Below are 115,343 nucleotides of genomic sequence, written 5' to 3'. Positions count from 1 at the left end.
TAAATGACCCACAGGACGCTGATCAGACCGGTAATGGCGAAGCACTGCATCATCACGGAAAGAAGGTTTTTCGACCGAACCATGCCACCGTAGAACAGTGCCAGGCCGGGAATGGTCATGAACAGTACAAGAATCGTGGCCGTGAGCATCCAAGCGGTGTCGCCGGAGTTCAGGACTGGGGCTGCCGCTTCTTCTGCCATGGCCAGGCCTGGCATTGCGAAGGACAACAGGGCTCCTAGCCCTGCGAGTTTACGCAGAGTCATATTGTTTTCTCCTGGGGCGTTGGGTTTGGCGGCTTAGATGGCGTCGGTATCGGTTTCGCCGGTACGGATGCGGATAGCCTGTTCCAGATTGACCACAAAGATCTTCCCGTCACCGATCTTGCCGGTGTTGGCGGCCTTGGTGATTGCCTCGATCACCCGGTCAAGATCCTTGTCGTCAATGGCGACATCGATCTTCACCTTGGGCAGGAAATCGACCACGTATTCCGCGCCGCGATACAGCTCGGTGTGACCTTTCTGCCGACCGAAGCCTTTGACCTCAGTAACGGTAATGCCCTGCACGCCGATCTCGGACAACGACTCGCGCACGTCGTCCAACTTGAACGGCTTGATGATGGCAGTGACTAGCTTCATGAAACTTTCTCCCGAATTGGTGGACTTGCCCCAGGAAAACAAACCCGACTCAAGTCTAAGCGCAGTGCCTGGCTTTGTAACGCATCGTCGGCCCAAGTTGCCCGACAGGTGCCAGTTAACCGATCCTGACGAAACTCCCCGTTCCGCCTGCTGCACTGCATTCGTCACAGCGACTGCATCAGTGCATGGGTCATCAGCCTCTAAGCAGAAACCTTGCCATCTGTACCCAAACCCCCTGATTTCAGTCTCTTACCCACCGTGCCCGCTTGCTCCGCACCACGAACCGCAGCGATACGCACAACAACAGTGCGACGATGCCCGGCCTCGTGCGCGAAAAGCGTGCATCCTTGCTTGCAAATTGACTATAGACACTGCGTGGTACACTGCCCGCCATTGTTTCCAGGACACCTGCACATGCTTGCCCCCAAAGACCTCCTCGACGCCCTGAGCGGCCATGCCTCCCGTATCTTGAGTGGTGATACGCCGCTGCCCAAGAGCGAAATCGAAAGCCAGTTCAAGGCCCTGCTGCAAAGCGGATTCAGCAAACTGGACCTGGTAAGCCGAGAAGAATTCGACAGCCAGATGGTCGTGCTGGCCCGGACCCGGGCGCGGCTCGAAAGCCTGGAGGCCAAGGTCGCGGAGTTGGAAGCGCGACTGGCCCAGCCCCAGGAATAAGCCTCGACTTGGCAGCCTGAGCCCCACTCTTGGAGCTCGCGCTACAAAGCCAAGGCGAGCCGCTCAAGCATCTGCCGCCCGCTGAGATTGGCCCGGGGCCACTGCCAGCGGCAGTTCCAGGATAAAGAGCGCGCCCTTGCCCGGCCCCGCGCTCTGCGCGGTCAGATCGCCGCCCATCTCGTGCGCCGCCAGAATGCAACTGTGCAGGCCAAAGCCGTGCCCGTCGACGCGCGTGGTAAAGCCATGCTCGAACACCCGTGCAAGATTGTCCTGGGAAATCCCCTCGCCATTGTCCTCGACCTCAACCCGCACGCACCTGTCGTCAACGATCTTCAGACGCAGGATGATCTGCGGCGGCCGGTTCGTACCCGCGTCCAGCGCCTGCTTGGCGTTGTTGATCAGATTGACCAGGATCTGCAGCACTCGGTGTTTGTCCAGCGGCATCTGCGGGGCATCGCTGAACTCCTTGACCAGCTTTATGTGGTGACGGGACAGGGACACATCGCAAATGCGCACGACATCCTCGACCAACTCTCGCAGCGAGCCCGGTTCCAATACGCTGGAGTTGCCGGCGTAGGACTGCTGGGTGGCGACGATTTCCTTGATATGGTCGATTCTGCGGGTCAACTGCGCCAACTCGGCGATCATCGCCTGCTGCTCGATTGCCAGCGCGTCGGCCAGCTTGTCGAGATAGTCAGGTAGCGCGCGACCTTTAGGGTCGCTGCTGATGAAATCGCCGAGGTCATCGGGATGCTCCTTCATCAACTGGACGACCTTGGCCACTCCAGGTCCCTTGGATGTATGCACCTTCTCGTACAGGACCTGGGCTGACACGTTGACGCTATTGAGCACATTGCCGACGTTGTGCAGCACATTGGTGGCGATCTCCGCCATGCCGGCCCGGCGCGCGGTGGTGACCAGTTCGGCCTGCGCCTCGCGCAACTCGTCGTTGACCTTGGCCAATTGCTGCGGGCTGGGGATCTTCAGCGCCGCAGGCACCAATCGGATCAGCAGGATGGCGGTAATCACCGAGGCAATCGCGGTGATTACCTTGACCAGCGCCGACAGCCAGTAATAGGGCTGCCAGATGGTCAGGATCTCCATGACATGGCTGGTGCCGCAGGCCAGGATAAACACGCCAAAGGCCGCCAGCATCCAATCGAACGGCACATCCTTGCGCTTATGGATAAAGTACAGGAGGGTGAAGGGGATGGTGACGTAGGACAGGGTGATCAAGCCGTCGGCGATCACATTGGTCCACAGCAGGTCCGGGCGCCACATGTAGCAATGCCCGTGGGGCATGAAACGCTTGTCGGTTAACAGAGCCAGCAGATCGTTCATGGCCACTTCCTCGCTGTGCCGTTGATACCGCCAAGTGCCGACTGGGCAAATCGCAGTCTAGCAGAGGGCTGGCGCCTGGTATTTCAGGTGGGCATGCGCTGAACGGCATCGTGCCTGCCGCCCTCGGCCGTCACTCGCCGTCGAAACATCCTGCCAAATTTTCCGCCTTAAATTGCCGCGCCCAAGCGCATCCCCACGACTAGTCTTCAAGAGCCGCAGGACGCGGCGCCCTATTTACTCAAGGAACGATTCATGTCGCTTGCCATTGTCCATAGCCGCGCCCAGGTGGGGGTGGAGGCTCCTGCCGTTACCGTTGAAGTTCACCTGGCCAATGGCTTGCCGTCGCTGACGATGGTGGGTCTGCCAGAGGCGGCGGTAAAGGAAAGCAAGGATCGGGTGCGCAGCGCGATCATCAATTCGGGGCTGAATTTCCCGGCGCGGCGCATCACCCTGAACCTGGCGCCGGCAGATCTACCAAAAGACGGCGGGCGCTTCGACCTGGCCATTGCCTTGGGGATCCTGTCGGCCAGCGTGCAGGTGCCAACCCTGACTCTGGATGATGTGGAATGCCTCGGTGAACTGGCCTTGTCCGGCGCGGTACGTCCAGTGCGCGGGGTATTGCCCGCGGCACTGGCGGCGCGCAAGGCCGGGCGTATGCTGGTGGTGCCACGGGCCAACGCCGAGGAGGCCTGCCTGGCCTCGGGGCTGAAGGTGATCGCCGTGGATCATCTGCTCGAAGCGGTGGCGCATTTCAACGGTCACACGCCGGTCGAGCCTTTCGTTTCCAATGGACTGCTCTCGGCCAGCAAACCCTATCCCGACCTGAATGAGGTGCAAGGTCAGGCCGGGGCCAAGCGGGCACTGCTGATCGCCGCCGCAGGAGCTCATAACCTGTTGTTCAGCGGTCCACCGGGCACCGGCAAGACACTGCTGGCGAGCCGTCTGCCGGGGCTGTTGCCACCCTTGGCCGAAAGCGAGGCCCTGGAAGTCGCGGCCATCCAGTCAGTGGCCAGTTGCGTACCGTTGAGCCATTGGCCACAACGCCCGTTTCGCCAGCCCCACCATTCGGCTTCCGGCCCGGCGCTAGTGGGTGGCGGATCGAAACCGCAACCAGGGGAAATCACCCTCGCCCACCATGGCGTGCTGTTTTTGGATGAGCTGCCGGAGTTCGACCGCAAGGTGCTGGAAGTCCTGAGAGAACCGTTGGAGTCGGGCCACATCGTGGTTTCTCGTGCCCGTGACCGTGTGCGCTTTCCGGCACGCTTCCAACTTGTGGCGGCGATGAATCCCTGCCCCTGTGGATATCTAGGCGAGCCCAGCGGCCGTTGCTCCTGTACGCCAGACATGGTGCAGCGCTACCGCAATAAGCTCTCCGGCCCCCTGCTGGACCGCATCGACCTGCACCTGACGGTTGCCCGCGAGGCCACGGCGTTGAACCCCAAAAGCGAACCCGGTGCCGATACGGCCACTGTCGCCGAGTACGTGGCCGAAGCCCGGGAACGCCAGCAAAAACGCCAGGGCTGTGCCAACGCGTTCCTGGATCTGCCGGGTTTGCGTCGGCATTGCAAACTATCCGCGCTCGATGAAACGTGGCTGGAAACCGCTTGCGAACGGCTGACCCTGTCGCTGCGCGCCGCCCACCGCCTGCTCAAGGTCGCCCGTACGTTGGCAGACCTTGAGCAGGTGGAACGGATCAGTCGCGAGCACTTGGCCGAGGCGTTGCAGTATCGGCCCGCTACGCCCTGAAGTACTTCATGGCTTGCTCAGGTCCACCAGCGGCGTATCCCGCACCTCGGTCTTGCGGCCACCCTGGATTTCATCGATGCGTTTGAGGGCTTTATCCACGGCGCCCTTATCCGCCAGCAGGCTGTAGTGGATCTGGAACTGCTTGTGCTCTTTCGGCGCGATCGTGGGAACCAGGCCCAGTGGTCGCTGATACCGACGGTTGTAGGAAAAACTGGTGCCTGGTTCCAGCCCGGTCACGTAGCCCTGGCCTTGGGTATCGGTGTTCTTCCACAGGGAGAACACGGGAAGCGTGCTGGTATTGAAGCCCACCGACACGCCGAGGCTGCCGGCCTTGTTGTGCAAGACGGTAAGCGTGTCGCCCTTGGCGTCGGCGTACGGCACGACGTTATAGACGGTTTCGTCGTAATCCTTGGTGGGCGCGCGGTAGGTCTGCCAATCAGGCAGATCGCCCTTGGCCTTGTCGTTGAACGGCGAGACCTGCTGGACCGGTGCCGCGAAACGAGCGCCCTGCTCCAGGAACGGCGTGCTGAAGTTGCTGTGATAGAGCGCCTGGTATTCCTTTGGATAGTCGCCGTTGTTGGTCAGCGTGTCGTTGAGCGCGAACGTCACGCTGCCAGGCTCGGTGACCAGTTCGGTCTGCACCGAGAAATCGACCTTCTTGAAGGCCTGCTCCTTCAACTCGCCTCGCAAGGTGATGGCGTAAGGCGGTTTTTCATCGATGTGCAAAGTGACCTTGTTGGCCGGGATATTGGCGGCGCGACCATGCAGGGTCAGCAACTCACCATTGTCCATGCCGGGATGGCCGACCCATTCGTAGCCACAGCGAGTCACCAGTTCGTTGAAACCTTCGAGCCAGCCCAGCCCGCCTCGACCGTTCAGCTCAATGAACGCCGGATTGACCACTTCCTTGACGGGCGAATCCCAACCCATGCGCACATTCCCGACCGAAGCCTGCAACACGTTCATGCCGCGGGTCGGGACGACTGAAAGCTTCAGCGTACCGTTGTCGATGTCGACGATGCTGACGCCTTCCTGGCGGCCACCGTGCAGGGTGCGCATCGTCACGGAAAAGGGCTTGCCGGTCTTCACGCCGAGTTGCTGGCTGGTGATTTGCCAGGGTTGAGCGGCTTTATCCGTGTCCAACAGGACGTAATCCCAAGCCATCGCATGGGAGGTAGCACCCAGCACGCCAAGGGTAATGAGGAGTTTGAGCGGAGTCATGATCGTGACCTTTTATTGGAGTTGTGCGGTTTTTATAGACTTGAAGAAACGTTTCAGCAAGCCTAAAAACAGCAAATTCCGTAAAAGAAGGAAGATCCTGGGCAGGGACTTTGCGAGAGCGTGCTCGCGAAAGCGGTGGGTCAGTGGGTAAAGAAGTGGCTATGCCGGCGCCTTCGCGAGCAAGCTCGCACACAGGGATTTGGAGTGCCCGCCAAAAGCGCGAACATCCGTGAGCAAAAACTGTGGGAACGGGCTTGCTCGCGAAAGCGCCGGACCAGTTTCGATGACGTTGGCGGTGAGATCGCCTTCGCGGGCAAGCCCGCTCCCACAGGGTTATCCGGTAGTTGCGAGCTTGATGTTCGCCGCCAAACTGTGTGCAGTGCCTCAGCGGAACCGATCAACCTCTTGGCGCAGGTCCTGGGCCAGTTTTTCCAGTTCCTTGGCGGTGAGTGCCAGGTTCGAGACCACTTGGCGCTGTTCGCTGTTGGCCATGGCGATGCTTTGCAGGTTACTGCTGAGCAGGGTCGCGGTGCTGCTTTGTTCCTGAGTGGCGGTGGTGATCGCCGCAAATTGCTGGCCGGCCGAGCGGCTTTGCTCGTCGATGCGCGCCAGGGCCATGGCCACATTGGCGTTGCGCGACAGGCCTTCCTGCATCAACAGGTTACCCTGCTCCATCGTGCTGATGGCATTGCCGGTTTCCTGCTGGATGCTGTTGATCATGCTGGAAATTTCGTCAGTGGCCTGGCGGGTGCGGGATGCCAGGCTGCGGACTTCATCAGCCACCACGGCAAAACCACGGCCCTGCTCGCCTGCGCGGGCGGCTTCGATGGCGGCGTTCAAGGCCAGCAGGTTGGTCTGCTCGGCGATCGAGGTGATAACGCCAACGATGCCGCCGATTTCCTGGGAACGCTGGCCCAAGGTATTGATGACCGTGGCCGTGCTGTTCAGCGCGCCGGCAATTTGCTCCAGGGACGACGATGCTTCGTCCATCGAGGTCCGGCCAATACGGGTTTGCTGGGCGTTTTCCTGGGCCAGGCGCTCGGTGTTGCCCATGTTGTCGGCAATGTTCAATGAGGTCGCACTGAACTCTTCCACCGCGCCAGCCATGCTGGTGATTTCGCCGGACTGCTGCTCCATGCCTTCGTACGCCCCGCTGGACAACCCGGACAGCGCCTGGGCGCGGCTGTTGACCTCCTGGGAGGCCTTGCGGATGTGCTCGACCATGGTCGACAGGGCCTGGCTCATCTGGTTGAAGGCGCGGGCCAACTGACCGATCTCATCATGGCTCGACACGTTCAGGCGCACACTCAGGTCGCCGGCGCCCAAGGCTTCGGCCTGGCGAACCAGGTCGCCGAGCGGCGCCAGTTTGCTACGCAACAGCCACATCGCCGAGCCCACCGCCAACAACATCGCCAGCAGGCTGCCAATGGCCAGTTGCGTACCGACGCTCCAGGTCACGGCGCGAATCTCGGCTTTCGGCATGCTCGCCACCACCGCCCACGGCCCGCCCTCGAACGGGACGGCAACGCTGTAGAAATCTTCGGCGGTATCGGTCCAGAACGTGCCCTTGCCCGGTTTCTTGACCAGCCCAGCGATGGTCGCGCTCGCCTGGTCCAGCGCCTGCACGCCGGCCGGCGGCACCAGCCATTTGTTTTGTTCATCCAGCAAGGCCAGCGAACCGGTCTGGCCGATGCGGAAGCGCTTGAGGTTCTCGAACTGCGCATTCTGCGCGTCGGTGTAATCGAAACCTACATACAACACGGCAATGATCTTGCCGCTGCTATCGCGTACGGGCGTGTACTGCGACATGTAGAAACGTCCGAAAAGCAGGGCTCGACCAATGTAGCTCTGCCCGCTGATCACCGGACCATAGGCAGGGCCGGCACGGTCGAGCACGGTACCAATGGCCCGCGTACCGTCCTGTTTGCTGACTGAGGTACTGACGCGGATGAAGTCGTCGCCACTGCGCACGAACACCGTGGCAACCCCGGCGGTCATCGCTTTGAAGTCATCCACTTCCTTGAAGTTGTTGTTCAACACTTCGCCGCCCAGGCTCAAGCCGGGGGTTTGTACGCCCGCCACCGTCACCGGCTGGTCCGGATGCACACTCAGGCCCGCGCTGAAGCGTTTTTCGAACAGACCGGCCAAGCGCTGAGTGCTCTCGCGCAAGGTGCTGTGGAAGGTATTGAGCTGGTCGGCCATCAGGCGCGCTTCGCTGGCCAGGTGCTCTTCACGGGTGGCAAGGTTGGCAGCGTCCAGCGAACGCAGGGCGAAGACGGTACTGCCGGAAATCACGATCGCCAGTATCACGGCGAGGGCAAGGCCTAACTGTGAGGCGATCCGGGCGCGGGGTTGAGACATGACGGCTCCTGGCCGAGAGACCGGATCATTCTGATCACGTCGCACGCTCGGCATTTTATTCGGGTGAGGTGTAAGTAGGCCCTTTCTGAACGAGGGTCCCATCTTCACGGATTCGGCGGCAAAGCCAAATACTTGAGCGGTTTGGAAGGATTAATGCCAAGTAGCTATCACGCCAACTGCAACGTTTCAGCCCAGACGCTCGACGTCGGGTAATTGCATGGCCTTCACCTCGCCCTGGAGGAAGTCGCTAAGTCGGCGCAAACGTTCACCACCCGGGCGGGTTTTTGGCCAGACCAGGTAATAGTGTTCACCACTGGCGACTGCTGTCGGCCATGGCAAGCTCAGGCGCCCCTGGGCGACATCCTCGGCCACCATCAACAGGTCGCCCATGGAGACGCCATAGCCGCGTGCCGCCGCGATCATGCCCAGCTCCAGGGTATCGAACACCTGCCCTCCCTTGAGCGAAACCTTGTCGGACAGGCCCATGCGCTGCAGCCAGTTGCGCCAGTCCCGGCGATCCGGCGTGGGGTGCAGCAGTTCAGCGCTGGCCAACCGCGCCACATCCCAGGGCTGGTCGTTCAACAGGTTCGGCGCGCCCACCGGGATCAACTCCTCGGGAAACAGCAAACTGGCCTCCCAGTCTGCGGGAAAGTGCCCATTGCCCAGCAATACGGCGCAATCGAAGGGCTCGACGTTGAAGTCCACCGAGTCGATGTCCATCCAGGCGCTGGTCAGTTGCACCTCGTTGCCGGGCTGCAAATGCCGGAAGCGACTCAGACGCGCCAACAACCAGCGCATGGTCAGGGTGGAAGGCGCTTTCATGCGCAGGATGCCGTCCTCGCCATGCAAGGTATGGCAGGCGCGTTCCAGCGCCATGAAGCCCTCCCGCACACCCGGCAATAGCAACCGCGCCGCCTCGGTCAATTGCAGGTTGCGCCCGCTACGCAGGAACAGCCGGCAGGCAAAGTGATCTTCCAGCGTGCGAATGTGCCGGCTGACCGCGCTTTGGGTGATCGACAGCTCTTCGGCGGCCCGGGTGAACGAGCTGTAGCGCGCCGCGGCTTCGAATGCCCGCAGCGCATAAAGAGGCGGAAGACGACGAGGCATCGCAAAAGCTCCATGGCGTTGTTTGCCAACCCTACCAGAAACCCACCCAGCATGAGTTTTAATCATGCCAGCGATGTTTTTTATCCTTTTGTGCAATCCGCCGAGAGCGCCGAGAATCGTCGCTTTACTGCCTTGTTTGAACATGGAGCGTGATGATCATGCGGCATCCTGTGCGTACCGAACTCTGGGCCATCCTGCGGCTGGCGGGGCCGTTGATTGCCTCACAGTTGGCGCACATGCTGATGGTGCTCACCGACACCGTGATGATGGCGCGCCTGAGCCCCGAAGCCCTGGCCGGCGGCGGGCTCGGAGCGGCCACCTATTCGTTCGTGTCGATCTTCTGCATCGGCGTGATCGCCGCGGTGGGCACCCTGGTCGCGATCCGCCAGGGCGCAGGCGATGTCGAAGGCGCCACCCGGCTGACCCAGGCCGGGCTGTGGCTGGCCTGGTTGATGGCGCTGATGGCCGGGCTGCTGCTGTGGAACCTCAAGCCCGTGCTGCTGATGTTCGGCCAGACTGAAACCAACGTGCTGTCCGCTGGACAGTTCCTGCTGGCGCTGCCGTTCGCCCTGCCCGGTTATCTGAGCTTCATGGCCCTGCGCGGCTTCACCAGCGCCATTGGCCGGGCCACACCGGTCATGGTGATCAGCCTCGGCGGCACGGTGGCGAACTTCCTGCTCAACTACGCGCTCATCACCGGCATGTTCGGCCTGCCGAAACTCGGCCTGATGGGGATCGGCCTGGTCACGGCCATCGTCGCCAATTGCATGGCCCTGGCGCTGGCCTGGCACATCCATCGGCACCCGGCCTACCGTGCCTACCCACTGCTCGACGGCCTGTCGCGGCCCAACCGCCAATACCTCAAGGAACTGTGGCGCCTGGGCCTGCCGATTGGCGGCACGTACGCAGTGGAAGTCGGGCTGTTTGCGTTCGCCGCGCTGTGCATGGGCACCATGGGCAGCACACCGTTGGCCGCCCACCAGATCGCACTGCAAATCGTCTCGGTGGCGTTCATGGTGCCGGCGGGGATGTCCTACGCCATCACCATGCGCATCGGCCAACACTACGGCGCCGGACAGTTGCCGATGGCGCGCCTGGCCGGTCGGGTCGGGATTGGCTTTGGCGCGGCGGCCATGCTGGCGTTCGCCATGGTGTTCTGGTTGCTGCCCCATCAATTGGTCGGCCTGTTCCTGGACCACGACGACCCGGCGTTCCGCGACGTGATCAACCTGGCCGTAAGCCTGCTGGCGGTGGCGGCGTGGTTCGAGCTGTTCGACGGCACGCAAACCATTGCCATGGGCTGCATTCGTGGACTGAAGGACGCCAAGACCACCTTCCTGGTTGGCCTGGGATGCTATTGGCTGATTGGCGCGCCGGCGGCGTGGTGGATGGCATTTCACCTGAACTGGGGGCCGACCGGCGTCTGGTGGGGCCTGGCCCTGGGGCTGGCTTGCGCGGCCGTGAGCCTGACGCTGGCGTTTGAATGGAAGATGAAGCGGATGATTCGCAGTGAGCCTGGGCAGCAACGTTTCGAGGTCGTTCAGCCTGAATGAGCATCCCTTGTGGGAGCGAGCCTGCTCGCGATGGCGATGTGTCAGTCAATATAGCTGCCGACTGGTCTACCGCTATCGCGAGCAGGCTCGCTCCCACAGGAATTTGTATTAGCTCATTTCCAGTGTGGACTGCTGATTGCCATCGAATGTCAGGTATTCAACCAACTCCGGCAGCGGCAACGGCTTGCTGATCAAGAAGCCCTGCACCTGGTCACAACCAAAGCCGCGCAGCAGGTCCAGTTGCTCCCGGGTTTCCACACCTTCGGCCACCACCTCCAGGTTGAGGTTGTGGGCCAGGTTGATCATGGCGTGCACCAGCTTGCGGTTCTCTTCACGCTGCTCCATGCCGCCAACGAAGCTCTTGTCGATCTTGAGCAAGGTGATAGGCAGGCTGTTGAGGTGCACGAACGAGGAGAACCCGGTGCCGAAGTCGTCCAGGGAGAAACGCACCCCCAGGCGACCCAGGGCATCCATGGTCTGCTTGACCAGCTCGCTGCGGCGCATGACGGCGGTTTCAGTGAGTTCGAATTCCAGCCATTGTGCCTCGACACCCCGCTCGGCAATCAGCCGGCTCAAGGTCGGCAACAACTGGCTGTCCTGGAACTGCCGGAACGACAGGTTGACCGCCATGTGCAACGGCGCCAACCCCCGCTCGCGCAGGGCCTGCATGTCCCGCAGCGCCCGGGAAATCACCCAGTACCCCAGCGGCACGATCAGGCCACTCTGTTCGGCCAGCGGCACGAACTCACTCGGTGGCAACAGTCCGCGTTCGCCATGACGCCAGCGCACCAACGCTTCGAGGCCGACAATGTGGCCGCCATCGAGGTTCAGCCGTGGCTGGTAATGCAGCTCCAACTCGTCACGGCGCAGGGCCCGGCGCAGTTCGCTTTCCAGGTCGGCGAGGCTGCGGGCGTTGCGGTTGATGCGCTCGTTGAAGATATGAAAGGTACAACCCTGGGTGCTCTTGGCCTGCTGCATGGCGATGTGGGCGTGCCACATCAGCGGATCGGCGCCGGCCTGGGCGCGAGCGTGGGCAACGCCCAGGCTGCAGCCGATCAGCAGGCTTTCACCGTCCACCCAATAGGGCTCGGCCAAGGCTTCGGTAATCCGCTCGGCCATCCACTCGGCCCGTTGTGGCGCGCGGCGGGTATCGATCAGCAGGGCGAATTCATCACTGCCCAAGCGCGCCAATTGATCGCCGGCTTCCAGGGAGCCCTTGAGTCGCGACACCACTTGCAGGATCAAGCGGTCACCGGCCTGGTGGCCGAGGGCATCGTTGGCGTGACGAAAGTTGTCCAGGTCCAGGTGACCGAGGGCCAGGCCACGGCCGTCGTTTTCCGCCAGGCGTGCCGCCAGCAGCGTCTGGAAACCCTGGCGATTGGCAATGCCTGTCAATGGGTCCTGTTCAGCAAGGCGCTGCAAGGTGTTTTCCAGCACGCCACGTTCGCGCACATGGCGCAGGCAACGACGCAGGGTCGCGGTGTCGAGGACATCACGCACCAACCAGTCGCTGACGCCGTCGGGGGCCAGCGCCGGCTCGTGCTCAAGCAACAGGATAGTGGGCAGGCTGCAACGGCCCGGCGCCGGTTGCAACGCCGCAACGGTCAGCAACACCGCGTTGCGATTATCTTCGAACAGGCTGCTGACTGACTCCCAGCTCGGGGCGCTGATCAACACGACCGAGGGCCCCAAGGGCGCCAGGCACTCGCGCAATATTGCTGACCACGCAGGCTCTTGGGCCAATAACAGCAAACGCAAGGGTTCGACAGGCGTTGACAAGCTGACTCCCTAGACTCTGCAAGGTGGTAGGCGCCGGCATTATGACGTGCCGATGGGCAATGACCAATGCCAATGGTTCTCAAACACGCGCTTTCGGCGGTTTTTTTCCACGCGAAATTCCTGCGCTGAACGCAATTGGCTCCACATCCTGCGTGAAAGTAGCAGAAGCGGCAAATGACAATGCGGTGTGCGTCACAAGTCGGACAGAGCAGCACAATTCTCTGAGCCTGTTAAAATGCCGGCCCATTTCGCAAACGACTCCCTGACTCTGTCATGTCCCGACTCAATCCCCGGCAGCAAGAAGCCGTGAACTATGTCGGCGGCCCTCTTTTGGTGCTCGCCGGCGCAGGCTCCGGCAAGACCAGCGTAATCACCCGCAAGATCGCGCACCTGATCCAGAATTGCGGCATCCGCGCCCAGTACATCGTCGCCATGACCTTCACCAACAAGGCCGCCCGGGAAATGAAAGAGCGGGTCGGCGGCCTGCTGCGCGCCGGTGAAGGTCGCGGCCTGACGGTTTGTACCTTCCACAACCTGGGCCTGAACATCATCCGCAAGGAACATGCGCGGCTGGGCTACAAGCCGGGCTTCTCGATTTTCGACGAGACCGACGTCAAAGCCCTGATGACCGACATCATGCAGAAGGAATACTCGGGCGACGACGGCGTGGACGAGATCAAGAACATGATCGGCGCCTGGAAAAACGACCTGATCCTGCCGCCCGAAGCCCTGGAAAACGCCCGCAACCCCAAGGAGCAGACCGCCGCCATCGTCTATACCCACTACCAGCGCACCCTCAAGGCGTTCAACGCGGTGGACTTCGACGACCTGATCCTGCTGCCGGTCAAGCTGTTCCAGGACCACGCCGACATCCTCGAAAAATGGCAGAACAAAGTCCGCTACCTGCTGGTGGACGAATACCAGGACACCAACGCCAGCCAGTACCTGCTGGTGAAGCTGCTGATCGGCAAACGCAACCAGTTCACCGTAGTGGGCGACGACGACCAGTCCATCTACGCCTGGCGCGGTGCGCGGCCGGAAAACCTGATGCTGCTCAAGGAAGACTATCCGTCGCTCAAAGTGGTGATGCTGGAGCAGAACTATCGCTCCACCAGCCGTATCCTGCGCTGCGCCAACGTGTTGATTTCCAACAACCCCCACGAGTTCGAAAAGCAACTGTGGAGTGAGATGGGCCACGGCGACGAGATCCGCGTGATCCGTTGCCGCAACGAAGACGCCGAAGCCGAGCGCGTGGCCATGGAAATCCTCAGCCTGCACCTGCGCACCGACCGGCCGTACAGCGATTTTGCGATCCTGTATCGCGGCAACTACCAGGCCAAGCTGATCGAGCTGAAGTTGCAGCATCACCAGATCCCTTATCGCCTGTCGGGGGGCAACAGCTTTTTCGGACGCCAGGAAGTGAAGGACCTGATGGCCTACTTCCGCCTGATCGTGAACCCGGACGACGACAACGCCTTCCTGCGGGTGATCAACGTGCCGCGTCGGGAAATCGGTTCGACCACCCTGGAAAAGCTCGGTAACTACGCGACCGAGCGCAAGATCTCGATGTACGCCGCCACCGACGAAATCGGCCTGGGCGAGCACCTGGACAGCCGCTTCACCGACCGCCTGGCGCGCTTCAAGCGCTTCATGGACAAGGTCCGCGAACAGTGCGCCGGGGAAGATCCGATCTCGGCGCTGCGCAGCATGGTGATGGACATCGACTACGAGAACTGGCTGCGTACCAACAGCTCCAGCGACAAGGCCGCCGATTACCGCATGGGCAACGTCTGGTTCCTGATCGAGGCGTTGAAGAACACCCTGGAAAAAGACGAAGACGGCGACATGACGGTCGAGGATGCCATCGGCAAACTCGTGCTGCGGGACATGCTCGAGCGCCAGCAGGAAGAGGAAGACGGCGCCGAAGGCGTGCAGATGATGACGCTGCACGCCTCCAAGGGCCTGGAGTTCCCCTACGTGTTCATCATGGGCATGGAAGAGGAAATCCTGCCGCACCGCTCCAGCATCGAAGCCGACACCATCGAAGAAGAACGGCGCCTGGCCTACGTTGGCATTACCCGGGCACGCCAGACGCTGGCCTTCACCTTCGCCGCCAAGCGCAAGCAATACGGAGAAGTGATCGACTGCGCCCCGAGCCGCTTTCTCGATGAGCTGCCGCCGGACGACCTGGCCTGGGAAGGCAACGACGACACGCCGACGGAAGTCAAAGTCGTTCGCGGCAACAGTGCCCTGGCGGATATACGCGCGATGTTAAAGCGCTAGAATCGACTACTTTTTCCACCACGCTTTTTACCCAATCCAGACGCTGAAGACGTCATCAGAGGAGGCTTCATGGAAGCCCTGCACCAGAAAATTCGCGAGCAAGGCATCGTGCTTTCCGACCAGGTTCTGAAAGTCGACGCGTTCCTCAACCACCAGATCGACCCGCAGTTGATGAAGCTGATCGGCGATGAATTCGCGGCGCTGTTCAAGGACTCGGGCATCACCAAGATCGTCACCATCGAAGCCTCAGGGATTGCCCCGGCGATCATGACCGGGCTGAACCTCGGCGTGCCGGTGATTTTCGCTCGCAAGCAACAGTCCCTGACCCTGACGGAAAACCTGCTGTCGGCAACCGTGTATTCGTTCACCAAGAAGACCGAAAGCACCGTGGCCATCAGCCCGCGCCACCTGACCAGCAGCGACCGGGTGCTGATCATCGATGACTTTCTCGCCAACGGCAAAGCCTCCCAGGCGCTGATCTCCATCATCAAGCAGGCCGGCGCCACCGTCGCAGGGCTGGGGATCGTGATCGAGAAGTCGTTCCAGGGCGGTCGCGCGGAACTGGATGCCCAGGGCTATCGTGTTGAATCGCTGGCTCGGGTGAAGTCGCTGGCGGACGGCGTCGTCACCTTCATCGAATAACCTTGTGGGAGCGAGCCTGCTCGCGATAGCGATTTGTCTGTCACATCAATGTGCCTGACAGACCGCTATCGCGAGCAGGCTCGCTCCCACAGTGGAATGTGCGCTCCGTTAAGGCGCAGTGGTCTTGAGCCCGGCAAGCAACAACCGCTGGAACAATTCTTCCTTCAGTCCCTCGGGACTCGTCAGCTGCATCCGCTCCAGATGCCCGGCAAACTCCCATGGCTCCGGTGCATCCAGCGCCGCCTTGCCCAATTCCAGGATCTCGGTGAGCTTGAACTTGCTCTTGAGCCAGTTCAGCGCTCGCAACAGATCCCGCTCTATGGCGTCGAAATCACACCCCAGCGGGTACTCCGGGAATAGATTCGGGTGCCGCGCCTGGATGGCCTGTAAACGTTCCGAGGTGTTGTCCGCGAACCGTGGGTCGAGACGGAAATCCTTCGGCAACTTGCCGGCTTTTTGCGCCTGCTCGATCAGCCCGGGCTGGAAACGTGAGTCGCTGATGTTCAGGAGTGCCTCGATCACTGCGGCATCGGTCTTGCCCCGCAGGTCGGCGATGCCGTACTCGGTCACCACAATGTCCCGCAGGTGTCGGGGAATCGTGCAATGGCCGTACTCCCAGACGATGTTCGAGCTGATCTCGCCCCCGGCCTCACGCCAACTGCGCAGGAGCAGGATCGAACGCCCGCCCTCCAGCGCATGGCCCTGGGCGACGAAGTTGTACTGCCCGCCCACGCCGCTGAGCACCCGCCCGTCTTCCAACTGATCGGCCACCCCGGCCCCCAGCAGGGTCATGGTGAAGACCGTGTTGATAAAACGGGCATCGAGACGCTGCAGGCGCTTGAGTTGCTCCTGGCCATACAGCTCGTTGATGTAACTGATGCGGGTCATGTTGAATTCGAGACGACGGCTTTGCGGCAATTCACGCAGGCGTTGGTAAAAACTGCTCGGCCCGAGGAAGAATCCGCCGTGTATGCAGATGCCGTCAGGTTGCGCCGCCTCGTCCAGGGTTCCGGCGTTGGCCCGCTCCTGGGTCGGTTCGTCGGGGTAGACCTTGCGCCGGACGATCCCGGCCTCGGCCAGCACCAGCAAACCGTTGACGAACATTTCACTGCAACCGTACAGCCCTTTGGCAAACGGCTCGACCCCGCCCTCGCGCTCGATCAGTTGCGCCCACTGGCTAAGGTTCAGGTCCGCCAGCAACGCCTGGTAACCGGTGTTATCGGCCTGGCGCGCCAGCAACGCCGCCGTCAATGCATCGCCCATGGAGCCGATGCCGATCTGCAGCGTGCCGCCGTCGCGCACCAGGGTACTGGCGTGCAGGCCGATCAGATGATCCTGGAAGCCCACCGGCATGTTCGGCGTGGAGAACAATGTGTGATTGTCCTTCTCGTCGATCAACAGGTCGAAAGCATCGATGCCGACTTCCGCGTCGCCCGGCATGTAGGGCAAATCGTTATGCACCTGGCCGACCAGGAGGATGGTCTCCCCGGCTGCCCGGCGCTTGGCGATCATCGGCAGCAGGTCGAGGGTGATGTCCGGGTTGCAGCTCAGGCTCAGGCGATCCGGATGTTCAGGATCACTCGCCACCAGTTGCGCCACCAGGTTCAGGCCGGCAGCGTTGATGTCTCGGGCGGCGTGGCTGTAGTTGCTGCTGACATAGTTCTGCTGGGCCGATGCACTGTGCAGCAGGCTGCCGGGCTGCATGAAGAACTGCTCGACCCGTATGTTGGCTGGCAGGCTGTCCCGGTGCAGGTCGGCGAGATAATCCAGTTCGGGGTAGTCGCCGAAGACTCGCTCGATAAAGGGTTCGAGGAAGCGTTTCTGCAACCCATCGCCCAGGTTCGGTCGACCCAGGCTCAGGGCAGTGTAGATGGTCAACTGTCGCTCGGGCAGTTGTGCGATGCGCCGGTACAGCGCATTGGCGAACAGGTTGGGTTTGCCCAGCCCCAGGGGCATGCCGAGGTGAATATGCGCGGGCAGGCGCTCGAGCACGTCATCCACCGCCTGTTCGATTGAACACAACTGCACCATCGGACCCTCCAGGACATTCCATGAATGTGGGTTGGACCGAGCTTGCCGCGTCTTGGTTGCGATGAACAGCCCTGGCAAAACAGCGGCCGCAAAAAAGCCGCTCGTAAGCGGCTTTCTTGTGGAAGATGCTGGCTTATTTCAGACCGGACATCTTTTGGATGGCGCCTTTGAGATCAGCCTCCGTGCAATCGGCACAGGTACCTTTGGGTGGCATGGCGTTGATGCCGGTAACGGCTTTAGCCAGGATGCCGTCAAGGCCGCCCTGATGGTCGGCGCGCTCTTTCCAGGCGGCCGCGTCACCGATTTTCGGAGCACCCAACAGGCCGCTGCCGTGGCAAGCGTTGCAATGCTTGGCAATCACCTCATCCGGCGTCTTGGCGCCGCCTGCGCCGCCAGCGGCAGTGGCAACTTCCATCCCCTTGCATTCTTTCCCCTGAACGCAGACCTGGCCGACCGGTTCAAGGCGCTTGGCGATATCGTCGGTGGGCGCCGCTTGGGCACTGACTGCCCATAGGGCCAATACGGTTGCTGGTGCAGCCAGCATTTTCATAATTAGGTTCACGCGTACACCCTCAATGGTGGCTAGTCACGCCTGCGGCCACGGTTTGCAGGCGGGCGCAAGTATAGCGGTAAGCCCGTCACACTGAAACAACCCCAAAGTCGCAAGGGTCTTGTTTGAAGTGACAGCTCCTCCCTCGGGCGCCTTTGCCGTACAGGCCCGGCGCCTCTTTCCCTAGAAATTGGCCGGGGTGGCTGCGCTGATCAGTCGCGCCGGCACATCGAACGGATTACGGAAACGGTGGGGCTTGGTGCTCTCGAAATAGTAGCTGTCGCCAGCTTCGAGCACGAAGGTTTCGACACCGACCACCAGCTCCAACCGCCCTTCCACCAGGATTCCGGTTTCCTCGCCCTCATGGGTGAGCATCTCTTCACCCGTGTCGGCGCCCGGCGGATAGATTTCGTTGAGAAAGGCGATCGCCCGGCTCGGGTGTGCCCGGCCCACCAGCTTCATGGTCACGGCGCCGTCGGAGATGTCGATCAGTTCGTTGGCTTTGTAGACGATCTGGGTCGGTTTCTCCTGAAGGATTTCTTCGGAGAAAAACTCGACCATGGACATGGGAATCCCGCCAAGGACCTTGCGCAGCGAGCTGATCGAGGGGCTGACGCTGTTCTTCTCGATCATCGAAATAGTGCTGTTGGTGACGCCCGCGCGCTTGGCGAGTTCACGCTGGGAAAGGCCTTTGAGTTTACGAATGGATTGCAGTCGTTCACCGACGTCCAATGCTGGAGCCTCCAGGGAATCAGGTTGTGAGGAAAGTGAGCGTTATCATGGCGACAGCGTTCAGTATTTACAACACTTTGACCCGAATCCTGTGCGGTGAAGCGACTTTCGGTAGCTCGCGCCGTGCGTCAATGCCCGGAATAGAGCCGTGGCACCCGTCGCAGGTTGCAGAAAATCTGATAGGGGATCGTGTCGGCGGCCTTGGCGACATCGCTGGCGAGGATGTTCTTGCCCCATAACTCCACGGTAGAACCGAGCCCGGCCTGGGGGATATGCGTCAGGTCGACACACAGCATGTCCATCGACACCCGTCCGACCAGTTGGCTGCGTTGCCCCTCCACCAGCACCGGTGTGCCGGTGGGGGCTTGGCGTGGGTAGCCGTCGGCATAGCCCATGGCGACCACGCCCACCCGGGTCGGTTGCGTGGTCACAAAACGGGCACCGTAGCCCACCGGTTCGCCAGCGGGCAATTCGCGCACGCTGATGATCTTCGACTCCAGGGTCATCACCGGTTGCAGGCGCGAGGCAACGGCGTTGGGTTCGTCAAAGGGCGTGGCCCCGTAGAGCATGATGCCCGGGCGCACCCAATCACTGGGGATCTGCGGCCAGCCCAGCACCGCTGGTGAGTTGCGCAGGCTGATCTGCGCCACCAGGCCCTGGCGGGCTTTGTCGAATGTCGCCAGTTGCTCGGTGCTGCTGGGATCGTGCAGCTCGTCGGCACGGGCGAAGTGGCTCATCAAGACAATCTTCGCCACCTTGCCACTGGCGAGCAGACGACGGTAGGCGGCCTGGTAGTCCGCCGGATGCAGGCCGACCCGGTGCATGCCCGAATCGAGCTTGAGCCAGACGGTGATCGGCTGGCTCAGCGCGGCCTTTTCAATCGCTTCGAGCTGCCACAACGAATGCACCACACACCAGAAATCGTGCTCGACGATCAGTGGCAGTTCATCGGCCTCGAAAAAACCTTCCAGCAGCAGGATCGGTCCACGGATCCCGGCGGCCCGCAGTTCCAGGGCTTCTTCGATGCAGGCCACGGCGAACCCGTCTGCCGTGTCCTGCAGTGCCTCGGCGCAACGCACCGCGCCGTGCCCGTAGGCGTCGGCCTTGATCACCGCCAAGGCCTTGGCCCCGGTGACCTCGCGGGCCAATTGGTAATTGTGGCGCAGGGCTTGAAGGTCGATCAGGGCACGGGCAGGACGCATGGCGGCAGACTTCTAGGCGGTCATTGAATAAAAAACCGGCGCCGGCTGACAGCATGAACCACCAACAGCACCGGGAGAGGGATCGTTTGGCCGGTATTACGGCAGTGCAGCCACGACGGACAGCTCCACCAGAATCTCCGGTTCGCACAGCTTGGCTTGCACCGTGGCACGAGCCGGGGCAACGCCTTTGGGCAACCATTTGTCCCAGACGGCGTTCATGCCTTCGAAGTGCGCCTCGATGTCTTTCAGGTAGATCGTCACCGACAGCAGACGGTTCTTGTCGGTCCCGGCCAAGTCCAGCAAGCGCTCGATGTTGGCCAGGGTCTCACGGGTCTGCTGCTCGATACCGGCGCTCATGTCGTCGCCGACCTGCCCCGCCAGGTAAACGGTGCCGTTGTGCACGACAACCTGGCTCATGCGGTCATTGGTGAGCTGGCGCTGGATTGACATGTTTTGCAGACTCCTGGTGTTTGCTGCCATAACGGGAAATATCGAGGCCTTCGGCGCTGATCTGTGGCTTTTTCTTCGCCATCAGGTCGGCCAACAGGCGACCGGAACCACAGGCCATGGTCCATCCGAGGGTACCGTGGCCGGTGTTCAGGAACAGATTCTTGAAAGGTGTGGCCCCCACGATTGGCGTGCCGTCCGGGGTGGTCGGGCGCAGGCCGGTCCAGAAACTCGCCTCGGCCAGGTTGCCGCCCTGAGGATAAAGGTCGTTGACGATCATCTCCAGGGTTTCGCGCCGACGCGGGTTGAGGGACAGGTCAAAACCGGCGATTTCCGCCATGCCGCCCACCCGAATGCGGTTGTCGAACCGGGTGATCGCGACCTTGTAGGTTTCATCGAGAATGGTCGAGGTCGGCGCCATCGCCGGGTTGGTGATCGGCACGGTCAAGGAATAACCTTTGAGCGGATACACCGGTGCGCGGATACCCAGCGGCTTGAGCAATTGCGGCGAGTAGCTGCCCAAGGCCAGGACGTAGCGGTCGGCGGTTTCCAGCTTGCCGTCGATCCAGACACCGTTGATGCGATCGCCGGCGAAGTCCAGGCGCTGGATATCCTGGCCGAAGCGAAATTGCACACCCAGCTTCGTCGCCATTTCCGCCAGGCGCGTGGTAAACATCTGGCAATCGCCGGTCTGGTCGTTGGGCAGGCGCAAGGCGCCCGCCAGGATGTCGGTGACATTGGCCAGGGCCGGCTCGACACGGGCGATGCCCGCACGGTCAAGCACTTCGAACGGCACACCGGACTCTTTCAACACCGCGATGTCTTTCGCCGCGCCATCGAGCTGGGCCTGGGTGCGGAACAACTGTGTGGTCCCCAGGCTGCGGCCTTCGTAGGCAATGCCGGTTTCGGCGCGCAGCTCGTCCAGGCAATCACGGCTGTACTCGGACAGGCGCACCATGCGCTCCTTGTTGATGGCATAGCGGCTGGCGGTGCAATTGCGCAGCATCTGTGCCATCCACAGGTATTGGTCAATGTCGGCAGTGGCCTTGATCGCCAGCGGCGCATGGCGCTGCAGCAGCCATTTGATGGCCTTGAGCGGTACGCCCGGCGCGGCCCACGGCGAGGCATAACCCGGCGATACCTGGCCGGCATTGGCGAAACTGGTTTCCATGGCGGGCGCTGGCTGACGGTCGACCACCACCACTTCGAATCCGGCCCGGGCCAGATAGTAAGCACTGACGGTACCGATGACGCCGCTACCCAATACCAGAACGCGCATGTTGATGCCCTCATCGCGGATAACCGCTGACGTTTGTTGTACATAGCTCAGATGGGCGCAGTGTAAAAAAGATTAGCCAGTGCTTTTCACTATATAAATGCCTATATTTGGCGAGAATTCTCGGCAACAACCCTTTTTACGGAGGCGCATCCCCTGTGCGTACCAACACCCAGACCAAACGCGAGCTGGACAAGATCGACCGTAACATCCTGCGTATCCTCCAGGCGGACGGACGAATCTCCTTCACCGAGCTGGGAGAAAAGGTCGGCCTTTCCACCACGCCTTGCACCGAGCGGGTACGGCGCCTGGAGCGCGAGGGCATCATCATGGGCTACAACGCCCGGCTCAACCCGCAACACTTGAAGGGTAGCCTGCTGGTGTTTGTCGAGATCAGCCTCGACTACAAATCCGGCGACACCTTCGAAGAATTCCGACGCGCCGTGCTGAAATTGCCCCACGTACTGGAATGTCACTTGGTGTCAGGGGATTTCGACTATCTGGTGAAGGCGCGGATTTCCGAGATGGCTTCGTACCGCAAGCTGCTGGGGGACATCCTGCTCAAGCTGCCCCATGTGCGCGAATCCAAGAGCTATATCGTGATGGAAGAGGTGAAGGAGAGCTTGAACCTGCCGATTCCGGATTGAGCCTGGCTCAAGGCAATGGTTATCAGGACGGCCGCTTTCGCGAGCAGGCTCGCTCCCGCACAGAGATCCATTGTGGAAGCGGGCTTGCTCGCGAAGGCCGCGACTCGGTATCGCTGCCTGCTAGACCAACACCTGCCGGTTGCTGGCCATGTATTCGTGAATCTGCTGCTCGACCCGCGGATGGATCAACTCCACCGGTCGCCGCCCATTGGGGCATGGCAGGGTCGCCGTGGTGCCGAACAGCCGACAGATCAACGGTCGCTCTTCATACACGGTGCAACCGTTGGGGCCCAAGTGCACGCAGTCGAGCGCGTCCATGGCCGCGTCCTGCTCGGCGCGAGTCTTGCGGGGCAAGCGGGCCATTTCCTCGGGCGAGGTGGTCACCGGACCACAGCAGTCATGGCAGCCCGGTACACACTCAAACGTGGGAATCTGCTGGCGAAGCGTGCGGATTTTTTGACTGTTGCAGCTCATCGAGGCGGCTACCGGGGGAGATGGTCCGGGATTTTGCCTTAAAAGCCACGGGCCAGACAGCGCCAACCGACCGGTGTTGCCCGGGGAGGAATCCCCGGCTTATGCTCCGTAAAATTTCTCAAACACAATAATCAGGATTACGCACATGAACGCCCGTGTTCAGCAACCTGTCCCGAGCCACGCGCACGCCGCCTCTTATTACGCCGCCAGCAGCCTGCCGCAACCGGACCATCCGGTATTGCAGGGTGAGTTGGTGACGGATGTCTGCGTCGTGGGTGGTGGGTTTTCCGGGTTGAACACGGCGATCGAACTGGCCGAGCGCGGCCTGAGCGTAGTGCTGCTGGAAGCGCACAGGATCGGCTGGGGCGCCAGTGGGCGTAACGGCGGCCAATTGATTCGCGGCGTCGGCCATGGTCTCGATCAGTTCGAACCGATCATCGGCGCCGACGGCGTACGCCAGATGAAGCTCATGGGCCTTGAGGCCGTGGAAATCGTCCGGCAACGCGTCGAGCGTTTTCAGATTCCTTGCGACCTCACCTGGGGCTACTGCGACCTGGCCAACAAGCCCAGCGACCTGGAAGGCTTCGCCGAAGACGCCGAAGAGCTGCGCAGCCTGGGCTATCGCCACCAGACCCGACTGCTGCAAGCCGACGAAATGCACAGCGTCGTGGGCTCGGATCGCTACGTCGGCGGGTTGATCGACATGGGCTCAGGCCATCTGCATCCGCTGAACCTGGCCCTGGGTGAAGCCGCCGCCGCGCAGCAACTGGGGGTCAGGCTGTTCGAGCAATCAGCGGTCACGCGTATCGACTACGGCCCTGAAGTGAAGGTGCACACCCAGCAGGGTTCGGTTCGCGCCAAGACGCTGGTACTGGGCTGCAACGCCTACCTCAACGGGCTCAATCCGCAACTGGGCGGCAAAGTGCTGCCGGCCGGCAGCTATATCATCGCCACCGAACCCTTGAGCCAAGCCCAGGCCCAGGCGTTATTGCCACAGAACATGGCGGTCTGCGATCAACGCGTGGCGTTGGACTACTACCGGCTTTCAGCGGATCGACGCCTGTTGTTCGGCGGGGCCTGTCATTACTCCGGCCGCGACCCGCAGGACATTGGCGCCTACATGCGTCCGAAGATGCTCAAGGTATTCCCGCAGTTGGCGCAGGTGAAAATCGATTATCAATGGGGCGGGATGATCGGCATCGGTGCCAACCGTTTGCCGCAGATCGGCCGGCTCAAGGACCAGCCCAATGTGTATTACGCCCAAGCCTATTCCGGCCATGGAGTGAACGCCACGCACCTGGCCGGCAAATTGTTGGCCGAAGCGATCAGCGGACAGCAGAGCAGCGGTTTTGACTTGTTCGCCCAGGTTCCGCACATGACCTTCCCGGGTGGCAAGCATTTACGCTCACCGCTGTTGGCGCTGGGGATGTTGTGGCATCGATTGAAAGAGTTGGTTTAACCCCTGAATACCCAGCAGTGGAACCAGACACTTATCAGTGTGGCGAGGGGATTTATCCCCGCTGGGGCGCGAAGCGGCCCTAAAACCTGACACCGGGGAGTGTCAGGTAGATTGCCTTGGGTCTGCTTCGCAGCCCAGCGGGGATAAATCCCCTCGCCACAAGGTCCTGCGCGTTTCATAGCCGCCAGAACGGTTTGAGCCCCTCCTCCCGCGCCTGCTCCCGGCTCAGCCCGATATCACGCAACTGTTCGGGTGTAAGTTCCAACAAGGCTTTGCGTGTATGCAGACGATGCCAGAACAGGGCCCAGCGGCTCAGGTCGGACGGCGCATTGCGCAACATTGCGTCGCGCAGTCCATTCTCCTGCCCTGCCGCCAGTTCCTGACTGTGTAACGTCAGCCGCACATCGCTCAAGCCGTTCATTTTGATCGCTCCTGTTTACTTGGGTAGCCAGAGGTTTCATGATGCGCGGACGGTCAAAAGCAATACAGATTCAACCTATTTCTTTTATAAGCATACAGATTCGCTATCTGCGCCACTGAATCATCATTTTCCAACCCAACTGTATTGGTTGCAGTTGTCTATCTCATCGGGAGTGCACCATGACCCTCTACGTGAACCTCGCCGAACTGCTCGGCACCCGCATCGAACAGGGCTTCTACCGGCCCGGTGACCGGCTGCCTTCAGTGCGGGCTTTGAGCACGGAACACGGGGTCAGCTTGAGTACGGTGCAGCAGGCCTATCGCGTGCTGGAGGACAGTGGGCTGGCGATGCCGAGGCCCAAGTCCGGCTATTTCGTGCCCGTGGGCCGTGAATTGCCGGACCTGCCGGTGGTAGGCCGTCCGGCCCAGCGCCCCGTGGATATTTCCCAGTGGGACCAGGTGCTGGAACTGATCCGCGCCGTACCCCGCCCGGACGTGGTGCAACTGGGACGCGGCATGCCGGATATCAATTCGCCGACCATGAAACCGCTGCTGCGCAGCCTGGCGCAGATCAGCCGCCGACAAGACATGCCTGGCCTGTATTACGACAACATCTACGGCAACCTCGCGTTGCGCGAACAGATCGCCCGCCTGTCGCTGGATTCCGGCTGCCAACTGGGCCCCAACGATTTGATCGTCACCACCGGCTGTCATGAGGCGCTGTCGGTCAGCATCCGCGCCACCTGCGAACAAGGCGATATCGTCGCGGTGGACTCACCCAGCTTTCACGGGGCCATGCAAACCCTCAAGGGCCTGGGCATGAAGGCCTTGGAAATCCCCACCGACCCACTCACCGGCATCAGCCTGGACGCGCTGGAACTGGCGTTGGAGCAATGGCCGATCAAGGCCATACAGTTGACCCCCAGCTGTAACAACCCGCTGGGCTACATCATGCCCGACGCCAATAAACGCGCGCTGCTGAACCTGGCACAGCGCTTCGACGTGGCGATCATCGAAGATGATGTGTATGGCGAATTGGCCTACACCTACCCTCGCCCACGCACCATCAAGTCCTTCGATGAAGACGGCCGCGTCCTGCTCTGCAGTTCGTTTTCCAAGACCCTGGCGCCTGGCTTGCGCATTGGCTGGGTCGCGCCAGGCCGGTATCTGGAGCGGGTGCTGCACATGAAATACATCAGCACCGGCTCCACCGCGCCACAGCCGCAGATCGCCATTGCCGAATTTCTCAAGGGCGGGCATTTCGAACCCCATTTGCGCCGTATGCGTACGCAATACCAGCGCAATCGCGACGTGATGATCGATTGGGTCAGCCGCTACTTTCCGTCGGGCACCCGCGCCAGTCGCCCTCGGGGCAGCTTCATGCTGTGGATCGAGTTGCCGGAAGGCTTCGACACATTGAAGCTCAATCGGGTGTTGCTGGACCAAGGGGTGCAGGTCGCGGTCGGCAGCATCTTTTCGGCATCGGGCAAATACCGCAATTGTCTGCGGATAAACTACGCTGCCAAGCCAACGGCTCAGATCGAAGAGGCTGTACGCAAGGTGGGGGCCGCTGCTATCGCGCTGTTGAACGAAACCCAGCGCGACGTCGTCTGAACTTTATCCAGGGAAGCAGTACCCAACAGCCGATCAACGCAAACAAGCGGAACGCTCCTACGTGAGATCCAGATCGATCCTGCCTTCGCTTTTGTTAGTCGCCTCGCTGCTGGGCGGCTGCGCCAGTTTTGATATCACCCGCGAGCCCTCCCAAGCGTTGCCGGCCGCCGAATCCTCGTTCGGCCGCTCGGTCCAGGCCCAGGCCGCGCCCCATGAAGGCCGTTCCGGCTTTCGGTTGCTCTCCGACAGCACCGAAGCCTTCACCGCCCGGGCCGAGCTGATTCGCCATGCCCAAAGCAGCCTGGACCTGCAGTATTACATCGTCCACGACGGCATCAGTACACGGATGCTGGTGGATGAACTGCTCAAGGCCGCCGACCGGGGCGTGCGCGTGCGCATCCTGCTGGACGACACCACCAGCGACGGCCAGGATCAGATTATCGCGACCCTCGCCGCGCACCCGCGGATCCAGATTCGCCTGTTCAACCCCCTGCACCTGGGCCGCGCCACCGGCGTGACTCGTAGCCTCGGACGCCTGTTCAACCTGTCGTTGCAGCATCGACGGATGCACAACAAGCTGTGGCTGGCGGACAACAGCATGGCCATCGTCGGCGGCCGCAACCTGGGCGATGAGTATTTCGACGCCGAACCCAACCTGAACTTTACCGACATCGACCTGCTCGGCGTCGGGCCGGTGGCCGAACAACTGGGGCACAGTTTCGACCAGTACTGGAACAGCGCCCTGAGCAAGCCCATCGAACAGTTTCTGTCTCCTCGCCCCACGCCCAAGGACCTGGCCAACAGCCGCCTGCGCCTGCAAGAGTCCCTGGAGCAGACCCAGAAGGAAAACCACGCGCTCTACCAGCAACTGACCGCCTACAAGACCCAGCCACGCCTGGATACTTGGCGTGACCAGTTGATCTGGGCCTGGAACCAGGCGCTGTGGGACGCACCCAGCAAAGTGCTGGCCAAGGACGAACCAGATCCGCAACTGTTGCTGACCACGCAACTAGGGCCCGAACTGACGGGGGTCAGCAAGGAACTGATCATGATTTCCGCCTACTTCGTCCCCGGCCAGCCAGGTTTGGTGTACCTGACCAGCCGCGCCGATGCCGGGGTGTCGGTGAGTCTCTTGACCAACTCCCTGGAAGCGACCGATGTGCCAGCGGTGCATGGCGGCTATGCGCCGTATCGCAGGGCACTGCTGGAACATGGCGTGCGCCTGTTCGAGTTGCGACGGCAACCGGGCGACAAAGGCAGCAGCCCTCACCTGTTCTACAGCAAGTCCTATGGCGAATCGGATTCCAGCCTGCACAGCAAGGCGATCATCTTCGACCAGCAAAAGTCCTTCATTGGCTCGTTCAATTTCGACCCACGCTCGGTGCTGTGGAACACCGAGGTTGGCGTATTGGTGGACAGTCCGGAGCTTGCCGGCCAAGTCCGCGAGCTGGCCTTGCAGGGCATGGCGCCAGCGCTGAGTTACCAGGCACGGCTGGAGAATGACAAGCTCGTATGGACCACCGAAGACAACGGCCAGACCCACGACCTGGGCCGTGAACCGGGCAGTTGGTGGCGCCGCTTCAATGCCTGGTTCGCCACGACCATCGGGTTGGAACGGATGCTTTAGGTCCGGGCCGCGTTTGTGGCAAGGGATGTTCAGGCCGTTTGTGTCGCCCCGAATGCCCCTTGGCGCAACAGCAGGATCACCAAGCCGAACGCCCCCGCCGCCATGAACAAAGGCAGCGCATGCCCGCTGATCCATTGGCTGCCCGCTCCCGCCGCCAGCGGGCCGATCAGGCAACCGAGGCCCCACAGTTGCGCGACATGAGCGTTGGCCCGTACCAGCGCATCGTCGCGGTAACGCTCGCCGATCAGGATCAGCGACAAGGTGAACAAGCCTCCGGCACTGGCACCAAACAGCACCCACAGCGGCCAGATCAACAGGGTATCGATCAAAAGCGGAACCGCCAGGCTCGATAACGTCAGCGCCACCGCGCACCCCGTCAGCAGCGCCCGGCGAGACACGCGATCGGCCAGGGCGCCAATGGGCAATTGCAACAAGGCATCGCCGACCACCACGGTGCTGACCATCGCCAGCGCAATATCGGCGCTGAAGCCCTGGCGCAAACAGTAGACCGGCAGCAACGTGAGGATCATCGCCTCGAACGCCGCGAACAACGACACCGCCCAGGCAATCGCCGGCAAGCCTCGGCAAAATGTCCACAAATCGCCGAACGTGACGCTGCCGGCCTCGCTGCTTGGCGCCCCGCTGCGACCCAGCAACAGCAAGGGTGCGATCAACAGCAGGCCGACACCCACCCAGAAGCCGTAATCATGATCGGTTCCCAGCGCGCCCAGCAGCAACGGGCCGGCCAACTGGCTCAGGGCGTAACTGCTGCCATAAAGCGCCACCAATCGTCCGCGCCATTGTTCAATGACCAGTTGGTTGATCCAGCTCTCGCCGAGAATGAACACCAGGGTCAGGACCACGCCAATCACCAGGCGCAGCACCAACCAGACCGGGTAGCTGGGCAATAGCGCCAGCAGTCCGATAGACAGCGCCCCACCCCACAGGCACAGGCGCATCAACCTCGCCGTGCCGAACTGCGTCGCCAGCCGACTCGACACCTTGGCCCCGAGCAACACCCCGACAGCCGGCATCGCAGCCATCACACCGATGGCGAACGAGCCATAGCCCCAGCCTTCGAGACGCAGCGACACCAGCGGCATGCTCACGCCCAGGGCCAGGCCGACACTCAGGACAGACGCCAACACGGCGAAATAAGTCGCCCAACGCATTTCCACGCTCCTGTGGAGAGTTATCGATTTTTCAGGCATCACTACAAAACAATGTGGGAGCGAGCCTGCTCGCGATGCGGAGCAACATTCAACTGAATCGTCGACTGTCATACCGCTATCGCGAGCAGGCTCGCTCCCACAGGGAGATCAACGCTGCATGAAGCCCCCCGGTCACCCTGGGGGCCATCACCGTTACAGCTTGATCCAGGTCGCCTTCAGCTCGGTGTACTTGTCGAACGCATGCAGCGACTTATCGCGACCGTTGCCCGACTGCTTGAAGCCACCGAACGGCGCGGTCATGTCGCCACCGTCGTACTGGTTGACCCAGACGCTGCCGGCACGCAGGGCCTTGGCGGTCAGGTGGGCCTTGGAAATGTCCTTGGTCCATACCGCCGCAGCCAGGCCGTACGGCGTGTCGTTGGCGATCTGCACGGCTTGCTCGGCGGTGTCGAAGGCGATGACCGACAGCACCGGGCCGAAAATCTCTTCCTGGGCGATTTTCATCGCGTTGCTCACGCCATCGAAAATCGTCGGCTCGACGTACGTACCGCCGGTTTCCTCAAGGATTCGCTTGCCACCGGCCACCAGCTTGGCGCCGTCGCTGTGACCGGCCTCGATGTAGGACAGCACGGTGTTCATCTGCTGGGTGTCCACCAGGGCGCCGACATTGGTAGCTGGGTCCAGGGGGTTGCCAGGCTTCCAGCCCTTGAGGGCTTCGATCACCAGCGGCAGGAAGGTGTCCTTGATGGAACGCTCCACCAACAGGCGCGAGCCGGCAGTGCAGACTTCGCCCTGGTTGAACGCGATGGCACTGGCGGCGGATTCAGCAGCGGCTTGCAGATCCGGGGCATCGGCAAACACGATGTTCGGGCTCTTGCCGCCGGCTTCCAGCCAGACACGCTTCATGTTGGATTCGCCGGAGTAGATCATCAGTTGCTTGGCGATCTTGGTGGAGCCGGTGAACACCAGGGTATCGACGTCCATGTGCAGGGCCAGGGCCTTGCCAACGGTATGGCCGTAGCCAGGCAGCACGTTCAGCACGCCTTTCGGAATGCCGGCTTCAATCGCCAGGGCCGCGATACGGATGGCGGTCAGCGGGGATTTTTCCGACGGTTTGAGCACCACCGAGTTGCCGGTGGACAGCGCCGGACCAAGCTTCCAGCAGGCCATCATCAGCGGGAAGTTCCACGGCACGATAGCGCCCACGACGCCCACCGGCTCACGGGTTACCAGGCCCAACTGATCGTGCGGGGTGGCCGCCACTTCGTCGTAGAGCTTGTCGATGGCTTCGCCGCTCCAGCTCAACGCTTGAGCTGCTCCTGGGACGTCGATGTTCAGCGAGTCGCTGATCGGCTTGCCCATGTCCAGGGTTTCGAGCAGGGCCAGCTCTTCGGCGTTCTGCCTGAGCAGGCCGGCGAAACGAATCATGGTGGCTTTGCGCTTGCTTGGCGCCAGGCGCGACCAGACGCCGGAATTGAAAGTGGCGCGGGCGTTTTCGACGGCACGCTGGGCGTCGGCAACGTCACAGCTGGCGATCTTGCCGAGCAGGCGGCCATCGACCGGGCTGAGGCAATCGAAGGTTTCGCCGGACACCGCATCGGTGTACTCGCCGTTGATAAAGGCGCGGCCTTCGATCTTCAGGTCGCGGGCGCGTTGTTCCCAATCGGCACGAGTCAGGGTGGTCATGCGTGTGTCCTCCTCTTATTGAGTAAGAACGCCGCGCAATGCGCAGCGCTCAACGAATTCTGCCCGGCCAGCCTGTTTTCCGCGCTGTTTTCGGCGCTATCTTTGGCACAGGGCACCCGCCACCCTAAACCAGCGGCTGGTCATGTTTCAATATATTTGACATAACGCCGGTAAACGACCTTGCGATGTTCGTTTTAATAAACATAGACTCGAAACCTTCCAAGCCATCACCGGGATCTACCGCATGAGCATTCAGGACATCGTCGATTTCAGCCAGGCCAATACTCCTGCCGAACGCTATCGCCCGGACGCGGCCAAGGTGTTCAAGGGCGATCCCGAACAAACCGTGTTCAACCACTACAGCAGCCCCTGCGGGCAAATGAATGCGGGCGTATGGGAAGGCGCCATCGGTCAGTGGATGGTCAACTACACCGAGCATGAATATTGCGAGATCGTCCAGGGCGTTTCCGTGCTGCGCGACGACGATGGCAATGCCAAGACCTTGCGGGCTGGCGACCGTTTTGTCATTCCAGCGGGTTTCAAGGGCACCTGGGAAGTGTTGGAGCCGTGCCGCAAGATTTATGTGGTCTTCGAGCAGAAGGCTTGAGCCCCGCTGAAAAAGCCGCTGACACTCTAACGCTGGTCAATGACCGGCCAAGCAGATGAGACTGCTCGCGGGCGCCACATTTTATTGTCGCAACGGCTACGCACAGGAGGTGCGGCCACCCCGACAGGTGAGCGACCCGACCTATCAATATTTGCAAGGAGGCAAACATGCCCGTCTTACCCGATCAAGGCGACACCGTCGTCATTCCCATGCCGACCGATCAATGCGATCTCGCCATCGCCCAATACACCATCGGTCAGAAATGCACCCCCGAACTGCTTGAAGAGGTTCGCGCCCTGGCCAATGGAGCTCCCGTGCGCGCCACGGGCCCGAAGTATCCTACGAGCTGGGATCTGCGTCCGCGACGCATCAACCTGCATACCAATGCCGACAGAATCATTGTCAGCATCAACTGCGGCTGATCGATAACGTCGCTGATACACAAACCAACGCACAACAAAAAAGGCCCGTATCTCGCGATACGGGCCTTTTTCGTAAGAAGGGAAAAATCAATTACTTGATTTTGCCTTCCTTGTAGATCACGTGCTTGCGAACAACCGGATCATATTTCTTGATCTCGATTTTGTCCGGGGTAGTACGCTTGTTCTTGTCGGTAGTGTAGAAGTGACCAGTACCGGCGCTCGAGATCAAACGAATCAATTCACGCATGATTAGCTCCCTTAAACCTTGCCATCGCGACGAAGTTCGGCCAGCACGACACTGATGCCACGCTTGTCGATGATGCGCATGCCCTTGGCAGATACGCGCAGACGCACAAAACGTTTCTCTTCTTCAACCCAGAAGCGGTGATGCTGCAGGTTCGGCAGGAAACGACGACGGGTTTTGTTGTTTGCGTGGGAAATGTTATTCCCAGTCACCGGACCCTTACCGGTAACTTGACAGACTCTCGACATGCCTCAGCCCTCTAAAACCACATGCCCAACCCGGCATGGGTTGGCCGCTTAATCTCTCAGTCATTTGGCGCCAGGCGCCGCGTTTCTTTAAGGGTCTTACCGGCTACACCTACAGTGAAGGAACCGGGCCCCTAGAAAAGAGCGCTGCTTTATACCAGAAAGACCACAGCGCAACAACAGTCGATGTGATTTGTCTTCACCGGGAATCCTCGACCAACCGCCCTGGACGGCTGGGGTAAAGGCCGGCGCGGCCCGTTACCACTCGTCGCTGCGCGCAGGTTTTTTTCACCCGCGACGGTTTTGAGCCATCAACGCGCCGGCGCAGAGTGCCGGAAAATGCAAAAAGGGGATAGTCATTTAGCGACGAGCCCACTAGGGTAGGCCTTTTCCAGACTGCACTCGCAGATGGGCCTTCGACTTGCACAGGAAACCGACCATGCGCCTCGCTGCCCTACCATTGTTGCTCGCCCCTCTGCTGATTACCCCGCAGGCCTTGGCCGCCGCCCTGAGCGTCTGCACCGAAGCCAGCCCGGAAGGGTTCGATGTCGTCCAGTACAACTCCCTGACGACTACCAACGCCTCTGCCGACGTGCTGATGAACCGCCTGGTGGATTTCGACACCGCCAGCGGCAAGGTGGTCCCCAGCCTGGCCGAACACTGGGAAGTCTCGACCGACGGCCTGACCTACCTGTTCAAGCTACGCCCACAGGTCAAGTTCCATCGTACCGAGTACTTCACGCCGCGCCGCGACCTGACCGCCGAAGACGTGAAATTCAGCTTCGAGCGCATGCTCGACCCGGCGAATCCTTGGCACAAGGTTGCGCAGAGTGGTTTCCCCCACGCCCAGTCCATGCAGCTACCCGCCCTGATCAAGAAAATCGACGCACTGGACCCGCTGACCGTTCGCTTCACCCTCGATCACGCGGATTCGACCTTCCTGGCGACGTTGAGCATGGGCTTTGCCTCCATCTATTCGGCCGAATACGCCGATCAGTTGCTCAAGGCCGGCACACCGGAAAAACTCAACAGCCAACCGATCGGTACCGGCCCGTTCATTTTCAACCGATTCCAGAAAGACGCTTCGATTCGCTACAAGGCCAATGCTGATTATTTCGGCGGCAAGCCCCAAGTGGATCCCTTGATCTTCGCCATCACGCCAGACGCCAACGTGCGCCTGCAGAAACTGCGTCGCAACGAATGCCAGATCGCCCTGTCACCCAAGCCGCTGGACGTACAGGCCGCCCGCCAGGAGCCCACGCTGGGCGTGGCCCAGACGGACGCCTTCATGACCGCGTTCGTGGCGATCAACAGCCAGCATCCGCCACTGGACAAACCTGAGGTGCGCCAAGCCATCAACCTGGCGTTCGACAAGGCCAGCTACCTCAAGACTGTCTTCGAAGGCACCGCCGAAGCCGCCAATGGCCCCTACCCGCCCAACACCTGGAGCTATGCCAAGAGCCTGCCGGGCTACGCCCATGACCCCGCCAAGGCTCGTGAATTGCTGGCCAAGGCCGGTTTGAAGGAAGGTTTCCAGACCACCATCTGGACTCGGCCATCCGGCAGCCTGCTGAACCCCAACCCCAGCGTCGGCGCGCAACTGCTGCAGTCCGACCTGGCGGAAATCGGCATCCAGGCCGAAATCCGCGTGATCGAATGGGGAGAACTGATCCGCCGCGCCAAGGCCGGCGAACATGACCTGCTGTTCATGGGCTGGGCGGGCGACAACGGCGACCCGGACAACTTCCTCACGCCGCAGTTTTCCTGCGCGGCGGTCAAGTCCGGGACCAACTTCGCCCGCTACTGCAACCCCGACCTGGACAAACTGATCAGCGCCGGCAAGACCACCAGCGAACAGGGTGTGCGCGCCAAGCTCTACGAACAGGCACAGGCGCAGATCCAGCAACAGGCCCTGTGGCTGCCGCTGGCCCACCCAACCGCCTTCGCCCTGACCCGCAAGGATGTCCAGGGTTATGCGGTCAGCCCATTTGGGCGGCAGGATTACTCGAAGGTCAGTATCAAGTAACCGGCTGCATGCTTTAAAACCTGTGGGAGCGGGCTTGCTCGCGAAAGCGGTGGGTCAGTCAGCATTGATGTCGCCTGACACGACCTCTTCGCGAGCAAGCCCGCTCCCACAGGAATTGCAATTGCCTGATATCGCCTACATCCACCCATACTCCGCCATGGACAGCGGCTCCCCCTCGCCAACGATGAAGTGATCGAGCACCCGCACATCGATCAGCTCCAACGCCTCCTGAAGCCGTTCCGTGAGCACCCGGTCGGCCTGGCTGGGCTCGGTATTGCCGGAGGGATGGTTGTGACACAGGATCAATGCGGCGGCGTTATGGGCCAGGGCACGCTTGACCACCTGCCGGGGATAGACGCTGGCGCTGTCGATGGAGCCGCGAAACAACGCCTCATATGCCAGCACCCGATGTCGGGAATCCAGGAACAGACATCCAAATACCTCATGGGGCTCGTGGCGCAGCATGGCCTTGAGGTAGTCCCGCACTGCCAGCGGACTTTCCAGTACAGAATCTCGTCGCAGATTTTCGGCCAGATGCCGACGGCCCATTTCCAGCACGGCCTGCAACTGCGCGAACTTCGCCGGCCCCAGGCCCAGGTGTGCGCTGAAGGTGCGCAGATCGGCCTCCAGGAGAATCCGCAGGCCGCCGAATTGATGCAGCAGATGTCGCGCCAGGTCCACCGCACTTTTCCCGGACACCCCCGTGCGCAGGAAAATCGCCAACAGCTCGGCATCCGAAAGACTCGCCGCCCCCCACTCCAATAACCTCTCCCGCGGCCGCTCGGCCGTCGGCCAATCCCGAATACTCATGACATCTCCCTGATTGTGGCACCGCTGTTCCATAGCGGTCGCTGTGATATCGTAGCCCATCTTTTTTGCAGGCGATTTGCCCCTGGCAGCGGCCAAGGGGGTCGCCTCGCACTGACCACTGAAATCGAAAGGCAGGCCTATGCAGCGGCTGTATCGGAAACGCATCGTTCTGGGCGTCGGCGGCGGCATTGCCGCCTACAAGAGCGCCGAGCTGGTTCGCAGGCTTATCGACCAGGGCGCGGAAGTACGGGTCGTCATGACCCGCGGCGGCGCTGAATTCATCACCCCACTGACCATGCAGGCCCTGTCCGGGCACCCGGTCCACCTGGATTTGCTCGACCCGGCGGCAGAGGCCGCCATGGGCCATATCGAACTGGCCAAGTGGGCCGACCTGGTGCTGATCGCCCCGGCTACCGCCGATCTGATCGCCCGTTTGGCCCAGGGCATCGCCGATGACCTGTTGACCACCCTGGTGCTCGCCACTGACGCCGTGGTCGCCGTCGCGCCCGCCATGAACCAGGCCATGTGGCGCGACCCGGCGACCCAGGCCAACCTGCAATTGCTGGAAAGCCGCGCCCTGAAGGTCTTCGGCCCGGCCTCCGGGAGCCAGGCCTGCGGCGATGTCGGCATGGGCCGCATGCTTGAAGCCACTGACCTGGCCCAGTGCGCCGCCGACTGCTTCCAGCGCCAGGCGCTGACCGGCAAACACGTACTGATTACCGCCGGACCGACCCAGGAAAACATCGACCCGGTGCGCTACATCACCAACCACAGCTCCGGAAAAATGGGCTTCGCCCTGGCCGAAGCCGCCGTGGAAGCCGGCGCCCGGGTAACGCTGATCACCGGCCCCGTGCATTTGCCGACCCCGGACCGGGTCACCCGCATCGACGTGGTCAGCGCCCGGGACATGCTCGCCGCCTGCGAAGCAGCCATCCCGTGCGACCTGTTCATCGCCTCGGCTGCGGTAGCGGACTACCGCCCGGAAGTAGTCGCCCCGCAAAAATTGAAGAAAGACCCTACAAGCGGCGACGGCCTGCTACTACAAATGGTGCGCAACCCGGACATCCTGGCCAGCATCGCCACCCGCCCCGACCGCCCGTTCAGTGTCGGCTTCGCCGCCGAGACCGAACACCTGCTCGATTACGCCGCGCGCAAGCTCAAGGACAAGAACCTGGACTTGATCGTCGCCAACGACGTCGCCAACCCGAACATCGGCTTCAACAGCGAAGAAAACGCCTGCAGCGTGATCGACCGCCAGTTGCACGCCACGCTTTTCGCCCAGACCAGCAAGAGCAAGATCGCTCGCCAACTGATCACTTTTATCGCCGAACGGCTGAACCAGGTTTAATTTTCATGCACGCTCTACAAGCCAAGATCCTCGACCCACGCATCGGCAACGAATTCCCACTGCCGCAATACGCGACACCGGGCTCCGCCGGCCTCGACCTGCGGGCCATGCTCAAGCAGGACACGATCCTGGAGCCGGGCCAGACCCTGCTGATCCCTACCGGCCTGTCGGTGTACATCGGCGACCCGGGCCTGGCCGCGCTGATCCTGCCACGCTCGGGCCTGGGCCATAAGCACGGCATCGTGCTGGGCAACCTGGTGGGCCTGATCGACTCCGATTACCAGGGCGAACTGATGGTCTCGTGCTGGAACCGCGGCCAGACAGCGTTCAACATCGCCGTAGGCGAACGCATCGCACAGTTGGTGCTGGTTCCAGTGGTTCAGGCTCACTTCGAACTGGTCGAAGAATTCGACGAAAGCCAGCGCGGTGCCGGTGGTTTCGGGCATTCCGGCAGCCATTGAGCGGTGGTTTCAGGCCGGGCGTCCTGCCCGGCCCGTTTATTAAGCTTCTATTTCAGGACAAAAAATGCGCAATGGCTTTCTGCTAGGTTTCCCAACCGGAATCAATGTATTAGGCGAGCGAGACCGGGGTAACGCTGTCTCATGGCATTTTCCCACCACGAACTCTCTGTCAAAAACGCCGTCATACCCTTCAGCTTGAGCCTGCCGACGCCCATCGTCGGCCTGTCCAGTCACCTTCCTGATAGAGCGCCCCGCCCATGAACACCCCAGCCGCAATCGCCCCGATCTTCCCTGAAAGCATCTTCCGCGCCTACGACATCCGTGGCGTGGTACCGGAAACCCTCACCGCCGAAACCGCCTACTGGATCGGCCGCGCCATTGGCTCCCAGAGCCTGGCCCAGGGCGAACCGAACGTGTGTGTCGGCCGTGACGGCCGTCTGTCGGGCCCCGAGCTGGTCGAACAACTGATCAAAGGCGTTGCCGACAGCGGCTGCCACGTCAGCGACGTGGGCCTGGTGCCGACCCCGGCGCTGTACTACGCCGCCAACGTGCTGGCCGGTAAATCCGGCGTGATGCTCACCGGCAGCCACAACCCGTCGAACTACAACGGTTTCAAGATCGTCATCGCCGGCGACACCCTCGCCAACGAGCAGATCCAGGCCCTGCACACCCGCCTCAAGACCAACGACCTGAGCAGCGGCCAGGGCAGCATCACCAAAGTCGATATCCTCGAGCGCTACAACGACGAAATCGTCAAGGACGTGAAACTCGCCCGCCGCCTGAAAGTGGTGGTCGACTGCGGCAACGGCGCGGCCGGTGTGATCGCCCCGCAACTGATCGAAGCCCTGAACTGCGAAGTCATCCCATTGTTCTGCGACGTGGACGGCAACTTCCCTAACCACCACCCGGACCCGGGCAAACTGGAAAACCTCGAAGACCTGATCGCCAAGGTCAAGGAAACCAACGCCGACCTGGGCCTGGCCTTCGACGGTGACGGCGACCGCGTGGGCGTGGTGACCAATACCGGCAGCGTGGTGTTCCCCGACCGCCTGCTGATGCTGTTCGCTCGCGACGTGGTGGCGCGCAATCCGAACGCTGAAATCATCTTCGACGTTAAGTGCACCCGTCGCCTGGTGCCGTTGATCAAGGAATATGGCGGTCGTCCATTGATGTGGAAAACCGGTCATTCGTTGATCAAGAAAAAAATGAAACAAAGCGGCGCCCTGCTGGCCGGTGAGATGAGCGGCCACATCTTCTTCAAGGAGCGCTGGTTCGGTTTCGACGACGGTATCTACAGCGCCGCGCGCCTGTTGGAAATCCTCAGCAAGGAAAAATCCAGCGCCGAAGAGCTGTTTGCCACCTTCCCGAACGATATTTCTACGCCAGAAATCAATATCCATGTGACCGAAGAGAGCAAATTCAGCATCATTGATGCACTGCACGACGCTCAATGGGGCGAAGGCGCCGAACTGACCACCATCGACGGTGTGCGGGTCGACTATCCCCACGGCTGGGGCCTGGTTCGCGCATCCAACACCACGCCGGTGCTGGTGCTGCGTTTCGAGGCCGACAACGAAACCGAACTGCAGCGCATCAAGGACGTGTTCCACACCCAACTCAAACGTGTTGCACCTGATCTCCAACTACCGTTTTGATTTTTTGAAGCACTACCGGAGCCCTGAATGACCCTCGAACGCGAAGCCGCCGCCAACACCGCCAAGGTCCTGTCCGAAGCGTTGCCTTATATCCGACGCTACGTCGGCAAGACCCTGGTGATCAAATACGGCGGCAACGCGATGGAAAGCGAGGAGCTGAAAACCGGCTTCGCCCGCGACATCGTGCTGATGAAGGCCGTGGGCATCAACCCGGTGGTCGTACACGGCGGCGGCCCGCAGATCGGCGACCTGCTCAAGCGTCTGTCGATCGAGAGCCACTTCATCGATGGCATGCGCGTCACCGACGCGCAGACCATGGATGTGGTGGAAATGGTCCTGGGCGGCCAGGTCAACAAGGACATCGTCAACCTGATCAACCGTCATGGCGGCAGCGCCATCGGCCTGACAGGCAAGGACGCCGAGCTGATCCGGGCGAAAAAACTCACCGTCACCCGCCAGACGCCGGAGATGACCCAACCGGAAATCATCGACATCGGGCATGTGGGCGAAGTGGTCGGCATCAACACCGACCTGCTGAACCTGCTGGTCAAGGGCGATTTCATCCCGGTCATCGCGCCGATCGGCGTGGGCGCCAACGGTGAGTCGTACAACATCAACGCTGACCTGGTGGCCGGCAAGGTTGCCGAAGCGCTGAAAGCTGAAAAGCTGATGCTGCTGACCAACATCGCCGGCCTGATGGACAAGTCGGGCAAGGTCCTGACCGGGCTGTCGACCCAGCAGGTCGATGACCTGATCGCCGACGGCACCATCTACGGCGGCATGCTGCCCAAGATTCGTTGCGCGCTGGAAGCGGTACAGGGCGGCGTCGGCAGCTCGCTGATCATCGACGGCCGGGTTCCGAATGCGATTCTGCTGGAGATCTTCACCGATACCGGCGTGGGTACGTTGATCAGTAATCGCAAGCGTCCCTGATACCTGAAACGCAAAAGATCGCGACCTTGACAGCTCCATAGTGGAATTCGAAACACGAATGCCATTTTGCGCTGGTAAGGCTCGCGATCTTTTTTGCGGGTAAGAAAAGATCTGGGTCACCTCTAAGTTTCAAAAAAAAGCCTGTTTCAACGAATGCTGAAAACCAGCTTTTAGTGAAATCGCTAGACGTTTTTCACCATAAAAGCTATTTTCAGCATTCGTTGAAAAGGTGACTATCAATGAAAACACTCGAATCAAGCTCAAAAGAGGCTCTTCAAGACCTCCTGAGCAAAGTACCGATCATCGAGATAAAAAGCTTCAAGACCACGCCGACAGCCAAAAACTGGGCCCCCGACTTCATTGTTGAAATCGACGCCTCGGGAAAATCCCACTCCCTGGCCTGCGAGATTAAAGCCAATGGGCAGCCCAGATTTGTAACCACAGCCATACTCCAGCTTCGCGACTACGTGAGTGAGTGGGACACAGAGGTCACGCCTATCGTGATAGCCCCCTATCTTTCGCTTGCTGCCAGACAGGCATGCCGGGAAAAGGGGGTCGGTTATCTGGATCTGGAGGGTAACGCCTGGTTTTCGTTCGATGGCGTATTCATCGATCACCAAGTCGCAGAAAAGCCGCCCTCGGAACATAGGGGGCTTAAGTCCCTCTTCAAGCCAAAATCAGCGCAGATTCTTCGTACGATGTTGCGCGACCCCGATCATGCATGGCGGGTTGTAGAGCTCTCCGAGGCGGCCAACGTGAGCTTGGGCCAAGTCAGTAATGTGCGCACGGCTCTACTTGATCGAGAATGGGGACGAGCAACACGCGATGGATTTTTCCTGTCCGATCCTCAATCACTTCTGGATGCATGGGTCAAAGTCTATGAGACTCCATCCGGGGAGCGTAAAAAGTTCTATACCCCCCTACACGGCAGCGCCCTGGAAAATGCGGCACGGAGCGTGATTGGCGAACAGGGCAATGGGCGCACGGTTTTTTCTTCATTTTCCGCCGCACAATGGCTCGCCCCCTATGCCCGAGTGAGCACGAATTACTTTTATGCGGACAGTGAGGGACTGGAAAAATTAATCTCAGCTCTGCAGCTGACACCCGTCACCAAAGGTGAAAATGTGGTGATCACACTACCCAAGGACGAAGGGCTTCTTTTGGATATCGTCGAAGCGGCGCCCAATGCAATATGCACCAGCCCTGTTCAAACCTATTTGGATCTAGCCGTTGCCGGAGAACGCGCAAAGGAAGCAGCCGAATATCTACGCCAGGAAAAACTGACATGGGCCCGTTAGTGCCGCGGGAGCCTCAATCAGCCTCGGATTATGAAGACAGGACGACGACTGCTGTAAAAGCGGTACTCGTCGAAATGGGCCAGATTCTGGGTAGTTTCAAAGGAAAGTTTGCAGTGATCGGCGGCGCGGTGCCATGGCTGCTCCTTGCAAATGACGATATGCAGCATGTCGGTACGCTCGATGTCGACTTGAGTCTTGACGCAGAAGCACTTGGCGATGGCGAGTACGCGACTCTGGTCGAAGCCTTGATGGGTAATGGGTACGAGCAAAGAGGAGAACTAAGACGCTTCCAACTCGTTCGCCAGGTTCCCGTGGATGATGGCGGAGCCCCGATAGATGTGATCGTAGACTTCTTGATGCCACGCGACGCCGCGATCATTCAAAATAAGCCGCCCATTCTGAGCGACTTTGCGGTTCAACGTGCCGATGGCGCCGACCTGGCAATGCGGTTTTATCAGATGGTCGCAATTGAAGGCCCCATGCCTACCGGGGGTACAAATCGAGTCGAGGTTGCCGTGTGCTCCATCCCGGCATTGCTCGCGATGAAAGGCTATGCCCTTAATGGTCGACACAAACAGAAAGACGCCTACGACATTTATTATTGTGTTCGCAATTATCCGGGCGGCATAACAGCGCTCGCGCAAGAGTGCCGACCCGTACTCGAAACCGGAAGTGGCGAGCAGGGCTTCCTTTACATCTGCCAAAAATTTGATATTGCCAACGGTTATGGCCCGACGTCAGTTAGGCGTTTCGTCGAAGATAGCCAGATCCTTGAGGATCGGACTCCGGATCAATGGCAGCAGGATGCTTTCGGGCAAGTGGATGCCTTACTGCGTGCCCTTCACTTAAGGGAGTGAAGAGCCACTGTAAGCAAAAAGACCCCGCCCAACCTGGTTGAGCGGGGTCTTTTTTATGTGCCGATTACTCAGTGAAAGCGAGCTCCCACAGGGTTTAGCACAAGCCGATCAAACGCCGAACTGGGCGCGATAAGCCTCAACCGCTGGCAAATGCTGCTTGAGCTGCGGGTCGTCGGCCAAAAACTCCAGTACCTGGGTCAGCGACACAATGCTGATCACCGGGATGCCGAAGTCGCGCTCCACTTCCTGGATCGCCGACAGTTCACCGTTGCCGCGCTCCTGACGGTTCAGGGCGATCAGCACGCCGGCGGCCTTGGCGCCCTCCTGGGAACCGATGATCTGCATCACTTCACGGATCGCGGTGCCGGCGGTGATCACGTCGTCGATGATCAGCACGTCGCCGGTCAACGGCGCGCCTACCAGGCTGCCGCCTTCGCCGTGGGCCTTGGCCTCCTTGCGGTTGAAGCACCAGGGCAGGTCGCGGTCATGGTGTTCGGCCAGGGCGACAGCGGTGGTGGCGGCCAGCGGGATACCTTTGTAGGCCGGGCCGAACAGCACGTCGAAGGGGATGCCGCTCTCGACGATGGCCGCCGCATAAAAACGACCCAACTGCGCCAGGGCGGTTCCGGTGTTGAACAGGCCGGCATTGAAGAAGTACGGGCTGGTACGCCCGGACTTGAGGGTGAACTCACCGAAGCGCAAAACGCCGCGATCGATGGCAAAACGAATGAAATCGCGCTGATACGCCTGCATGAAAAAAAGCCTCAAATACCGCGGATTTAGCTAAATAGGTACACGCCGTGTATCATACACGCACGTGATTTTTGGGGCCATTTATGCGGATCATCAGTGTGAACGTCAATGGTATTCAGGCTGCAGTCGAGCGTGGTTTGCTCAGTTGGCTGCAAGCACAGAATGCCGACGTCATCTGCCTGCAGGACACCCGCGCCTCCGCCTTTGAACTTGACGATGCAGCCTTCCAACTGGATGGTTACTTCCTTTATGCCTGCGATGCCGAAGTCCCCGCCCAGGGTGGCGTGGCTTTGTACTCGCGGCTGCAACCGAAGGCTGTCATCAACGGTCTTGGTTTCGAGACGGCGGACCGCTACGGGCGCTACCTGCAAGCCGATTTCGACAAGGTCAGCATCGCGACCTTACTGCTCCCTTCGGGGCAGAACGGCGATGAAGATTTGAATCAGAAATTCAAGTTGATGGACGATTTCGCCCGTTACCTGGATAAACAGCGGCGCAAACGTCGCGAGTACATTTATTGTGGCTCGCTGTACGTGGCGCAACAGAAGCTGGATATCAAGAACTGGCGCGACAGCCAACAATCTCCTGGCTTCCTGGCGCCGGAACGGGCCTGGATGGACGAGATCATTGGCAACATGGGCTATGTCGATGCCCTGCGTGAAGTCAGCCGTGAAGGTGATCAGTACAGCTGGTGGCCGGACAACGAGCAGGCCGAGATGCTCAACCTCGGTTGGCGTTTCGACTACCAGTTGCTGACGCCTGGGCTGCGCCGTTTCGTACGCAGCGCCCGCCTGCCGCGCCAGCCACGGTTCTCGCAGCATGCGCCGCTGATCGTGGATTACGACTGGACGCTGACCATCTAAGCCTATCGGCGACCTCCCGCAGGTCGACCGGCCAAAGAAAATGCCCGTTTCGCAAGAAACGGGCATTTTTTATGGAACACGCTACCGCGTCGATCATCAAGCCGCGGCAAAAAACGGCAAGGCAAGGTACAACTTGATGACGATGACGTTAATGATATCGATGAAGAACGCCCCCACCATGGGCACCACCAGGAATGCTATCTGCGAAGGTCCGTAGCGCTGCGTCACCGCTTGCATGTTGGCAATGGCCGTCGGCGTGGCACCCAATCCAAAACCGCAATGCCCTGCCGCCAATACCGCGGCGTCGTAATGACCGCCCATGAGCCTGAACGTCACGAAAATCGCAAACAGCGCCATGACCAACGTCTGGGCCGCCAGGATAATGAAGATCGGCAAGGCCAGTGAGGCCAGGTCCCACAACTTGAGTGACATCAAGGCGATCGCCAGGAACAGTGACAAGCTGACATTGCCAAGCACGGACACTTCTCGCTCGAATACTTGATACAGGCCCAGTGCCGAAAGCCCGTTACGCAGAACCACTCCCACGAACAAGACGCAAACGAACGTCGGCAATTCGAAGGCCGTATCGTGGAGCTGACCATTCAAGAGCGTACCGGCCAACAGGCTGACCGCGATCAGGGCGAGCGTCTCGATGAACGAAAATGGTGTGATCGAGCGCTCTTTGTTCGGCTGCTCGAAGCCTTTGGGTACCCGGGGCTTTTCTGTCTCGAGGCAGCCGGGTGACTGGACACGCTTGATGAGAAGGCGAGCGACCGGTCCACCGATCAAGCCACCCAACACCAAGCCAAATGTCGCAGAAGCCATCGCCAACTCGGAGGCGGAAGCCAGGCCGAACTTCTCACTGAACACCGTCCCCCACGCCGCGCCGGTCCCGTGACCGCCCGCCAAGGTGATCGAACCTGTCAGCAACCCCATCAGCGGATCGAGCCCCAGCGCTTTTGCCAGCCCGATGCCCATGGCGTTCTGAACCAGCAGCAGGCCAGTGACTGCCATTAGGAAAACGCCCACGACACGCCCGCCTTTCTTCAGGCTGGCGAAGTCCGCACTCAGGCCAATGGTGGCAAAAAACGCCAACATCAACGGTGTTTGCAGCGAAGTATCAAATCGAACTTCAACTTCAAGCCCCCGCAAAGCCAACAGGACCAAGGCAACTACCAGGCCACCCGCCACAGGCTCAGGGATATTGTAGGCGCGTAGAAAACCAACACGCGTAACGAGCCCACGCCCCAGTAACAGCACTAAAGAGGCGGCGACAAGTGTTCCATAGAAATCGAGTTGAAACATGAGTGTTTATCTTTTTATATACATTCAGTGGCGAACTTTTTACCTGGGCACGCCGCTTGAACAGGTTGATTGCCTCAGCATTGATTGGCTTTGAATTCAAGGACCTTCAATGGTCTGAATATATCGAAATATTTCTGAACGAATATAACTTGGACGCAACTCTATCAATCGAAGCGTCTTATTGCCAAGCATAGAGGACGCACTGAACCTGTGCAGTTGTGACTAAAAATTTAAAGGCGATCAATATGCCCAATAACTCTCTGTACAAAGGGATACAACACATAAAGAGAAACAATTATGACTTCAAAAAGAAAATGCCCCGATAAACGGGGCATTTTTCTTGAAACGAAGTTTTGATCGTTATTTGACCAAGCGCCAGGTAAACGGATACCGATACGGCTGCCCTTCATTGGCCTTCACGCCGCCGATGATGGTCAACACCAACGCACCGATGGCCACCAGGCCGAACAGGAAGAAGCCGATCACCACGACCATCAGCAACAGGCAGATCGCCGAAGCGATGGCCACAGTGATCTGGAAGTTCAGCGCTTCCTTGCCCTGGGCGTCGATGAACGGGTCAGACTCGCGCTTGAGCTGCCAGAGCACCAGCGGCCCGATCAGCGTACCGAACGGAATCCAGATCCCCAACAAGGCGGACAGGTGACAAAACATTGCCCATTGACGCGCCTCTTTGCTCGGCTGGGGCAGCAGGACTTGCTCATCACTCATGACACTCTCCTTGTCTGAAGCGTGGATCGATCAGTCAGCCAACGCGGCTTTTTGCAGTTCGAAGATCTCGTTCATGCCTTTCTTCGCCAACTCCAGCATAGCGTTCAATTCTTCCGGCTGGAACGGTGCACCCTCGGCGGTGCCCTGAACCTCGATGAAACCGCCGGCACTGGTCATGACCACGTTCAGGTCGGTCTCGGCGGCGGAATCTTCCAGATAATCCAGGTCCAGCACCGGCTCGCCCTGGTACATGCCCACGGACACGGCGGCGATCATCTGCTTGAGCGGGTCGCCACCCTTGAGGCCGCCGCGCTTCTTGATCACTTTCAAGGCATCGACCAGGGCGACCATGGCCCCGGTGATGGACGCAGTACGCGTACCGCCGTCGGCCTGGATCACATCGCAATCGACATACAGCGTCACGTCGCCCAACTTGGACATGTCCAGTGCGGCGCGCAGCGAACGGCCGATCAGGCGCTGGATCTCCAGGGTACGACCGCCCTGCTTGCCACGGCTGGCCTCGCGCTGGTTCCGCTCACCGGTGGCGCGCGGCAGCATGCCGTATTCGGCGGTCAGCCAGCCTTGGCCCTGGCCCTTGAGGAACCGTGGCACGCCGTTTTCGACGCTGACGGTGCAGATGACCTTGGTATCACCGAATTCGACCAGTACAGATCCCTCGGCGTGTTTGGTGTAGTTGCGGGTAATGCGGATCGAGCGAAGCTGATCGGCAGCGCGACCACTTGGACGTTTCATAGGGAACACCTGTACAGAGGACTGAAAACTGCCGGGCATTATAGAGCCGTGAGCCGTCATAGGGCAGTTAAACGTAGCGCAGTTCTGAGCGAAGCCGCTCAAAGGCCCGCCCGACGGGTTGCAGCGCTTTGTCACATGCCCGGTTTGGGGCCAAGGGCTCACTGCGCTACAATCCTGCGCCTTTGCTGCCCTTGGGCTTTTATTTACAGATCCCAGGCCCATGACCACCGTCGTGCCGGCCTGCATTGCGAGGAACCTCCATGGTGCACAGCATGACCGCCTTCGCCCGCGTCGAAAAGGCCGGGGCCCAAGGCACGCTGAGCTGGGAACTGCGCTCGGTCAACAGCCGTTACCTGGAGCCGCACCTGCGCCTGCCCGAATCCTTCCGCGACCTGGAAGGCGGCGTGCGCGAAGCCCTGCGCCAGGGCCTGTCCCGGGGCAAGCTGGAATGCACTCTGCGTTTCACCGAAGAAAGCACTGGCAAAACCCTGCAAGTGGACCGCGAGCGCGCCGCGCAACTGGTCGCAGCAGCCGAAACCGTTGCCAGCCTGATCAAGAACCCTGCTGCCCTGAATCCGCTGGAAGTCCTCGCCTGGCCCGGCGTGCTGGTGGGTGATGCGAGCGACCCGCAAGCGCTGAACGCCGAGGCGATGGCGTTGTTCAATGAAGGGCTCAGGGAACTCAAGGCCGGCCGCGAGCGTGAAGGCGCGGAGCTGGCCCGGCTGATCAACGAGCGCCTGACGTCCATAGAAGAAGATGTCAGCACCCTGCGCGAGCTGGTCCCGCAGATGCTTGCCACCCAGCGCCAGAAAGTCCTCGATCGCTTCGCCGACATGAAGGCCGAGCTGGACCCGCAACGCCTGGAACAGGAAATGGTCATGCTCGCGCAAAAGAGCGACGTGGCCGAAGAACTGGATCGCCTGAGCACCCACATCATCGAAGTTCGCCGGGTGCTCAAGTCCGGCGGTGCGGCCGGTCGCCGCCTGGACTTCCTGATGCAGGAACTCAACCGCGAAGCCAACACATTGGGCTCCAAGGCCTTCGACCCGCGCAGCACCCAGGCTGCGGTCAACCTCAAGGTGTTGATCGAGCAAATGCGCGAACAAGTGCAGAACATTGAGTAAGGCTCACGACATGACCCACAGCACCGGCACTCTCTACATCATTTCCGCGCCCTCGGGCGCCGGCAAGACCAGCCTGGTCAAGGCGCTGGTCGATGCCGAGCCGCAGATCCGCGTCTCGGTCTCGCACACCACCCGCGCCATGCGCCCGGGGGAAGTGAACGGGGTGAATTATCACTTCGTCGACCGCGAAGAATTCGTGAGGATGGCCGAGCACGGCGACTTCCTGGAGCGCGCCGAAGTCTTCGGCAACCTCTATGGCACTTCGCAAAGCTATCTGCAGCAGACCCTCGATGAAGGCCACGACCTGATCCTGGAAATCGACTGGCAAGGCGCCGAGCAGGTGCGCAAGCTGATGCCCCAGGCCCGTTCGATCTTCATCCTCCCACCGAGCCAGCAGGCCTTGCGCCAGCGCCTGACCAACCGTGGCCAGGACAGCGATGACATCATCGAAGGCCGGATGCGTGAAGCGGTCAGCGAAATGAGCCATTACGTCGACTATGATTACCTGATCATCAACGACGATTTCGCCCATGCACTGGACGACCTGAAGGCGATTTTCCGCGCCAGCCAGTTGCAGCAGAAACGCCAACAGCAACGTTTCGGCAAACTATTGGCCGAACTGCTGGGCTGAACAGCCCTTCCCAAAACCGCTGCGACGGCTTTACATTGGTACTCGCAGCGCGCCGAGGGGTTTGGTTAAAAAATCAGCGCTTCCCTAAACGCTGGTGTTTTTTTAAACTGTCGAGTCCGCTCGCCCAACCGGGCAGCGCGCATATTGCATTCGCTCCGAGGAATACCATGGCCCGCGTAACCGTTGAAGACTGCCTAGAACACGTGGAAAACCGCTTTGAGCTGGTCATGCTCTCTACCAAGCGTGCCCGTCAACTGGCCACCGGTGGCAAAGAGCCGTTGGTCCAGTGGGAAAACGACAAGCCTACCGTGGTAGCGCTGCGTGAAATCGCCGAAGGCCTGATGAGCTACGAGTTCATCGCCAACGCTGAAATCGTCGAAGACGAACCGCTGTTCGCAGCGTTCGAGGACGAGTCCAACGAGGCGGTCTAAGCCTATGCCTGGTCGACGTAGCACGGCGCGGGGTCACAGCAAACGGCAGGAGTCATCATCATGCCGAGCATAGACGCCCTCGCCGATCGCTTATCGGCCTACCTCGGCACGGACCAGGTCAATCTGGTCCGCCGAGCCTACTTCTACGCCGAACAAGCCCACGACGGCCAGCGCCGCCGCAGCGGCGAGGCGTACGTCACGCATCCTCTTGCAGTGGCGAATATTCTTGCCGACATGCACATGGACCATCAGAGCCTGATGGCGGCGATGCTGCATGACGTGATCGAAGACACCGGGATTGCCAAGGAAGCGCTGCAAGCGCAGTTTGGCGAAACCGTGGCCGAACTGGTCGACGGGGTCAGCAAACTGACCCAGATGAACTTCGAGACCAAGGCCGAGGCCCAGGCCGAGAACTTCCAGAAAATGGCCATGGCCATGGCCCGCGACATCCGCGTGATCCTGGTCAAGCTCGCCGACCGCCTGCACAACATGCGCACCCTGGAAGTCCTCTCCGGCGAAAAACGCCGGCGCATCGCCAAGGAAACCCTGGAAATCTACGCGCCCATCGCCAATCGCCTGGGCATGCATGCGATCCGCATCGAGTTCGAAGACCTCGGTTTCAAGGCCATGCACCCGATGCGTTCGGCGCGGATCAACCAGGCCGTCAAGCGCGCCCGGGGCAACCGCAAGGAAATCGTCAACAAGATCGAAGAGTCCCTGAGCCACTGCCTGGCCATCGACGGCATCGAAGGCGAAGTCAGCGGGCGGCAGAAACACCTCTACGGCATCTACAAGAAAATGCGCGGCAAGCGTCGGGCCTTCAACGAGATCATGGACGTCTACGCGTTCCGGATCATCGTCGACAAGGTCGATACCTGCTACCGCGTGCTGGGTGCCGTGCATAATTTGTACAAACCGTTGCCGGGGCGCTTCAAGGACTACATCGCGATCCCCAAGGCCAACGGCTATCAGTCGCTGCACACCACGCTGTTCGGCATGCACGGCGTACCGATCGAAATCCAGATCCGCACCCGCGAAATGGAAGAGATGGCCAACAACGGCATCGCCGCCCACTGGCTCTACAAATCCAGCGGTGACGAACAGCCCAAGAGCACCCACGCTCGTGCCCGGCAATGGGTCAAGGGCGTGCTGGAAATGCAGCAACGGGCCGGCAACTCCCTGGAGTTCATCGAAAGCGTGAAGATCGACCTGTTCCCGGACGAGGTCTATGTCTTCACGCCCAAGGGCCGGATCATGGAGCTGCCCAAAGGCTCAACCGCCGTGGACTTTGCCTATGCGGTGCACACCGACGTCGGCAACAGCTGCATCGCGTGCCGGATCAACCGCCGCCTGGCGCCGCTGTCCGAGCCGCTGCAAAGCGGCTCCACGGTGGAAATCGTCAGCGCTCCCGGCGCCCGGCCGAACCCGGCGTGGCTCAATTTCGTGGTCACCGGCAAAGCCCGCACACACATCCGTCATGCCTTGAAACTGCAACGCCGCTCCGAATCCATCAGCCTTGGCGAGCGCCTGCTGAACAAAGTGCTGAACGGTTTCGACAGCGCGCTGGACAAGATTCCGGCCGAGCGCGTGCAAGCGATGCTCCATGAATACCGCCTCGAACTGATCGAAGACCTGCTGGAAGACATCGGCCTGGGCAATCGCATGGCCTATGTCGTCGCCCGCCGCCTGCTCGGCGAAGGCGAACAGCTGCCAAGCCCTGAAGGCCCGCTGGCGATTCGCGGCACCGAAGGCCTGGTGCTCAGCTATGCCAAGTGTTGCACGCCGATCCCGGGCGACCCGATTGTCGGCCACCTGTCCGCCGGCAAGGGGATGGTGGTGCACCTGGACAACTGCCGCAACATCAGCGAAATCCGCCACAACCCGGAAAAATGCATCCAGCTCTCCTGGGCCAAGGATGTCACCGGCGAATTCAATGTCGAGCTGCGGGTCGAGCTGGAACACCAGCGCGGCCTGATCGCCCTGCTGGCCAGCAGCGTCAACGCCGCCGACGGCAACATCGAAAAAATCAGCATGGACGAACGCGATGGTCGCATCAGCGTCGTTCAATTGGTGGTCAGCGTGCACGACCGTGTGCACCTGGCCCGCGTGATCAAGAAACTGCGTGCCCTGACCGGCGTCATCCGCATCACCCGAATGCGCGCATAGCGCCGCGAACAGGCCTATTGCTTACAAGGAGTCATAAATGACCAAGACCGTTATCACCAGCGACAAGGCCCCAGCCGCCATCGGCACTTATTCCCAGGCGATCAAGGCCGGCAATACCGTGTACATGTCGGGCCAGATCCCACTGGACCCGAAAACCATGGAGTTGGTGGAAGGCTTCGAAGCCCAGACCGTGCAGGTATTCGAAAACCTCAAGGCCGTGGCCGAGGCTGCTGGCGGTTCGTTCAAGGACATCGTCAAGCTCAATATCTTCCTCACCGACCTGAGCCACTTCGCCAAGGTCAACGAGATCATGGGCAAGTACTTCGACCAACCTTACCCTGCCCGTGCCGCTATCGGCGTGGCAGCCCTGCCAAAGGGCGCGCAGGTTGAGATGGATGCCATCCTGGTCATCGAGTAATAAGGCCGGCGCAGCGTCTCCCGCTGCGCCGTTTTCGTCTTGAAAGGATTCCACCATGCGCAAAGCGCTTGCTCTCTCGCTGGCAGCCCTGCTTCTGGGCGGCTGCGCCAGCGACCCAGCCGACCGTGACATCAGCGGCACCTGGATCAACCAGGCAGCCATCGACGCTGCCGCCAAGGGCGGCCCGCTTCGCGAAGCGCTGCAGGGCTATGGCCCGAACCTGGAATGGGACGTCAACACCCGTGCCGGTCAGGCGCGCTACACCAACGGTTTTGAAAACGTCGAAGGCAAATTGCTGGGCGAAGAAGACGGCGCGTGGAAAGTCGATTTCTACGGCAGCTCCGCCAGCGAACTCAAGCGTGACGGCAACCAGTTGAGCCAGGCCGCCACCGAGAACGAGCCACAGCAAGTGTTCGACCGCGCGACAATCCAAGTGCCGGAAGGCGCGCCAATCGGCGCCAGTTTCGAGCGCGCGCTGTATGCCGCCTACCTCGGTGGCACCTGGAACATCGTCAACGGCCCCGGCCAAGGCACCAGCGTACAATTCCAACCCGACGGCCGGGTCAGCGGCCTGCCGGGTGCCGATCGCTACGCCTTGTGCCTGGCCGGCGATTGCGCCTCCATGAGCGGTGGCAACGACAACATCTGGCTGCAACAGAACGGCCAGGGCAACACCTGGATCTTCGCCCGCGATGGCAAGAAGCTGGAGATTTTCCAGACCGTCAACGCGGCGCTGGCCGATGAAATGCCTTCGTTCACGCCGGGTAATCGGCAGTGGTTGCTGGAAAGGCAGTAGGAGCCCCGACGCGGTTCCCATGTGGGAGCGGGCTTGCTCGCGAAGGCGGCATGACAGTCAACGAAGATGTTGGATGTCAGGGCCCCTTCGCGAGCAAGCCCGCTCCCACAGTTTGCTTTGGGGTGTCAGGAGAATCAGCAGCGCCCTTCCAGAATCGCCGCATAACCCTCGCGAAAACTCGGATAACGCGGCGTCCAGCCCAAGGCCTTCGCCCGGGCATTGCTGCAGCGCTTGCTGCCGGCGCGGCGAACGCTGGCGTTTTCGGCCCATTGGGTAACGCCCATGTATTCACGCAACCAGCCCACCACGTCGGCCAGCGCGGCGGGAGCGTCGTCGACGCCGATATAGCAGTCTTCCAGGGCTTTGCCCTGGCGATCGGCTTCCAGCAGGAAGGCCAGCAGGCCCGCCGCGTCGTCGGCGTGGATCCGGTTGGCGTACAGGGGTGGATCTTCCACCACGCTATAGCCCTGGCGCACCTGGCTCAACAGCCATTCACGTCCCGGGCCGTAGATACCGGTCAGGCGCACGCGGCTGGCCGGGATGCCGCTGTCCAGCGCCACTTGCTCGGCCTCGAGCATCAGCCGACCGGAATAACCGCCGGCGACGGTTGGCGAGGTTTCATCCACCCATTCGCCCTGCTGCTGCCCATAAACACTGCTGCTGGACACAAAAAGCAGACGCTTGGGGCGCTGGCCGTGCTGCTTCAACCAACCCAACACATGCTGCAAACCTTCGACGTAAGCCGCGCGATAGCCCGCTTCGTCATGGTCGGTGGCCGCGGCGCTGTACACCAGGTAATCCAGCGACCCGGTGGGCCAGTCGGCGGGGCACTGCTCGCTGAACAAATCCCCCGCCACCCCGATGACGCCGGCAGGCAGGCTCGAAACCGTACGCCGCAGGCCATGGACTTGCCAATGTTCAGCCACTAACTGGCTGGCCAGGCGGCCGCCGATATCACCGCAGCCGGCGATCAAAACAGATGGCGCGGACATCAAGAACTCCTCTGGCAAAGCCGCAGACTAGCCTCCGCAGGGGACGAGCGGCTAGCCATGCGACAAAAAAAGTAACTGTATTACTTTTGTTAACAAGAATTACTTGCAATAATGCCCACCACTTTTGTTCTCGGCCCCACGAGGCCTGGAAGAACATCAACCTTCTTTTCCTCTCAGGTCCGGCCAGCATGAAACGCTCTCTATCTCCCGCTTCGCCAACCAATCGACCTCGTGCCTGGAGCACGGTAGCCGCCCTGCTGTTCAGCCTGCTGCTGGCACCGGCCGCCGCGATCGCGGATCAAGCCGCCGCTCCCGCAGCCGCTAACGAACCCGCTGCAAGCGCCACGCCGGACGTACCGCGCAACCCGGACGGTAGCGTCGACACATCGACACTCCCTCCAGAAGTCCAAAAGGCGTTGGCTGAGTTCGGCGACGCGGCGAAACGGATGGAAGAAGATCAGCAAAAGGCCGATAACTCCCTGGGCATGGCCCACGACCTGTCGCCATGGGGCATGTACAAGAACGCCGACATCATCGTGAAAATCGTGATGATCGGCCTGGCCATCGCCTCGATCATCACTTGGACCATCTGGATCGCCAAAGGCTTCGAGCTGCTGGGGGCCAAGCGTCGCTTGCGCGGTGAAATCGCCGCCCTGAAAAAAGCCACCACCCTCAAGGAAGCCAGCGCCACCGCCGCGAAGGAAGGTACCCTCGCCAACCTGTTGGTGCATGACGCGCTCGAAGAGATGCGCCTGTCGGCCAACAGCCGCGAGAAAGAAGGCATCAAGGAGCGCGTGAGCTTCCGCCTCGAACGCCTGGTAGCCGCCTGCGGTCGCAACATGAGTAGCGGCACCGGCGTGCTCGCCACCATCGGTTCCACCGCGCCGTTCGTCGGCCTATTCGGCACCGTGTGGGGCATCATGAACAGCTTCATCGGCATCGCCAAGACCCAGACCACCAACCTCGCCGTCGTCGCTCCCGGCATCGCCGAAGCCCTGCTGGCAACGGCATTGGGCCTGGTCGCGGCGATCCCGGCCGTAGTGATCTACAACGTCTTTGCCCGCTCCATTGCCGGCTACAAGGCCCAGGTCTCCGACGCCTCGGCCGAAGTCCTGCTGCTGGTCAGCCGCGACCTCGACCACCTGCCGCCCGAGCGCGGTTCGCAACCGCACATGGTGAAAGTGGGGTAATCGGCCATGGGCCTGCATTTGAAAGAAGGCGCAGACGACGATCTGGCCGAGAACCACGAAATCAACGTCACGCCGTTCATCGACGTGATGCTGGTGCTGCTGATCATCTTCATGGTCGCCGCCCCGCTCGCCACCGTGGACATCAAGGTTGACCTGCCGGCGTCGACGGCCAAGCCCTCGCCACGGCCGGAAAAACCGGTGTTCCTCAGCGTCAAGGCCGACCAGCGCCTGTTCCTTGGCGAAGACGAGGTCAAGGCCGAAACCCTCGGTGCGACCCTCGACGCCAAGACCCAAGGCAAGAAAGACACGACGATCTTCTTCCAGGCCGATAAAGGCGTGGACTACGGCGACCTGATGAGCGTGATGGACACGCTGCGCAGCGCCGGCTACCTGAAGGTCGGCCTGGTCGGACTCGAGACGGCGCCTAAGAAATGATCACGATGCGCCAAAAGCTGACGCGTTACAGCGGTAGCCTGGTGGTAGTGCTGGGCGTGCACGCGCTCGCCATCGCCCTGGCGCTGAACTGGACCTCGCGCGCGCCCATTGAATTGCCTCCCCAGGCGATGATGGTCGAGTTGGCGCCAGTGCCGGCCCCACCGCCGCCGGCACCGCCGAAAGTCGTCACACCGCCGCAACCTCCCGAGCCGGTCGAAGAGCTGCCGCTGCCCAAGCTGGCCGAAGCGCCGAAGCCGGAGATTTCCGTGCCCAAGCCGGTCAAGCCCAAGCCCAAGCCTCAACCACCCAAGCCCAAACCGGTGGAGAAAAAGCCCGAGCCGCCGAAGGAACAGCCGTCGGAGCAGAAGCCCAGCGACACCCCGCCGACCCAGTCACTGGCCGAGAAGTCCGCGCAACCGGCTCCTGGCCCGTCGCCCGCGCAATCGGCCGCCAAGGCCAACTGGCAAGGCACGCTTTTGGCGCACCTGGGCAAGTACAAGAAGTACCCGCCCAGGGCGCAGCAGATGAACAAGGAAGGCACCAACCGCCTGCGTTTCGTGGTGGACGCCGAAGGCAACGTGCTGTCATTCGAACTGGTGGGCAGCTCCGGCACCGACTTGCTCGACCGGGCCACCCTGGAAATGATCCGCAAAGCCCAACCGCTGCCCAAGCCGCCGGCGGAGCTGCTGACCAACGGCACCATCGAACTGACGGCACCGTTTGTGTACTCCATCGACAAGCGCCGGCGTTGATCTCGATTACCAGCCCCTGCAATAGGGCTGGCAATCGAGGGCAAAGGTGTTTACCTGTGGGAGCAAAGCTTGCTCCCACAGGTAATACGCATTCGACAGTGTCACACCGCGCCCCCAGTCTGATAACGTGCGTCTATCGATTGCAGCCGGTATGCTTGGCTCGCAACTTCATGGACGCTTGCTATGACCCTCACAGAATTACGCTACATCGTCACCCTCGCCCAAGAGCAGCATTTCGGCCATGCGGCCGAGCGTTGCCATGTCAGCCAGCCGACGCTGTCGGTAGGTGTGAAAAAGCTTGAAGACGAGCTCGGTGTGCTGATTTTCGAGCGCAGCAAAAGCGCCGTGCGCCTGACCCCGGTCGGCGAAGGCATTGTGGCCCAGGCACAAAAAGTTCTGGAACAGGCCCAAGGCATCCGTGAACTGGCCCAGGCCGGCAAGAACCAACTGACCGCCCCGCTGAAAGTCGGCGCGATCTACACCGTTGGCCCGTACCTGTTCCCGCACCTGATCCCGCAACTGCACCGGGTCGCCCCGCAGATGCCGTTGTACATCGAAGAAAACTTCACCCATGTGCTGCGCGACAAGTTGCGCAACGGCGAACTGGACGCGATCATCATCGCCCTGCCGTTCAACGAAGCCGACGTCCTGACCTTGCCGCTCTATGACGAGCCGTTCTACGTCCTGATGCCGGCCCAGCACCCCTGGACCCAGAAAAAAACCATCGACGCCGCCCTGCTCAACGACAAGAGCCTGCTGTTGCTCGGCGAAGGTCACTGCTTCCGCGACCAGGTGCTCGAGGCCTGTCCGACCCTGACCAAGGGCGGCGAAGGTGCCAAGCACACCACGGTGGAATCCAGCTCCCTGGAAACCATCCGTCACATGGTCGCCTCGGGCCTGGGCATTTCGATCCTGCCGCTGTCGGCGGTGGACAGCCACCACTATGCCCCCGGCGTGATCGAAGTCCGCCCACTGACGCCACCGGCGCCGTTCCGCACCGTAGCCATCGCCTGGCGCGCCAGTTTTCCACGACCCAAGGCCATCGAGATCCTCGCTGACTCGATCCGCCTGTGTTCCGTGGCCAAGCCACCCGCTGGCAAGTAAGCCCCAGCCATGACTGAGCTGTCGAAAGTGCCGGTCACGGCACTCAAGGGTGTCGGTGAAGCCATGGCCGAGAAATTGGCCAAGGTCGGCCTGGAAAATCTCCAGGACGTGCTGTTCCACCTGCCCCTGCGTTACCAGGACCGCACCCGCGTAGTACCCATCGGCCATTTGCGCCCCGGGCAGGACGCGGTGATCGAAGGCACCGTCAGCGGCGCCGACGTGGTCATGGGCCGGCGCCGCAGCCTGGTGGTGCGCCTGCAGGACGGTACCGGCGGGCTCAGCCTGCGCTTCTATCACTTCAGCAATGCGCAAAAGGAAGGCCTCAAGCGCGGCACCCGCGTGCGCTGCTACGGTGAAGCACGGCCCGGCGCGTCGGGGCTGGAGATCTATCACCCGGAATATCGCAGCATCACCGGCGACGAGCCACCACCCGTGGACGAAACCCTGACCCCGGTCTATCCACTCACCGAAGGCCTGACCCAACAACGCCTGCGCCAGCTCTGCCAGCAAACCCTGACCCTGCTCGGCCCCAGCAGCCTGCCCGACTGGCTGCCCACGGAGCTGGCCCGGGACTATCAACTGGCGCCGTTGGCCGATGCGATCCGTTACCTGCACCACCCGCCCGCCGATGCCGATGTCGACGAACTCGCCCTCGGCCATCACTGGGCCCAACATCGCCTGGCCTTTGAAGAGTTGCTGACCCACCAACTGTCGCAGCAGCGCCTACGGGAAAGCCTGCGCTCCCTGCGCGCCCCGGCCATGCCCAAGGCCCGGGATCTACCGGCCCGCTACTTGGCCAACCTCGGTTTCACCCCCACGGGTGCCCAGCAGCGGGTTGGCAACGAAATTGCCTACGACCTGAGCCAGCCCGAGCCCATGCTGCGGCTGATCCAGGGCGATGTCGGTGCCGGCAAGACCGTGGTCGCCGCCCTCGCCGCGCTCCAGGCTCTGGAGGCGGGTTACCAGGTGGCGTTGATGGCGCCCACCGAGATTCTCGCCGAACAACATTTCATCACCTTCCAGCGCTGGCTCGAACCCTTGGGCATCGAAGTCGCCTGGCTGGCCGGCAAGCTCAAGGGCAAGAACCGCGCAGCCGCCCTGGCACAGATCGCCGAAGGCGCACCGATGGTGGTCGGTACTCATGCGCTGTTCCAGGAAGAAGTGCAGTTCAAGAACCTGGCCCTGGTGATCATCGACGAACAGCACCGCTTCGGCGTACAGCAACGCTTGGCCCTGCGGCAGAAAGGCGTGGGCGGGCGGATGTGTCCGCATCAGTTGATCATGACCGCCACGCCGATCCCGCGGACCCTGGCCATGAGCGCCTACGCCGACCTCGACACCTCGATCCTCGACGAACTGCCGCCGGGTCGTACACCGGTCAATACCGTGCTGGTCACCGATACCCGGCGGGTCGAAGTGATCGAGCGCGTGCGCAGCGCCTGCGCCGAAGGGCGCCAAGCCTACTGGGTATGTACGCTGATCGAAGAATCGGAAGAACTGACCTGCCAGGCCGCTGAAACCACCTATGAAGACCTCACCGCCGCCCTCGGCGAGCTGAAGGTCGGGCTGATCCACGGGCGCATGAAACCCGCCGAGAAGGCCGCCGTCATGGCCGAGTTCAAGGCCGGCGCCCTGCAATTGCTGGTCGCCACCACGGTGATCGAGGTCGGTGTGGACGTGCCCAACGCCAGCCTGATGATCATCGAAAACCCCGAACGCCTGGGCCTGGCGCAGTTGCACCAGTTGCGCGGCCGTGTCGGTCGGGGCAGCGCCGCCAGCCATTGCGTGCTGCTGTATCACCCGCCACTGTCGCAGATCGGTCGGCAGCGCCTGGGCATCATGCGCGAAACCAACGACGGCTTCGTCATCGCCGAAAAAGACCTCGAACTGCGCGGCCCCGGCGAAATGCTCGGCACGCGACAGACCGGTCTGCTTCAATTCAAGGTAGCCGACCTGATGCGCGACGCCGATCTGCTCCCCGCCGTACGCGACGCCGCCCAGGCGCTACTGGAACGCTGGCCCGACCACGTCAGCCCGCTGCTGGATCGCTGGCTGCGTCATGGGCAGCAATACGGCCAAGTGTGAGCACGCGCTCAGTTTTCCGGACGCGCGTACTGGACAAGCTGGTTATACTGACCAACTTGTAGGAAAACGGATACAGACCATGACAGAAGCTGCCCTCGTCCCCGAATCTCCGCACGCTCCGTCTGTTATTCGGCTGCTGCTCGAGAAATTAGGCATCGGCTTTGACGAAGTGCTCGAACGCCCCGGCCTGAACCCAGCCCGCAAAGTGCAGGCAGTGTTGCTGCACGATGCCGTTGGCGCGCTCATGGTGCTGTTTCCGCAAAGCCAGTTGCTGGACCTCAACCGCCTGGCCGAACTCACCGGCCGCAAGCTCACGGCGGTGCCGACCGAACGTCTGGAGCGCATGCTCGGCAAACACAGCCTGAGCCTGCTGCCTGGCCTGCCGGCGCTGACCAGTTCGCCGTGCCTGTACGAAGAAAGCCTGCTGCGCGAACCAAAGCTGTTGATCAACTCCGGCGAGCCGGGATTGCTGCTGGAAGTCACCAGCGAAGCGTTCAAGACCATGCTCACCAAGGCCAGCGCCGCGACATTCGGCGAAGCCGTGAGCAACATCACCCCCAACCTGGACCGCCCGCACGACGACCGTGCGGAAATCACCCAGGCTGTGCAAGCGTTTACCGCGCGGCGCATCCAGCAACGGCTGGAAGAAACCATCGAAATCCCGCCGCTGGCTGAAACCGCGCAAAAAATCATCAAGCTGCGGGTCGACCCTGACGCCACCATCGACGACATCACCGGCGTCGTGGAAACCGACCCGGCCCTGGCCGCACAAGTGGTGAGCTGGGCCGCATCGCCCTACTATGCCTCGCCGGGCAAGATTCGTTCAGTGGAAGACGCCATCGTCCGCGTCCTGGGCTTCGACCTGGTGATCAACCTGGCGCTGGGCCTGGCCCTGGGCAAGACCCTCAGCTTGCCCAAGGACCACCCGCAACACACCACGCCGTACTGGCATCAGTCGATCTACACCGCCGCCGTCATCGAAGGCCTGACCCGCGCCATGCCCCGCGCCCAGCGCCCGGAAGGTGGCCTGACCTACCTGTCCGGCCTGCTGCACAACTTCGGCTACCTGTTGCTGGCCCACGTCTTCCCGCCGCACTTCTCGTTGATCTGCCGGCATCTGGAAGTCAACCCGCACCTGTGCCACAGCTACGTGGAACAGCACCTGCTGGGCATCAGCCGCGAACAGATCGGCGCCTGGCTGATGCGCTACTGGGACATGCCCGACGAACTGGCCACCGCCCTGCGCTTCCAGCACGACCCGTACTACGACGGCGAATACGCCGCCTACCCGAACCTGGTATGCCTGGCCGTGCGCCTGCTGCGCTCGCGGGGTATCGGCTCCGGTCCGGACGAGGAAATCCCCGATGCACTGCTCGAACGCGTAGGCCTGTCTCGAGACAAGGTCAACGACGTAGTCAGCAAAGTGCTTGAGGCGGAAGTGCTGCTGCGGGAACTGGCTTCGCAGTTCAGCCACTGACCACCGGCTGATCGATGAGCTTGTGGTGAGGGAGCCACCGCCACGTCTTCGATGCTGCTGTCGCGCAGGGAACTAGAACGACGTCCACGAGATATCTGTTTTTAATCGTTCCCACGCTCCGCGTCACGTTTCAGAAGCGGAACGCTCCTGCTCCCCTAGCGGCATGCAGGGGAACAGGAGCGATAAGGATGTCATTCAAGCCGTCTTTCTAACGGAGCATAGCCCGCGTCGCGTTATAACTAACCCAGATAGCGAAGAACCCAATTGTTATTTTTGTCAAAGCCCAAACCGCTTATAACGATCCGTCTATCATCCATGTCTGCCATATCTGATGGGGATCTAGACCCGTCAGGCCCAGCATAAACAACAAAGCCTTGACCGTCGTTGAATTCCGAATCCAAAGTGCCATCATCACGATAACAAGCGGTCAGCGTACCACCGTCATGCAACTCATTGCTCCCAAATCCGACAGCGATTATTGAACCATCATTACGTGCATTGCAGTTGGACCACCAAAAACTCTCGTAAGAAAATTTAGAGTACAGCGGTTGTCCTTCGTTAAATAGCGGATCGTAATACCCATCACCGTCGAGCACCACCATAAAGCCGTTGTAACTCCCGCCGGTTGCAACATGGCCTGCCAGTACTATTCTTTCAGTCCCATCTTGCCTCATATTCACTGCAACAGAGCTGAGTCTGGAGTCGGCATTTGTGGGAATTACTACTGGCGCACCATTGTTGAATCCCGCATCCGGACTACCTGAATTATCGAAACGTACTATAAACACCCCCCGAGACGTATCGCCACCATATACGCCAGTTGCCACCACGCGTCCATCTGACTGAACGGCGAATCCTCCGCGCGAAAGCCACTGATATTCGACGCCAGGAAGTTCGACAATTGCTCTGCCCCCATTAAAATTTTCATCAAAAGAACCATCGGACTTCAGGCGATTCACCACAACCCTGGCACGCCCAAAGATGTCAATCTCGTCGATTAAAACTATGTTGCCGACTGGATCTTCTAACGCAGAGTACCGCCGTCCTCCCTGCGCTTTTCCTAATGGTTCATCATTTACTTGCAGGCTTCCAGCCCCTTCGCTTTGTTGTGAACGATTCCAGCCTAAAATCCTGACCACACCGTTATTTCCGAAGGTGTTATTGAAACTACCGTCCGAGCGCAACTTTATTATTATGCTATATATATTCCCATTTTCCGGGTATCTAAAGCGAACCAGGGCTCCTCCATCCGCAAGGGCATTAATACCACTCAAATCCTCACCTGACATAAAAGGTAGCTCAGTGTAACCGGCTCCCGAATCACCGAAATTGGTATCGAGTGTCCCGTCTTCATTTAAACGCACAACCACCACCGGCGCCCTTGTTCCTAATAACGGCATGATAGCAAGCAGCTTATTGTCCGGAAGAGCGCAAAGCGCCGGCACGTTGTTTGCGCTGATTTCCGGTATCGGAACGAGGAGTACTCCGTCGGTGCCAAAAGATGGATCAAGGGTGCCTGGCTTGAAATTTTTGCTTGGAGTAATCATGGCATTGCTTCCACTAAAAATGATGCCCACATTGACATCAAACTATATGAAAACCTAAACCAAGCACTTACACACCTGTCAGAGTTAACAGTTCGGTTTCTTTAATCGGAATAAAAATTCATTTAATGAGCGTAATTCCTCATTAAGACTTCGGCTTGGCCTTCCTCGGCTTCAAATACTTGGTCAGCCCCTGGAACCAGATCACCAGCGCCGGGTTGCCCTTGATCTGGATCGACTTGTCCTGAATCCCCGTCATGAACGCCAGTTGCTTGTTCTTGGCCTGCATCGTGGCAAAACCATAGGCGGCGTCCTTGAAGGCGATGGCGAAGGCAGGCTCCGGGTAAGTGCCGGACCGGCTGGTGATGCGCTGGTTTTTCACGGTGAAATGCCGGGCGACCTTGCCGTCCAGGGTTTGCAATTGAAACACCAATTCCTTGTCGCCCAACTGCTGCTGGAACGCCGGATTGGTCCGACTGGCCTTGCCCATCAACAACCCCAGCATCCACAGCAGAAAACGAAATTTCATGGGCACCGCCTCGTGAGAAAAGATCAATGGCAGGCAGTTTAGCGATTCTTCGGCGCAACGCCATCATCGAATCGCTTTAGCGGAAGATAAGCGCGTTTTCACGAAAGATGACTGCCAAGTCACAAAACCAAAAATCAAAAGATCGCAGCTTTTGGCAGCTCCTACACCCATTTCTGTAGGAGCTGCCGAAGGCTGCGATCTTTTGATCTTTTCCCCCGCCAAACCCTCGGACATTTCCTTCAACACGCCGGGTTGTTCATGAACTAGGCAGTGCTTTCGAGCGCCGCTAACCTTTGTTCGTCATCGCAAAAAACGGTGACACGGACGTGCAAGTCCGGTCTAGGGACGCATTCGTTATGGCTATTCGCCGAGCATTTTTTTATGCTCGCCGACTGTTATGGCGGCTGCGCGTGGGAGACTTTCGGGTCTGCCGGGTTCCTGGACCGGTCTTGCACACCTACGTACAGCTGCCACCCATTTTCGACGTGCAATCGGAGGGTGCCGGCTCCACTTCCAGGAAGTTTCATTATGTTCAAAGCAACTCCGAATCCCCCGCAAAGCGGCCACAAATCCCGCGTAGAAGCGCAGGAAGAAAAAAAGCTCGAAGACGCCACTACACGCGCCCTCGACTACTACCTCAAACCCCAACCCTCCCCACCTGAACCCGACAAAAACCAGCTCTTCATCGTCTCCCCTCACATCGACACTGAAACCCTGCTTGCCAACGCCTCCGAAGATCTGCAATCGATCAGCACCATCGCTGCCGACCTGGCTGACGACGTGGATGACTCACGCCGCTGCGTCGCCCTGGCAATCAGCCGCATGGCCGATGGGGTTCAGTTGTTGGTTGAGCGGGCGTTGGATCATTTGGAGACAAAGGAGGTAGTGACGCCTGGCGCCAAGGTATAGAGCTTTGCATTGATGCAGGTTGAGCCGACGTCATCGCGAGCAGGCTCGCTCCCACAAATGGATCGGGGTACATCCGGGAGAAGCAGGTCGGCTGTCAGGCCGCCTTCGCGAGCAGGCTCGCTCCCACAAATGGATCGGGGGTACAGCCGGGAGAGACAGGTCGGCTGTAAGGCCGCCTCGCGAGCTAGCTTTGCTCCCACAGATCCTGCTCAAACAGATCTGAGGGCTGTACGACCGGGAGAGCCAGGCCGGCTGTCAGGCCGCCTCGCTTCGGCTTTTGATCTTGGGGCCCCGTTAACCACGATGGCCGAACGCAGGCATTGTGGAGTGGGCATCCCGGCATGGATGCCGGGATAGCCGCGCAGGGCCATGGATGGCCCTTCGCGGCGGGCCCACGGAGCAATGCCTTCGTTCGGGCACACCGAGCCTAGGCGAGGTGCCGAGTGGTGGGGCAAGACCTTTTGGTTACTTTTGGGGCGTTTGCCAAAAGTGACACGCCGTAAGGGCGTAACCGCCAGCCGCCGTTACCGCAGGAATGGATATGTACCCGGTCAACAAAATCCTGGCCGGCTGTCAGGCCGCCATCGCGAGCAGGCTCGCTCCCACAGTTTGATCGAAGTACAACCGGGAGAGACAGGCCGGCTGTCAGGCCGCCTCGCGAGCAAGCTTTGCTCCCACAGGGGACTGGAGGTTGGCGCGAATATTCCAGCCAGCACAAAACAAATGTGGGAGCGAGCCTGCTCGCGATGGCGGTGCGTCAGTCGACATAGATGCCAACTGAACCGACGCCTTCGCGAGCAAGCCCGCTCCCACAAGTTTTGTGCACTGATCACTCCCCGAGGGAATGATCAGCCGCCATCACTCAATCAAACATTCGGGCAAGGAACCGGTGCCCAATCACCCAGGTCCGGGTTCTTGCACATGCTGTTGACCTGAGTGGTACCCGCGCTGGCAACCTGCTTGCTTTCATCCTGCTTGGCCTTGGCGGCCTGCAGAGTTTTCTCGGTGGTCACCGCTTCTTTCGGCACAGTCGGCAGGTCTTTCTTCTTCGCCGGTTGTACGTTCTTGTTCTTTTTCTTGGTGCTGGTCGGAGCCACGACCGGCGTAGTGTCAGCGGTAGCCACAGTCACCACGTCAGTACGCTGCACACCCACTTGCTGCAGGTCTTTCTCATAAGCCTGGGTGTAATTGTTCAAGTCTTCGGAAGCCTTACCGTTGACCGCAACGATCAGGTCGTTCGACTCTTTCAAGCCAGCAACGATTTCCGCCAGACGCTTGCGACCTTCAGTGTCGTTGACAGTCTTGGCCTTGCGATCGGCAACCAGTTTGCTGAACGCGTTCTGGTAGCACTGCTGCGACGTCCGGGCGTAAGCGGTGCTACGGTCGATGTCGGAGACGCTCTTGTTGACGTCGGCGGCGTAGGACGCGATGCGCTGGTTGTCATCGGCGATCTGCTTCTGGCGCTCGGTGTAGTAACCGGCTGCACCACCAGCCAAGGCGCCGCCAGCAGCACCGATTGCAGCGTTGCGACCACGGTCTTCCTTGTCAGCGGTCAGGGCGCCCAGCAGGGCACCACCGACGGCGCCGACAGCGGCACCGGTGACCACGGACTTGGTCATGTTGCCTTCGGTGGAGCGCAGGTGCTGCACCGGCTCGTAGCAGTTAGGGTAGTACTCGACCTTGGTGCTCGAGGCGACCTTGGAGGTCGGCGACGTGGCGCAGCCGGTCAGTACGGTGCTGAAGCCGACAGCGACCATCAGCAAGTGACGCTTGGAAACCGAAGCAAATGGTTTACGGGAGAAAAGCATAGTTGTGTTCTCGTTTAAGTATTGACCCGCTCAGCTCGGCCCTATCGCCGCCTGAGTCCCTTCCAAGCTCGCTGACAACGAACGCTCAAGACCGCTGAGCGTTCGATGCGAGCAATTCCTTCAATATCACCGCCGGGTCGGCGCGTTTTTGCTGACGGTAGTCCCCGACGTGACGAACGAATAACGTTGCGCGCGCCACCAGGCTCTTGCCCAGTACCGGCTTGCGCTCCAACTCCTCCTTGATGCGTTGAAACTGCGCCTGGATCACGGCATCGGTGTAGCGCGTGCCGGTGGCCAGGTTGTCGATGTAGATCGCCACCGCGCCATCCAGCGCGCTGCGGCCGTTGTCGATGGCCGTGGCAAACAGTTGCGCGCTGGCCTCGTCCTTGGCGTCCAGGGCGACTTGCCGACTGTTCTGCAGATTGGTCAGGCGAATGTTGTAGTTATTGACGGTCTCGGCCACCAGGGCCGACGACTGAATCAGGTTGCCCGCCGCTTCCTCGCGTTGCTGGGCGATAAGCGAGACGTTGCGCTTGAGTTCTTCGTTGACCAGGCCCAGTTCGGCTTGCAGGCGTGGGTCGACGCTGGCGGCGATGATGCTGTCCAGGCGCTTGGTCGGGTCCTCGGCATCGTCGATGGCATCGGTCAGCGACGCCAGCCGGCCTTCTTTCTGCCACTGGGCAAACAATTCCTTGTAGCGCGAACGCGGTGCCGACAACGCCCCGACCGCCACGCGAAAACCGGTGGTTTCGTTGCTTTGCTCGGTGCCATCGGCGGCGAACAGCGGGTATTCGCGGCGCATGCCGGTGAACAGCGTGCCCTCGCCTTCCAGGTAATTGCCGCCCTTGACCACGAAGCCGCCATAGGCGCCCTGACGGCGACCGGCGTGCACCAGCTGGAAGGATTCCTGGACCATCTCGGCAGCGTTGCCGACCACGTCGAACAGACCGATGGGGTTCGGCAGCTTGGTGCCGATGGGCATCAGCCGCGCCGCCTGGCCGGTGCCGCCGGCGACCTGGTTGAACACCGCCCAATCGGCCAGCGGCCCATCGCTTTCACTGCCTTCCAGGCGCCGCGGAAACAGGCGCCCTTCCAGGTCCTGACGGCTTACGGCCTGACCGCCACGGGCGGCGAATTCCCACTCCACTTCCGTCGGCAAGCGCACAAAACCGAGCCCGCCGTCTTCGGCGGAAGTGCCGCGACCGCTCACCGGCAACAAGTCCTTGTGGTATTTCATCAACCAGGCGCTGTACACCGCCGAGAAACGCTCAGCCTCGAACTTCGACAGTTTCACTTTGGGCAAACGCCCGGCCACACCCTGGGGCAAATCGGCTTGCAGGGCTTCACAGGCCGGGGCCGGCTCACCGCTGGCCAACGATTGCGCCTGGGCCATGACCTGGGCGTATTGCCGGGCCGTGACTTCGTACTTGCCGATGAAATACAGCATCGGTTTGAGCGGCGTCTTGGCATCGGTCTTGGGCATCAACGGCGTGATGGTTTTGTTCCAGTCCGTGGGCAGGTCCTTGAGGGTGAACTGGCCGTTGATGAAGTCGCGCCGGTAGCCGGAAATGAACGACTGCTGATAACCGGCCTCGCCTTCGCTGAACGGATAACCGAGGCTGATTTCACGGTCGTCCAAGGTGCCCTGGGCGAGGATGTAGACGTAGCGGAACACCATCTGCCCTTCGCATGGCAGCGGCAGGCTGACGTCGTCGGGCAACGGTTTGGGATTGTCCAGCTTGTCCGTGCCTTCATCAGCCCATGTCAGGCTGGCCAGGCTCAGCGCCACGGCGGCGCCCAATAACTTATACATCGCGAATTCCTTCACATGCCTGGATGCGCGCCACGCGCCAGCCACCAAAAGCCGCCGCCACGGCGCTGACGCCGAGCACGGCCACCAGGGCCAACGCGTAATGACGCACCAGCAGATGGCTGGCGTACTCGCCCGGCATCTGCGCAAATAAATGGTTCAGGCCTGACTGCGCCAGGCCATACAGCCCGGCACTCAACAGGGCCGCAAAGGTGGCGCTGTAGAGCGCCTGCAACACTACAAATAACAACAGCGCCGCCGTGGAAACCCCCAGCAGGCGCAACACTGAAAGCTCCCTGCGCTTGCGTTCGACCGCCGCCAGGGCGCCGGCAAAAATCGCCGCGAACGCACCGGCCAACGCCAACCCGGCGATGATCCAGAAGACGATCGACAGGTTGCGGCTCAACGATTGCACTTGTGCGATGGTCTGGGCCTGGGTCGACACCAGCAGGTTCTGCCCAGCGAAATACTGGCGCAGCGGCTCGACGTCGCCGAGGTTGCGGGCGTATAGACGAAACGCCGGGTAGACCCGCTGCCCGCTCACGCCAACCGCATCACCCGGCCAGCCGAACGCGGGCACGGCACGACCGTCGCGGTAATCCTCGGCCGCCTCCAGCAACGCCAGGGGTGCGAATAAACCATCGCGGGCAAAGGCTTCCAACGGCAACACGTGCAACACCTGCACCCGCGTGCGCTGCGCCTCGCTGCGACCGGCCACCTGCCTACCGAAACTGGCCTGTAACCAATCACCGGCCTTGGCCCCGAGCTTTTCAGCGGCAGTCTGGCTGAGCACCACTTGATCCAAACCCTGAGGCACCGGCAGGTGATCGAACAATGGATCGTTGCCGGCGGTGGGAATCATCTCGACCGTGACCACCGACGCATCGCTGCTCAAATCCGCCGTAGCGGCGATCTGTCGAGTACGCGGCAAGGCAAAAGCAACGTCGCCGCGCTGGCTCAATTGTTCGACGAACTCGGCACTGAAGCGACCGCCGCCCAAGGGGATGATTTCCCGGGTGGCCGGGTCGTTCTGCAAGCGCTCGGTGAGACTGCTGACCAGGCCGAACTTCAGGCCGAACAGCACCAGCAACGGCGCCACCACCGCCACCAGCGCGAGCACCGAACAGGCCGACAGCCAGGCATCGTTGCGGTAATCCTGCCAGGCCAGGGAAGCCACCAGCGCGCCGCGCATCAGCAAGCCTCCCCGAGGGTGGCGGTGACACCGCCGTCGGCATCGCGGCGACAACTGATGCGGCGCACCTGCAAACCGCTGGCACGGGCCAGCGCTTCGTCGTGGGTGGCGACCACGCAGCACACGCCGTGTTCACGGGCCTGGGCCACCAGCAACTGCATGACGCGCTCGGCGTTCAGCGGGTCGAGGGCGGCGGTCGGTTCATCGGCCAGCAGCAGGCGTGGCCCGTGGGCCAACGCCCGGGCACAGCTGACCCGCTGGCGCTGGCCGACGGATAAGTCCGCCGGTTTCTTGTCCAGTTGATCGGCAATGTCCAACTGCCCAGCCAGGCGCGTCACGCTTGCGTCATCCTTCAAGCCCAGCAATTTGCGCGACAACGCGATGTTGCCGCGCACATCCAGGAAGCCCAACAGGCCGCCGGTTTGCAGAACATAACCCAGGTAACGGCTGCGCAGCTCGGCCAAGGTGCCCTGTTGCGACGCACGCCACAATTTGGCGATGTCCAGCGGCGTATCGGCGGGCGTGAAGTCGAACTGCCCGGCCTGATCCGGCGCCAACACCAGCGCCAGCAAGTCCAGCAAAGTGCTCTTGCCACAGCCACTGGGGCCGACCACCGCCAGTTGTTCACCGCCGCGCAATTGCAGCCGTGGAATCACCAGGCTGTAGCGCTGGCTGCCGGCGCCCCGGCTTTTATGCACGGCGTTCAAGGTCAGCATCACGGCAGCGTCGACAACGGAACGCGGTACAAGGCATCACCCGGCTCGGCATCGCCGAAACGCACCCAGTTCGCCAAGTCGTTGTGGAAGGTTTCGTAGAGACGGATTTTCGAATCCAGCTCGTCGATGAAATCTTCCTGCTCGGCCACGCTCAGGGACAGCCACAAGTCCTGGGTCATGTTCAGCGACTTGCTGCGGTACGGCAGCCCTTCCAGGTACTCGCCGAGAATCCCGCCATCGGCCAGGTTGCCGCCCTTGCGCAAGGCCGATGGGTCGCGGCTCATGTAGGCACTGGCGCTGGCGATTTCCTGGAAGAAATCCTTGGGCGAACTCTGGGTCTTGCGGGCCGCGTCGACGATCAGCTTGAGCGATTGCTGCAAGTCGTTGAGTTGCAGCTTGGTCAGCATTACGCAGACCTGGAACGCCGGCAGCGCCGGGTTGGTCAGGTCGCGGTCGGCGGTCCAGGCGCTGACCAGTTGCGGCGCCTGGCTGGCGGATTTGCGCCCCAGGAAGTCCATGTGCATGGCGTAGCCGACCGCGGCCGATTTGTCGGCCAGGCTCGGCGCGGCGCTCAGCAGCGGCACGGCTTGCGGCTTGTTGCTGCGGACCTGATGCACCAGGTCGGCGAACACCGAGCCGATCTCGTCGACCCGCTCGCCGAACTTGCGCACGTCGGCGCCCGGCACCGGAATGTACAGGTCGCCGATCTGCGGGTTGGCGTCGGCAGTCAGGGTGCGGTATTGGCTCTGGGCGCCGGCATGGGTTTTCTTGCCGGCATCGCTGAGCAAGTGCAGGGCGTAGATCTTGATCTGCTTGCCCAGCGCCGCCTGGCGCACTTCGGCCTCGTTCATCTGCGTGGCGGCAAACGGATCGTTCTTGCGCAAGGCACCGGCGTCGGTGACCAACAGGATCAGGCGCCCGCCGTAACCGGACCAGTCCATGCCTTCGACGGCTTCCATGACCCCGGCAAACGCATCTTCGTTGAACGAATGGCTCGACACCGTGGACGCCTTGACCTGCCGCGCCAGCTCCATGAAGCGTTGCGGGTCACGACCCTGTTCCAGGGTGATCAAGGTCTTGGCGACGTATTCCAGGCCCGGGGTTTTCTTGATGCTGCTGCGGAAGCCCACCATGCCGAAGCTGACGCTGTCCAACTCGCCACGCTCGGCGATGCGGGTCTGCAGCTCGTGGACCACGTCGCGGACCTGGTCGATGTAGGGCTGCATCGACACGGTGGTGTCCACCACCAGCACCACGGCGGTACGGAACGCGTCGGCGTTGGCGGTGGTGATCGGCGTGTTACCCGAAGCCTTGGGGGTATTGCCCGGATCGATGGAGGCGACATTCAGTAACTGCACCGGCTGGCCATTCTCATCCATGCTTTCGCGGGAATCGAAGATCGGCAACAGGTAGAACTGGCTCTGCGGCACCGCGCTGGCGGCCGGTTCCAGGGCCAGCACTTGCTGCTCTTCTTGCGGGCTCTGCTGGGCCTTGAGCAGCACGTTCTTGGCCGCCGAAGGGTTAGCCAGCAGCTTTTCCACCTCGCCGGGTTGACGCAGGAACATCACCGGCGCCCGGCCGGAACGTTCGGTGAACTTGAGCACCAGGCTTTGCTTCCAGTCGCTGACCTGGGTCGCGGGCAACCAGCCGTCGCTGCGCCCATCGGTAGCGGCGCCAACGCGTACCCAGGCGCTGCCATCCACGTCTTTGCGCTGGTACACGTACAACACGGAAAACGCTGGCAGCGCCTTGCCCGGCGCGGCACCCGGCGCGTCGGCGAGCTTCGCCCCCGGTTTGCTGAGCACACGCTGGAACAGGGTTTTCTTGCCGGCCATCAACAGCGGACGCTGGCCGCCGTCGGCCTCGGTCGCCACGGGTGGCTGAGCCGGAGGGGCAACGGGTGGCTTGACCGCTGGCACTTCCGGGGTCTTCGGCGGCTTCACTTCCGGTGGCTTGACCGAGGTGGTCGTGGCCACTGGCGTCTTCACTTCTTTGCCGTCATCACCGGCCAACCACCAATAACCCGCGCCACCCAACGCCAGCGCCACGGCAACCGCGACAGCGGCAAGGGCGAACACCGGCCCTTTGCGTTGCTCCGACACCGAAGATTGAACCGTCGGTTTTATCGGTGGCGGAACGGGCTTGGGCTGCGGTTTTGACTGCGATTGTGGCTGCGGTTGTGAGTAGGCCGGGCCGCTGGGAATATCGATGGACATGGGCGTCAAACCCGCCAAGTCATCAACCGGCTTGGGGGTTTCCGGCAGTTGCAACGACAACGGCCGGATCAGCGTCGCTTCCGATTCCTGAGGCAGGTTATCCAGCGCCCGCAGCAACGCCGCCGCATCCGGGAAACGTTCCGCCGGATCCTTGGCCAACAGTTTGCGCAGCACATCCTGGTAACGGCCATGGTGCACCGGCAATTCCGGCAACGGTTCGGTCAGGTGGGCCAGGGCCGTGGACAGCGCATCGTTACCGGTATACGGCAGTTTGCCGACAAGGATTTCGTAGAGCACCACGCCCAGGGCATACAGGTCGGCGCGACCGTCGATGTCCTGCCCACGGGCCTGTTCCGGGCTCATGTAGCTGGGCGTGCCGACCGCGAATCCAGCCTGGGTGAACTGGGTGCGGTCGTCCAGGGACTTGGCGATGCCAAAGTCCGAGAGCACCGCCGTGCCGTCGGCGCGGAACAGAATGTTCGCCGGCTTGACGTCACGGTGGACCAGGCCCAATCCGTGGGCATAACCCAGGGCCGAAGCGATCTGGCGGATGTAGGTCAGACCCTGCTCCGGCGACAGGCCGGCGGCGATGCGCTCCTTGAGCGTGCCGTTGGGCAGGTATTCCATCGCCATGTAATACAGCTCACCGACGTTGCCGATGTCATGGATGGTGACGGTGTGCGGGTGCGACAAGCGCGCCAGGGTCTTGCCTTCGCGCAAAAAGCGCTCGCAGAACGTCGGGTCGGCCGCCAGCGCGGCGGCCATGACTTTCAACGCCACCTTGCGCTCCAGCGAACGCTGGGTCGCCAGGTAGACGCTGGCCATCGCGCCTTCGCCGATCGCCCCTTCGATGTCGTAGCCGGGGATGACAATGTTCAGGGTCAAGCTCATGACGGCACCTTCACGACCACCACGGTGATGTTGTCCGGTGCGCCGCGCATCAGGCCCAGGGACACCAGGCTGCTGGCGATTTCGCCGGGGTCGTCGTGGCTCAAGACTTCGCGGATTTCGTCGTCCTCCACCGTCTTGGTCAGCCCGTCGCTGCACAACAGGTAGCTGTCGCCAGGCACCAGCAGCAGTTCGGTCAGCGCCAGGTTCAGTTGCGCCTCGACGCCAATGGCCCGGGTGACGATGTTGGCCCGCGGATGCACCCGCGCCTCGGCTTCGCTGAGCAGACCGCTGTCCTGCAAGTCCTGGACATAGCTGTGGTCCCGGGAGATGCCTTCGAGCACACCGTCGCGCAGGCGATACAAACGACTGTCACCGGCCCACAGGCACATACCGCGCAGGTCACGGGCGGCCAACACCACCACGGTACTGCCCATCATCGTCACGCCGCGGTTGGCGGTTTCTTCCCGCACGGCGGCGTTGACCCGCAGCAGGTCGCTTTGCAGCGCCGCGACGTATTCGTCCAGCGAGCGGCCCACGGAGATGCTGCGCAGGCTGTCGACGATCAGGCTGCTGACGTAGTCGCCCGCCGCGTGCCCGCCCATGCCGTCGGCCACGACCCACAGGCCGTTTTCCGGCAGGTCCAGGCAGGCGTCTTCGTTGACCTGGCGGACCATCCCGACATGGCTCTTGCTTGCAGACTTGAATGCTTTTCCGGCACTTGGACGCATCTACACAACACCTTCTTGGCCGAGCAAAAATTGCGCAAAATCAGCGGCTGCCGGCAATCCCTGGCAGCGCATCAAACCCGGGGCAATGCGCTCCGATCCCTGGCCCCACCACAAGCTCACACCTTCGCAGGCCGCCTCGGCCAGGGCGCTCATGCGTCGCTGCGGATCAGTGGCATCGAAGCGATGCAGGCTGGCAAAGCGGCTGCTGGGCGTGCGCGGCAAATACATCGGGCTGCCGAGGGTCTCCAGCTGTTCGTTGAACGCTTCGAAACTGGCCTCCACACTCAACGTGCTCAGCAACAAGTTCTCGACCCGCTCGAACCAATCGTCCGCCCCGCCCACCACCGACGCCGGGTCCGCATCGGGCTCCAGCAGCACCGCGACGGTCAGCGGAAAATAGCGGCCGACCCGGTCGATGCTCGGCATCACCACCCCGACGGCGGCGTCCGGGCCACACACCCCCGGCGCGACCATGAAGCGCCACAGCGGGCTGACCAGATAGGCGTCCAGCCAACGCTCGCCGAGGCTGGTCTGGCTGGCGAGCAAACCCGCCGCCAGCCACGAATCCCACGGTCCGATAAAACCCTGGGGCAAGCCACGGCTGACGAAGTCGCCGCGGCTGGCCAGTTTTCCGTAGAAGCCCGGCGTACTCATAGCCGCTCCGGCAGGCTGAAGCCGCTGAGCACCCGGCTCTTGAACGGGTTGAAGGCGCTATTGGCCCGCAGCTCATAAGAGGCACTGGCACCATCGACCCGCAGCCGCAGGTTGAAGCGATCCGGCGAGTTGCCGGCGGTCAGGTCCGATTGCTCCAGCAGACGGAACCAGGCCCATGGGCCGTCCAGGGTGATGCCGGAGCGACCGCTGGACGACGGCGGCATGATCGAGATCCGCACCACGCCGATGCTGCCCGGGTTGGGCCATTGCATGGCAGTCGGGCGGCTCGGGCCGTGGTCGTAGCTCAGTTGCTGGCCATCGAGGTCGAGCAGGAACTGGGTGATGGTCGAGTCCATCGCCACCGGCTTAAGCTCGAAACGCACCATCGGCTGTGTGCCGCCGGAACGGAAGAACGCATCGCGAATGGTCGCCGCGCGCTGGAAGGTCTGCAGCACGCCAGGGGCGATGCCGAGTTTCTGCGCCGCGCCCGGCTGCCAGCGCCAGGTCGGTGTGGAGGTGTCGACGTAAGGCTGCAGGTACTTGCGGAAGTAGTTGTCCATCACTCCGCCGACGCCGAAGAACTGGCCGAAGTCGTCCAGGGTCGCGTCTCGCGCACTGCCCGGCGACATCGGATAACGCCCGGCCAGGGACTGGCGATAGATGTTCACCACTTCGCTGGTCCAGGCGGCGTTCAGTTGGTTGCGCACTCCGCCCATCATGCTGTTGGTGGTGGAGTTGACCACCGACTTGACCAGCCCCTGCACCAGCGGCGGCTGGCGTTCGGCGTTAAGGCTGACGCGAGTGGCAGCGGCCGTGGCCTGATTCTTGGCTTCGCCGAGCAAGGCATCGCCGCTGGCACCGACCATGGCGCTGACCTGCACGTACAGGGCGTTCATATCGGCCAGCAAACCGTCGATGGCCGCCGGTTCACCCTCTTGCTTGTTGACGATGCTGTTGAGCTCAGCGAAGTGCGCGGTGATCGGGTCATCGCTGGTCGCCGGGGCATTGGGTGTCGCCTGCTCCTGGCCGAGCAAGCTGCCCAGGCGCTCCTTGAGCTTGTCCACACCGCCCTCCACCGGCGCGCCTTGGGCGGCCAGCAGGCGTTCATCCTGTTGCAGGTCGGTCTCCTTCGCCACCGCCACCAGCAGTTTTTTCAACGGCGAGGTCGGACCGGAAATCACCCGCAGCACATCGGCGGCCTGGGCCACGTTGGTGATCGGCACAAAGTCGATATCCGCCAGCAGGGCATCCCATTGGCGCTGATAGTCCTGGAAGTACAGGCGACGCACATCGGCGGCCAGGCTGGCGACGTTCTGCTGATCGGCCTGTTCGTGACCCAGCACCCACTGCTCTTCGGCCAGGGTACCGGTCTGGCTCAGGCTGGTGAGCAGGAAGCCCTGGCGGTAGCCCTTGACGGTGAAGAACCCGCTCAATGGCTCACCCAGCGGCTTGCCGCTCTTGCGGCTGAACACCAGCGCCGCGTCACGCCCGGCGGCTTCGTTGATGCGGAAGTCCGGGATGCCTTCGGGCAGCTTCTGACGCTTGATCCGGTCATACACGCGCTGGGCCACTGGCAATTGCTGCAACTGCCGGCGCAGGTCTTCGACCAGGCGCTGGTCGAGGCGCGCGAGAGGCGGACGCCGCTCGAACAGTGCCTGCAAATGCGCGGCCAGGGCCTGGCGCTGCTCGGCCGGCAAGTCACGCGGCAAGCTGCGGTCCCAATCCAGGGCGATCCAGGCCTTGATGAAGTCGGCATCGTAATGCTCGGTGTCGGCGAGCATCAGATAGGCCTTCAAGCCTTCGTAGAGGAAGTCCGAATTGCCGCCGCTGTGCAGTTGCTCTTCGATGCGCGTCAGCAGCCGTGGGGCGAATACGGCGATCAGCAACTTGCGATAGACGCTGCCGGACTCGGCTTCGAGCATGTCGCCCTGGTACAGGCCCAGGCCTTCGGCCCAATCGGGCGCATCGTCGGCCAGGTGTTTCACGGCATTGAGCAATGGCAACACCGCCAGTACGTCGCGCTGGGCCGGACTGAGGTTCTGCACGGTTTGTCCCAAAGGTGCGACCTTCTGGTCAACCTGGGCGATGTACGCCTGGTTGGCGCGATAGCTGACCCACCACAACGTGCTGACCACCAGCACCAACACCACGGTGGAAGCCAGCACACCGCGGGCGATCCATTTGCGTCGACGCTCGACTTTCGGATCGACGCCCACCAGCCCACGCTCGGCGAACGCCACGGCGGTGAAGAGTTTTTCGATGAAGTAACTGCGCCCGGTGCCGGTCTGGCGCGCCAGGTGCTGGCGGTCCAGGTTCATGCTCTGGGCCATGGAGCCGATCAGGCGGTCGATCGGGCTGCCTTCCTGGGTGCCGCTGGTGAAATACACGCCGCGCAGCAACACGCGCTCTTCGAAGGCGTTGGGTTTGAACACCCCTTCGAGGAAGCTTTGCAGGCAATCTTTCAAGGCACCGAACTGCTGCGGGAAGCCGTAGATCAGATCACGCCGCGCCGGGTCGCGCTCTTGCTGCAAACGCTCGACCAAGCGGTCGTTGAGACGCTGCTCCAGGCCGGTGAATTCGCTTTGCAGGTGCGCCAGCGGGCTGTCGTTGCTCTTGCCATCATCCAGGGCGAAGGTCATGCCCCAGACCTGGGCGCGCTCTTCCTTGCTCAGGGTATCGAAATACTCCATGAACCCGGGCACCAGGTCGAGCTTGGTGAGCATCAGGTAGACCGGGAAACGCACGCCCAATTGGGTGTACAGCTCCTGGATCCGCAAGCGAATCGCCGCGGCATGGGCGGCGCGCTCGGCGTCGCTGCCCAGCAACAGGTCGGACAGGCTGATGGCGATGAACGCGCCGTCAATCGGACGCCGGGCCCGTTGTTTTTTCAACAGGCCGAGGAAGCCCAGCCACGCGGCCTTGTCGACGGTCGCGTCACTGTCCTGGGTGGTGTAGCGGCCGGCGGTGTCGAGCAGGACAGCCTGGTCGGTGAACCACCAATCGCAATTGCGCGTACCGCCCACGCCACGTACCGCACCGGCGCCCAGTTGCGCGGCCAGGGGGAAATGCAGCCCGGAGTTGACCAGCGCGGTGGTCTTGCCCGAACCCGGCGGGCCGATGATCACGTACCACGGCAGCTCGTAGAGGTTACGTCGTTCGTCACCGCCCAGCTTGGCTTTCTTGAGCAGGGCCAGGGCTTCGTCCATGCGCTGACGCAAGGTTTCGAGCTCTTCGGCGGTGGCGATGCTGGTCGGGTCGGGCGGGGTCTGCGCGGCCAGGCTGCGCATGACTTCGGCGGCCTGACGGCGGGCCTGGATGATGCGAAACACCCGGTAGGCGATCCACACCGAGAACACCAGGATAATCAAGGCCCAGCGCCGACCTTCGGGCACCAGCCACTCCAGCAGCGGGCCGACGAACCAGATGATCAGGCTCAGGGCAATCAGCCCCAGCAACGGAATGACCCAGCGGGTCATAAAACTGAAAAACGCCTTCACTCGACCCCCTCCGCCAATACTGTGATTTCAACCCGACGATTGCGTGCACGTCCCTCTGGGGTGGCGTTGGAGGCAAGCGGCTCGGTGTCGCTGCGGCCTTCAGCGCTGAAGCGCTCGGGCTGGCCGGTCTTGGCCGAAAGAATCTCAAGCACCGACCGGGCCCGCGCCTCGGACAAGGCCCAGTTGGAGGGGAACCGGAGGGTGGCGATCGGCCGATTGTCGCTGTGGCCGGTCACCAGGACCTGCCCTTTGACCTTGCGCACCGCATCGGCGATGCGCAGCATCAGCGGCTGGAAATCGTCCTTGATGCTGGCGCTGCCCGAGGCGAACAGTTCATCGCCACGGATGGTCACCACCGAGCGATCGACCGCGTCTTCCACCGCAATGCGGTTGGCCCTGATTTCATCGGCGAGGAAGCCGGCCAGGCGTGGCCGCTCGACCACTTTCGGTTGCACCACGGGGCGATCGATGGTCTGCACCGGGATCTCACCGAGGAAATGGATGTTCTTGAACACCGGCTCGGCATCGGAAGCCAGCTTCATGCGCAGGCCGAACAGCAGCGCCAGCAGCAGCGCCGCGCCAATGGCAACGGCGATCCATGGCGGCATGAATTGCGCCAGCCGGTCGCGGGCCACGGTAACGCCGCGCCAGTGCGGCGACAGCTCGCGCTCGTAGTCGCCACGGGCGCTGCGGATCACGCCAGCGGTGCGCTCACGCAAGGCTTCCAATTGGCTGCGACCATCGTTCATTACCCGGTAGCGCCCCTCGAAACCCAGGCACATGCACAGGTACAACAGCTCCAGCAGATACAAGCGCTCGCGGGGGCTTTGCAGGCAATGCTCCAGCAACTGGAAGACCTTCTCGCCGCCCCAGGCTTCGTTGTGCACGGTGATCAACAGGCTTTGCTTGCCCCAGTCACTGGTGCCGCCCCATGGAGTGCTCAACACGGCTTCATCGAGGGCGGTGCACAAGGCGTAACGGGCCAGCAATACATCGTTGCGCACCACGCCGGCAGCCTCGGCGCGCTCTTCGAACTGGCGCAGGTAGGCCAACAGTTGCGCGCGCAAACTGGCCGGTGCCGGGTGGGCAATGGTGTTGCGCAGGCGCGTCAGCAAGGCCAGCAGCGGGCCGGCGGCGCTTTCCAACGGGTTGAGGCCCTCGGCCTTGCCGGTCAGGACCGGCGCGGCCGGCATCGACAGCGGCGCGGGCTGTGGGCGACCTGGGTCCGGACGGCCAGGGTCCGGGCGAAATGGATCGGCGCCGCGGCCACCGGGCGTCGGCATGAACTGGGTACGATCGTCGTTGCTCATCGCGGTTTATCCTCGGATCGCCCAGAAAGCCAGGTTCAGCCCTGGGAACTGGCCGGCGATGTGGAACGCAAAGCCGCCGGAGTTGCTCAACTGTTGCCAGTGGTCGCTGCCCCGGTCGAGTTCGTAGTAGGTGGAGCCGGCGTGGTACGGCAGTTGCCGTGGCGCCACCGGCAACGGCAGCAGGCCGATGCCCGGCAGTTGCAGGTTGACCAGGTCGCGGATGTGCTCCACCGAACCGACCTTGCTCTGCTGGCCGAAGCGGCTGCGCAGGGTTTCGGCCGGCACATCGGCGCGCACCACCAGGATGAAACTGGCGCTGTCGAGCAGGGTCTTGTCGGCCAGCATCGCCACGTGGATGCCGTAGGCTTTCTCGACAATCGGAATCGGCGTCGCCTTGCTGTCGATCAGCATCGACAGGGCTTCGCGCAGGGCCTGCATCACCGGCGCGTAGCTGAGCGCCAGGTCATCGTGCTGGTAAGGCGGGAATTGCTGCGGTCGTCGCCCGGAGGCGGTGAACGTGGAGAACTCCCCGGCCAGGCTCACCAGTTCACTGTAGAAGCGCTCGGGGTGCAACGGGCTCAACTGGCTCAGGTGCTGGATCAGCGGCTGGGCGCGGTTGACCAGTTGCAACAGCATGAAATCGGCAATTTCCGAGGCGCCGCCGGCCCCCGACGCCACCACCCGTCCGGCCAGGGCTTCACCGCGTTGGTGCAGCAGGCCCAGCAGTTCACTGCGAAACGCCGCCAGCGGCTTGGAGGCGATGACATCCAGCAGCGGCGGGATGTAGGCATCGTCGAGCACCAGGGCGCGGTCGGCACGTTTTTCCTTGATGCGCACCACACCGATAGCGGCGTAGTCGCCAATGCCATCCTGCTCGGTCAACAACCGCAAGGCCCGGGAGCCGAGGGCTACCGGCGCGCGGTTTTCGAACGGTGCATTGTCGTCGCGCACTTCGCACACCTGGCTCACATAGCGCGCAGCGCCAAGCTCTTCGCCTTCATCCACGGTGTCACGGGCGCCGGCGCGCTTGAGCGGCAAGGCCAGGTACACCAGGCCATCGCGCAGGTTGTCGTCGACGTTCAGCGGCGTGGGCGCCAAGTCATCCTGGGGAATGTTGAACGGCGTGCCGTCCGGCAACAGACCGCGCGCCGAAATGATCGCCAGCTTGCCCTGGGCCAGCAGGCCCTGGTCGATCAGCAATTCGGAAAAACCCCAGGCGCCGGCCGACAATGGGCGGCTGCGTGCGTCGATGAGGTTTTCCAGGTAACGGTCATGCTGCTGGAAGTGCTGCGTTCCAATGAACATGCCTTCCGACCAGACCACGCGATTGTTCCAGGACATGGGGGCTCCGATTGCTTATTGGGCAGGGCTGGATGGGGGGACGACGACGGCGCTGCGCACGGCGCGCACATCGAGGCTGATCTGGTATTCGGTGTATTCGCGGGCCGGGACATTCATCACCGTGCGCCACAGCGACTGGTCCAGCTCGCGATAGCCCACCAGGATTCCGATGTGCCGCGTGGCCGGGTCGAGGTCGCGTTGCAGGCTCAGTTGCTGGCCGGGCTGGATCAGCACCTCGTCCTGGTCGATCAGGTCGGCGCCCAGGGTTGCCTGGGCCCTTTCGGCCAGGGCGAAATAATCGGAACGGCCGAAGGTCGCGGCATTTTTCAATTCGAAAATGCGCACCCGGACCGGGGCCGGCTGGCCGGTGGCGCCGGGGTTTAGCCCGGCAATGGCATGGAAGTGCAGCTCGACGGCGGCGGTGTCGGCCTCAGCTTCTTCGGGCTGGGGGTTGGCCGCATCCTTGGCGCACGCCGTCAACAGAAGCGCGGTGGCGACTGCGAGTAAAAACCTGGGAATCATCCTGCGTCCTCAATGACGTTTGAGCTATCCGTTGTATGTCGATCAATCTTGTTATGGGACGGCGCCGCTCAGCGGCGTCGCTGTCGCGTACTGTGTTCTTCGTAGGCGCGGCTGAACTCGCGACCGAACAGGTCCTGGAAATCCTCCTGGGCTTCCCGGGAAATGTTGCTGTAGAGCTCGGTGAACTGCTGCCAGTACTGGGCCTGGCGTGAGCCGCTGAAAATACCCGAGAGCCCACCGGGCTTGGCCATGCGCTCTTCCAGTTGCGCCGGTTCGAAGCGCGTCAGCAGGTGCTTGATGGCCGCTTCCACACCGGCCATCACCGCCAGTTGGTGGGCACGCAGGTCATCGAAACTGTCACGCACCGCCGCGTCCGGAGCCATGAACGCCTGATTGCCGTGGCGCAACAGCAACAGCAGGGCTTCATCGACATTGGGAGCGAATTTCAGCGGGTTGTTTTCCACCGGCTGGATCATCGTCTGCTGGATGCGGAACTCGCCCTTGAGGCTGCTGCGGGCTCGCAAGACATCGATCAGGCCTTCGACCATCAACCGATAACTGCGGCCGATGCTTTCCATCTGCGCCTCGGCCTGGGCCTTGTCCAGGCGCAATTGGTCCAGCCCGGCGCCGCGCAGGAACGCCTGCAGCAAGTCGGGTTGGTTGGCCTCGACCGGAGCAACTGGAGCAACCGGAGCAACCGGAGCAACCGGAGCAACCGGAGCAACCGGAGCAACCGGAGCAACCGGAGCAACCGGAGGTGCGACCGGGGGCTCGACGCGGGTGACCGACGCTTCAGGCACGGGTGCCGGCGGCGGTGCGCTGATTTCAGCAAAGATGTCGGCGAGCGGAGCCTGCGCAACAGGCATCGCGACCGGCTCAACCACAGGTGGTAGCGGCACAGGCGGCGGGGCCACGGGCTGCGGGGCCACCGCCACTGGCACGGGCTTGTCGCTGAACGGGTCCCAGTCATCCGGGATCACCGAGACAGACGGCGGCATCACCGGCTCGACCACCGGCGGCGGGCTCGGCCGGGGAATCGGTGTCGGCGGACGGAAATCGTGTTGCTCAGCCGGAACATGGTCAGGCTGGGTGGCCGGCGGGACACTGGCCGGGGTCAAGAAATCGAACAGATCCGGCAAAGTATCCATGGCCGACACACCCTGGAAATGCGCAGGCGGAGCCACTTGAATCGGCGATGGTGTATGAAGCGGTGACGGCGTATGCACAGGGGTGCTCTGGCGTCCCATCAAGGCCTCGAAACTGCTGGGCGATTCGGCGAACGGGTTGCTGTCGGTGACCGGCAGGTTGAAATCGACGCGCGCCTGGATTTCATAGTCACCGATGCGGATCACTTCGCCGTCCTGCAACGGCTCGCTGTTGCCCTTGCGCAGGCGCACGCCGGCCTTGACCAATTCCACACCATTAGTGCTGTTATCGGTTAAGTAATAACGCCCGTCTTTGTATTGGATAACGCAATGTTTACCGGATACCAGACGCTCAGGGTCCGGCAATACCCAGTCATTATCGATATTGCGGCCAATTGCCATCACCCCCTGATCCATGGACTTTTCAGAACACTGGCCTGGGGTGATCTTGTGATAACTAGTGATAGTCAAACACAGCGGCATCTTGCCTCCTTGCTAAATACATCGCGCGCGGGCGGGTTACTACGTAAGGATTCAGGCCCTGACTACCCACCAACAACCTTGCCAACCACCGCGAAACGGCTTTTTGCCAGCATGATTGCTGATCATAACCGGCTTGCGTGACAAAAACCCCTCGTCAGTTGCCGCTTCGACCGCTGGGTCGGGCAGGCTGTTAAGCGCATCACAACTGTTACAGAGGGGCTACACTGGTGAAATAGCTTACCTTGACAAGCGATAAGTACTACACCAAAAATGCACAACTTCTTGAATATAGATGATGGCACTTTAAGATCATTGCAGATCTAAAGCGCCATTATCGTCAAGGAACATGTGAAGTTTCATCCGAAACTTGCGTGTGAACTGCCCGACTTCTTCAAGCGGGTGATAGGGAGATCGATCCAAGTGGATGTGCCTTTGTTGCTCGCCGCCGTTTCCGCGACTTCGCCGTGCGGTGAAGATCTGGAATATGACGCGGATTTCCTGCGCCTGGAGCGCGATTCCCGGGGCCAGCCCGAGCGCAGCATGGGCGATTCGATCTTACCTGCCGAACCCCCTGAATGGCGCAGCATCCAGCAGCAGAGCCTGGACTTGCTGCAACGCAGCAAAGACCTGCGCATCACCCATTTCCTGTTGCAAAGCTCCCTGGCCCTGGAAGGCATTCCGGGGCTCGCCCGCTCGCTGACATTGATCAGCGAATTGCTCAAGCAATACTGGGCCGAGCTGCATCCGCGCCTGGACGCCGATGACGACAACGACCCCACCGTGCGCATCAATGCCCTCGCCGGCCTGACGTCCGATGTCACCATTCGCCTGCTGCGCGAGAGCATCCTGGCCCGTTCGCGGACCTTCGGTGCCGTCAGCCTGCGCGCCGCCGCCAATGCCAGCGGCTTGCAAAGTTTCCCGGATGAAAACCTTGGCGCCGAACAACTCGCCGGGGCCTTGCTCGACAGCGACCCCGAGCAGTTGGAAATCACCCGTGCCGCCCTGCTGGAAGCCCGCAGCGCCGCCGAAGCCATCGAGCAGCAGGTCAGCGACCAGGTCGGTTCCGCCCAGGGCGTGGACCTTGGCCCATTGAAGCAACCGCTGAAGATGGCCCTGCAGATTCTCGGCCAGTTCGCCCCACAGAGCGGCGACAGCGCCCTGTCCGAGCCTGTCAACGAAATCAGCGCGGCGCCAACCGAACATGCAAGTGTCACAAGCGCACCGCGTAATACCAGCACCGTCAGCGGCGAAATCAACAACCGCGACGACGTGCTGCGCAGCCTGGACCGGATTCTCGCTTACTACACCCGTCACGAGCCCTCCAGCCCCCTGCCGGTGCTGTTGAACCGGGCCAAGAATCTGGTGCACGCCGACTTCGCGGCCATCGTGCGCAACCTGATTCCCGACGGCATGAGTCAATTTGAAAACCTGCGCGGCCCAGACAGCGAATAAAAAGCGAGCGGATCACGCAGTCACGTCACCGGTACCCCCGGTGACGCCAACACCGTCGCTCAAGCGACCAGGAGCAGCAACGTGGCGAAGCAAAGTTCTCAGAAATTCATCGCGCGCAACCGCGCGCCTCGAGTGCAGATCGAGTACGACGTCGAGCTCTACGGCGCCGAGAAAAAGGTCCAGTTGCCCTTCGTCATGGGGGTGATGGCCGACCTCGCCGGCAAGCCCGCCGAGCCTCTGGCACCGGTGGCCGATCGCAAGTTCCTCGAGATCGATGTCGACAATTTCGACTCGCGCCTCAAGGCCATGCAGCCGCGCGTGGCGTTCCATGTGCCTAACGAACTGACCGGCGAAGGCAACCTGAGCCTGGACCTGACGTTCGAAAGCATGGACGACTTCAGCCCGGCGGCCGTGGCTCGCAAGGTCGACTCGCTGAACAAGCTGCTCGAAGCGCGCACCCAGTTGGCCAACCTGCTGACCTACATGGACGGCAAGACCGGCGCCGAAGAAATCATCATGAAGGCGATCAAGGACCCAGCGCTGTTGCAGGCCCTGGCGAGCGCGCCGAAGCCAGCACAGGACCAATGATCATGACTGACAATACAGCCCGCGAAGGCGTGCAAAACCTGGGCGCCACCGAAGAAACCAGCGAGTTCGCCTCGCTGCTGCTGCAAGAATTCAAGCCCAAGACCGAGCGCGCCCGCGAAGCCGTCGAGACGGCCGTGCGCACCCTGGCCGAACAGGCACTGGCGCAGACCGACCTGGTGTCCAACGACGCCATCAAGTCGATCGAATCGATCATCGCCGCCATCGACGCCAAGCTCACCGCCCAGGTCAACCAGGTCATCCACCACCCCGACTTCCAGCAGCTGGAAAGCGCCTGGCGTGGCCTGCACTACCTGGTCAACAACACCGAGACCGATGAGCAGCTCAAGATCCGCGTGCTCAATATCTCCAAGACCGACCTGCACAAGACCCTGAAGAAATTCAAGGGCACCGCGTGGGACCAGAGCCCGATCTTCAAGAAGATGTACGAAGAAGAATACGGCCAGTTCGGCGGCGAGCCTTACGGCTGCCTGGTGGGCGACTACTACTTCGACCAGTCGCCACCGGATGTGGAACTGCTGGGCGAGCTGTCGAAAGTCTGCGCGGCCATGCACGCCCCATTCATCGCTGCGGCATCGCCGACCGTGATGGGCATGGGCTCGTGGCAGGAACTGTCGAACCCGCGCGACCTGACCAAGATCTTCACCACCCCGGAATACGCCGGCTGGCGTTCGCTGCGTGAATCGGAAGACTCGCGCTACATCGGCCTGACCATGCCGCGCTTCCTGGCGCGCCTGCCGTACGGCGCCAAGACCGATCCGGTGGAAGCCTTCGCCTTCGAAGAAAACACCGACGGCGCCGACAGCTCCAAGTACACCTGGGCCAACGCCGCCTACGCGATGGCGGTGAACATCAACCGTTCGTTCAAACACTTCGGCTGGTGCTCGCGCATCCGTGGCGTGGAGTCTGGCGGCGAAGTGGAAAACCTGCCGGCCCACACGTTCCCGACCGACGACGGTGGCGTGGACATGAAGTGCCCGACCGAAATCGCCATCTCGGACCGCCGCGAAGCGGAACTGGCGAAGAACGGTTTCATGCCGCTGCTGCACAAGAAAAACACCGACTTCGCCGCCTTCATCGGCGCCCAGTCGTTGCAGAAACCGGCCGAATACGACGACCCGGACGCCACTGCCAACGCCAACCTGGCCGCGCGCCTGCCGTACCTGTTCGCCACCTGCCGGTTCGCTCACTACTTGAAGTGCATCGTGCGCGACAAGATCGGTTCCTTCAAAGAGAAGGACGAGATGCAGCGCTGGTTGCAGGACTGGATCCTCAACTACGTCGACGGTGACCCGGCGCACTCCACCGAGACCACCAAGGCCCAGCATCCACTGGCGGCGGCCGAAGTGATCGTCGAAGAAGTCGAAGGCAACCCGGGGTACTACAACTCCAAGTTCTACCTGCGCCCGCACTACCAGCTCGAAGGGCTGACCGTGTCGCTGCGCCTGGTATCGAAACTGCCGTCGGCCAAGGGCGCGTAACAACCAGTTGAACGGTACGCAGTAAGAAATGTGGGAGCGAGCCTGCTCGCGATAGCGTTGGATCAGTCGCTACATGCGTTGCCTGACACGCCGCCATCGCGAGCAGGCTCGCTCCCACAGGGGATCTTCAGCAGTTTGGAGATCACCCTGACTCCGCTCGGAGAAACAGATTTCGCAAGGTCAGCGTCAACCAAACAATGTGGTTAGAAACCACACAGGGAGAAAACATGGCTGTTGATATTTTCATCAAGATCGGCGACATCAAGGGCGAGTCCATGGACAAGGCCCACAAGGACGAGATCGATGTCCTGAACTGGAGCTGGGGCATGTCCCAGTCCGGCAACATGCACGTGGGCAGCGGCGGTGGTGCGGGCAAGGTCAACGTCCAGGACCTGTCCCTGACCAAGTTCGTCGACAAGGCTTCGCCGAACCTGATGATGCATTGCGCCAGCGGCAAGCACATCGACAAGGTCAAGCTGACCGTGCGCAAGGCCGGTGGTGAAAGCCAGGTCGAGTACATGATCATCAACCTGGAAGAAGTGCTGATCACCTCCCTGAGCACCGGTGGCTCGGGCAGCGATGATCGCCTGACTGAAAACGTCACCCTGAACTTCGCCAAGGTGCTGGTGGACTACCAGCCACAGAAAGCCGACGGCACCAAGGAAGGCGGTCCGGTCAAGTTCGGCTGGAACATCCGTCAGAACGTCAAGGTTTGATCGAACGCGCCCCCGGCGCCACGCGCCGGGGGTGTTTGGTGCTTGCTCGAATCCAATTCTTTTCCACCCGGTATCTGAGTCATGGCCAAGCCTTCGTTTGTCAATTTGTGGAAAGCGTATTCCGATCTGCTGGTGGCCCATCCTGATGCAAAACCTTGCGACGGCCCCTGGGCAAACCAATGTGCGATTCGCATGAGCATCACGCTCAATACCGAACTGACCATCAAGGTCAACAAGTCCACCTACACCGAACCCAAGTGTGCCCATGAACACGCCAGGGGCGCCGAATCGCTGGCGAACTGGCTGTGGAAACATCACCTGGGACGCCCGTTGATCCTCGGCGGAACTGCCGCGGACCGACGCAAGCTGCAAGACAAGACCGGCCTGATTTTCTTCAAGGATTGTTTCCCGCAAATGGGAGAGTCCTCGGAAAGTCGCACCGGCGATCATATCGATCTCTGGAACCGTGGCCTGACCCTCGGGTATGACGATCCGGCCTATCGATCCCGAGCGATCTGGTTCTGGGAGCTCCTATGACCAAGGCTCACTGCGCGATATGGGTCGGCTGCCTGCTAACCAGCCTGACCGCCTGTGCCCAGCAGCAATCTCCGTCGGCAGCGTCCACCGCAGCGGTGGAACATGTCGTCTCGATGGGCGGGCAAACCCTGGTGCTGGAGAATGACCAGGCGCGCTGCGCGCTGCGCAAGCCCGACCAGACCCTGATGCCACTCGACTTGGCGTGGCCCTGCCAGTTCACGGTCGATCGACAAGGCAAACCCCACGTCGAAACCTTCGGCAACGTGCCCATTGTCATCGTTGTCCATGTGGCAGGTGGCCCGCAAAACAATCAGGAATGCCGCTCCGAGTACCGCGCCATACGCCAGATCAATGGGCAACTCGAACCCTCGGTAATCGCTCGCAATGCCAGCTGCATGCGCGGCACAGGTGACCAGAAGAATTACACGGGCCTATTCACTTGGTAACCGAAATCGCCACCCGTGATCGCCTGCAACCGTCCCTGCTGGACCGGCTGACCGACGACGATCCGACCAACCCGAAGGAAAGCGCCGACAAGCGCGTGCTCTCCCTTACCCAATTGAAAGCCTCGGTGCTGCGTGACCTGGCGTGGCTGCTCAACACCACCTCATTGCTCAGCGCCGATGCCACGCTGCATACCCCGGCGGGCACCTCGGTGGTGAATTTCGGCCTGCCGGCCCTGGCCGGTAACAGTGCGTCGAACGTCGATGTCTCGGCCCTGGAAACGCTGATCCACCAGGCCATCGCCACGTTCGAACCGCGAATCCTGCGCCACACCTTGCGGGTGCGCGCCCGAGCGACCGCCGAGATGAACCACAACGCCTTGAGTTTCGAGATCGAAGGCGATCTCTGGGCCCAGCCCGTGCCGCTGCGCCTGATGCTGCAAACCGACCTGGACCTGGAAACCGGCCACGTGCGTGTGGTCAATGCCGACCAGCGGAGACGTTCATGAACCCGCGCCTGCTGGAGTTGTACAACCAGGAACTGCACCACGTGCGCGAAAGCGCGGCGGAGTTCGCCAAGGAATACCCGAAGATCGCCAGTCGGCTGACGTTGTCCGGGATGGACTGCGCCGACCCGTATGTCGAGCGCCTGCTGGAAGGCTTTGCCTACCTGACGGCGCGGGTGCAGCTCAAGCTCGATGCCGAGTACCCGACCTTCACCCACAACCTGCTGGAAATCGCCTACCCCCATTACCTGGCGCCGACGCCGTCGATGACCGTGGTGCAACTGCAGGCCGACCCGGACGAAGGCTCGCTGAGCAGTGGTTTCCCACTGCCGCGCGATACCGTCCTGCGCGCGGCCCTGGGGCGTGAAACCCAGACCTGCTGCGAGTACCGCACCGCCCACGCGGTGACGTTGTGGCCGTTGCAGGTCAGCCAGGCCGAGTACTTCGGCAACCCGTCCGCCGTGCTCGGGCGCCTGGCCGCCAGCGAACCGAAGGCCAAGGCCGGACTGCGCATCACACTGCGTACCGGCGCCGAGCTGCCGTTCAACAGTCTGGCCCTGGACAACCTGCCGCTGTACTTGAGCGGTGCCGACGAACAACCCTTCCGCCTCTACGAGCAACTGCTGGGCAACGCCTGCGCGGTATTCGCCCGCAAGCCCGGCGGCAATTGGGTCGAACGCCTGCCGCAAGACGCGCTGCACTCACGTGGCTTCGACGATGCCGACGCTGCGCTGCCGGTGGTGCCGCGGGCCTTCCAGGGCTATCGCCTGCTGCAGGAATACTTCGCCCTGCCCCACCGTTTCCTGTTTGTCGACTTCACCCAGTTGAGCCGGGCGGTCAAGCGTTGCGACGGCCAGGAGCTGGAGTTGATCGTGCTGTTCGACCGTCACGACCCGAGCCTGGAAGGCAGCGTCGGGGCTTCGCAATTCCTGCCGTTCTGCACCCCGGCCATTAACCTGTTTCCCAAACGCCTGGATCGCATTCACTTGTCGGAACGGGTCAATGAACACCACGTGATCGCCGACCGCACCCGGCCGATGGACTTCGAGGTGCACTCACTGAGCGGCCTCACCGGCCACGGCACTGGCCCGGAACAACCATTCCTGCCGTTCTACGCCGTGCGCGACCCGTCCCGTTATGGACGCGACCAGGCCTACTACACCGTACGGCGTGAACCGCGCGTGCTGTCCAGCGACCAACGGCGCAACGGCCCACGCTCGACCTATATCGGCAGCGAAACCTTCGTCAGCCTGGTGGACAGCCAGCAAGCGCCCTATCGCCACGACCTGCGCCAACTGGGCGTGACGGCTTTGTGCACCAACCGCGACCTGCCGTTGTTCATGAGTGTGGGCAGCGGCAAGACCGACTTCACCCTGGCCGACAGTGCCCCGGTTGGCGCAGTGCGCTGCGTGGCCGGGCCGAGCCGCCCACGGGCCAGCCATGCCCACGACGCCAAGGCCTGGCGATTGATCAGCCAGTTGTCGCTGAACTACCTGTCGTTGAGCGAGCAAGGCCAAGGCGCGGCCGCCCTGCGCGAATTGCTGCGCCTGTACGGCGACAGCAACGACGCGGCGCTGCAATTGCAGATCGAAGGCCTGCGCGAGGTCAGCAGCAAGGCCTGCACCCGGCGCTTGCCGATGCCCGGCCCGATCGTGTTCGGGCGGGGCCTGGAGATCACCCTGGAATTCGATGAAAACGCGTTTCGCGGCACCGGGGTGTTCCTGCTCGGCGCCGTGTTCGAGCGCTTCCTGGCACGCTACGTGTCGATCAACAGTTTTACCGAGACGGTGATCCGTACCACCGAACGCGGCGAGATCATGCGATGGAAAGCCAAGCCCGGACGTCGTCCGACCCTGTGAGTACCCTGGAGGCGATGCACCAGGAACCCTGGGAATACGACTTCTTCCAGGCGTTGCGGCGCATCGAGTGCGAATCCCCCGAGCTGCCGCGCCTGGGCCATTCCCTGCGCCTGGCCGATGACCCGTTGCGCCTCGGGCAACAGGCCGAATGCACCTTCGCCCCGGCCACCCTCGCCTCGGTGCAACCGGGCGGCGACGGTATACCGGCGCGCCTGGAGCAATTCTTCTTCGGCCTCGGCGGCCCCAACGGGCCGATGCCGCTGCACATCACCGAGTATGTGCGTGAGCGCCAGCGCAACAACGCCGACAGCACCAGCAAACGCTTCCTCGATGTGTTTCACCATCGCTTGCTCAGCCTGTTCTACCGGGCCTGGGCCGAAGCGCGGCCAACGGTCAGCCATGACCGCCCGGACGATGACTATTGGTCGGCGCGCCTGGCCGCCCTCAGCGGCCGGGGCATGCCGAGCCTGCTCAACCAAGGGCTGATCCCCGACACGGCGAAGCTGCATTACAGCGGTCACTTGGCGGCACAAACCCGTTACCCGGACGGCTTGAAGGCGATTCTCAGCGAGTACTTCGGCCTGCCGGTGGAGATCGAAGAATACGTCGGCCAATGGCTGGAGCTGCCGGAACGCAGCCGCGTCGGTGTCAGCGCTCATCAATTGGGCGTGGACTTCTGCCTGGGCCGCTACGTGTGGGATCGCCAGCACAAATTCCGCATTCGCCTGGGCCCGCTCAAACTCGTCGACTACATGGGCATGCTACCCGGCAGCCAACCGTTCAACGAACTGGTGGCGTGGGTCGCCGAATACCTGGGCCATGAGCTGGACTGGGACCTGAACCTGGTCCTGGAGCAGCCCGAAGTCCCGGCGCTACAACTCAACGGTCGCTTCCGCCTGGGTTTCAACACCTGGCTGGGCCGCCCCGAAACAGATGCCAACGATTTAATACTGGCCCGGCATTACGCCGAACAGGCCAACACCTCACAGACCTCAAGGAGCCATGAGCATGGGTGAAATCAGTCGCGCCGCGTTGTTCGGCAAACTCAACAGCGTGGCTTACAAAGCCATCGAAGCCGCCACCGTGTTCTGCAAGTTGCGCGGTAACCCGTATGTGGAACTGGCCCACTGGTTTCATCAGTTGCTGCAACTGCAGGACTCGGACCTGCACCGCATCATCCGCCAGTTCAACATCGAGCCGGCGCGCCTGGCCCGTGACCTGACCGAAGCGCTGGACCGTTTGCCACGGGGCTCGACGTCGATCACCGACCTGTCCTCCCATGTCGAAGAAGCCGTGGAACGCGGCTGGGTCTACGGCAGCCTGATGTTCGGCGAAAGCCAGGTGCGCACCGGCTACCTGGTGATCGGCATTCTCAAGACCCCGAGCCTGCGCCATGCGCTGCTGGGCCTGTCGTCGGAGTTCGACAAGGTCAAGGTCGAAGCCTTGAGCGAGCGTTTTGACGAATACGTCGGCGACTCGCCGGAAAATGCCCTGACCGCCAGCGACGGCTTCAATGCCGGCGCCGTGCCCGGCGAAGCCAGCGGCGCCATGGCCCCTAGCGCCATGGGCAAGCAGGAAGCCCTCAAGCGCTTCACCGTCGACCTCACCGAACAGGCCCGCAGCGGCAAGCTCGACCCGATCGTCGGCCGTGACGAAGAGATCCGCCAACTGGTCGACATTCTCATGCGCCGCCGGCAGAACAACCCGATCCTCACCGGTGAAGCCGGCGTGGGCAAGACCGCCGTGGTCGAAGGCTTCGCCCTGCGCATCGTCGCCGGCGACGTGCCGCCGGCCCTCAAGGACGTGGAACTGCGTAGCCTCGACGTTGGCCTGTTGCAGGCCGGCGCGAGCATGAAGGGCGAGTTCGAACAACGCCTGCGCCAGGTCATCGAAGACGTCCAGGCCTCGCCCAAACCGATCATCCTGTTCATCGACGAAGCCCACACCCTGGTGGGTGCCGGTGGCGCCGCCGGCACCGGTGACGCAGCCAACCTGCTCAAACCAGCCCTGGCTCGCGGCACCTTGCGCACCGTGGCCGCCACCACCTGGGCCGAGTACAAGAAGCACATCGAAAAGGACCCGGCCCTGACCCGTCGTTTCCAAGTGGTGCAAGTGGCCGAACCGTCGGAAGACAAGGCACTGCTGATGATGCGCGGCGTGGCCTCGACCATGGAAAAACACCACCAGGTGCAGATCCTCGACGAAGCCCTGGAAGCCTCGGTCAAGCTGTCCCACCGCTACATTCCCGCACGGCAGTTGCCGGACAAATCCGTGAGCCTGCTGGACACCGCCTGCGCCCGCGTCGCCATCAGCCTGCACGCCGTGCCAGCCGAAGTGGACGACAGCCGTCGGCGCATCGAAGCGCTGGAAACCGAGCTGCAAATCATCGCCCGCGAACATGCCATCGGCGTGGTCATCGGCAGCCGCCAGACCCAGACTGAAGAGCTGCTGAACAGCGAACGCGAACGCCTGGCCGAGCTGGAAAGCCGCTGGGCCGAAGAGAAAACCCTGGTGGACGAACTGCTCGCCACCCGCGCCACCCTGCGCGAGCGCGTCGGCGTGGTGGACAGCGAGGATGGCAGCGAGACCAGCCACGAACTGCGCGAGAAACTGGTAGACCTGCAGCAGCGCCTGACCGCCCTGCAAGGTGAAACCCCGCTGATCCTGCCGACCGTGGATTACCAGGCCGTTGCCTCGGTGGTCGCCGACTGGACCGGTATCCCGGTGGGCCGCATGGCCCGCAACGAACTGGAGACCGTGCTCAACCTCGACCAGCACCTGAAAAAACGCATCATCGGCCAGGACCATGCCCTGCAGATGATCGCCAAGCGCATCCAGACCTCCCGTGCTGGCCTGGACAACCCGAGCAAGCCGATTGGCGTGTTCATGCTCGCCGGCACCTCCGGCGTGGGCAAGACCGAAACCGCCCTGGCCCTGGCCGAAGCCATGTACGGTGGCGAGCAGAACGTCATCACCATCAACATGAGCGAGTTCCAGGAAGCCCACACCGTGTCCACTCTCAAGGGTGCGCCACCGGGCTACATTGGCTACGGCGAAGGCGGCGTGCTGACCGAAGCCGTGCGGCGCAAACCGTACAGCGTGGTGCTGCTGGACGAGGTGGAAAAAGCCCACCCGGACGTCCATGAAATCTTCTTCCAGGTGTTCGACAAAGGCGTGATGGAGGATGGCGAGGGCCGGGTGATCGACTTCAAGAACACCTTGATCCTGCTGACCACCAACGCCGGCACCGAGTTGATTGCCGACGTCTGCAAAGACCCGCAGAACGTGCCCGAGCCGGAGGACATCGCCAAGGCCCTGCGCCAGCCGTTGCTGGAAATTTTCCCGCCGGCCCTGCTGGGTCGCCTGGTGACGATTCCGTACTACCCGCTCAGCGACGAGATGCTCAAGGCCATCACCCGCCTGCAACTCAACCGCATCAAGAAGCGTGTGGAGAGCACCCACAAAGTGGCCTTCGACTACGACGACGCGGTGATCGACCTGATCGTCTCGCGCTGCACCGAAACCGAAAGCGGCGGGCGCATGATCGACACCATCCTGACCAACAGCCTGTTGCCGGACATGAGCCGCGAGTTCCTGACCCGCATGCTCGAAGGCAAGGCCCTGGCGGGCGTGCGGATCAGCGCTGTGGATAACGAATTGCAGTACGATTTCAGCGACGCGGCTTGACCTGACAGGAACACAGTCACTTTTGTGGCAGATATCCCTGTGGGAGCGAGCCTGCTCGCGATGGCGGAGTTACATTCAACATCAATGTTGACTGACACACCGCCATCGCGAGCAGGCTCGCTCCCACAGTTGGGATTGCGTTGCTTCAGCAATTACAACCTGCACGAGACACTCGATGTTATTCAACCAAGCCACACGCCTGGCCAAGATCACCAGCCCCCTGGGACCCGAGGTGCTGTTGCTCAAGGACATGGGCGGCGGTGAAGAATTAGGAAGGCTGTTCAACTACGAGTTGCAGCTGCATTCGCTGGACAACGCCATCGACCTCAACCAACTGCTCGGCAAGCCCATGTGCGTGAGCCTGCAACTGGACGGCGGTGGCGAGCGCTATTTCCATGGCATCGTTGCCCGCTGCAGCCAGAACGTCGACCAGGGCCAGTTCGCCAGCTATCAGGCCACCTTGCGTCCTTGGTTGTGGCTGCTGACCCGCACCTCCGATTGCCGGATTTTCCAGAACCTGACCATTCCGCAGATCATCAAGCAGGTGTTCCGCGACCTTGGGTTTTCCGATTTCGAAGACGCTTTGAGCCAGTCCTACCGCGAGTGGGAATACTGCGTGCAGTATCGCGAGACCAGCTTCGACTTCGTCAGCCGCCTGATGGAACAGGAGGGCATCTATTACTTTTTCCGTCACGAGCAGGGCCGGCATGTGCTGGTGCTGGCCGACGCCTACGGCGCCCACACCAAGGCCCCTGGCTACGGCTCGGTGCCCTACTACCCCAAGAATGAGCAACAGCGCGAGCGTGACCATATCCACGACTGGCACCTGGCCCAGGAAGTCCAGCCCGGCTCATTGGAGCTCAACGACTACGATTTCCAGCGCCCCAGCGCACGCATCGATGTGCGCTCGGCCATGCCCCGCCCGCACACCGCCGGCGACTATCCGCTGTACGACTACCCCGGTGCCTACGTGCAAAGTACCGACGGCGAACACTACGCCCGCACCCGCATCGAAGCCTTGCAGACCCTCCACGAGCAGGTCGAGTTGGCGGGTAACGCGCGGGGGCTGGGCTCGGGGCATCTGTTCAGCCTCACCGGCTTCAGCCGCCAGGACCAGAACCGCGAATACCTGATCGTCGGGGCCCGCTACTACATTTCCCAGGAAAGCGGCGAAACCAACGGCGGCGCGCCATCGGCACAGTTCGAAAGCAGCCTGACCTGCATCGACGCCCAGCAAAGCTATCGCCCGTTGGCGACCACCCACCGTCCTATCGTCAAAGGCCCGCAGACTGCGTTGGTGGTCGGCCCCAAGGGTGAAGAAATCTGGACCGATCAGTTCGGCCGGGTGAAGGTGCATTTCTACTGGGACCGGCATGACCAATCCAACGAAAACAGCTCGTGCTGGATTCGTGTGTCGCAGGCTTGGGCCGGCAAGAATTGGGGATCGGTGCAGATCCCGCGCATTGGGCAGGAGGTGATCGTCAGCTTCCTCGAAGGCGACCCCGACCGCCCCATCGTCACCGGTCGCGTGTATAACGCCGAACAAACCGTCCCCTATGCGTTGCCCGCCAATGCCACTCAGAGCGGCACTAAAAGCCGTTCGAGCAAGGGCGGCACGCCGGCGAATTTCAACGAAATTCGCATGGAAGACAAGAAAGGCGCCGAGCAGTTGTACATCCACGCCGAGCGCAACCAGGACATCGTGGTCGAGGTGGATGAAAGCCATTTGGTGGGCCACGACCGCAACAAAAGCATCGGCCACAACGAAACCGTACGGATTGGCGAGGACCGACTGCGAGCGGTACAGCGCAATGATGCATTACTCGTCGGCGGAGCCAAGAGCGACAGCATCAGTACCCAATACCTCGTGGAAGCGGGTTCGCAGATTCGACTGGTGTGCGGCAAAAGCGTGCTGGAGTTCAATGCCAGTGGCGAGATCAACATCTCGGGCACCGCGTTCAACATCTACGCCAGCGGCAATGGCAACATCGACACCGGCGGGCGTTTGGACCTCAATTCCGGTGGTGCCAGCGAAGTGGATGCCAAGGGCAAGGGCATCAAGGGTGTGATCGATGCGGCGGTAAAGGCATTGTTCCCGGCTAAGGGCAAACACTGAGGTTCACCGCCGGAGCAACCCCAGCCTGACTGCACCATCAATCACTCAGAGGTTGACCGGCACGAAGTCAGGGCCGCCCAGCTTATCCCGGACGAACAGGGCGGTGCGCATCAGCGGCCCCCACAAGCCGTTCTGGCTGTTCCAGGTGCCACCCGCCCACCGCGTATCCTGAACAAGCTCGGCCTTGTTGAGCTCAAGCTGCCGCTGGAGGGCCAGCGCCACGGCGCCCATATCGATCTCGAACAAGTCGGCATAAAGCCCGGCGGGTTGTGCCTGCTTTTTGCTCAGGCAAAACCGGTAGTACCAGACCCACACCGCTGCGACATAAATCGCCCGATTACGATCAGGATAGGTTGCGAGAATCTTGAGCAAAGCCGCCACGAAGCGCCCGGGAAACTGAGGGTCACGGGTCTGTTGCCAGTAAGGCAGCACCAGCGAATCGAAAGCCGCGACGATGTTCTGCGGCTCTTCATTGTCATTCCTGGCTTCTTGAAAGTAGAACGGTTCGCCGACAAGGAATTTATCCAGCTCGTCATTGGCCAGGGCCAGCAGCAATACGTTGTCTAGGTTGGCACTCATTGGACTCTCACTACATCCGGGTTCGCGAGCAGGAAATTGATGTCGTTATTGTGTGGGATGCCCACATTATCCATGACCGCTTCGCGCATACCGCCAGGATGGGTCAGGCCGCCAGGACGCCATAGCGGGTTCGCCCCATATTCGTTGCCGGTTGGCATGACCACCTTGGGGTTGCTCAAGTCCATCATGTAGATCTCTTTGCCGGCCAGGCTGCCCGGGTCATAGCCCAGGGCAGACTCCAACAGCGAAACGTCGCCGGTCTTGTTGAACTCAGCCACCACACCATGCAGATCCGACTTTGCCATGACGTATTTATTAGGGCTAAAGGTCTGGTACATGGGGTTTGCGATATCATCGGGCGTAAATAGAAACGCGCCGCCTTCATCCTGGAAGACTTTGAGATGCTTGTCGATATAGGACGCCTCGAGGTAATCGGCAGGATCCTTCGGGCGGCTGAACTTGGGCATCGAAGCGATATCGTCCGATGTGTAGCCCGGTTTGAAGGTCACCGAGCGGGGCTTGGGTGCAGCACCGATTTTCGCCATTTTCGGGCCCAGGCCCAAAAGCGCCATCCCTGCCACGCCTTGCAGCAGGTCCCGATAACCCGGCCCCAAGCGATCCCCCAGGTCCCCCAGCAACGCCATGCCAGCCATCATCGCGCCGCCGATCACCACGAAACCGACCAGAGCGGCAACACCAGCCATGGCCGCGAGAATCGCCGCGCCCCCCATGGCCAACAACCCCAACGCTTCCAACCCGGTATGCATCCAGCCTTCGAGATCCAGGACAAACGCCACCGACACCGTCGGCCCACCGATGAAAGTGTTCGGGCTGCCGCTCTTGATGTGGGCACCGCAGACCATTTTGCTGTGCAGGCGCGCCGCCGGTTTGCCGTTGATGAAAACCGTGGCGCTGCCTTCAGCGATCAGCACCGGGAAAGGCCAGATCGGATGGTTCATCGGCAGCCCGGTGCAGGAGGACGAAATGTCTTCGCCCGCCCGCATGGCATTGCGGTCGTTGATGTAGACGTTGAAGCTGCCCATTATCAACGCCCCCGTGGTGGGCTCGGGCAGGTTGAAGATGGTGGAGAGGCCTTTGACGATCTGGAACATCGACAAGCCGCCCGCGGCAATCGAGCCGGCCATGATGGCCAGCGCCACGCCGCCCGTGGCGACGGTTGCGGCAACGACCGCCGCACCGATCAAGGCACCGGCCACGGCACCGGCGATCATCGCGGCCATCCCGAACCCGTGGGCTATTTCGTCACCCAGACGTGCTGCCGCCTGTGCATCCATTGCGTGCATCTACCTTACTGATGTGTATGCCTGCTCAGTGGGACGTGTCGATGCTCAGACAATCGGAGGCTGTGGCTTGAACGAATGCATCGCCAGCTTCCAGGCCGGCTCGTGATAGGCGAAGTCGGTCGGTGTGGTGGTCAAGGTAGTGATCAGCACCGACGGCTTACGCTCGATGAACACCTGGCGCAGCATCAGTTCGCGCCCTTCGCGTTGCCAGGTGTAATCCAGCAACGTGGTGGTGTGCCCCTGCAGCACCGTGTCCCAGCGCTGAACCAGCTTGAAGCCGGGCAGTTGCTGCTCTGCGCTTTTGAGCTGGCGGTCGACGTATTCCGCGAATGGCGCGTCGCCCTGGGAGGCATCGCGGCTGATGACGAAACTGGCTTCTTTAGCAGGGCCGACTGCCGGCAGCTTGAAAATATTGATGCTCTGGTCCTGCCAGGCATCGGGAATTTCGAGATCGGCTTCTTGAATGCGGTAAGAGGTCACAGTAATCGCTTTCCATGGACGTGAGGTGACGCGCGAAGGAGCAGATATTCAAGTAATGCCTGGTAACAATCAAGAACCGGGTTCCTCTGCCCCAAGTAACGAACTACATTATGCGATCAGCGTCACTACTCTGGCGATTTCATGCCTGTGCACGCGCTGTCAAAGGGCGTGATCGCTTGATCTTCAACGTCAAAAGCCGGCAATCTTGCGCAGCGTCAAATGGACTGCGGCAGCGATAAGGACAACCGATGCTATTCAACCAAGCCACACGCCTGGCCAAGATCACCAGCCCCCTGGGACCCGAGGTGCTGTTGCTCAAGGACATGGGCGGCGGTGAAGAATTAGGAAGGCTGTTCAACTACGAGTTGCAGCTGCATTCGCTGGACAACGCCATCGACCTCAACCAGCTGCTCGGCAAGCCCATGTGCGTGAGCCTGCAACTTGATGGCGGTGGCGAGCGGCACTTCCATGGCATCGTCGCCCGCTGCAGCCAGAACGTCGACCAGGGCCAGTTCGCCAGCTACCAGGCCACCCTGCGCCCATGGTTGTGGTTGCTGACCCGCACTTCCGATTGCCGGATTTTCCAGAACCTGACCATCCCGCAGATCATCAAGCAGGTGTTCCGCGACCTGGGCTTTTCCGATTTCGAAGACGCCTTGAGCCAGTCCTACCGCGAGTGGGAATACTGCGTGCAGTATCGCGAGACCAGCTTCGACTTCGTCAGCCGCCTGATGGAGCAGGAAGGCATCTACTACTTCTTCCGCCATGAACAGGGCCGGCATGTGCTGGTGCTGGCCGACGCCTACGGCGCCCACACCACGGCCCCCGGCTACGACGCGGTGCCCTACTACCCGAAGAACGAGCAGCAGCGCGAACGCGACCACATCCACGACTGGCACCTGGCCCAGGAAGTCCAGCCCGGCTCATTGGAGCTCAACGACTACGATTTCCAGCGCCCCAGCGCACGCATCGACGTGCGCTCGGCCATGCCCCGCCCGCACACCGCCGGCGATTATCCGCTGTACGACTACCCCGGCACCTACGTGCAAAGCGCCGACGGCGAACACTACGCCCGCACTCGTATCGAAGCCTTGCAGACCCTCCACGAACAGGTGGAACTTGCCGGCAATGCCCGGGGCTTGGGCTCGGGGCATCTGTTCACGCTTACCGGCTTCAGCCGCCAGGACCAGAACCGCGAATACCTGATCGTCGGCGCCCGCTACTACATTTCCCAGGAAAGCGGCGAAACCAACGGCGGCGCGCCGACCGCACAGTTCGAAAGCAGCCTGACCTGCATCGATGCCCAGCAAAGCTATCGCCCGTTGGCGACCACCCACCGCCCTATCGTCAAAGGCCCGCAGACTGCGCTGGTGGTCGGCCCCAAGGGTGAAGAAATCTGGACCGATCAGTTTGGCCGGGTGAAGGTGCATTTCTACTGGGACCGGCACGACCAGTCCAACGAAAACAGCTCGTGCTGGATTCGTGTGTCGCAGGCGTGGGCCGGCAAGAATTGGGGCTCGATGCAGATCCCGCGCATCGGCCAGGAAGTCATCGTCAGCTTCCTCGAAGGCGACCCGGACCGGCCCATCATCACCGGTCGCGTCTACAACGCCGAGCAGACCGTGCCCTACGACCTGCCGGAAAACGCGACCCAGAGCGGCATGAAAAGCCGTTCGAGCAAGGGCGGCACGCCGGCGAACTTCAATGAAATCCGCATGGAAGACAAGAAAGGCGCCGAGCAGTTGTACATCCATGCCGAGCGTAACCAGGACATCGTGGTCGAGGTCGATGAAAGCCACTCGGTCGGCCATGACCGCAACAAGTGCATCGGCCACAACGAGACGGTGACCATCGGCAACAACCGCCTGCGCATCGTCAAGCAGGAGGACATTCTCTCGGTGGGCCAGCGCAAGACCGACAGCATCAGCCAGAGCTACGTCATCGAAGTGGGCGAGAACCTGCGCCTGGTGTGCGGTGAAAGCATCCTGGAGCTCAACGCCAGCGGCCAGATCAACCTGACCGGCGTGCAGATCAGCTTCTACGCCAGCGGCGATGCCGAGTTCAACACCGGCGGCGTGCTGCATCTGAACAACGGTGGCGGCCCCGGTGCCACGCCGGACGGCCAAGGCGTCAAGGGCAGTATCGACGCCAACATCAGCGCCGCGTTCCCCAAGGGCTAACTTCGAGATTTATGCGCCATGACTTACCGTCTCAATGAATTCCAGCTCCAGCTGCCGCCAAGCGAGTTGCTGGACGCGACGATCAACATTCTCAAGTTCCCTGAGCTGGGCACCTCCTTGATCGTCAGCCGCAGCCTGCTGACCGAGGGCGAAACCCTGCAAAGCAATCTCGACGACCAGCTCAAGCGCCTGGAAAAACAGGTCCAGCAACTGCGCTGCCAACCGGGCGCGACCGTACGCGTGGGTGCCAACCAGGAAGTCGAAGCCATCGAATTGCGCAGCCAGTTCAACAAGGGCAACGAAAAGGTTTTCCAGTATCAGCTCGCGCTGGTACTGCCCGGCACTCGCAAGATGCTTGCCCTGAGCTATGTGAAAGCCGAGAAACTGGGCGATGCCGAAGCGGCGCATTGGGCGACGATCAAGGGGTCGCTGGTGTTCGACACTCCGGCCTGACACCCCATCCCTGTGGGAGCGAGCCTGCTCGCGATAGCGGTGGGTCAGGCACTGATGAGGTTGACTGAAAGAGCCCCATCGCGAGCAGGCTCGCTCCCACAGGGGGTTTGGTGGCGTCAAGGAAGTGGAAGGCACCATCGATCAAAATGTGGGAGCGAGCCTGCTCGCGACAGCGGTGGGTCAGGCACTGATGAGGTTGACTGAAAGGGCCCCATCGCGAGCAGGCTCGCTCCCACAGGGATTTGGTGGCGTCAAGGAAGTGGAAGGCACCATCGATCAAAATGTGGGAGCGAGCCTGCTCGCGATAGCGGTGGGTCAGACGCTAGTGATGTTGACTGGTCAGACGTCATCGCGAGCAGGCTCGCTCCCACAGGGGGTTTGGTGGCGCCAAGGAAGTGGAAGGCATCATCGCTCCCACAGGGACAAACCGAAGCGGATCAAGCGCCTGAAAATGGCATTAACGAGCATGCCGTAACCCACAAGGACAACAGGCGCAATGGAAGGCATCAAATTGCTTGAACACACGGTCATCAACCACCTGAGCACCCTGCATGTCTGACGCGCTCTGGGCCGCCCGCCTGGGCGATGCACTGAACCACACCTCGATGATGGCCGACATCCTTGGCGGCGTATTGGAGGTGGCGGCCAACATCGCGATCACCGCCCTGGCGACCGCCGCCGTGGTCGCGGCCACGGGCATCACCGTCGTCACCGGCGGCCTGGGCTGCTTCGTCCTGGGCCTGGTGGTGGGCACCGTCGTCGGCCTGGCCATGAGCAAGACCGGGGCCGACAAAGGCCTGAGCAATTTATGCGAGGGCATCGGCAACGCCCTCTTTCCGCCCACGGTGCAGGCCAACATCCTCACCGGCTCCAAGGACACCTTTACCAACAACATCCCCTCGGCCCGCGCCGCTGGAGCGGTTGTTTCCCATGTCGCGCCGGCCGGCACCGAACTGGAAATGCCCGAGCCGGAAGAAGAGCCTAGCTACCTGGACATGGCCGGGAATTTCTTTTCGCAGATGTGGCGCCCTACTGTCGCCTCGCCCGCCCCCGGTACGGAAACCCGGCCGGAAGACCTGGTCATCTGCACCAAGCACCCACCGATGCCACCGCAGTTCATGGCCGAAGGCTCGGACAAAGTCACCATCAACGGCCAGCCCGCCGTGCGCAGCGGCGACCGCAGCACCTGCGATGCGACGGTGGTGTCGTCCGGGTTGATTTCGTCCAACGTGACCATTGGCGGCGGTTCGGTGGTGGTGCGCGAGATCCGCAGCGGCAAGACCCCGGGCGTGGGCCTGGCGGTCACGGCGCTGCTGATGCTCAAGGGCGGCAAAGGCAAGTTCTTCAGCAAACTGCCGTGCATGCTGGTGGGCGGCGCGGTATCCATGGCCGCCAGCAGCGCGGCGAACGCGGCCGCCAATGCTGCCATGGGTTCGTCGAACCCGGTGCATGCCGCCACGGGCGCCAAAGTGCTGGGCGGTGATGAAGAGCTGGATTTCGTCTTGCCCGGCATCCTGCCGATTGACTGGCAGCGCGTCTACAACAGCCGCGACGAGCGCCGCGACAGCCTGTTCGGCGCCGGCTGGAGCGTCGCCTACGAAGTCCAGGTGCAAATCCTGCCCCACCCCGACGGCGGTGAAACCCTGGTCTACACCGACGAACAGGGCCGCCCTATCGACATGGGTTCCATCCCCTTGGGCGGCGCGGTGTTCAGCGCCGGCGAAGGCCTGGCCGTGCGCCGCCATGTGAACGGGCAATTGTTGATCGAAAGCGAAAACGGCCTGTACCGTTTGTTCGAACCTTCGCCAGCCAACCCATCCCACCTGCGCCTGAGCCAACTGGGTGACCGCAACGACAACCGCATCCACCTCGACTACGACGACGCCGGACGCCTGGTGCGGCTACGCGACACTTTCGACCTGGTGCACGTCGAGCTGATTCGCGAAGGCGAGCGCGTCACCCAGATTGAACGCCTCTACCCCGACCAGACGCGGGAAGTGCTGGTCAGCTACGCCTACGACGCGGCGAACAGCCTTACCGAAGTACGCGATGCCACCGGCCAGGTACAACGGCGCTTCAGCTATGACGCCGGGCAACGGATGGTCGAGCATCAGTTGCCCACCGGCCTGCGCTGCTTCTACGAATGGGCGCTGATCGAAGACCAGGAATGGCGCGTGGTGCGGCACTGGACTGACGAAGGCGACGCCTACCAGTTCGACTATGACCTCAAGGCCGGCATCACCCGCATCAGCGACAGCCTGCAACGGGTCAGCATCCGGCACTGGAACAGCCAGCACCAGATCACCCAATTCAGCGACAACCTCGGCCAGACCTGGTTGTTCGAATGGAACGATGAGCGCCAGTTACTCAGCGCCACCGATCCACAGGGCGGCCAGTTCCAATTCAGCTACGACGAAGCCGGCAACCTCATCAGCGAAACCGACCCGTTGGGCCGCAGCGAATCCACCCTCTGGCTCGAACACTGGGCCCTGCCGCTGGTGGACACCGACGCCGCCGGCAATAGCTGGAAGTACCGCTACGATCAACGCGGCAACTGCATCGCCGAAACCGATCCGCTGGGGCATGTCACCCGCTACCGCTACGACACCCACGGCCAGGTCGTGGAGATCATCGACGCCACCGGCAAGAGCAAGAAGCTGCGCTGGAACCCGTTCGGCCAATTAGTGGAACACGTCGATTGCTCGGGTTACCCGACCCGCTTCAGCTACGACGCGCGCGGTTATCTGCAAACCATCACCGACGCCCTCGGCGAACGCACCCAGTTCAGCTACGACGCCCAGGGGCGCTTGCTCAGCAGCCAACTGCCGGACGGCCGCACCGAGCACTATCAGCGCGACATCGCCGGCCAACTCACTGGCTACACCGACCCGGCCGGGCACACCACGCTCTACCAACACAACCGCCGCGGCCAGGTTCGTCAACGCACCGACGCCCAGGGCCGGCAAGTGCAGTTCGCCTACGACAGCTTCGGCCGCCTGCAAGCGCTGACCAACGAGAATGGCGAAAGCTACCGGTTCGCCTGGGATGCCGGGGATCGGCTGGCCGAACAACAAGACCTGGATGGCAGCGCCAAGCGCTACAACTACGACCGCCTCGACAACGTCGCGGCGGTGACGGCACTTCCGGCACCGTACGGCACGGGCCTGGCGATCATTCCTGAAGCGCCGCTGGCCCCCATCTTCCATCGCCTGGAACGCGACGCCGCGGGCCGGCTGATCGCCAAAACCACCGACGATGGCCGCACCGAGTACACCTACGACCCGCTGGACCAACTCATCACCGTCACCTTCACCGACCTGCAGGGCAACGCGCAAACCCTGAGCTTCGCCTACGATGCCCTCGGCCAGTTGCTCGCCGAAAACAGCGCCGCCGGCAGCCTGCAACACCACTACGACGAACTCGGCAACCTGATCCAGACCCAACTGCCCGATGGCCGCTGGGTCAACCGCCTGTATTACGGCAGCGGCCACCTGCACCAGATCAACCTCGACGGCCAGGTCATCAGCGACTTCGAACGCGACCGCCTGCACCGCGAAGTGCTGCGCACCCAAGGGCAGATCAGCACCCGCAGCGAATACGACCGCAGCGGCCGCCTGCGCGCGCGACAACGCCGGCACAGCGGCCAACCCTCGCTGCTGCCGGCGGCGGTGCAAAAACACTTCGAGTACGACCCCGCTGACCACCTCATCGGCAAACTCGACCAGCAACCCGCCGCACAACAGCGCCAGCTCCTGCACTACGACGCCACCGGCCGCATCATCGCCAGCCAGGACAGCCTGCACGGCCAGCGCGAGACCTTCACCTACGACGCCGCCGCCAACCTGCTGGACGGCCCGGCCCCTGGGGCCGGGCTGGTGGTGCACAACAAACTGCTGACCTACCAGGACAAACGCTACCGCTACGACGCCTTCGGCCGGATGATCGAAAAACGCAGCGCCAAACGTGGCGTGCAACACTTCGCCTATGACGCCGAGAGCCGCTTGATCGAAGTACGTAACGACGACGGCAGCGTGGTGAAAATGGCCTACGACCCGCTGGGCCGACGCATCGAAAAAACCGAACACGACAACCACGGCTACCCGCTGGGCGAAACGCGTTTCACCTGGGACGGCCTGCGCCTGTTGCAGGAACACCGTCACCAGCAAACCAGCCTGTACCTCTACGAAGACGACGGCTACGAACCCCTGGCCCGCGTCGACGGCAGTGGCCCGCTGCAAAAGATCCGCTACTACCACAACGACCTCAACGGCCTGCCGGAACAACTCACCGAAGCCGATGGGCACAATGTGTGGCAGGCCACGTATCGAGTGTGGGGCAACACGCTGGAAGAAGTGCGCGAGCCGTATTACATCGAAGAGCAGAACCTGCGGTTCCAGGGGCAATACCTGGACCGGGAAACCGGGCTGCATTTCAATACGTTCAGGTTTTATGATCCGGATGTGGGGCGGTTTACTACGCCGGATCCGATTGGGTTGGAAGGTGGGCTCAATCTTTACCAATACGCTCCGAACCCTATCGGTTGGGCGGATCCATGGGGCTGGGCGTTTGCAGGGGTGGACTTCACTGGAAGCAGTGACCTGTTCCCGATAACGGGCTCACAAAAGAATATCGTGACCATCAAGATGCAAGGCTCAAGGGGACGCGACTTCACGCAGGCCTTCAAAGAGGCCGGTATCTCTAAGAAAGCAGCGACGGACTACACCTGGCACCACGTTGATGACTTCAACCCCAAAACCGGGACAACCACGATGCAGCTCGTTAAAACGACCGCACATGAGGCTACGTTCCCGCATGGCGGTTCAGTCGCACAATATGAAAAACACTTCAAGGTTAAGTACGAGAGCCCTGAGTCAGTCCTTGCGGCCTCCAAAAAAGGTTGGCTGGCCAACAAGATCCCTAAAGCCAAAGCTGGGCGCTGCTCATAAACGGAGATTAACGATGCTTGAAAATACATTCTCAAATGCCAAAGCAGCCATCACGCAAGCGGACTTGGATCTCTTGGAGTCCGCTATTGGCAAGAAGCTACCCACGCCCTTTAGAAACCATTACCTCAAGTACAACGGTGGCGTACCGGAGCGCACCTACTGGGTCGGCGATGATTTCGACGAGCCACTGGAAGTGGCTGCCTTCAAGCCAATTGCTGGCGGTGACTCCACGGTGCTATCCACCTACCAGTTGATGCTGAAGAAGCAGGTACTTCCTGCGCACCTATTACCTTTCGCAAATGACTGGGGTGGCAACTTCTTTTGCCTGAACCTTGATACCGAAGCTGTTAGCTATTTCACGACTGATAGCTTCGATAGCGATCTCAGCCCTGAAGAGAATCAGGCTCAATCCGAAAAACTGATCTGCTCGAACTTCCTCCGCTTCGTTCAAGGGCTGAACGATGAGGAAGATTTGGACGAGGAATAAATCAGAGAGCGCCACAGGATTTGCTCCGAAACGCAAACCCCGTGGCGAGGGAGCGTGCTCCCGCTGGGCAGGAACATGCCTAATCCCGCAAGCTCTCCTAACGCCGATCCAGCGCCAGTGCGCGGGTTAATAGACCATTATGCAAATGGGGTAACGGCATTCATCACCCTGCCCGAAGACTCTTATGAGACTGATCTTGTTGTTTTCCGGAATATGGACCGAGAGCTCGTATCCAGGAAAACGCTGGCTTCCAAAATTCTCTTTTGGCTCAAGTATTTCGGGCGGAGGGCCCTCACCTTCTTGGACTTTGATGGGCACCGTAGTGTTATTCCTGATCTGTATCGTGACGGGAGCCGCAGGCGTTGCGCCTTGAGCCTGAGCGGCAACTGCGGTGACCTTCACCTCTGAGGCGGCTACCGTTGTATCGGCGTTCGTTGATTGCAGAGCAAACGCAAAGAGCAAGACGACGAGGTGGAACCATCTTTTGATGTCCATTTTCGGTGTCCTTGATCAGATTGAGGAAGCTCGCCAAGCAGCGCTCTTCGAGACTTGATTTAACAACCTGTTTGGCAAGGCGTCACCTGTAAGAACTAACAGGTCGTTGGAAAAATCCTACACGAGCGGTCACGTCAAAAATCTTTTCCGGGTTTGGTCGCAGACAGTGATTCCATGAGCTATACCAAAGTGCCATCAGCGCCATGCAAAGGGAGCCATGCGCCATGAAGGGGACTTTGTTAGGTTTGATCGTTGTGTCTATCGCCGGATGCGCCAACCTGAACAGTATCTACCGGACATTCGATGTCTCCCGTGGGGAAAGCTCCATGAGCGATATCCGACAGCGAGCCATACTGGTAGCCCCCAATGAGAACATCACCAAAAAATACGACGCGACCGGAAAGCTCGTTTCGCAGGAGTACAGAAAGAACGGGGTGTTCGTTTGCGCAGAACCAAGCCCCGACGCAATGGCTTCCCTTGCTTATGAGCTGGCGGCAAAAGGGGGTTACCCAGAGAAGGCAAGCGGTGAATTGGCGTTCGCCATGCAGGACGGGGCCGCATTCACGGGCATACGCACACAGAGCATCCAATTGCTCCGGGATTTCGGCTATCGCTTGTGTGAAAGCTACCTGTCTGGCGCGATAAGCGCCCCTCAATATGACCTTCTCATGAGGCGATTCCAAAAGAATACGGTCGCCCTCCTGGCAATTGAACAGCTGACCGGAGCGATCAAAGCCCCTCCCATAGCCCTCACGACAAGTGGCCGGGCTGAAGCGACAAAATCACTGTCCGAACAGAGAGCTGAGCGAGAGAAGGTCAGCGATAGAATTACCGCCCTGGAAACCGAAAAAACGGCAGTAGACAAAAAAATCAGTGATGCCAAAAAAGCCAATGCCAACGCTGACACTTCGGAACTGGATCAGACCGCTGCGGGCCTAGCGGAAAAAATCAAAAACCTGAAAGACGATAGAAACGTTATCGACAGCGCAATAGCCGAAACAAAAGGTGTGATTGCGGATGGCGAAGTAAAGGTAAAAATAGAAACCTCGGGCATGGGCAGCCAACGATCGGATGCCCACATTCAACAAATAGCGAAAACAGTCGAAGGCATCGTCAATAACATCGTGCTCGCCGATGATGAACAGCAACTGTGCATGTCGGCTCTTTTGCTGCCGAACCCGAATGAAGGCCAGAAAAATTTCGCGGATTGGTGCATCAAGGTAATGCGCACCCAGGCTGAAGCCCGAGATGCCTTGATGAAAAATACAAAACTCAAGATGGACCAAGCACAGGCAGTTTTGGACAGTGGTGGGGCCAACACGACAGAAAAAGACAAAGCAAGGCAGGACCTTGCCAACCTTCAGAAAGCGTTGGAAGGACTTGGGAAAGGCCCGGGACTGTACAGCCTGTCCTTGGATCGATAGCGCATCGTGGGCCTGTCGATATCGCCCGCTGCGCACGGGTAGCCAAAGGACAGAGGAACAGAACGAAGCGTCGAGCTGAACTGCCTCGACGCTTCTTTATTGATCGCGCCTAGCTATACCAAAAAATGTGAGTTCATTGCTGGCGAACCGAGTGCTGGATAACGTCCACCCACGCTAACCGCTACACCACCCGTGGCGAGGGGATTTATCCCCGCTGGGCTGCGCAGCAGCCCCAAAAAGATCGGCGCATTCCTACAGAAAAACCACTGCGCGACCGAGCGGGAGCAAGCTCCCTAGCCGCGAATCCTGAGTATTACGAAGGCTTGTTTATTCTCCCTCCACAACGCTTCCACCCAGCTACGAATCCTTGCGCCATTGCCTACAACTACGCCAGAATCCGCCCGCTTGTGCGCCTTGCTCCCGGGTTCTATCGTTTCCCTGCCACTGCCCATCAGTGGTCGGGTTTAGTAGCCCTGGTTGGAAATACATAATGGTTGCATGAGTCTCATCAGTCAGGCGTTGCCTGCACTTGATGGTGGCTGTGCGCATGGCGCCTTCGGGCGCGCCGGGCTTTTATGTATTTTCCACCGGTCTACTAACTTGCGCACAGCTGCCACCCCTTCGTTTAGTAGCGAGATGGTTGCGGCCTACTAGAGGGAAAAATGCATATGTTCAAGGTAACTCCAAATCCTCCAGAAACAGACAAAACTTCTAACCATTCCAGTAGCAAAAACAGACAACACGACGAAGCCGCTAAACGCGCCTTGGATTACTACCTCCTACCAAAACCGGAAAACTCGGAAGACGCATCCAAACCGGGCCAGCTATTCACCGTGGCAAAAAACGCCGACAACGAATGCCTGCTCGCCAACCTCAGCGAAAACCTGGCATCCGCCGACGCGATGATCAGCAACCTGGCCTTCGACCTCGAAGGCTCCCGCCGCCACATCGCCCTCGGCATCCAGCAACTGATCGAACTGAGTTCATTGCTGGCGAACCGCGTACTGGATAACGTCGACCCACGCTAGCCGCTACACCACCCGTGGCGAGGGGATTTATCCCCGCTGGGCTGCGCAGCAGTCCCAAAAGGCCGGCGCAGTCCTCCAAACAGACCGCTCTAACTGGTCTACGACGGCTGCGCCGCCGAGCGGGAGCAAGCTCCCTCGCCACGGACCGCGTACATCTTGAGGCCAGGTATGTATGTGCTGCCGCCTTCGCGAGCTCGTTCCACAGGGGTTGGCGGTGAGTTCAACCCGAAGGCTTTAAGGGTGTACTGCGAGTCAAGAAAAAATCCGCAAAACCGGCTCAAATGAAGATTTTCTTGGCGAACTGAAAAAAATTTCACGTCAAGTGCTGGAAATTAAGGATTTGCCATGAATTCTGTTGGATACGCTCGGCTACAGGAGTCTAGGGCTTTCAATCTTCCCATTGAGTCGACCGGCACGGGTACAGCCCTTAACCCGAATCGAGCAGATCGAGACAACCTAGGCTGTGCCAGCCAATACAGCCCCCGGTCAGTCGCGAAAGGCAGAAATCGGCCGATTCTGTTGAAAAAGTCGGCCATGGTTTCCACGGTAGAAAAGTACGCGCGTGAGATTAAAATCTTTGCATTGAGCAGAGGATTCCAGGCTCAGATTTCGCGTAGCGGCGCGCAGAAAAGGCATTTTCAGCGGTCAGTATGCAAGCGGTCTGGAAGAGCCGACTTTTTCAACAGAATCGGCCAAAAGCGGCCATTCGCTCGTGGCCGTTTTCGACCCAGAGCGGTCATTGATTTCTGCCAGCTGTAGTGGGCCACTCTACAGACACGTTAATGCTTATACGTATTGGTTCGTTAGAACCACCGAAGAGCCCCCCCCTATGTGCGAATCCAATTCAATACTTGGTTTAGCGGAGTTGCACTACCCTCGGGAAGGGTAGTGACATGTTCTGAATCAAGCTTTAGTTTTTCTATTTTGAAGCCAAACACAATTGATTCAATAGTGGCAGCGTCATAGCCTTCAGTTTCAGCGAGCTTGCCGATACATGCGCGAATTGCCTGTTCTCCTAGGTGACCATGGCATATCCATTGAAGTTTGTCAGATTCAAATTGCCTGGTCTGAGTTAACAATGAATTAGTAGTTTCGAATAAATTGCAGTGGTGACCACGTAGAGCTATTTTGCTATCTAAGCAAGAGCTAGCGGTAAAAGTCGAATTATTTAGCGAGATATTTTCACTCGACAACATCTCATTTGCTCGAGCTACAATTGACAAATTTTTACAGGCGAGCGAGTAAGCTGCGGAGAACTGCAAAATAGCGATATAGTGCGACTCAATCTTTCTAAGATATTTTGCACTTACATTGGTAGGATGAGTGTGGATGATAAAATTTATAAAAGATCCTGGCGTGAACCAGTAGTTTTCAATGGAATGGCCTCGGGTTACAAAGGTGTTTTCGGGAAATAGTGCGGTATCATATTCAAGACTTGTAGCATTTAAACCGTCCCATTCGCGATCAATTAAGCATCGAAAATTATCAGGAGGGCGTCTACTTGCAATATTTTTTATTTTCTCGCGAGCTCCAACAGGTCCAAGGGCTTTATCATCAATCAACGAGGCGTCGTCGATCCAGCAGTTAGCAAAAACGTTGTCTATGTGGTTTTTCTTTAATATAAAATGGGATAATACCTTTTTATCGGTTGCGCCTTCCACCAAAAGCGTTTTATTAGAGCGCAGCCTCACTGCAAGTAAGTAAGCAGAAACGCTGGAGTAACTGCTCATGACAGATCTTCCAGATAAGACTCATCATCTTCCGAGGAAACATTAGATTTGTTAACCGTCGGAGCGAAGATCTGGACAGCGTCGGGATGGTCGGCACCAACTTCAGGTGAATGAGTGCAGGCTATGATTTGACGATTAGCGGCTTGCTGCTCAAGGTTGGCGAGGATAATCCGTTGCCAGTCAATATGCAGCGACAACTCGGGTTCGTCGATCAGAAAAATGCCAGTCGATGCTGTACTCATCCGGCTGGCAGTGAAAAGCATTGTCAAAATCTGCCTTTCCCCGGAAGACAATGTTGTTAAAGGATAAATACTATTATTATCTGTCCGAACGAATGCATACTCGCGCCACCTATTGTGATTTCTCGCAAAATGAGGCGATATCTCAAGTTGCTTTCCATCGAGAAACTTATTCACTGCGCTTTCAAAACTACGAAGCTTTTTAAAAACTCTTTGATTCTCATCCTTCAAACGCTCAAGCATGTCAGCATAAAGCTTTAAAACTCGCTTGGTGGCGTTATTATCTTGATCTCCCGCGAACTTTGCTTGCCGTACTGCATAAGCCAGTTGCTGAGAAGCAGTAACAGAGTGGAGGTTTGCACTATTTTGTGTATCGTCAAGTGCCGTTTTTACGCGTTCAAGAAGAGGTTCGACCTCTCCGTCGCTGGGAGTCTCATCTTTTGATGTAATAGAGTTGAAAACTCCAATAAAGATAGAATTCAACATTTGACTCTGAGCATGGCTTGAGCTAATTTGCGCTTCATTGAATTCCTCACTAATACTGTCAACTACGTCAGCGAGGCCTGGATATCGTATAATCGGAACGAAAGGCCCGAACCAGTCGCGGCACTGTAAGGTTTTAAATGCAACCATGTTGGCGCGCTGCTCATCACGGTGGCGTATAAAGGATGGGTTTTCCTTTGTGATTTCGAACAATTCTTTTCTCTTGATAGCATCGTGATCAGACGATCGGCCGGACTCATAAGAATTACTAGTAGATTTGACTTTCTCAAGAATGGATCTGTACGCCGGCAAATAGACAGGCCTACCTCCAAATGCACTTTTAATTATCTCCTCTTCCGTCGCGCTTAGAATCGGGTACTTTACCTCATCTGATAATCCAATTACTCTCTCATTGAAACAAGCACTGATCAACCCATCGTCGCTTTGGGCCAAGTCCAATGTATCGCCATTGAAACTTGCAACAGAAATTGAGTGAAATTTAATGTGCGAAAAACGAGAAAAATCTAACTCTAAGATATTGGCGATAATGTGGAGGACAGTCGTCTTTCCCTTTCCGTTTTTCCCGTAAATAACGTTTAAACCTTCCGAAAACTGAAGATCTATATCTAGGTAATGGTGAAGCATACGAATCGATAACGACTTGATTGCTGGCTGCATTTTCTTCCCTGGCCTGTATGCTCTTGATCGACTTTCTTGACTTTAGCCTGTGGTAGGGCAATTTGCCATGTCTTCAGCATGTACCCGAAAGCGGTCGTACATGAGCGTCTGCTTCTGGCCGTTAGTGGTCAGATTGTTGTGCCTCCGAGCGACTTCCTCTGGATGCCCCATTGCGACACCATCACCCAACACGCCGCCTGCGAAGTCGCCCTAAAGCATAAACATGGCCTACCGCACCGTCCGGCATTACTGGCCCAACTCCTCCAGACCGGCAATCACTTCATGCTCCCCAGCTACATTCCCGCTTGCTGGGCGACCTTGCGCCGCTGGCAGCAAGCGCACAGCAACGCAAGCACACTGGTGACAAAACGCGAATATGAGTGGATCGATCATGCTCTGACGCGGATTACCCAACAATTGCGCGATGAAGAGCGCTACCTGGCTGGACGGGCAGCACCCAATGGTCGTAGCGACAGATCGATCAACATTGCGCTCATCCGTGAGGTGGACAAGCTGCACAGCACCCGGGCGCGCCTGGCTACGCTGCGTACCGCGTCGGTCAGTGAAAAAGATGTTTATGGGAGCTTGTCGGAACACCCCGAACAACTGGCACACAACCTGGCTCGCTGGCAGGCCCACCCGGAAAACCGAGTGGCCGAGCCGCTGGCTATGGCACCACCCTTGGATGACGGCAGTGAATTGATCTACGGCGCTCACGGGTACGCTGTCGGTAAACCCTACGCGCTGGATCTCGACTCCATCGTCTGACCGGTCAAGGCCAGGCGGTTTACGACGGCTGCGCCGCCGCTATCGCGAGCGGGCTCGCTCCCACTTGGGTGAGCCCTGTTTGATCACATATTGATCGGCACAGCCTCGAACCGTACCCGTGGATGGACGATCCGGTCTTGGGCGCGGATCAGTTGCAGTTCGTAGCTCGTGCAGGCCTGGGTTTCCAGCAGCACTTCATGCACCGCTGCGGCGGTGAATTCGAACGCGGCCACCAGGCTATCGCCCAACAATATCCGCGCCAGGAACAACCCTGACGTCAGGTCGCCCACGCCCACCGGCTGACGCGGGAACGCCAGCAGCGGACGGCGCAGGTGCCAACTGCCCTCGGCGGTCACCAACAGCATTTCGAAGCTGTCGTCGGGTTTGCCAGGGTAAGCCAGGTGCTTGACCAGGACCGCCTTCGGCCCACGGGCCAGCAACGCCCGGGCCATGGCCAGGCAGTCGAGCAACGACTGCGCCTTGCGCCCCGAAAAGCTGTCGAGCTCCAGTTGGTTCGGGCACATGAGGTCTGCCACGGCAGCGGCCTCTTCGAGGAGAAATTCGCTTACCTCGGGTGCCACGATGCAGCCCTTTTCTGGATGCCCCATGACCGGGTCGCACAGGTACAGCGCCTTGGGATTGGCAGCCTTGATCCGCGCCACGCCCGTCAGGATCGCCCGCCCCTGGGCAGCGCTGCCCAAGTAACCGGACAACACCGCATCGCATTGACCCAGCTCACCGATGGCCGCGATGCCTTCGACCAAGGCCGGGATCTGCTCTGGCGCGAGCACTTCGCCGGCCCACTGCCCGTACTGGGTGTGGTTGGAGAACTGTACGGTGTTGAGCGGCCATACGTTCACCCCGACCCGCTGCATCGGAAATACGGCCGCGCTGTTGCCAGCGTGACCGAATACCACGTGAGACTGGATGGCAAGCAGATGAGGTGTACGTTTCATGCGGGAAGTTTCCGTAAAACGATTGAAATTCAAGCCGCGCAGTATGCGACTAAACGCAGCCTGTACGACAGACCAGCGACACAGTTAAGCTGACCGCAACTTGTTGGAGCACTTCGTTCATGCTGACCCTTGGAAATATTTTCGTGCTGATGCTGCTGGCTACCGGCGGCGCCTGGCTGTGGCACAACCATGGCTTGCGCGAACGGGCCTTGGCGAGGGTCATGCAGCATTGTGCCAACCTCAAGATCGAGCTGCTGGACGGCAACGTAGCGCTGAAAAAAATCGGTTTCGTGAAGGATGCCAGCGGACGACGACGCCTGGCACGCGTCTACACCTTCGAATTCACCGTCACCGGTGAAAGCCGCCATTTGGGCACCATTACCCAGTTTGGCGCCCACAGCGCGCACATCGAGCTGGCCCCCTACCCGATGCCCTTCGAAGAAGCCCCGCCACCGCCAATTGAAGCGGTCCAGACCCGGCCCAGGGCTGAGGTCATCGAGTTGAGCCAGTGGCGCCAGGAACACAACAAGTGGAAGCCTTGAAACTGCGCTGACTCAGCGATGCCGACAGTTCGCCAGACCGGCTTGCAGGCGATCAACGTCTTGCGCCTGATCGAAAATCAGCTCGATCCGAGAGTCCTGGCGCCATTCACTGGCTTGCCAGTTCAGTGCCGCCCCCTCCAACGCATTGGCAGAAACCCAACCGTCGAGGCTGTGTATAACCATCTTCGCCCGTTTCCAGTCTTGGCCTTGTAGCCATCGCGTCAGCGCCGCTGCGTCGAATGGCTGGCTCGGGTGCCAGCGCCAACCAATGCTCCAGCCACCTTCCTGTTGCTGATACAGGCAGATCGGTTGCGTCGGGTCAGGCCAGATGGCGGGTATCTGGCCCAGGCTCTTGGGTAGATTCAAGTTATCCACAGCGCCGCTGCCCCGAGCCGCATGGCCTGGCAATCGCTCGATCGGCAGCGCGGCGTGTTGTGTCCAGTACAGCGCACGCCCCGAGAGTTGCGCCGTCACTTGGTCGCGATCAGCTTGCGTGAGGCTTTCGGACTTGTTCAGCACCAGCAGCCCGGCATCCGCGAGGGTCTGTTGCTGCGCGTCGGGCAAGGGCTTGCCGTCGGCCATCGCCTGGGCATCCAACACCAGCACGCAGGGCTGCACCGCCAGCACGCCGAGCCAGGGAGCTTCGCTTAATTGCCTCATCAATTGTGCCGGGTGACCCAGGCCCGAGGGTTCGATGAACAGCCGATCCGGGCGGGCCTTGCGCAATAAACGCCCAAGACCGATCTGGAACGGCGCGCCGTTGACGCAGCACAAGCAGCCACCGGCCACTTCGCCCAGTGCGATACCATCGCCAGCCTGGGTCAGCAACGCGGCATCCAGGCCGATCTGACCGAACTCATTGATCAGCACCGCCCAGCGTTCATTGGACGGGCGCTGGGCCAACAGATGCCTGATCAGGCTGGTCTTGCCGGCGCCCAAGGGGCCGGCGATGACATGGGTGGGAATGTGCTGCAACATAATCGACGGCTTTCGATGGAGGTGAAAATGCGAATGATCGGCTGGTTGTTACTGGCACTGACGTCGAACCAGGCACTGGCCCAGGCCTGTGTGGTTCACAGCCAGGCGGAGCGGCTCGATGTGAAAGTCTGCCAGCAGAACCGCAGCATTCCGCAGAAGCTGTTTGCCGAGGGCTTCTGCCAGCCAAACCTTGCCGGCCAGAAGGTCGAGGTGCAATACGTCGATCAATGCCCTGGCGGCGCGTTCGGCGTTTGCAGTAACGCCCAGGTCGCCAATATGCCTTACCGCCAGGATATTCACTATTACGGCGTGGCGACCGATGCCGCTTATCTGCAGCCATTTTGCGAAGGGCAAAGCCAGGGCACTTGGCTCAAGCCTTAGGCCAGCCAATCCAGCGTAAGGATCAACCGACGCTCCCCCGGCGCGGGCTCCGGCGAACGATGGATCAGGCCAAGGCCCTCATTACCGTGCCATTTCTCGCCTTTGAGCAACCCGACATCACCACAACAAAACTGCTGGATGACCTGCGGATCGACGGGTTCGGCCTCAGGCTGTGCCAGGCGCCGGCGGTCCATGGCATCTTCCTTGAGCCACTGGCTGCCGACACCGGCATAGGTGGTCAGCAGCCGCACCGGCACGTGGTCAACGTGAAAGCGCGGGCACATTGCCTTGTCCAGCGTGCGCAGGCGCAGGCCGACACGTTGGGCGCCCAACAGGCAGGCAAACGCACTGACCAGCCAGGAGACATCGGCGATGAAGCCCTCGTAGCCTTGCAGGTCGCTGAAGCCTGCCGCCAGGCCCTGTAGCGCCGGCGGGGTGTCTTCTTCCGGCAGGTCGAGCACCCGTGATTCGGCCAACGGCTGGTCCATCGCCAGCACCATGGCCGCAAAATCGCTGATGTGTGCGGGAAGTTGACGCTGCCAGACCGCCAGGTTGGTGCCATCATCCAGGATCTGCGTGAATATCCCTGGCGTATCACCGTGGACCTGTCGTGCTCGCGCGGCCCTCTTAAGACTGGGCGCCAGCATCACGCCGCGACCTCGTCATGCCACGGGCCGAACGGATCCGGCAACAAGCGCCAGTTTTCGACACCGAGGGCCATTTCCGCGTCGGTGAGCAGGCAGGCGTCCAGTTCGGCGTTGAGTTGGCTGAAGTCGATGTCCTGACCGATGAACACCAACTCCTGCCGGCAATCGCCCGTGGCGGCAAGCCAGTGCTTCATGATCGCCGCTGTACTTTCCTCATCCTGTGGCCATTGGTTTTTCGGCACGAACCGCCACCAGCGCCCGGCGAAGCCATGTCGCA

General features: G+C 61.0%; 100 protein-coding genes and 1 pseudogene (2 of these 101 only partly in view). 52 read left to right on the top strand and 49 right to left on the bottom strand.

Annotated elements, in window-relative coordinates:
* Together AC30D9_RS08430 and glnK are read right to left on the bottom strand one after the other, a co-directional pair.
* Positions 1-263 carry the beginning of an ammonium transporter gene (locus tag AC30D9_RS08430; RefSeq protein WP_134926376.1) on the bottom strand. The gene continues 1,072 nt to the left of window position 1, outside the view, so the window shows 263 of its 1,335 coding nt (coding positions 1-263); the start codon lies at positions 261-263; the stop codon falls past the left edge of the window.
* A 33-nt stretch (positions 264-296) separates the two neighbouring features.
* Entirely contained in the window at positions 297-635 is a 339-nt protein-coding gene (glnK, locus tag AC30D9_RS08425; protein WP_002555808.1) for a P-II family nitrogen regulator, read from the bottom strand.
* A 414-nt stretch (positions 636-1,049) separates the two neighbouring features.
* On the opposite strand from glnK, the gene AC30D9_RS08420 reads away from it, so the two are divergent.
* Positions 1,050-1,310, top strand: coding sequence for an accessory factor UbiK family protein (locus AC30D9_RS08420; protein ID WP_134926377.1), 261 nt, complete (start codon positions 1,050-1,052; stop codon positions 1,308-1,310).
* Positions 1,311-1,373: 63 nt separating this feature from the next.
* Here the strand turns inward: AC30D9_RS08420 and AC30D9_RS08415 are convergent, their stop codons facing one another.
* Complete coding sequence (locus AC30D9_RS08415) at positions 1,374-2,651, bottom strand: sensor histidine kinase (protein ID WP_490143873.1); 1,278 nt, start codon at positions 2,649-2,651, stop codon at positions 1,374-1,376.
* Between the two features lie 252 nt (positions 2,652-2,903).
* Here AC30D9_RS08415 and AC30D9_RS08410 point away from each other — a divergent pair, with 252 nt between their 5' ends.
* Complete coding sequence (locus AC30D9_RS08410) at positions 2,904-4,397, top strand: YifB family Mg chelatase-like AAA ATPase (protein WP_307572715.1); 1,494 nt, start codon at positions 2,904-2,906, stop codon at positions 4,395-4,397.
* A 6-nt stretch (positions 4,398-4,403) separates the two neighbouring features.
* Here the strand turns inward: AC30D9_RS08410 and AC30D9_RS08405 are convergent, their stop codons facing one another.
* The 3 genes from AC30D9_RS08405 to AC30D9_RS08395 form a co-directional block, all read right to left on the bottom strand.
* Positions 4,404-5,618: an aldose 1-epimerase family protein gene (locus AC30D9_RS08405; RefSeq protein ID WP_134926383.1), complete on the bottom strand. Its 1,215-nt coding sequence runs from the start codon at positions 5,616-5,618 to the stop codon at positions 4,404-4,406.
* A gap of 384 nt (positions 5,619-6,002) precedes the next feature.
* On the bottom strand, positions 6,003-7,979 hold the full coding sequence (locus AC30D9_RS08400; protein WP_490143872.1) for a methyl-accepting chemotaxis protein: 1,977 nt from the start codon (positions 7,977-7,979) through the stop codon (positions 6,003-6,005).
* Positions 7,980-8,165: 186 nt separating this feature from the next.
* Positions 8,166-9,086 (bottom strand): LysR substrate-binding domain-containing protein, encoded by a 921-nt coding sequence (locus AC30D9_RS08395; protein WP_134926386.1) that lies wholly within the window; start codon positions 9,084-9,086, stop codon positions 8,166-8,168.
* Positions 9,087-9,244: 158 nt separating this feature from the next.
* On the opposite strand from AC30D9_RS08395, the gene AC30D9_RS08390 reads away from it, so the two are divergent.
* Positions 9,245-10,639: a NorM family multidrug efflux MATE transporter gene (locus AC30D9_RS08390; protein WP_490143871.1), complete on the top strand. Its 1,395-nt coding sequence runs from the start codon at positions 9,245-9,247 to the stop codon at positions 10,637-10,639.
* A 108-nt stretch (positions 10,640-10,747) separates the two neighbouring features.
* On the opposite strand, the gene AC30D9_RS08385 is transcribed toward AC30D9_RS08390, so the two are convergent.
* Positions 10,748-12,418 (bottom strand): putative bifunctional diguanylate cyclase/phosphodiesterase, encoded by a 1,671-nt coding sequence (locus AC30D9_RS08385; RefSeq protein ID WP_490143870.1) that lies wholly within the window; start codon positions 12,416-12,418, stop codon positions 10,748-10,750.
* A gap of 273 nt (positions 12,419-12,691) precedes the next feature.
* Between AC30D9_RS08385 and rep the strand changes: the two genes are divergently transcribed.
* Positions 12,692-14,701, top strand: coding sequence for a DNA helicase Rep (gene rep / locus AC30D9_RS08380; protein ID WP_109752688.1), 2,010 nt, complete (start codon positions 12,692-12,694; stop codon positions 14,699-14,701).
* A gap of 69 nt (positions 14,702-14,770) precedes the next feature.
* Positions 14,771-15,343, top strand: a complete 573-nt coding sequence (locus tag AC30D9_RS08375; protein WP_109752690.1) for a xanthine phosphoribosyltransferase — start codon at positions 14,771-14,773, stop codon at positions 15,341-15,343.
* A 108-nt stretch (positions 15,344-15,451) separates the two neighbouring features.
* On the opposite strand, the gene AC30D9_RS08370 is transcribed toward AC30D9_RS08375, so the two are convergent.
* From AC30D9_RS08370 to dadA, 6 genes are all read right to left on the bottom strand, one after another.
* Complete coding sequence (locus AC30D9_RS08370) at positions 15,452-17,374, bottom strand: acetyl-CoA hydrolase/transferase C-terminal domain-containing protein (protein ID WP_490143869.1); 1,923 nt, start codon at positions 17,372-17,374, stop codon at positions 15,452-15,454.
* Between the two features lie 133 nt (positions 17,375-17,507).
* Positions 17,508-17,924, bottom strand: a complete 417-nt coding sequence (locus AC30D9_RS08365) for a c-type cytochrome (protein WP_490143868.1) — start codon at positions 17,922-17,924, stop codon at positions 17,508-17,510.
* A 183-nt stretch (positions 17,925-18,107) separates the two neighbouring features.
* Positions 18,108-18,656 carry a cupin domain-containing protein gene (locus AC30D9_RS08360; RefSeq protein WP_003206841.1) on the bottom strand — a complete coding sequence of 183 codons (549 nt, stop codon included), beginning with the start codon at positions 18,654-18,656 and terminating at the stop codon, positions 18,108-18,110.
* Positions 18,657-18,784: 128 nt separating this feature from the next.
* Positions 18,785-19,858, bottom strand: a complete 1,074-nt coding sequence (alr, locus tag AC30D9_RS08355) for an alanine racemase (RefSeq protein WP_490143867.1) — start codon at positions 19,856-19,858, stop codon at positions 18,785-18,787.
* 96 nt (positions 19,859-19,954) lie between these two features.
* Positions 19,955-20,308, bottom strand: coding sequence for a RidA family protein (locus AC30D9_RS08350; RefSeq protein ID WP_109752699.1), 354 nt, complete (start codon positions 20,306-20,308; stop codon positions 19,955-19,957).
* Positions 20,280-21,584, bottom strand: coding sequence for a D-amino acid dehydrogenase (gene dadA / locus AC30D9_RS08345; protein ID WP_109752701.1), 1,305 nt, complete (start codon positions 21,582-21,584; stop codon positions 20,280-20,282). Before dadA ends, AC30D9_RS08350 begins: the two co-directional genes overlap by 29 nt.
* A 155-nt stretch (positions 21,585-21,739) precedes the next feature.
* Here dadA and AC30D9_RS08340 point away from each other — a divergent pair, with 155 nt between their 5' ends.
* On the top strand, positions 21,740-22,228 hold the full coding sequence (locus AC30D9_RS08340) for an Lrp/AsnC ligand binding domain-containing protein (protein ID WP_003206849.1): 489 nt from the start codon (positions 21,740-21,742) through the stop codon (positions 22,226-22,228).
* Positions 22,229-22,348: 120 nt separating this feature from the next.
* Here AC30D9_RS08340 and AC30D9_RS08335 read toward each other — a convergent pair whose 3' ends face one another.
* Positions 22,349-22,702: a YkgJ family cysteine cluster protein gene (locus AC30D9_RS08335; protein WP_307572738.1), complete on the bottom strand. Its 354-nt coding sequence runs from the start codon at positions 22,700-22,702 to the stop codon at positions 22,349-22,351.
* Positions 22,703-22,847: 145 nt separating this feature from the next.
* Here AC30D9_RS08335 and AC30D9_RS08330 point away from each other — a divergent pair, with 145 nt between their 5' ends.
* Positions 22,848-24,161, top strand: coding sequence for an NAD(P)/FAD-dependent oxidoreductase (locus AC30D9_RS08330; RefSeq protein WP_307572741.1), 1,314 nt, complete (start codon positions 22,848-22,850; stop codon positions 24,159-24,161).
* Positions 24,162-24,336: 175 nt separating this feature from the next.
* Here the strand turns inward: AC30D9_RS08330 and AC30D9_RS08325 are convergent, their stop codons facing one another.
* Positions 24,337-24,582, bottom strand: coding sequence for a DUF1127 domain-containing protein (locus tag AC30D9_RS08325; RefSeq protein WP_134926397.1), 246 nt, complete (start codon positions 24,580-24,582; stop codon positions 24,337-24,339).
* Between the two features lie 179 nt (positions 24,583-24,761).
* Between AC30D9_RS08325 and AC30D9_RS08320 the strand changes: the two genes are divergently transcribed.
* Together AC30D9_RS08320 and AC30D9_RS08315 are read left to right on the top strand one after the other, a co-directional pair.
* The gene (locus tag AC30D9_RS08320; RefSeq protein WP_134926398.1) at positions 24,762-26,195 is read left to right on the top strand and encodes an aminotransferase-like domain-containing protein; all 1,434 of its coding nucleotides are present in this window, start codon (positions 24,762-24,764) and stop codon (positions 26,193-26,195) included.
* A 61-nt stretch (positions 26,196-26,256) separates the two neighbouring features.
* Positions 26,257-27,822: a phospholipase D family protein gene (locus AC30D9_RS08315; protein WP_134926400.1), complete on the top strand. Its 1,566-nt coding sequence runs from the start codon at positions 26,257-26,259 to the stop codon at positions 27,820-27,822.
* Between the two features lie 29 nt (positions 27,823-27,851).
* Here the strand turns inward: AC30D9_RS08315 and AC30D9_RS08310 are convergent, their stop codons facing one another.
* Both AC30D9_RS08310 and AC30D9_RS08305 read right to left on the bottom strand, forming a co-directional pair.
* Complete coding sequence (locus AC30D9_RS08310) at positions 27,852-28,994, bottom strand: MFS transporter (RefSeq protein ID WP_163856183.1); 1,143 nt, start codon at positions 28,992-28,994, stop codon at positions 27,852-27,854.
* Between the two features lie 192 nt (positions 28,995-29,186).
* Positions 29,187-30,680 (bottom strand): aldehyde dehydrogenase, encoded by a 1,494-nt coding sequence (locus AC30D9_RS08305; protein WP_134926404.1) that lies wholly within the window; start codon positions 30,678-30,680, stop codon positions 29,187-29,189.
* A 244-nt stretch (positions 30,681-30,924) separates the two neighbouring features.
* On the opposite strand from AC30D9_RS08305, the gene AC30D9_RS08300 reads away from it, so the two are divergent.
* Both AC30D9_RS08300 and AC30D9_RS08295 read left to right on the top strand, forming a co-directional pair.
* Entirely contained in the window at positions 30,925-31,287 is a 363-nt protein-coding gene (locus tag AC30D9_RS08300; RefSeq protein WP_490143866.1) for a cupin domain-containing protein, read from the top strand.
* A 167-nt stretch (positions 31,288-31,454) separates the two neighbouring features.
* A complete protein-coding gene (locus AC30D9_RS08295; RefSeq protein ID WP_232199874.1) occupies positions 31,455-31,709 on the top strand; it encodes a peptidase inhibitor in 255 nt (84 codons plus the stop codon).
* Between the two features lie 91 nt (positions 31,710-31,800).
* Here AC30D9_RS08295 and rpmG read toward each other — a convergent pair whose 3' ends face one another.
* Positions 31,801-31,956: a 50S ribosomal protein L33 gene (gene rpmG / locus AC30D9_RS08290; RefSeq protein WP_003177274.1), complete on the bottom strand. Its 156-nt coding sequence runs from the start codon at positions 31,954-31,956 to the stop codon at positions 31,801-31,803.
* Positions 31,957-31,967: 11 nt separating this feature from the next.
* Positions 31,968-32,201, bottom strand: a complete 234-nt coding sequence (rpmB, locus tag AC30D9_RS08285; RefSeq protein WP_003177273.1) for a 50S ribosomal protein L28 — start codon at positions 32,199-32,201, stop codon at positions 31,968-31,970.
* Positions 32,202-32,637: 436 nt separating this feature from the next.
* On the opposite strand from rpmB, the gene AC30D9_RS08280 reads away from it, so the two are divergent.
* The gene (locus tag AC30D9_RS08280; RefSeq protein ID WP_307572747.1) at positions 32,638-34,224 is read left to right on the top strand and encodes an ABC transporter substrate-binding protein; all 1,587 of its coding nucleotides are present in this window, start codon (positions 32,638-32,640) and stop codon (positions 34,222-34,224) included.
* Positions 34,225-34,359: 135 nt separating this feature from the next.
* Here the strand turns inward: AC30D9_RS08280 and radC are convergent, their stop codons facing one another.
* The gene (radC, locus tag AC30D9_RS08275) at positions 34,360-35,034 is read right to left on the bottom strand and encodes a RadC family protein (RefSeq protein ID WP_116833744.1); all 675 of its coding nucleotides are present in this window, start codon (positions 35,032-35,034) and stop codon (positions 34,360-34,362) included.
* A 139-nt stretch (positions 35,035-35,173) separates the two neighbouring features.
* On the opposite strand from radC, the gene coaBC reads away from it, so the two are divergent.
* The 6 genes and pseudogenes from coaBC to AC30D9_RS08245 all read left to right on the top strand — a co-directional run bounded on the left by coaBC (position 35,174) and on the right by AC30D9_RS08245 (position 41,586).
* Complete coding sequence (gene coaBC, locus AC30D9_RS08270; RefSeq protein WP_490143865.1) at positions 35,174-36,382, top strand: bifunctional phosphopantothenoylcysteine decarboxylase/phosphopantothenate--cysteine ligase CoaBC; 1,209 nt, start codon at positions 35,174-35,176, stop codon at positions 36,380-36,382.
* A gap of 5 nt (positions 36,383-36,387) precedes the next feature.
* Positions 36,388-36,843 carry a dUTP diphosphatase gene (gene dut / locus AC30D9_RS08265; protein ID WP_003206867.1) on the top strand — a complete coding sequence of 152 codons (456 nt, stop codon included), beginning with the start codon at positions 36,388-36,390 and terminating at the stop codon, positions 36,841-36,843.
* 251 nt (positions 36,844-37,094) lie between these two features.
* Positions 37,095-38,498 (top strand): annotated as a pseudogene (locus AC30D9_RS08260) (phosphomannomutase/phosphoglucomutase); the annotation flags it as partial.
* A gap of 27 nt (positions 38,499-38,525) precedes the next feature.
* Positions 38,526-39,431 carry an acetylglutamate kinase gene (gene argB, locus AC30D9_RS08255; protein WP_003206871.1) on the top strand — a complete coding sequence of 302 codons (906 nt, stop codon included), beginning with the start codon at positions 38,526-38,528 and terminating at the stop codon, positions 39,429-39,431.
* A 239-nt stretch (positions 39,432-39,670) separates the two neighbouring features.
* A complete protein-coding gene (locus AC30D9_RS08250) occupies positions 39,671-40,729 on the top strand; it encodes a type IV toxin-antitoxin system AbiEi family antitoxin (RefSeq protein ID WP_307572754.1) in 1,059 nt (352 codons plus the stop codon).
* The gene (locus AC30D9_RS08245) at positions 40,717-41,586 is read left to right on the top strand and encodes a hypothetical protein (protein ID WP_490143864.1); all 870 of its coding nucleotides are present in this window, start codon (positions 40,717-40,719) and stop codon (positions 41,584-41,586) included. Before AC30D9_RS08250 ends, AC30D9_RS08245 begins: the two co-directional genes overlap by 13 nt.
* 108 nt (positions 41,587-41,694) lie before the next feature.
* On the opposite strand, the gene pyrE is transcribed toward AC30D9_RS08245, so the two are convergent.
* Complete coding sequence (gene pyrE, locus AC30D9_RS08240) at positions 41,695-42,339, bottom strand: orotate phosphoribosyltransferase (RefSeq protein WP_307572759.1); 645 nt, start codon at positions 42,337-42,339, stop codon at positions 41,695-41,697.
* A gap of 83 nt (positions 42,340-42,422) precedes the next feature.
* Between pyrE and crc the strand changes: the two genes are divergently transcribed.
* Positions 42,423-43,202 carry a catabolite repression control protein Crc gene (gene crc / locus AC30D9_RS08235; protein ID WP_013694557.1) on the top strand — a complete coding sequence of 260 codons (780 nt, stop codon included), beginning with the start codon at positions 42,423-42,425 and terminating at the stop codon, positions 43,200-43,202.
* Between the two features lie 96 nt (positions 43,203-43,298).
* Here crc and gltS read toward each other — a convergent pair whose 3' ends face one another.
* The 3 genes from gltS to rph all read right to left on the bottom strand — a co-directional run bounded on the left by gltS (position 43,299) and on the right by rph (position 45,989).
* On the bottom strand, positions 43,299-44,507 hold the full coding sequence (gene gltS / locus AC30D9_RS08230; protein WP_490143863.1) for a sodium/glutamate symporter: 1,209 nt from the start codon (positions 44,505-44,507) through the stop codon (positions 43,299-43,301).
* A gap of 360 nt (positions 44,508-44,867) precedes the next feature.
* Positions 44,868-45,236, bottom strand: a complete 369-nt coding sequence (locus AC30D9_RS08225) for a DUF4870 domain-containing protein (RefSeq protein WP_109752718.1) — start codon at positions 45,234-45,236, stop codon at positions 44,868-44,870.
* A 30-nt stretch (positions 45,237-45,266) separates the two neighbouring features.
* On the bottom strand, positions 45,267-45,989 hold the full coding sequence (gene rph / locus AC30D9_RS08220; protein ID WP_003177262.1) for a ribonuclease PH: 723 nt from the start codon (positions 45,987-45,989) through the stop codon (positions 45,267-45,269).
* 260 nt (positions 45,990-46,249) lie between these two features.
* Here rph and AC30D9_RS08215 point away from each other — a divergent pair, with 260 nt between their 5' ends.
* The 6 genes from AC30D9_RS08215 to AC30D9_RS08190 all read left to right on the top strand — a co-directional run bounded on the left by AC30D9_RS08215 (position 46,250) and on the right by AC30D9_RS08190 (position 51,555).
* On the top strand, positions 46,250-47,113 hold the full coding sequence (locus AC30D9_RS08215) for a YicC/YloC family endoribonuclease (RefSeq protein WP_307572763.1): 864 nt from the start codon (positions 46,250-46,252) through the stop codon (positions 47,111-47,113).
* Between the two features lie 10 nt (positions 47,114-47,123).
* On the top strand, positions 47,124-47,744 hold the full coding sequence (gene gmk / locus AC30D9_RS08210) for a guanylate kinase (protein WP_134926418.1): 621 nt from the start codon (positions 47,124-47,126) through the stop codon (positions 47,742-47,744).
* Between the two features lie 167 nt (positions 47,745-47,911).
* The gene (gene rpoZ, locus AC30D9_RS08205; RefSeq protein WP_003177259.1) at positions 47,912-48,175 is read left to right on the top strand and encodes a DNA-directed RNA polymerase subunit omega; all 264 of its coding nucleotides are present in this window, start codon (positions 47,912-47,914) and stop codon (positions 48,173-48,175) included.
* A 60-nt stretch (positions 48,176-48,235) separates the two neighbouring features.
* Complete coding sequence (gene spoT / locus AC30D9_RS08200) at positions 48,236-50,341, top strand: bifunctional GTP diphosphokinase/guanosine-3',5'-bis pyrophosphate 3'-pyrophosphohydrolase (RefSeq protein ID WP_109752721.1); 2,106 nt, start codon at positions 48,236-48,238, stop codon at positions 50,339-50,341.
* A gap of 37 nt (positions 50,342-50,378) precedes the next feature.
* Positions 50,379-50,759, top strand: coding sequence for a RidA family protein (locus AC30D9_RS08195; protein ID WP_014340863.1), 381 nt, complete (start codon positions 50,379-50,381; stop codon positions 50,757-50,759).
* Between the two features lie 55 nt (positions 50,760-50,814).
* A complete protein-coding gene (locus AC30D9_RS08190) occupies positions 50,815-51,555 on the top strand; it encodes a hypothetical protein (protein ID WP_490143862.1) in 741 nt (246 codons plus the stop codon).
* Positions 51,556-51,689: 134 nt separating this feature from the next.
* Here the strand turns inward: AC30D9_RS08190 and AC30D9_RS08185 are convergent, their stop codons facing one another.
* The gene (locus AC30D9_RS08185; RefSeq protein ID WP_307572770.1) at positions 51,690-52,547 is read right to left on the bottom strand and encodes an SDR family oxidoreductase; all 858 of its coding nucleotides are present in this window, start codon (positions 52,545-52,547) and stop codon (positions 51,690-51,692) included.
* A 188-nt stretch (positions 52,548-52,735) separates the two neighbouring features.
* Here AC30D9_RS08185 and exbB point away from each other — a divergent pair, with 188 nt between their 5' ends.
* From exbB to AC30D9_RS08155, 6 genes are all read left to right on the top strand, one after another.
* Positions 52,736-53,737 (top strand): tonB-system energizer ExbB, encoded by a 1,002-nt coding sequence (exbB, locus tag AC30D9_RS08180; RefSeq protein ID WP_307572772.1) that lies wholly within the window; start codon positions 52,736-52,738, stop codon positions 53,735-53,737.
* Positions 53,738-53,743: 6 nt separating this feature from the next.
* Positions 53,744-54,172, top strand: coding sequence for a TonB system transport protein ExbD (gene exbD / locus AC30D9_RS08175; RefSeq protein ID WP_134926424.1), 429 nt, complete (start codon positions 53,744-53,746; stop codon positions 54,170-54,172).
* Positions 54,169-54,924: an energy transducer TonB gene (locus tag AC30D9_RS08170; RefSeq protein WP_134926426.1), complete on the top strand. Its 756-nt coding sequence runs from the start codon at positions 54,169-54,171 to the stop codon at positions 54,922-54,924. The genes exbD and AC30D9_RS08170 overlap by 4 nt, the downstream gene beginning before the upstream one ends.
* A 183-nt stretch (positions 54,925-55,107) precedes the next feature.
* Positions 55,108-56,028: a hydrogen peroxide-inducible genes activator gene (locus tag AC30D9_RS08165; protein ID WP_134926428.1), complete on the top strand. Its 921-nt coding sequence runs from the start codon at positions 55,108-55,110 to the stop codon at positions 56,026-56,028.
* A 9-nt stretch (positions 56,029-56,037) separates the two neighbouring features.
* Complete coding sequence (gene recG / locus AC30D9_RS08160; RefSeq protein WP_490143861.1) at positions 56,038-58,113, top strand: ATP-dependent DNA helicase RecG; 2,076 nt, start codon at positions 56,038-56,040, stop codon at positions 58,111-58,113.
* A 79-nt stretch (positions 58,114-58,192) separates the two neighbouring features.
* Positions 58,193-59,590, top strand: coding sequence for an aminoacyl-tRNA deacylase and HDOD domain-containing protein (locus AC30D9_RS08155; RefSeq protein WP_307572775.1), 1,398 nt, complete (start codon positions 58,193-58,195; stop codon positions 59,588-59,590).
* Positions 59,591-59,829: 239 nt separating this feature from the next.
* On the opposite strand, the gene AC30D9_RS08150 is transcribed toward AC30D9_RS08155, so the two are convergent.
* Both AC30D9_RS08150 and AC30D9_RS08145 read right to left on the bottom strand, forming a co-directional pair.
* The gene (locus AC30D9_RS08150) at positions 59,830-61,137 is read right to left on the bottom strand and encodes a hypothetical protein (RefSeq protein ID WP_490143860.1); all 1,308 of its coding nucleotides are present in this window, start codon (positions 61,135-61,137) and stop codon (positions 59,830-59,832) included.
* Positions 61,138-61,279: 142 nt separating this feature from the next.
* Positions 61,280-61,663 carry a helicase gene (locus tag AC30D9_RS08145; RefSeq protein ID WP_307572779.1) on the bottom strand — a complete coding sequence of 128 codons (384 nt, stop codon included), beginning with the start codon at positions 61,661-61,663 and terminating at the stop codon, positions 61,280-61,282.
* 528 nt (positions 61,664-62,191) lie between these two features.
* On the opposite strand from AC30D9_RS08145, the gene AC30D9_RS08140 reads away from it, so the two are divergent.
* Complete coding sequence (locus AC30D9_RS08140) at positions 62,192-62,572, top strand: DUF6124 family protein (RefSeq protein ID WP_307572781.1); 381 nt, start codon at positions 62,192-62,194, stop codon at positions 62,570-62,572.
* Positions 62,573-63,438: 866 nt separating this feature from the next.
* On the opposite strand, the gene tagQ is transcribed toward AC30D9_RS08140, so the two are convergent.
* The 12 genes from tagQ to tagH form a co-directional block, all read right to left on the bottom strand.
* A complete protein-coding gene (tagQ, locus tag AC30D9_RS08135; RefSeq protein ID WP_134926443.1) occupies positions 63,439-64,380 on the bottom strand; it encodes a type VI secretion system-associated lipoprotein TagQ in 942 nt (313 codons plus the stop codon).
* Between the two features lie 85 nt (positions 64,381-64,465).
* Positions 64,466-66,193: a formylglycine-generating enzyme family protein gene (locus tag AC30D9_RS08130; RefSeq protein WP_134926445.1), complete on the bottom strand. Its 1,728-nt coding sequence runs from the start codon at positions 66,191-66,193 to the stop codon at positions 64,466-64,468.
* Positions 66,186-67,382 carry an ABC transporter permease gene (locus AC30D9_RS08125; RefSeq protein WP_490143859.1) on the bottom strand — a complete coding sequence of 399 codons (1,197 nt, stop codon included), beginning with the start codon at positions 67,380-67,382 and terminating at the stop codon, positions 66,186-66,188. The genes AC30D9_RS08130 and AC30D9_RS08125 overlap by 8 nt, the downstream gene beginning before the upstream one ends.
* On the bottom strand, positions 67,382-68,098 hold the full coding sequence (locus AC30D9_RS08120; protein WP_134926713.1) for an ABC transporter ATP-binding protein: 717 nt from the start codon (positions 68,096-68,098) through the stop codon (positions 67,382-67,384). Before AC30D9_RS08120 ends, AC30D9_RS08125 begins: the two co-directional genes overlap by 1 nt.
* On the bottom strand, positions 68,098-71,205 hold the full coding sequence (locus AC30D9_RS08115; RefSeq protein WP_490143858.1) for a serine/threonine-protein kinase: 3,108 nt from the start codon (positions 71,203-71,205) through the stop codon (positions 68,098-68,100). The genes AC30D9_RS08120 and AC30D9_RS08115 overlap by 1 nt, the downstream gene beginning before the upstream one ends.
* A complete protein-coding gene (locus AC30D9_RS08110) occupies positions 71,202-71,933 on the bottom strand; it encodes a PP2C family protein-serine/threonine phosphatase (protein ID WP_490143857.1) in 732 nt (243 codons plus the stop codon). The genes AC30D9_RS08115 and AC30D9_RS08110 overlap by 4 nt, the downstream gene beginning before the upstream one ends.
* Entirely contained in the window at positions 71,934-72,587 is a 654-nt protein-coding gene (gene tagF, locus AC30D9_RS08105) for a type VI secretion system-associated protein TagF (RefSeq protein WP_490143856.1), read from the bottom strand.
* Entirely contained in the window at positions 72,584-76,084 is a 3,501-nt protein-coding gene (gene tssM, locus AC30D9_RS08100) for a type VI secretion system membrane subunit TssM (protein ID WP_490143855.1), read from the bottom strand. Before tssM ends, tagF begins: the two co-directional genes overlap by 4 nt.
* Positions 76,081-77,394: a DotU family type VI secretion system protein gene (locus AC30D9_RS08095; RefSeq protein WP_134926457.1), complete on the bottom strand. Its 1,314-nt coding sequence runs from the start codon at positions 77,392-77,394 to the stop codon at positions 76,081-76,083. Before AC30D9_RS08095 ends, tssM begins: the two co-directional genes overlap by 4 nt.
* A 6-nt stretch (positions 77,395-77,400) precedes the next feature.
* Complete coding sequence (tssK, locus tag AC30D9_RS08090; RefSeq protein WP_490143854.1) at positions 77,401-78,735, bottom strand: type VI secretion system baseplate subunit TssK; 1,335 nt, start codon at positions 78,733-78,735, stop codon at positions 77,401-77,403.
* Between the two features lie 15 nt (positions 78,736-78,750).
* Complete coding sequence (tssJ, locus tag AC30D9_RS08085) at positions 78,751-79,257, bottom strand: type VI secretion system lipoprotein TssJ (RefSeq protein ID WP_307572802.1); 507 nt, start codon at positions 79,255-79,257, stop codon at positions 78,751-78,753.
* A gap of 68 nt (positions 79,258-79,325) precedes the next feature.
* Positions 79,326-80,885 carry a type VI secretion system-associated FHA domain protein TagH gene (tagH, locus tag AC30D9_RS08080; protein ID WP_490143853.1) on the bottom strand — a complete coding sequence of 520 codons (1,560 nt, stop codon included), beginning with the start codon at positions 80,883-80,885 and terminating at the stop codon, positions 79,326-79,328.
* 420 nt (positions 80,886-81,305) lie between these two features.
* Here tagH and tssA point away from each other — a divergent pair, with 420 nt between their 5' ends.
* The 11 genes from tssA to AC30D9_RS08025 all read left to right on the top strand — a co-directional run bounded on the left by tssA (position 81,306) and on the right by AC30D9_RS08025 (position 94,288).
* Complete coding sequence (gene tssA / locus AC30D9_RS08075) at positions 81,306-82,337, top strand: type VI secretion system protein TssA (RefSeq protein WP_490143852.1); 1,032 nt, start codon at positions 81,306-81,308, stop codon at positions 82,335-82,337.
* Positions 82,338-82,418: 81 nt separating this feature from the next.
* Positions 82,419-82,925, top strand: coding sequence for a type VI secretion system contractile sheath small subunit (tssB, locus tag AC30D9_RS08070; RefSeq protein WP_003177230.1), 507 nt, complete (start codon positions 82,419-82,421; stop codon positions 82,923-82,925).
* A gap of 2 nt (positions 82,926-82,927) precedes the next feature.
* Positions 82,928-84,424, top strand: a complete 1,497-nt coding sequence (gene tssC, locus AC30D9_RS08065) for a type VI secretion system contractile sheath large subunit (RefSeq protein ID WP_134926464.1) — start codon at positions 82,928-82,930, stop codon at positions 84,422-84,424.
* A 227-nt stretch (positions 84,425-84,651) separates the two neighbouring features.
* Complete coding sequence (locus AC30D9_RS08060) at positions 84,652-85,140, top strand: Hcp family type VI secretion system effector (protein ID WP_072390829.1); 489 nt, start codon at positions 84,652-84,654, stop codon at positions 85,138-85,140.
* A gap of 81 nt (positions 85,141-85,221) precedes the next feature.
* Entirely contained in the window at positions 85,222-85,677 is a 456-nt protein-coding gene (locus tag AC30D9_RS08055; RefSeq protein WP_109752744.1) for a T6SS effector amidase Tae4 family protein, read from the top strand.
* Positions 85,674-86,123: a hypothetical protein gene (locus AC30D9_RS08050; protein ID WP_116833756.1), complete on the top strand. Its 450-nt coding sequence runs from the start codon at positions 85,674-85,676 to the stop codon at positions 86,121-86,123. The genes AC30D9_RS08055 and AC30D9_RS08050 overlap by 4 nt, the downstream gene beginning before the upstream one ends.
* Positions 86,117-86,629: a type VI secretion system baseplate subunit TssE gene (gene tssE, locus AC30D9_RS08045; RefSeq protein WP_003206934.1), complete on the top strand. Its 513-nt coding sequence runs from the start codon at positions 86,117-86,119 to the stop codon at positions 86,627-86,629. Before AC30D9_RS08050 ends, tssE begins: the two co-directional genes overlap by 7 nt.
* Positions 86,626-88,485 carry a type VI secretion system baseplate subunit TssF gene (tssF, locus tag AC30D9_RS08040; protein ID WP_490143851.1) on the top strand — a complete coding sequence of 620 codons (1,860 nt, stop codon included), beginning with the start codon at positions 86,626-86,628 and terminating at the stop codon, positions 88,483-88,485. The genes tssE and tssF overlap by 4 nt, the downstream gene beginning before the upstream one ends.
* Complete coding sequence (gene tssG / locus AC30D9_RS08035) at positions 88,449-89,501, top strand: type VI secretion system baseplate subunit TssG (protein ID WP_490143850.1); 1,053 nt, start codon at positions 88,449-88,451, stop codon at positions 89,499-89,501. Before tssF ends, tssG begins: the two co-directional genes overlap by 37 nt.
* Entirely contained in the window at positions 89,494-92,172 is a 2,679-nt protein-coding gene (tssH, locus tag AC30D9_RS08030; protein ID WP_134926473.1) for a type VI secretion system ATPase TssH, read from the top strand. The genes tssG and tssH overlap by 8 nt, the downstream gene beginning before the upstream one ends.
* Positions 92,173-92,347: 175 nt before the next feature.
* The gene (locus tag AC30D9_RS08025) at positions 92,348-94,288 is read left to right on the top strand and encodes a type VI secretion system Vgr family protein (protein ID WP_490143849.1); all 1,941 of its coding nucleotides are present in this window, start codon (positions 92,348-92,350) and stop codon (positions 94,286-94,288) included.
* Between the two features lie 45 nt (positions 94,289-94,333).
* Here AC30D9_RS08025 and AC30D9_RS08020 read toward each other — a convergent pair whose 3' ends face one another.
* Genes AC30D9_RS08020 through AC30D9_RS08010 form a run of 3 tightly spaced genes read right to left on the bottom strand, consistent with a single transcriptional unit; the run spans position 94,334 to position 96,651 of the window.
* Positions 94,334-94,867, bottom strand: a complete 534-nt coding sequence (locus AC30D9_RS08020) for a hypothetical protein (RefSeq protein ID WP_490143848.1) — start codon at positions 94,865-94,867, stop codon at positions 94,334-94,336.
* Entirely contained in the window at positions 94,864-96,162 is a 1,299-nt protein-coding gene (locus tag AC30D9_RS08015) for a PAAR domain-containing protein (RefSeq protein WP_307572825.1), read from the bottom strand. Before AC30D9_RS08015 ends, AC30D9_RS08020 begins: the two co-directional genes overlap by 4 nt.
* A 54-nt stretch (positions 96,163-96,216) precedes the next feature.
* Positions 96,217-96,651, bottom strand: a complete 435-nt coding sequence (locus AC30D9_RS08010; RefSeq protein ID WP_109752755.1) for a DUF1795 domain-containing protein — start codon at positions 96,649-96,651, stop codon at positions 96,217-96,219.
* Positions 96,652-96,899: 248 nt separating this feature from the next.
* On the opposite strand from AC30D9_RS08010, the gene AC30D9_RS08005 reads away from it, so the two are divergent.
* From AC30D9_RS08005 to AC30D9_RS07990, 4 genes are all read left to right on the top strand, one after another.
* Positions 96,900-98,831, top strand: coding sequence for a type VI secretion system Vgr family protein (locus tag AC30D9_RS08005; RefSeq protein ID WP_490143847.1), 1,932 nt, complete (start codon positions 96,900-96,902; stop codon positions 98,829-98,831).
* A gap of 18 nt (positions 98,832-98,849) precedes the next feature.
* A complete protein-coding gene (locus tag AC30D9_RS08000; RefSeq protein ID WP_186729956.1) occupies positions 98,850-99,284 on the top strand; it encodes a DcrB-related protein in 435 nt (144 codons plus the stop codon).
* Positions 99,285-99,835: 551 nt separating this feature from the next.
* Positions 99,836-104,230: an RHS repeat-associated core domain-containing protein gene (locus AC30D9_RS07995; protein WP_490143846.1), complete on the top strand. Its 4,395-nt coding sequence runs from the start codon at positions 99,836-99,838 to the stop codon at positions 104,228-104,230.
* Between the two features lie 13 nt (positions 104,231-104,243).
* Positions 104,244-104,717, top strand: a complete 474-nt coding sequence (locus tag AC30D9_RS07990; protein ID WP_490143845.1) for an SMI1/KNR4 family protein — start codon at positions 104,244-104,246, stop codon at positions 104,715-104,717.
* 126 nt (positions 104,718-104,843) lie between these two features.
* Here AC30D9_RS07990 and AC30D9_RS07985 read toward each other — a convergent pair whose 3' ends face one another.
* Positions 104,844-105,212: a hypothetical protein gene (locus AC30D9_RS07985; protein ID WP_307572837.1), complete on the bottom strand. Its 369-nt coding sequence runs from the start codon at positions 105,210-105,212 to the stop codon at positions 104,844-104,846.
* Between the two features lie 224 nt (positions 105,213-105,436).
* Between AC30D9_RS07985 and AC30D9_RS07980 the strand changes: the two genes are divergently transcribed.
* Both AC30D9_RS07980 and AC30D9_RS07975 read left to right on the top strand, forming a co-directional pair.
* Entirely contained in the window at positions 105,437-106,636 is a 1,200-nt protein-coding gene (locus tag AC30D9_RS07980; RefSeq protein ID WP_307572839.1) for a hypothetical protein, read from the top strand.
* Positions 106,637-107,304: 668 nt separating this feature from the next.
* Positions 107,305-107,664, top strand: coding sequence for a DUF6124 family protein (locus AC30D9_RS07975; RefSeq protein WP_490143989.1), 360 nt, complete (start codon positions 107,305-107,307; stop codon positions 107,662-107,664).
* 827 nt (positions 107,665-108,491) lie between these two features.
* On the opposite strand, the gene AC30D9_RS07970 is transcribed toward AC30D9_RS07975, so the two are convergent.
* Together AC30D9_RS07970 and AC30D9_RS07965 are read right to left on the bottom strand one after the other, a co-directional pair.
* A complete protein-coding gene (locus tag AC30D9_RS07970) occupies positions 108,492-109,394 on the bottom strand; it encodes a hypothetical protein (RefSeq protein ID WP_490143844.1) in 903 nt (300 codons plus the stop codon).
* Positions 109,391-110,794, bottom strand: a complete 1,404-nt coding sequence (locus tag AC30D9_RS07965) for an AAA family ATPase (protein ID WP_490143843.1) — start codon at positions 110,792-110,794, stop codon at positions 109,391-109,393. Before AC30D9_RS07965 ends, AC30D9_RS07970 begins: the two co-directional genes overlap by 4 nt.
* A 162-nt stretch (positions 110,795-110,956) precedes the next feature.
* Here AC30D9_RS07965 and AC30D9_RS07960 point away from each other — a divergent pair, with 162 nt between their 5' ends.
* On the top strand, positions 110,957-111,562 hold the full coding sequence (locus tag AC30D9_RS07960) for a hypothetical protein (RefSeq protein ID WP_490143842.1): 606 nt from the start codon (positions 110,957-110,959) through the stop codon (positions 111,560-111,562).
* 83 nt (positions 111,563-111,645) lie between these two features.
* Here AC30D9_RS07960 and pdxY read toward each other — a convergent pair whose 3' ends face one another.
* Positions 111,646-112,518 (bottom strand): pyridoxal kinase PdxY, encoded by an 873-nt coding sequence (gene pdxY / locus AC30D9_RS07955; protein ID WP_134926504.1) that lies wholly within the window; start codon positions 112,516-112,518, stop codon positions 111,646-111,648.
* Positions 112,519-112,637: 119 nt separating this feature from the next.
* Here pdxY and AC30D9_RS07950 point away from each other — a divergent pair, with 119 nt between their 5' ends.
* Positions 112,638-113,060: a DUF3301 domain-containing protein gene (locus AC30D9_RS07950; RefSeq protein WP_116833775.1), complete on the top strand. Its 423-nt coding sequence runs from the start codon at positions 112,638-112,640 to the stop codon at positions 113,058-113,060.
* Positions 113,061-113,072: 12 nt separating this feature from the next.
* Here the strand turns inward: AC30D9_RS07950 and AC30D9_RS07945 are convergent, their stop codons facing one another.
* Positions 113,073-114,038 carry a CobW family GTP-binding protein gene (locus AC30D9_RS07945; protein ID WP_490143841.1) on the bottom strand — a complete coding sequence of 322 codons (966 nt, stop codon included), beginning with the start codon at positions 114,036-114,038 and terminating at the stop codon, positions 113,073-113,075.
* Between the two features lie 27 nt (positions 114,039-114,065).
* Between AC30D9_RS07945 and AC30D9_RS07940 the strand changes: the two genes are divergently transcribed.
* Positions 114,066-114,419: an NADH:ubiquinone oxidoreductase gene (locus tag AC30D9_RS07940; RefSeq protein WP_109752782.1), complete on the top strand. Its 354-nt coding sequence runs from the start codon at positions 114,066-114,068 to the stop codon at positions 114,417-114,419.
* Here AC30D9_RS07940 and AC30D9_RS07935 read toward each other — a convergent pair.
* Positions 114,416-115,066, bottom strand: a complete 651-nt coding sequence (locus tag AC30D9_RS07935) for a DUF1826 domain-containing protein (protein ID WP_490143840.1) — start codon at positions 115,064-115,066, stop codon at positions 114,416-114,418. The two genes, AC30D9_RS07940 and AC30D9_RS07935, sit on opposite strands and share 4 nt — an antisense overlap.
* A protein-coding gene (zigA, locus tag AC30D9_RS07930; RefSeq protein WP_490143839.1) for a zinc metallochaperone GTPase ZigA crosses the window boundary here: on the bottom strand, positions 115,066-115,343 show its end. Its footprint extends 931 nt past the window's final position; only the last 278 of its 1,209 coding nucleotides appear in the window; its start codon lies off the right edge, out of view; it ends in the stop codon at positions 115,066-115,068. The genes AC30D9_RS07935 and zigA overlap by 1 nt, the downstream gene beginning before the upstream one ends.

This window comes from Pseudomonas sp. DF11, assembly GCF_058148565.1.
The sequence above is the reverse complement of the archived record's forward strand: the minus strand, read 5'-3'. Positions and strand labels throughout refer to the sequence as shown.

What these genes read in the sequence shown, in the direction of transcription:
- AC30D9_RS08115 (WP_490143858.1), bottom strand. Translation starts at nt 71,205, where the DNA reads ATGAGCTTGACCCTGAACATTGTCATCCCCGGCTACGACATCGAAGGG.
- AC30D9_RS08125 (WP_490143859.1), bottom strand. Translation starts at nt 67,382, where the DNA reads ATGCGCGGCGCGCTGGTGGCTTCCCTGGCCTGGCAGGATTACCGCAAC.
- gltS (WP_490143863.1), bottom strand. Translation starts at nt 44,507, where the DNA reads ATGTTTCAACTCGATTTCTATGGAACACTTGTCGCCGCCTCTTTAGTG.
- AC30D9_RS08325 (WP_134926397.1), bottom strand. Translation starts at nt 24,582, where the DNA reads ATGAACGGCTTGAGCGATGTGCGGCTGACGTTACACAGTCAGGAACTG.
- tssG (WP_490143850.1), top strand. Translation starts at nt 88,449, where the DNA reads ATGGAAAGCCAAGCCCGGACGTCGTCCGACCCTGTGAGTACCCTGGAG.
- AC30D9_RS07960 (WP_490143842.1), top strand. Translation starts at nt 110,957, where the DNA reads ATGCCCCATTGCGACACCATCACCCAACACGCCGCCTGCGAAGTCGCC.
- AC30D9_RS08365 (WP_490143868.1), bottom strand. Translation starts at nt 17,924, where the DNA reads ATGAAAATGCTGGCTGCACCAGCAACCGTATTGGCCCTATGGGCAGTC.
- AC30D9_RS08140 (WP_307572781.1), top strand. Translation starts at nt 62,192, where the DNA reads ATGTTCAAAGCAACTCCGAATCCCCCGCAAAGCGGCCACAAATCCCGC.
- AC30D9_RS08020 (WP_490143848.1), bottom strand. Translation starts at nt 94,867, where the DNA reads ATGAGTGCCAACCTAGACAACGTATTGCTGCTGGCCCTGGCCAATGAC.
- argB (WP_003206871.1), top strand. Translation starts at nt 38,526, where the DNA reads ATGACCCTCGAACGCGAAGCCGCCGCCAACACCGCCAAGGTCCTGTCC.
- AC30D9_RS08305 (WP_134926404.1), bottom strand. Translation starts at nt 30,680, where the DNA reads ATGACCACCCTGACTCGTGCCGATTGGGAACAACGCGCCCGCGACCTG.
- AC30D9_RS08120 (WP_134926713.1), bottom strand. Translation starts at nt 68,098, where the DNA reads ATGCTGACCTTGAACGCCGTGCATAAAAGCCGGGGCGCCGGCAGCCAG.
- AC30D9_RS07965 (WP_490143843.1), bottom strand. Translation starts at nt 110,794, where the DNA reads ATGCAGCCAGCAATCAAGTCGTTATCGATTCGTATGCTTCACCATTAC.
- AC30D9_RS07945 (WP_490143841.1), bottom strand. Translation starts at nt 114,038, where the DNA reads ATGTTGCAGCACATTCCCACCCATGTCATCGCCGGCCCCTTGGGCGCC.
- AC30D9_RS08055 (WP_109752744.1), top strand. Translation starts at nt 85,222, where the DNA reads ATGGCCAAGCCTTCGTTTGTCAATTTGTGGAAAGCGTATTCCGATCTG.
- AC30D9_RS08130 (WP_134926445.1), bottom strand. Translation starts at nt 66,193, where the DNA reads ATGTATAAGTTATTGGGCGCCGCCGTGGCGCTGAGCCTGGCCAGCCTG.
- AC30D9_RS08420 (WP_134926377.1), top strand. Translation starts at nt 1,050, where the DNA reads ATGCTTGCCCCCAAAGACCTCCTCGACGCCCTGAGCGGCCATGCCTCC.
- AC30D9_RS08350 (WP_109752699.1), bottom strand. Translation starts at nt 20,308, where the DNA reads ATGTCAATCCAGCGCCAGCTCACCAATGACCGCATGAGCCAGGTTGTC.
- rpmB (WP_003177273.1), bottom strand. Translation starts at nt 32,201, where the DNA reads ATGTCGAGAGTCTGTCAAGTTACCGGTAAGGGTCCGGTGACTGGGAAT.
- AC30D9_RS08280 (WP_307572747.1), top strand. Translation starts at nt 32,638, where the DNA reads ATGCGCCTCGCTGCCCTACCATTGTTGCTCGCCCCTCTGCTGATTACC.
- dadA (WP_109752701.1), bottom strand. Translation starts at nt 21,584, where the DNA reads ATGCGCGTTCTGGTATTGGGTAGCGGCGTCATCGGTACCGTCAGTGCT.
- AC30D9_RS08155 (WP_307572775.1), top strand. Translation starts at nt 58,193, where the DNA reads ATGACAGAAGCTGCCCTCGTCCCCGAATCTCCGCACGCTCCGTCTGTT.
- AC30D9_RS07975 (WP_490143989.1), top strand. Translation starts at nt 107,305, where the DNA reads ATGTTCAAGGTAACTCCAAATCCTCCAGAAACAGACAAAACTTCTAAC.
- rpmG (WP_003177274.1), bottom strand. Translation starts at nt 31,956, where the DNA reads ATGCGTGAATTGATTCGTTTGATCTCGAGCGCCGGTACTGGTCACTTC.
- AC30D9_RS08050 (WP_116833756.1), top strand. Translation starts at nt 85,674, where the DNA reads ATGACCAAGGCTCACTGCGCGATATGGGTCGGCTGCCTGCTAACCAGC.
- AC30D9_RS08015 (WP_307572825.1), bottom strand. Translation starts at nt 96,162, where the DNA reads ATGGATGCACAGGCGGCAGCACGTCTGGGTGACGAAATAGCCCACGGG.
- AC30D9_RS08395 (WP_134926386.1), bottom strand. Translation starts at nt 9,086, where the DNA reads ATGCCTCGTCGTCTTCCGCCTCTTTATGCGCTGCGGGCATTCGAAGCC.
- gmk (WP_134926418.1), top strand. Translation starts at nt 47,124, where the DNA reads ATGACCCACAGCACCGGCACTCTCTACATCATTTCCGCGCCCTCGGGC.
- tssC (WP_134926464.1), top strand. Translation starts at nt 82,928, where the DNA reads ATGACTGACAATACAGCCCGCGAAGGCGTGCAAAACCTGGGCGCCACC.
- AC30D9_RS08165 (WP_134926428.1), top strand. Translation starts at nt 55,108, where the DNA reads ATGACCCTCACAGAATTACGCTACATCGTCACCCTCGCCCAAGAGCAG.
- AC30D9_RS08245 (WP_490143864.1), top strand. Translation starts at nt 40,717, where the DNA reads ATGGGCCCGTTAGTGCCGCGGGAGCCTCAATCAGCCTCGGATTATGAA.
- tssF (WP_490143851.1), top strand. Translation starts at nt 86,626, where the DNA reads ATGAACCCGCGCCTGCTGGAGTTGTACAACCAGGAACTGCACCACGTG.
- AC30D9_RS08410 (WP_307572715.1), top strand. Translation starts at nt 2,904, where the DNA reads ATGTCGCTTGCCATTGTCCATAGCCGCGCCCAGGTGGGGGTGGAGGCT.
- AC30D9_RS07940 (WP_109752782.1), top strand. Translation starts at nt 114,066, where the DNA reads ATGCGAATGATCGGCTGGTTGTTACTGGCACTGACGTCGAACCAGGCA.
- AC30D9_RS08300 (WP_490143866.1), top strand. Translation starts at nt 30,925, where the DNA reads ATGAGCATTCAGGACATCGTCGATTTCAGCCAGGCCAATACTCCTGCC.
- AC30D9_RS08150 (WP_490143860.1), bottom strand. Translation starts at nt 61,137, where the DNA reads ATGATTACTCCAAGCAAAAATTTCAAGCCAGGCACCCTTGATCCATCT.
- AC30D9_RS08215 (WP_307572763.1), top strand. Translation starts at nt 46,250, where the DNA reads ATGGTGCACAGCATGACCGCCTTCGCCCGCGTCGAAAAGGCCGGGGCC.
- AC30D9_RS08225 (WP_109752718.1), bottom strand. Translation starts at nt 45,236, where the DNA reads ATGAGTGATGAGCAAGTCCTGCTGCCCCAGCCGAGCAAAGAGGCGCGT.
- spoT (WP_109752721.1), top strand. Translation starts at nt 48,236, where the DNA reads ATGCCGAGCATAGACGCCCTCGCCGATCGCTTATCGGCCTACCTCGGC.
- AC30D9_RS07990 (WP_490143845.1), top strand. Translation starts at nt 104,244, where the DNA reads ATGCTTGAAAATACATTCTCAAATGCCAAAGCAGCCATCACGCAAGCG.
- crc (WP_013694557.1), top strand. Translation starts at nt 42,423, where the DNA reads ATGCGGATCATCAGTGTGAACGTCAATGGTATTCAGGCTGCAGTCGAG.
- AC30D9_RS08295 (WP_232199874.1), top strand. Translation starts at nt 31,455, where the DNA reads ATGCCCGTCTTACCCGATCAAGGCGACACCGTCGTCATTCCCATGCCG.
- AC30D9_RS07980 (WP_307572839.1), top strand. Translation starts at nt 105,437, where the DNA reads ATGAAGGGGACTTTGTTAGGTTTGATCGTTGTGTCTATCGCCGGATGC.
- AC30D9_RS08005 (WP_490143847.1), top strand. Translation starts at nt 96,900, where the DNA reads ATGCTATTCAACCAAGCCACACGCCTGGCCAAGATCACCAGCCCCCTG.
- AC30D9_RS08415 (WP_490143873.1), bottom strand. Translation starts at nt 2,651, where the DNA reads ATGAACGATCTGCTGGCTCTGTTAACCGACAAGCGTTTCATGCCCCAC.
- tagF (WP_490143856.1), bottom strand. Translation starts at nt 72,587, where the DNA reads ATGAGTACGCCGGGCTTCTACGGAAAACTGGCCAGCCGCGGCGACTTC.
- AC30D9_RS08335 (WP_307572738.1), bottom strand. Translation starts at nt 22,702, where the DNA reads ATGAGCTGCAACAGTCAAAAAATCCGCACGCTTCGCCAGCAGATTCCC.
- AC30D9_RS07935 (WP_490143840.1), bottom strand. Translation starts at nt 115,066, where the DNA reads ATGCTGGCGCCCAGTCTTAAGAGGGCCGCGCGAGCACGACAGGTCCAC.
- rpoZ (WP_003177259.1), top strand. Translation starts at nt 47,912, where the DNA reads ATGGCCCGCGTAACCGTTGAAGACTGCCTAGAACACGTGGAAAACCGC.
- tssJ (WP_307572802.1), bottom strand. Translation starts at nt 79,257, where the DNA reads ATGATTCCCAGGTTTTTACTCGCAGTCGCCACCGCGCTTCTGTTGACG.
- AC30D9_RS08185 (WP_307572770.1), bottom strand. Translation starts at nt 52,547, where the DNA reads ATGTCCGCGCCATCTGTTTTGATCGCCGGCTGCGGTGATATCGGCGGC.
- AC30D9_RS08195 (WP_014340863.1), top strand. Translation starts at nt 50,379, where the DNA reads ATGACCAAGACCGTTATCACCAGCGACAAGGCCCCAGCCGCCATCGGC.
- tssH (WP_134926473.1), top strand. Translation starts at nt 89,494, where the DNA reads ATGGGTGAAATCAGTCGCGCCGCGTTGTTCGGCAAACTCAACAGCGTG.
- radC (WP_116833744.1), bottom strand. Translation starts at nt 35,034, where the DNA reads ATGAGTATTCGGGATTGGCCGACGGCCGAGCGGCCGCGGGAGAGGTTA.
- tagQ (WP_134926443.1), bottom strand. Translation starts at nt 64,380, where the DNA reads ATGCTTTTCTCCCGTAAACCATTTGCTTCGGTTTCCAAGCGTCACTTG.
- AC30D9_RS08170 (WP_134926426.1), top strand. Translation starts at nt 54,169, where the DNA reads ATGATCACGATGCGCCAAAAGCTGACGCGTTACAGCGGTAGCCTGGTG.
- tagH (WP_490143853.1), bottom strand. Translation starts at nt 80,885, where the DNA reads ATGCCGCTGTGTTTGACTATCACTAGTTATCACAAGATCACCCCAGGC.
- dut (WP_003206867.1), top strand. Translation starts at nt 36,388, where the DNA reads ATGCACGCTCTACAAGCCAAGATCCTCGACCCACGCATCGGCAACGAA.
- AC30D9_RS07950 (WP_116833775.1), top strand. Translation starts at nt 112,638, where the DNA reads ATGCTGACCCTTGGAAATATTTTCGTGCTGATGCTGCTGGCTACCGGC.
- exbD (WP_134926424.1), top strand. Translation starts at nt 53,744, where the DNA reads ATGGGCCTGCATTTGAAAGAAGGCGCAGACGACGATCTGGCCGAGAAC.
- AC30D9_RS07970 (WP_490143844.1), bottom strand. Translation starts at nt 109,394, where the DNA reads ATGAGCAGTTACTCCAGCGTTTCTGCTTACTTACTTGCAGTGAGGCTG.
- AC30D9_RS08025 (WP_490143849.1), top strand. Translation starts at nt 92,348, where the DNA reads ATGTTATTCAACCAAGCCACACGCCTGGCCAAGATCACCAGCCCCCTG.
- glnK (WP_002555808.1), bottom strand. Translation starts at nt 635, where the DNA reads ATGAAGCTAGTCACTGCCATCATCAAGCCGTTCAAGTTGGACGACGTG.
- rep (WP_109752688.1), top strand. Translation starts at nt 12,692, where the DNA reads ATGTCCCGACTCAATCCCCGGCAGCAAGAAGCCGTGAACTATGTCGGC.
- AC30D9_RS08330 (WP_307572741.1), top strand. Translation starts at nt 22,848, where the DNA reads ATGAACGCCCGTGTTCAGCAACCTGTCCCGAGCCACGCGCACGCCGCC.
- AC30D9_RS08375 (WP_109752690.1), top strand. Translation starts at nt 14,771, where the DNA reads ATGGAAGCCCTGCACCAGAAAATTCGCGAGCAAGGCATCGTGCTTTCC.
- recG (WP_490143861.1), top strand. Translation starts at nt 56,038, where the DNA reads ATGACTGAGCTGTCGAAAGTGCCGGTCACGGCACTCAAGGGTGTCGGT.
- exbB (WP_307572772.1), top strand. Translation starts at nt 52,736, where the DNA reads ATGAAACGCTCTCTATCTCCCGCTTCGCCAACCAATCGACCTCGTGCC.
- coaBC (WP_490143865.1), top strand. Translation starts at nt 35,174, where the DNA reads ATGCAGCGGCTGTATCGGAAACGCATCGTTCTGGGCGTCGGCGGCGGC.
- AC30D9_RS08320 (WP_134926398.1), top strand. Translation starts at nt 24,762, where the DNA reads ATGACCCTCTACGTGAACCTCGCCGAACTGCTCGGCACCCGCATCGAA.
- AC30D9_RS08190 (WP_490143862.1), top strand. Translation starts at nt 50,815, where the DNA reads ATGCGCAAAGCGCTTGCTCTCTCGCTGGCAGCCCTGCTTCTGGGCGGC.
- AC30D9_RS08145 (WP_307572779.1), bottom strand. Translation starts at nt 61,663, where the DNA reads ATGAAATTTCGTTTTCTGCTGTGGATGCTGGGGTTGTTGATGGGCAAG.
- AC30D9_RS08310 (WP_163856183.1), bottom strand. Translation starts at nt 28,994, where the DNA reads ATGCGTTGGGCGACTTATTTCGCCGTGTTGGCGTCTGTCCTGAGTGTC.
- alr (WP_490143867.1), bottom strand. Translation starts at nt 19,858, where the DNA reads ATGCGTCCTGCCCGTGCCCTGATCGACCTTCAAGCCCTGCGCCACAAT.
- AC30D9_RS07985 (WP_307572837.1), bottom strand. Translation starts at nt 105,212, where the DNA reads ATGGACATCAAAAGATGGTTCCACCTCGTCGTCTTGCTCTTTGCGTTT.
- AC30D9_RS07995 (WP_490143846.1), top strand. Translation starts at nt 99,836, where the DNA reads ATGTCTGACGCGCTCTGGGCCGCCCGCCTGGGCGATGCACTGAACCAC.
- AC30D9_RS08250 (WP_307572754.1), top strand. Translation starts at nt 39,671, where the DNA reads ATGAAAACACTCGAATCAAGCTCAAAAGAGGCTCTTCAAGACCTCCTG.
- AC30D9_RS08390 (WP_490143871.1), top strand. Translation starts at nt 9,245, where the DNA reads ATGCGGCATCCTGTGCGTACCGAACTCTGGGCCATCCTGCGGCTGGCG.
- tssK (WP_490143854.1), bottom strand. Translation starts at nt 78,735, where the DNA reads ATGTCCTGGAACAATCGCGTGGTCTGGTCGGAAGGCATGTTCATTGGA.
- AC30D9_RS08400 (WP_490143872.1), bottom strand. Translation starts at nt 7,979, where the DNA reads ATGTCTCAACCCCGCGCCCGGATCGCCTCACAGTTAGGCCTTGCCCTC.
- AC30D9_RS08110 (WP_490143857.1), bottom strand. Translation starts at nt 71,933, where the DNA reads ATGCGTCCAAGTGCCGGAAAAGCATTCAAGTCTGCAAGCAAGAGCCAT.
- AC30D9_RS08000 (WP_186729956.1), top strand. Translation starts at nt 98,850, where the DNA reads ATGACTTACCGTCTCAATGAATTCCAGCTCCAGCTGCCGCCAAGCGAG.
- AC30D9_RS08370 (WP_490143869.1), bottom strand. Translation starts at nt 17,374, where the DNA reads ATGGTGCAGTTGTGTTCAATCGAACAGGCGGTGGATGACGTGCTCGAG.
- AC30D9_RS08060 (WP_072390829.1), top strand. Translation starts at nt 84,652, where the DNA reads ATGGCTGTTGATATTTTCATCAAGATCGGCGACATCAAGGGCGAGTCC.
- AC30D9_RS08095 (WP_134926457.1), bottom strand. Translation starts at nt 77,394, where the DNA reads ATGAGCAACGACGATCGTACCCAGTTCATGCCGACGCCCGGTGGCCGC.
- AC30D9_RS08405 (WP_134926383.1), bottom strand. Translation starts at nt 5,618, where the DNA reads ATGACTCCGCTCAAACTCCTCATTACCCTTGGCGTGCTGGGTGCTACC.
- rph (WP_003177262.1), bottom strand. Translation starts at nt 45,989, where the DNA reads ATGAAACGTCCAAGTGGTCGCGCTGCCGATCAGCTTCGCTCGATCCGC.
- pdxY (WP_134926504.1), bottom strand. Translation starts at nt 112,518, where the DNA reads ATGAAACGTACACCTCATCTGCTTGCCATCCAGTCTCACGTGGTATTC.
- pyrE (WP_307572759.1), bottom strand. Translation starts at nt 42,339, where the DNA reads ATGCAGGCGTATCAGCGCGATTTCATTCGTTTTGCCATCGATCGCGGC.